Source organism: Bradyrhizobium tropiciagri, assembly GCF_018130545.1.
GTDB classification, from domain to species: domain Bacteria; phylum Pseudomonadota; class Alphaproteobacteria; order Rhizobiales; family Xanthobacteraceae; genus Bradyrhizobium; species Bradyrhizobium tropiciagri_A.
Window position 1 is genome coordinate 389986 of record NZ_JAFCKF010000001.1, and the last position, 112586, is coordinate 502571.

Genomic DNA, 112586 nt, shown 5'->3' on the forward strand with positions numbered 1-112586 from the left:
CGCAACCTGATCCTGAGCGGTCATGCCCGCAACGACGACACCGACGTCCGCGGCCTGGTGGCGTCGGGCTATCTGATCTCCTGCCTCGTCGCGCCGTTGGCCTATTTGCTGGCGCGTCTGGTCGGGCTTGATGCGACCGCTGCGCTGGCCGCCGTCGCGCTCGCGATTGCGATCGGCCTGTTCGAGCTGACGCAGGACCTGCTGCGAGCCAGGCTGAAGGCGCTCTCGGTGATGAAGGCAACGCTGGTCCGCGCGGCTGCCCTGCTCGGCCTTGGTGTCGTCGTCGCAACCGCCAGCCCGACCGGCGTCACGCTGCTGCTCGCGGCCGGCGCCGCCTATCTCATCGCCGTGCTGGTCCAGTCGCGCAGCGCATGGCGCGGCACCATGATCAATTTCGGCCGCAACGATCTGTGGTCGCTCGCCCGCGCCGGCCTGCCGCTGACCCTGTCGCTGACCTTGCTGGCGATCTCCAGCGTGACCGACCGCTTCATGATCGCGAACCTGATCGGTACGGCCGACGCCGGCAAATATGTCGCGGCGCTGGATCTGGTTCGCCAGACCCTGATGATGCCCGCGATGAGCATGGCCGCGGCCTTCTTTCCGATGGCCGTGCAGATCCAGGCCCGGCACGGCGATGCCTCGGCCGCCATCAGGACCCATCTTGCCGATTGTCTCGAGCTGCTGGCCGGCGTCACGCTGCCGGCCTGTCTCGGCTTTGCCCTGATCGCCCCGCATGTCGCCAACGTCATCCTCGGCGCCGACTTCCGCGCGCTCGCCGGCGAGATCATGCCGATCATCGCAGCGGCCGTGCTGTTCCAGGTGCTGACGCAGCAATATCTGCATGCGAGCTTCCTGCTGTCAGGACGCAACTCCTTCTATCTGATCAACACCGCCTCGATCATCGCGGCCAATGTGATCCTGTCCTACGGGCTGGTGAGCCTCTACGGCACGATCGGCGCGGCCTGGGCGCGCCTCGGCGCCGACGTCACGGGCTTTGCCTGCGCCCTGTTCCTGAGCCGCTTCGCCTTCCGGATTCCGATCCCGCTCGGCCGCCTCGCTTTGATCGTCATCGCCGCGCTCGCGATGGCGCTGACCGTCGCCGCGCTGGACCGTGCCTTGGATCTTGCCGATCTCCCCGCCTGCATCGTGCTGATCGGCACAGGGCTCTTCGTCTACGCCGCGCTCTGCTGGCTGTTCGACATCGCGCGACTGCGCGGCCGGCTGAAGCGGGGCATCGCCATGTTCCGCACCAAACTCGCAAACAGCAACATTGGATGAACCAATGACGAAATCCCTCGCGCTCGCTACGCGTCCTGCCCCGCTCGCCGAGTTCTCGATGCCCGTCCCCGCTGAAATCCACCCGGAATCGCTGCTCGCTCTGCCGCCCGGCGAGGCCAAGCAGAGCCTGCTCACGGTTCACAGCATCCTCGAGGCCCGGCTGCCGGCCGGACCGCTTGCGATCTACGAGGCCGGCGGCGGCTCGACCAGCTATCTGCCGCTCGGCGTGCTGCGGCGCGCGCATGTGACTGTGGTCGACATCGACGCAGACCAGATCCGCAACAACGACTATGCGCAGGAAGCCATCCTCGGCGACCTCCAGACCTATCGCTTCCCGCCGCAGCGCTTCGACCTGATCATCTGCTACAACGTCATCGAGCACATCCCCGATGTGGATGCCGTGCTCGGCGGGTTCTGCGAAGCACTGAAGCCGAACGGCCTGCTGCTGATCGGCGCGCCGAACCCGAAGTCGCTGTCGGGTATCGTCACCAAGTATTCGCCGCACTGGTTTCACGTCTGGTTCTACCGCCACGTCCGCGGCGAGAAGAATGCCGGGCTGCCCGGCGAGGCACCGTTCCCGACTCATTTCCATCCGCTGGTCACGCTGGACAAGCTCGAAGCGTTCGTGGCCGGCCGCGGACTGCAGGTCATCTACCGGAAGAAATACGAGAGCCCGCGCTATCCCGAGATGCGCCGGCGCAAGCCGCTGCTGGCCGCGGCAGTCGATGCGGCCGCGAAGATGATGAACACGGTGCTGCCGGGCAAGATCGACGTCCGGCACGGCGACTATCATGTGATCCTGCGAAAGCTCGCCTGATGAACGCATTGTGGTCGGAGGCCAGGGTCAAGGTCAGCCACCGGCTGGCGATGCATGTGCAGGTCGAGCGCTTCCGCCTGAACAATGCCACGCCGATGGTGACCTTCACGTTTGACGATCTTCCGAAGAGCGCGGCGACGTTCGGCGCCGACATTCTGGAATCCTACGGCGCCCGCGGCACATTCTACGTGTCGGGCGGCCTGGTCGGGCTCGACGCGCCGGACTGGACCACCGGCAGCTCCGATGACGTCGTCTCGCTGCATCGCCGCGGCCACGAGGTCGGCTGCCACACCTTTTCGCACCGCCGCGCCTGCGATCTCGACGAGACCTCGCTGGCAGCAGAGATCGCGCGCAACCGCACCTATTTCCACTCGCTCGATCCGACCATGCCGGTCGAGACCTTCGCCTACCCGTTCGGCTACGGCTCCTACGCACGGAAGCAGCAGCTGAAGTCCGAATTCCTGACCTGCCGCAGCATCGTGCCCGGCGTGAACAGCGGCGAGGTCGACCTGCAATTCCTCCGCGCCGTGCCGCTGATCGACCGGCAGATGTCACGCGAGCGGATCGACCTGGCCTTCGCCGAGGCGGTAAACATGAACGGCTGGTTAATTTTCTACAGCCACGACGTCGCCGACGCGCCGAGCCTTTACGGCTGCACGCCCGACCTCATGACTTACGCGCTGGAGGCAGCGGCGCGGCGCAATGTCCCTGTTCTGACCATGGCGGAGGCGTTCCGATGCGCCCGTGCTTAAACCCTTTGTTTGCCTTTCTGGTGAATAGTCGGCGAATGAGTATGGTTAATTTTTCGTGTTGCGTTTTTTCCGCGATTTCTTGTGCGCGTAGCGTGGCCCGAAAAAGTGCTCCTCAGCCGATGCGTGCGGCCATTCAGACGGAAGCTGGGGTCGATGCTTAGCTATGACCAGCCGATAGACCGGGCCAAACCGGAGCCGCGCCGGGCCGCAAGCCCGGCCGGCTTCAACGTGCTCGAGCTGATCCGGCTGTTGTGGGAACGCAAGGTCGCGATCGCCTCGGCTGCCCTGCTCTGCGCCTGCATCGCGGTTGCGATCGGCAAGAGCCTGACGCCGAAATACACCGCAGGCGCCCAGCTCTATGTCGATCCGCGCGAGCTGCAGCTCGTCGAGCGCGAGTTGACCCCGCGCGCCCAGGACGTCTCCGGCCTGTCGATGGTGGTCGAAAGCCAGTCGCGCCTGATCACGTCCAACAATGTGCTGCTGCAGGTGATCCGCGACACCAACCTCGTCAGGGATCCCGAGTTCGGCGGCGGCGCCGCCAGCAAGGGCCTGCTCGCCTCGCTGCTCGGTCTGTTCGGCATCGAGCCGCGAACGACGGCGGAACAGCAACAGCAGATCGAGATGAATACGCTCGACACGTTGAACCGCCACATCAACGTCAAGAAGACCGATCGTACCTTCATCGTCGACATCGACGTGTGGTCGCACGATCCGGTCAAGGCGGCGATGCTCTCCAATGCGATCGCCAAGGCCTATCTCACCGAGTCCAAGCGGTCGCAGGCCGATGCCGCGCGGCGCGCCACCCGCGACCTGTCCGGCCGGCTGAAAGAGCTGCAGCAGCGCCTGCGCAATTCCGAAGAGGCACTCGCGACCTACAAGGCGCAGAACAATTTCGTCGGCTCGCAGGACAACCTGCTCACCGACCAGCAGCTCTCGGGCGGCAACCAGCGGCTGGCCGCCGCGCGGGCCCAGACCCTCGATGCGCAAGCCAGCTACGACCAGATCGAGGCCACCCGCCGCGGCACGGCCGACCCCGGCGCGATCCCCGAAGCGGTGCAGTCGCCGACCATCGCCAATCTGCGCTCGCAATATGCCGATGCGAAAAAGCGGCTGGCGGAAATGCAGGGCGAGCTTGGGCCACGTCACCCGGATCTGCGCAAGGTCGAGCAGCAGGTCGAGGACCTGCGCCGCACCATCAAGGAAGAGGTCGACCGCGTTGCGCTGGCCGCCAAGAACAATCTGACCCGGGCTCGTGACTACGAGGCCTCGCTCAACAAGGCCTTGGACGTTCAGAAGCGTCAGAGCGTGCAGATGAGCCAGGCCTCGGTGCGGCTGCGCGAGCTCGAGCGCGAGGTCGACGCCAGCCGCGACGTCTACCAGTCCTTCCTCAAGCGCTCGCGCGAGACCGAGGAGCAGGAGAGCCTCAACACTTCTAGCGCGCGCGTGATCGGCGATGCCACGATCCCGCAGCAGCGCACCTTCCCGCCCGCGATGAGCCTGCTCGCAATGATCGGCTTCATGTTCGGCGGGCTCGCCGCCGCGGCGTGGATCGTGGCCGCCCGTCAGCTGGCGCCCGGTGCCGATCCGATCCGTCCCAAGCTGCAGCCGAAACAGGATCCGGCGCCGGAACGACAACCCCTGATCGCCAAGGTCAAGCCGCCCGTGTCGACCCCGCCCGTGCCGGTCCAGCCGGCCGCCGGCAGTATCGACACGCCGGTGATCGAGAAGCCGCTGATCGCCGAGCTGCAGGAATCCGACGTGATGCGCACGCTTGGCGGAATCCTGAGCGGCGACAGCCTCGTCGATGTCACGCGGTTCGGCTGGCCGACTCTGCGCACCAGCTCCGCGCTCGGGCCGTTCTCCAACACGATGCGGCAGATCCATGCGGCGCTGGCGACGCGGATGGCGCCGAGCAGCGTCCCCGTGCTGGCCGTGATCGGCACCGCCGACGATTCCGATCGCAGCGTGGTCGCGCTCAACATCGCGCTGGTCGCCGCGCGCGACGGCGCCCGCGTCCTGCTGATCGATGCGGACGCCGCCGTCCACGCCTTGACCGACAGGGTCGGCCATCCCGTGCAGGGCAAGCCGAGCCGGCTCGACTGGCTCACCATCGGCAGCAAGGCGTCGCGCGCCGTCAACACCGCGAACGGCATCGCGATCCTGCCGGCGATCGAGGGCAATTCCACCGCGGCAATCCGGAAGGCGATCGCGCAGACGCGCTCCGCCGGTGGCCATGACCTCGTGATCCTGGACGGACCGGCGATGCCGTGGGCTGCGGACGAACGGCAGCTGTTCGACATGGCCGACGGGCTGATCGCAGCACTGCCGGTGGATCGCGACATCAACGCGTCGATGGAAGACATCATCACGGCACTCGGCGGCGCCGAGCGAAAGCTTGCCGGTGTCGTTCTCAACGAGCTCCAGTCCACCGCTGCGAGTCAGCAAGGCGACAAGCAATATGCGTGAGCGGTGCGCCAGCCGCGCCGCCTTGCGCTCCGCTCCTGCGCCAGCGAACGCGAGTTGATCGTCCCATGCGCCGGCTAGCCATCCCCGCCATCATCGCCGCCGCATCCATTCTGCTGTCGGTTGCCGCGCGGGCCTGCCCCGCCCTGATCGAAGGCGTTCCGGCAGACCGGCTCAAGGCACTGTCGCAAGGCGTCAATGCCGACGGCTGGATTACCGATCCGCGATTGGCGCCGCCGCGCAGCCTGCTGGTCGAGCTGCGCAAGGCCGGCTTGACCCATATCCGGCTGCCGGTGCCTGCCGACTTCGTCATGCCGCGCTTCGCCACCAAAGCGGAGATCGACGGCCGGCTACACACCGTCGATGCCGCGCTGAAGACCCTGCTCGCGCTCGGCTACGTCGTGTCGATCGACCTGCATTCGGGCCAGCGCTTCAACCCGCTGCACAGGGACGATCCGCCCGCCGCGATGAGCGAAATGAAGAGCGCCTGGACCGAACTCGCGCACATCATGCAGCGCTATCCGTCCGATCGTGTGTTTGCGGAATTGCTGAACGAGCCGGAGGTCGATGCCGCACAGTGGCGGAGCGAAGTCCGGGAGCTGGCCGGCTTCATTCGCGGCCTGCTGCCGCAGACCACCCTGATCACGGGACCGGTCAACTGGCAGCGCGCGGACTCGCTGCCGGGCTTCACGCCGCTCGACGATCCTAACGTCGTCTATGCCATCCATTTCTACGATCCGATGGTGTTCACCCATCAGGCGCATTGGGATCCGAATCAGCCGCTGCACGACGTCACCGGATTGCCCTATCCGCTCCACGCCGATGATCCCAAGGTTCAGCAGCTGCGCGAGCAGCTCACCGCGCTGAACAAGCCCAAGGCGCTTGCAATGGTCGACCGCGCCACGCCCGACCGCGGCATCGACCAATGGCTCGCGCCCGCCGCCGCCTGGCAGCGGCAATATTCCCGCCCGATCATCATCAACGAGTTCGGGGTGCTCAAGGCCGGGGCCCCGCGCGACAGCAGATTGCGCTGGCTCGCCGGCGTCACGGCCTATGCCCGGCAACAATGCTGGGGCTGGGCCCATTGGGAACTGTCGCAGGGCTTTGGCCTGGCGGACGCGGCCACCGGCAAGGTCGACCGCGACGCGCTGAAGGCGCTGCTCGGAACCCGCTAGGCGATCTGGTTAACCGGTTCTTACACAATGCGCGGCTAGATCGACGATGCGGGCACGCGGTACCCCCGCACGTTCGGCATTTTAGGTCAGAGCCTGTGCGAGCAGAGATAGCCCCGCGGCCGCTGTTGGCCGGCGACCTGATTCCTGCCCTCGGCATCGCCGTGGCATCGATCGCGTTCGCGCCGATCATGCAGGCGGCCAATGCCGGACTCGCGATCGCCGTCGAAAGCCTGATCGGGTGCGCGATCGTGCTCGCGGCACCGGCCTATGCGCCGTCGATCGCCATCTTCATCATCTTCTTCCAGAACCTCTTCGTCTCGATCCTGTCGTCCTACATGACGACCGAGCAGGAGATGGATTTCGTCAAGGGCTACAACTTCCTCATCTGCGCTGTGATGTGGCTGGTCACGCTGGCGTTGTACTTGCTGCGCGAGCGCAAGCATTCGCCCGAGATCGACCGGATCATGAGATGGGGGCTGATGACCCTCGCGGTCGTAGGAGGGTATTTCCTGCTCGGTGCCACGCAGGACGCGCATGCATCGCTCGTCTATCTGCGCAACATTGCGTTTCCGCTGTTCCTGTTTCAGCTTTCGCTGCTGACCGCCGCAACCTTCGAGATTCGCGTCACGCCGTTCCTGGTGACCGTCGGCGTGCTGCTGATCGTCTGTGGCTATGTCGAACTGCTATTTCGCGATTTCTGGCTCACCATTACCAACGGCTACACGTTCTGGCACTTCGACGAGCTGAAGGCGACCCGCTCCGGATCCTGGGAAGCCCAGATGCGCCAAACCGGCTACGTTCCGGTGGATCTGATCGACCGCTTTCGCTTCAGCTTTCTCAACAGCCCGTTGTTCGAGGAACTCGGACTGTCGTCGATTCTGCGCATCTTCGGGCCGAATATGAGCCCGATCAGCTTCGGCTACGGGATCGCCTTCTCGATCCTGTTTCTGTTCGCGGTCGGCTATCGCTGGCTGGCACTGGCCGCGATCCCATTGCTGATCTTTTGCAGCGTCAAGGGTGCGCTCATCCTCGTCATCTTCGTGGCCCTCGCCTGGACGGCAACCTGGCTGTTCGGCGCCACCATCACCCTTGCCGTCGCGTTGGTCGGGCTCGTGGTGTACGCCATCGCAGCCATCCATATCGGGCTCCAGATCGGCGACTTTCACGTGATCGGCTTCATGGGCGGCTGGGACGGATTCCGGCAGAACCCGATCGGCCGCGGCCTCGGCGTCGGCGGCAATCTCTCCGAAGGTTACTTCTCGATCGATTGGAACGCCGCACAAGCGGCCGGCACGATGGACGGTGCCGTGGAGAGCGCAGTCGGCGTGTTGCTCTACCAGATGGGCATCGGCTCACTGGTGCCGCTTGGCTTCTTCTTTGCGATGGCGCTGAAGGCCTGGCGCCTCTACGCCTCGTCCGGAATTCTGATCCAGGGGCTGGCTGCGTTCGGCACCATGGTCGTGTTGGTCAACGGCATCTTCCAGGAAGAGGCGCTGTTTGCGCCGCCGGCGCTCGGGCTGTTGCTATGCCTGACCGGGCTCGTGATCGGCCATCATTTGCGCACCGAAGGCGGCGATCTGAAGGCTTCCGATCGATAGGCATCACGGGCAGGAGAAAGCCCGGCCGCGCTGCGACCGGGCTCCACTCGATCTGCGCCGTCAGAGCGGCTTGATCTGCACCTTGCGGAACTTGACCACGCCGGAACCATACTGGAGCGCGATATAGCCGTTGGCGTGCTTGGAATCCTGCGCATCGACGGTCTTCTGGCCGTTCAGCGTCACGACGAAATGCGGCCCCTGCGCCGTGATCTCGTAGACGTTCCACTTGCCGGCCGCCTTCGGCATCGGATCGACCTTGGCGACATCGACGATCGCGCCGGTGCCGTAGGTCGGATCAGGCCGCTTGTCGAAGATGTTGACCTCGTAGCAGACCTTGCCGTCGATCGCCTTGTTGCCCTCGCAGCGGATGAAGATGCCGCTGTTGGCCTCCTCGTCGGTCCAGAACTCCGCGCGGATCTGGAAGTCCCTGTATTGGGTCTTGCTGACGAGATAGGCGAGGTCCTTGCCGTCGAGCTTGTCGGCGACCAGCGCGCCGTCCTTCATCGCCCAATTGGCCTTGCCGACCTCATCCCAGTCGCCCTTCTTTGAGCTGTCGAGCAGCGTGACCCAGCCGTCGTCACCCGATGCGGTGGTGGAGAATTGCAGCGCGGCCGCACCGATCACAAGTCCCGCCGCCAATATCGACAGATGCTTCTTCAAGGTTATCCTCCCGTCTTTTGGTTGGCGCGCAACCTATCATCGTCTGCAACGGCGTAAATCGTTTTTCATGTTGCAACTGCGTTGTGTCACGAACCGTTGTCGCAATCTTGAGGTCAGACATGCGTGGAGGCGTCTTGCCCGATGCAAGCGAGGGCGAATAGCATCATGCGACATACGGGCGCAGCAGTTGCCTGAGAGAACTCTGGGAGCATCCGATGACGGCGTCGAACCGATCCTGGCGATACCTGATGATGCCGCTGGCCTTTGCCGGCATGCTGAGCGTCAGCTCCGCAGCCGAACTCAATCCGGCCGCCGTCACCTACAAGCTGCCGGACCAGATACCCTGGAGCCCGGTCGACGCGCGCGGCGCGCAGAATGCCGTCGTGGTCGGCGATCCCTCGAAGCCCGGCTTCTACATGGTCTACACCAAATGGACCAAGGGCAATCACTTCAGCCATCCGCATTTCCATCCCAACGACCGTTACATCGTCGTGCTCAAGGGCACCTGGTGGGTCGGTTCGGGCTCGAAGTTCGATCCCGATCACGGCACGGTGGCGATGCCGGCCGGAAGCTTCGTCACCCATTTCGGCAAGCAGGTGCACTGGGACGGCGCCAAGGACGAGGATGCCGTGCTGCTGATCATGGGCGAAGGCCCGGCCACCGCGACCGAAGTCGAGGAGAAGTAGCGGGAAGCCGATCGCAACGTAGCATCCACGCGGCGTAGCGTCCGCTCATCATGAGCGCACATTGGCAGCACGGCTGCCAATGGCCGCGTTGCGCCAGGTGGAGGCGATGCTATCATCTCGGCCCTGAGGAAAGGCCTTCGATGCATCCCGCCGCCAGACTGCAATTTGCCCGCATCGCCGACGAGTTCGCGCGATGGCGCGCCATTCCGGAACCGGAACGGCCGCCGGCGCCGGCGTGGTGGTGGGGACCAGCCTTCGAGCTGCGCGATGCCGCCGGTCCGCTGCCGCCCCATCGCTGTCGTCAGCTCCGGCTGCCCGACGGTGCGAGTTTTGCCGACGGCACCCGTGTGCTGCGCCAGACGCTGGCCGACCAGACCGTGCTGCCGTGGCCCTATGATTTCTCGCGCAAGATCGCATCGACCGATTCCGACGTGCGCGACCTGCCGGTGCAGCCGTCAGACGACAGCGCGTTTCCGCTCTAGATCCGGCCCGGCCTTGCCGATCGCCGCGTCGTCCAGCGTCGGCTGCAACGAAGGCGACGTCGGCACCGGCGCCTTCTTCAGAAGCTCGGCGAGGTCGCGCGGCGGCAGCGGCCGGCTGAACAGGAAGCCCTGCATCTCGTCGCAGGCATGCGCGCGCAGAAACTCCTGCTGCTCGGAGGTCTCGACACCCTCGGCGACGATGGTCATGCCGAGCGCCTTGCCCATGCTGATGATCGCCTGCGCGATCGCGACATCCTCGGAATCATCGGGCAGGTCACGCACAAAGGAGCGATCGATCTTGATGGTGTCGATCGGGAACTGCTTCATCAGCGACATCGACGAATAGCCGGTGCCGAAATCGTCGATCGCGAGGCGAATGCCGCGGTTCTGGATCGCGTCGAGCACACGGACCGCGCGCGTCACGTTGCGCATCACCATGCTCTCGGTGACCTCGAGCTGCAGCAGCGCCGGCGACATGCCGCTCGCCGCCAGCGCCTCGTCGATGTCGTCGAGCAGATTGGGATCGCCGAACTGCCGCGGCGACAGGTTGACCGCCATGGTCACCGCCTTGAGGCCGCGGTTCTGCCACGCCATGTTCTGCGCGCAGGCCTCCTTCAGCACCCAGCGGCCGATCGGCACGATCAGGCCGACTTCCTCGGCGAGCGGAATGAACTGGCCCGGCGACACCTTGCCGAGCTCGGGATGGGTCCAGCGCAACAGCGCCTCGACGCCGCTGATCTGCCCGCTCGCCATGTCGACCTTGGGCTGATACTCGAGCGAGAACTGGTTGCGCTCCAGCGCGCGCCGCAGCGCGCTCTCCATCGTCAGGCGCTCGATCGACTGCGCCCTCACCTCGTTGGAGAAGAAGCGGAAGCCGTTCTTGCCGTCCTCCTTGGCGAGATACATCGCCATGTCGGCATTCTTGGTCAGCGTCTGCACGTCGGAGCCGTCGGCGGGATACATCGCGATCCCGATCGATGCCGTGGTGTGGCACTCGTGTCCACTGATTTGCAGCGGCTGGCTGAGCGAGACCAGCAGATCGCCGGCAATCCGCTCGACGTCGTCACGTTCGGCCGCTTCCTCCAGGATGACCACGAATTCGTCGCCGCCGAGACGCGCCACCACGTCGCTCGCGCGCAACGATCCTCGCAGCCGCTCGGCGATCGCCACCAGCAGCATGTCGCCGGCATCGTGACCGAGCGAGTCGTTGATGATCTTGAAACGGTCGAGATCGATGAACAGCACCGCGAGCTGCCGGCGATGGCGATCCGCCGCCGAGATCGCGTGACGCAGCATCTCGTTGAACGTCTCGCGGTTCGGCAGATTGGTCAGGCTGTCATGCGAGGCAAGATATTCGATGCGCTCGTCGGCCTTGTGCTTCTCGTCGGCGCGATCGAAGCTCTCGAGCGCGAAGGCGAGATTGTCGGCCAGCCGCTGCAGCAGCTCGGCGAATTCCGGCGTGAAGGTGTCCTTCTCGGTCGCGACGAAGATCATGACCCCGACCACCCAGCCGCTGACGATCAGCGGGAACGAGGCGCCGGACTGCGTGCCGTCGAGGCGCGCCCGCTCATGGAAGGCGGCGGTCTCGGTATCGGCAAAATAGTCGTTGATGATGCAGGCCTTGCCGGACCGGAACGCCCTGCCGCAGGCACCGCGCCCTTCCGGATGCGCCTCGCTGATCGAGAGCGTCACCTGGCTCGCGCCTTCGGCCGACGGGCCCGCGATCGCGACGATCCGCAGATAGTCGCTTCCGGCCTGCGCAAGCGCGATGGTGGTCGAGGTGAACCTGCCACCGGTCGCGGCGGCCTCGCAGACCAGCTGATACAATTCGGTGCGGGACTTCGCCCGCATGATCGCCTCATTGGTCGCGCTCAGCGCAGCGAACATCCGCGACAGCCGCTCCTTCTGCTCGTCGGCCCGCGCCTTCTCGTCGGCGCGGTCGAAATTGGCGAGCGCAAACGAGACGTTCTCGGCGAGCCGCTGCAACAGCGCCATCATCTCGGGGCTGAAGGTGCCGAATTCGGCGGAGAGAAACACCAGCGCCCCAATCGCCTCACCGTTCTTGAGCAGCGGCAGCGCCGCGCCGGACTTGCTGCCGCTGTCGCGCACCACCGGATAGACATGCGATTCCGGTCCGAAGTCGCTCAGATAGTCGTTGCTGATGCAGGGCCTGCGGGTCCGGATCGCAACGCCGGTCAAAGTCTGTCCTTCCGGACGCGTCGCGTCGGCCGACAGCTGGACTTCGCGGGCGCGCACCCGGTCGGGGCCGGAGGCTGCCACATTGTCGAGGAAAACCTCGCCTGGGCGCACCAGCCTGATGGTGGCCGAGATGAACTGGCCGCCGACGGCTGCGGCATCGCAGACGAGATCGAACAGCTCGCTGCGGGATTTCGCCCGCATGATCGCCTCGTTGGTCGCGCTCAGCGCCGCGAACATCCGCCGCAGTCGTTCCTTCTGCTCTTCGGTCCGCGCCTTCTCGTCGGCGCGATCGAAGCTGCCGAGCGCATAGGAGACGTTGTCAGCGAGCCGCTGCAGCAGCTCGGCGAATTCAGCCGAGAAGGTGTTGCGCTTGGCCGCGATGAACAGCATCACGCCGACCGGCTCGTCGTCGACGATCAACGGAAACGCCGCGCCTGATCGCGCATCTTCGCGGTCAATCACATCACGGAACGGGCTGTTGGCGACATCGCTCAGGAAATCGTTGTTGATGCAGGCCCGCCGCGAGCGGAACGCCCGGCCGCAAACGCCGTGCCCCTCCGGGCGCGCCTCGCTGCGCGAGACGTTGAGGCGACGCGCATTCTCCGCGGTCGGACCGGCGACCGCCATCATCTCCAGGAAATCGTCTCCGGGCTTCGCGATCAGAATGCTGGTGGAGTTGAACCCGCCGCCATGCGCAGCCGCCGCGCAGACCAGTTCGAACATCTCGAGCCGCGACCGCGCGCGCATGATCGCCTCGTTGGTCGCACTCAGTGCCGCGAACATCCGTGACAGCCGTTCGCGCTCGGCATCGGCCCTGGCCTTCTCGGTGGCGCGGCCGAAATTGTCGAGCGCGACCGAGACGTTCTCGGCGATCCCCGCCAGCAGCGCGATGATCTCGCCGTCGCACGCCCAGGAGTTGCCGATGAAGAAGATCAGGACGCCGACGCTCCTGCCGAACCGGGTGAGCGGCAGCGCGACGCAGGCCATCAACCCGCCGCCGCCGGCCGGCTCCTGCGACGAGCCCGTCGAGAGCGGAATGTCGCGCTCGACGCACGGCCGCTGGGTCCGGAACGCTTCGCCGCAGATACCCTTGCCGTAGACATTGTCCGGGTCGGTCGAGAAGCGCGTCTGCGTGATCAGCTCGATCGCCTCGCCGGTGCCGGCGACCGGCTCGAGCCAGTGCGTGTCGGGCTCGGCCAGCAGCACCACAGTCGCGAAGGATTTTCCGCTGAACACCGCGGCATCGCAGACCCGCTGATAGAGATCGTGCTCGGTCTTGGCGCGAAGGATCGCCTCGTTGGTTGCGCTGATCGCACCGAACATCCGGTTGAGCCGGCGCATCGCCCGCTCGCCGCTCTTGCGCGACGTCTCATGGTCGAAATTGTCCAGCGCATAGGAGACGTTCGCCGCGATGCGCCCCAGCAGCGAGACGATCTCCTCGCTGAGCGAATTGACCTCGCCGCGCGTCACCATGAAGACGCCGACACTGCGCCCGCCGCAGACCAGCGGCATCGCCGCAGCCGCGCCGACGCCGCCCGCCGCGGCACCGCTGCGCCAGGCCGCCGAACGGGGATCGTTGACATAGTCATTGCTGACGCAGGCGTTCTGATCGCGAAACGCACGCCCGGCGACGCCCTCGCCTTCCGGCATATTGGCGATCGTGGAAATGGTTATCCTGCGCAGACGTGCGACATCCTCGCCGCAACCGGCTGCGAAGGTCAGCAGACCGGTATCCGGCTCCAGCAAGAATACGGTCGCGGCCAGGAAGCTCCCGCTCGAGAACGCGGCTTCGCAGACCTTTCCGTACAGCTCTTCTGGTGATTTTGCGTACAGGATCGCTTCGTTGGTGGCATTCAACGCCGCGAATGTACGCCCGATGCTCGACTGCACGATTCCTGAAGGCCCCGGGGCCACCCCCTTCACACTGGAGCGGAACATTGCCCGCGATAGGCCTAAGTGGTGGTTAGCGTATCCGGCAAGTTGCAGGACAAAGTAAACGGCTGACGAACGCGGATGACGATTTTCCGGGATATTACGGACGCTGGTGTGTCAGCCTGAGGCGGCGCGCTGAACGGCCCGGATGGCCGCCGTGGTCAGCCCGCCGGAGCCGCCAAATTCCGCATCGCGACCGCGGCCGTTCCACTCGGTGAAATCATCGCCGCCAGCACCCTGCTGGCGGTATGGCGGACCGGATTTTCCGCCCTTGCTCGCACCTCGGCGCTTTGAGAGCATGAGGCTGACAACAGCAAGCAAGACCCGCGCATCACGCGGGCCGACCGCGAGGAAATTCCCATGCCGATCGTCCAGGCCGACCGTCTCACGCGCATCGGCGCAGCGCTCTTGAAAGGCGCCGGCGCATCGGAGGAGGAGGCGAGCGCCGTCGCCTCCGGTTGCGTCAACGCCAACCTTGCCGGGCACGACTCCCACGGCGTGATCGCGATCCCGACCTATATCGACCGGATCAAGGCCGGCCATATCGTGCCCGGCGCGAAATGGACCGTCGTGCAGGAAACCCCGACCACCACCGTGATCGACGGTCATTGGGGGTTCGGCTTCCACGTCAATGCCAAGGCGATGGAGATGACCATCAACAAGGCCAAGACCGGCAATGTCGCGGCCTGCACCGTGTTCCGGCAAAGCCATGTCGGCCGTCTCGCGCATTACCCGATGATGGCGATGCGCGAGGGCATGATCGGGATTGCCGCCGCCGATTCCGGCCGCTCGCCGAAGCATGTCGCACCGTTCGGCGGCCGCGAAGCCCGGCTCGGCACCAACCCGCTTTCGATCGCGGTGCCGTCCGATCTCGAGGCGCCGTTCTATTTGGACATGGCGACCTCGGCGGTCGCCGCCGGCAAGATCCAGCTCGCGGTGGCGCGCGGCGAGAGCATCCCGAAGGGCTGGATCATCGACGCCGATGGGCGCGACACCACCGATCCCAGGGATTACCGCAAGGGCGGCGCGCTGCTGCCGCTCGGCGGCAGCGAGGGCTACAAGGGCTCGGGCCTTGCCGCGATGGTCGAGGTGCTGTGCGGCCTGCTGACCGGGCTCGGCTTCGGTGTCGAGCCGACCGGCCGGCATAACGACGGCTGCTTCATGGCCGTGTTCAACGTCGCCGCGTTTCGTCCATTGCACGACTTCAAGAAGGAGGTCGCCGACTTCGCCCGCTACCTGAAATCGACGCCGCCCTCGGAAGGAAGCCGCGGCGTGTTCTATCCGGGCGAGGTCGAACATCTGCGCGAAGTCGAGCGGCGCAAGAACGGCATCGAGATCGAGGACGCGACCTGGGACAAGCTCAAGGCGCTCGCCGCCGACTACAAGCTGACCGACGAGCTCGGCCTTCGCTGATACATCCGGACACAGGAGAACGACATGACACGGCAAATGGCGCTGGTTGGCTTCTTGCAGGCGCAGAACTGCACCAACCTGCCGAGCTCCTGGCGCCACCCGGAGTCGCGCGATGACTCGATGTCCGCGGATTACTACCAGGAGATCGCGCGCATCCTGGAGCGCGGCAAGTTCCACATGGCGTTCTTCGACGACCGCCTCGCAATGCCCGACCGCTACGGCAACGATCACGCTCACACCGTCGAATATGGCATCCGATGCGTGAAGATGGACCCGATCGTGGTGCTGACCACGATGGGCATGGTCACCACCAGGCTCGGCCTCGCCTCGACCGCGTCCACCACCTATTTCGAGCCGTTCGACGTCGCCCGCCGCTTCGCCACCCTCGACCTGATGACGGGCGGCCGCGCCGCCTGGAACGTGGTGACCTCGGTCAATGACGGCGAGGCGCTCAACATGGGCCGCGAGCAACATCTCGAGCACGATCACCGCTACGACCGCGCGGATGAATTCATGGAGGTGGTGCTCGGCCACTGGGACGCATGGGAAGACGGCTCGCTGGTGATCGACAAGACGTCAGGCCGCTTTGCCGATCCAAGCAAGGTGAAGCGACTCGACCACAAGGGCGCATTCTTCACCTCGCGCGGCCCGTTCACGGTGCCGCGCTCGGCGCAGGGCCATCCGGTCGTGATCCAGGCCGGCGCGTCCGGCCGCGGCCAGCGCTTTGCCGGACGCTGGGGCGAGGTGATCTTCACCGCGGCACGCAACCTCGCCAATGCCAAGCAAGGCTATGACGCGATACGGGGCGAAGCCGCCAAGGCCGGGCGCGATCCCGACCAGATGTTCCTCTGCAACCTGATCACGCCGGTGACCGGCGCGACCAAGGCCGAGGCCGAAGACCGGATGGCGGTGATCCAGAAGCTGCCGCTCGAGATCGACGCGCTGTCGCTACTCGCCGAAGGCCTCAACTTCGATTTCGGCGCCAAGGGGATCGACGAACCGCTGACGACGGAGGAATTGCAGGGCATGCAAGGCATGCTCGGCATCCGCGACGGCGTGCTGCGCACCTCCGGCAAGACCAATCCCTCGACCCGCGACTTCATCACCTTCTCCGGCCGCGGCCAGGTGCAGGACGCGATGGTCGGTGGCCCGAAGGAGATCGCCGACCGGCTGGAGGAAATGTTTGTCAATCGCGGCTGCGACGGTTTTGTGGTCGCGGCGAGCTATGTGCCGGGCTCCTATGCCGACTTCGTCAATCACGTGGTGCCCGAATTGCAGAAGCGCGGGCTGTTCCACAAGGACTATGCCGGCACGACTTTGCGGGAAAACCTCGGGCTGAAGCGCCCGGCGGCCGGCGCCTGGAAAACCCGCGCGCAGGCCGCGGAATAAAGGGACATCATCATGCGCTGGCTGAAATTCACCGCCGCAGGTAATACATCCTGGGGCCTCGTCGAGGGCGACACCGTCATCACCGTCACCGGCGATCCGTTCGGTGAATGGAGCAAGACGTCGAAGACCCACGCGTTGAAGGACGTCAAGATCGAGCTGCCGCTGATCCCGCGAACCTTCTACTGCGTCGGGCTGAACTACCTGAAGCACCTCAAGGAGGCCGCCGACAAGGCCGGCACGGTGCCGAACGTCCCCGATCGTCCCGAGATCGGCTACCGCGCGCAGAACGCGCTGATCGCCCATGACGAGAACGTGGTGATCCCGGCGAGCGCGACCGAGAAGATCCATTACGAGGGCGAGCTCGTCGTCGTGATCGGCAAGACCGCCAAGCACCTGACCGAAGCCAACGCGATGGACTGCGTGTTCGGCTACACAATCGGCAACGACGTCTCCGAGCGCAGCTGGCAGAAGGCGGACCGCAGCCTGTGGCGCTCCAAGAACGCCGACACCTTCAAGCCGATGGGCCCGTGGATCGAGACCGACGTCGACCTCGACAGCATGGAGACCGCGATCCGCGTCAATGGAAAGGAGACCGGCCGCTTCCACACCAATGAGATGATCTTCGGCATCGTCCCCTTCCTCGTCGAGCTGTCGAAATACTTCACGCTGTCGCCGGGCGACGTGATCTGGATGGGCACCGACGGCGCCTCGCCTGACTTGAAGGAAGGCGACGTGGTCGAGATCGACATCACCGGGATCGGCACGCTGCGGAACAGGTTCGTGAAGGAGAAGATGTGAGACGGGTGGTTTTACCTCCGCTATTGTTGGCGCGCGTGCCTCATTTTCAGTGCCGTCCTGGCGAAAGCCAGGACCCATAACCACCGCATTCGATCGTGAACGGGACAGTGGCCTCGGCGTCGCGCAGCAATTGAGATTTGGGGTAATGGGTCCTGGCTTTCGTCAGGACGACGATCAGATAGTTCTCGATTCAAAATGCCGCACCACCGGTGTCATCACCCGCGAAAGCGGGTGATCCAGTATTCCAGAGACAGCAGTGCTTGAGCCGAGAGGCCGCGGCGTACTGGATCGCCCGGTCGAGCCGAGCGATGACAGTTGAAGATGGGGTTACAGCTTCGCGGCGTTGACCGCAGTACTCTCACCGCACAGCCGCCGGCCGGCGCTTCACGTGATCGATGAACGCACGCAGCTTCGGCATGATCTGGCGGTGGCTAGGATAATAGAGGAACACGCCGGGGGTCGTCGGCGCGAACGCATCCAGCACGCGAACGAGCCTTTTCTCCTTCACCGCGCCCGTGATCAGCGGCGCCGGCACTTGCGCCAGCCCGACGCCTTCGAGCGCCGCACCGACCAGCGTCGGGAAGTCATGGCCGATGAAGGAGCCGGACACGGCGAGCTCGATCGAACGGCCGTTGTCGTTCAGCGACCATGGGGCGAGCCCGCCGTTGGAGCGTCGCAGCCTGAGGCAGGCATGCGTGCGCAGATCGTCCGGGCGTTTGGGCCGGCCGCGGCGCGCGAGATAATCCGGGCTGCCGACGATCGCGAACGGGAACGGTTTGGTCAGGCGCACCGCGACCATGTCCGGGTTGATGAACTGGCCCATCCGGATGCCGGCATCGAAACCGCCGGCAGCGAGATCGACCAGCTCCTCGCTGGCGGCGAGCTCGACCTCGATCTCGGGATAGGCCTTGCAGAACGAGGCGATCAGCGGCTCCAGCAGGATCGGCACCACCGAGCGCGGCACGGTGAGCCGCAACAGCCCGGCCGGCTTCTGCCCGAGCTCGCGCGCCGCGCCGCTCGCGGCCACCAGTTCCTCGAATGCGGGCCTGGCGCGCGCCAAAAATCGCTCGCCGGCTTCGGTGAGGCCGACGCTGCGGGTAGTGCGGATGAACAGCACCGCGCCGAGGCGCGCCTCGAGCGCGCGTACCGCCTGGCTGATCGCCGATGGCGTCACCCCAAGCTCGGTCGCCGCACGGCGAAAGCTGCGGTGCTGGGCGACGCTGAGGAACGCCTCGACACCGTCGAGCGCGCCCTGCCGGACTGTGAAGTTCTGCTTCATGGCCTGTGAACATTATCGCGAATAGTCGCGCACGGGAAGCTGCCCTACATCGAAGCAGCAAGCAGCGCGATCTGCGCTGATCCACGCGACATCACGACGATGTCGTGAGCGGAGACATCCGACCGATGAAGACCATCCGTCACACCATCCTCGCCCTCACCCTCACTTTGACAGGCACTACCACCATGACCACTCCCTCCCCTGCGCAAGCCCAATCCCAATCACAAGTCCCCTCCACCATCACCACCGGCGTGATGGTCATCCTTACCGTGAAAGCCGGCGTCACCCGCGACCAGGTGATGGCCGTGATGCCGGATGAAATCCGCCAGACGGTGCAGCTCTATCTCGGCGGCAAGGTGCGTGAATGGTATTCGCGATCCGACGGGCGCGGCGTCGTGCTGCTGCTCGATGCCAAGGACACCGCCGAGGCGCACGCGATCATGGAAGGCCTGCCGCTGACCAAGCTCGACATCATGGACCACGATTACATCGCGGTCGGCCCGCTGCTGCCGCTCCGCCTGCTGGTCGGCAAGCCCTGAGCTCATTGCCAAGGTCGGACCCGATCGACGGGTTCGACCTTCCAGACCGAACGGATCATCACAAGGGAGCCGGCCGTGCCAGTCAGTCTCAACATCCCATTCCTGCTCAGCGTCGCCGGAGCATTCCTGACGAGTGCCGTGGTGGCAGTGACCTATGTCTGGCCGGCACTCCGCACCTGGCCGCGCCATGAGGCGCTGCGGCTGCTTGCGGCGTTCCATGCCTTCCGGTTTCTCGGGATGAACTTCCTGGTCACAGGCTTCGTGTCGCCGGAAGTGAACCCGGTGTTTGCCGGCGCGGTCGGCTGGGGCGATCTGACCGCCGCAATTCTCGCGCTGTTCGCGATGGCGGCACTGTCGTGGCGGTGGCCGATCGCGATTCCGATTGTCTGGGTCTTCAACATCTGGGGCACGCTCGATCTTCTCAACGCCTACTTCATGGGCGCGACGAAGAACGCGGATCCCGGCCTGTTCGGCGCCGGCATCTATATTCCGGCGCTCTACGTGCCGCTGCTGCTGGTCAGCCATGTCATGGTGTTCATGATCCTGATGCGGGCGAAGGCCGCGGAGGCGTAGGATCGGTGGAAGCGCAACACTGCATCAGCATCGTCGTCCCGGCCTAGTGCGCAATTGCGCAAGGGGGCCGGGACGACGGCGAGCATGTGGCAGGGCCATCACGTCGTCTCAAAACGGCAGCGCCACGCCGGTCTTGATTTCCTTCAGGATCACATTGGTGCGGACGTGGCGGATGCCCGGGATGCGGAACATGAACTCGTCGAGGAATCTGTTGTAGGCGTCCATGTCACGCACGACGACGCGCAGATGATAATCGGCGTCGCCTGTGGTCGCGAAGCATTCCAGCACCTCGCGGCGCTGCGTCACCCGCGCGACGAACTCGTCGACGAATTTGACGTCGTGCCGCTCCAACGAGACGTGCAGGATCGCCGAGGTGGCAAAGCCGGCGCGCTCGCGCGCCACCAGCGCCGAATAGCCCGAGATGACGCCGGCCTCCTCCAGCGCGCGGACCCGGCGCCAGCACGCGGAAGTCGACATGCCCACGGTTTCCGCAAGCTGCTGGTTGGTGGCGCGACCATCCTTTTGCAGTTCGGCAAGGATTTTCTCGTCTTGCTCTTCGACCATCGCGAGGCTCCGATTTGGTATACTTTACCAAATTACAGCCAACCTAGCAATTTTTTGCCGATTTTCGCTCGCACAACGAATAGATAGGTAAGACCTACCAGCCCCGCAGGCATAGCCTTGTTCGGTCAGACATCGCGATTCCCCGAGGGACCGATCATGGGCCAGATGCCGCTGCTTGACGCCTACCAGTTGTCCGAGCGCTACAGCCGGGAACGCGGTCGCGTCTTCCTCACCGGTACGCAGGCGATCGTCCGCATCGCGCTCGACCAGATCAGGCGCGATCGCGCGAGCGGACTCAACACCGCGGGCTTCATCTCCGGCTATCGCGGCTCGCCGCTCGGCGGCGTCGATCTCGAATTGTGGAAGATCAAGCAGCTGCTGAAGGACAGCCGCATCGAATTCCTGCCCGCGGTGAACGAAGACCTTGCGGCAACCGCCGTGCTCGGCTCGCAGCAGGTCGAGACGCAGAAAGACCGCGAGGTCGATGGCGTGTTCGGGCTGTGGTACGGCAAGGGCCCCGGCGTCGATCGCTCGGGCGATGCGCTGAAGCACGGCAATGCCTATGGCTCCTCGCCGCATGGCGGCGTGCTGGTCGTCGCCGGCGACGATCATGGCTGCGTGTCGTCGTCGATGCCGCACCAATCGGATGTGGCCTTCATGAGCTGGTTCATGCCGACGCTGCATCCGGCCGATGTCGGCGAATATCTCGCGTTCGGCGAATATGGCTACGCGCTGAGCCGCTTTTCCGGCATGTGGGTCGGCTTCAAGGCGATCTCGGAGATCGTGGAGTCCGGCGCCTCGGTCGAGCTGCCCGCCCCGCGCCGTTTCATCCAGCCGGATTTCGTGCCCCCGCCCGGCGGCCTGCATTATCGCTGGCCGGACCTGCCGGGCCCGCAAATTGAGGAGCGGCTGGAAGCCAAGAAGCACGCGGTCTACGCGTTTGCAAAAGCCAATCCGATCGACCGCCGCATCTACGACATCAAGGGCGCAAGCTACGGCATCGTCACCACGGGCAAGGCGCATCTCGATCTGATGGAGGCGCTGCGGCTGGTTGGACTCGACGAGGCCGCCTGCCGCCGCTTCGGCATCGACATCTACAAGGTCGGCATGGTGTGGCCGCTCGCGCTTCACGATGCGATGGAGTTCGTGACGGGCAAGCGCGAGATCCTGGTGGTCGAGGAGAAGCGCGGCATCATCGAGAGCCAATTCAAGGAATATTTCTACGACTATCCCGGCGCCAAGCCGGAGCGGATGGTCGGCAAGCACGACGAAACCGGCGCGCGGCTGATCTCCTGGACCGGCGAGTTGTCACCGCGCATGCTCGCCGACGTGCTGGCGCGGCGGCTCGACCCAATGTTTCCGGAGCTGCGGTTGGCACAACGCGTCGCCGCGCTCAGGCCCGAGCGGGACCGCAGCATCGCGGTGCCGGGCGCTGTGCGCACGCCGTATTTCTGCTCGGGCTGCCCGCACAATACGTCGACCAAGGTGCCCGAGGGCTCCAAGGCGCTGGCCGGCATCGGCTGCCATTTCATGGCGAGCTGGATGGACCGCGAAACCTCGTCGCTGATCCAGATGGGCGGCGAAGGCGTCAACTGGGCCGCGTCGTCGAAATTCACCGGCAACAGCCATGTATTTCAGAACCTCGGCGAAGGCACCTATTATCATTCCGGCTCGATGGCGATCCGGCAGGCAATCGCCGCGAATGCCAACATCACCTACAAGATCCTGTTCAATGACGCAGTCGCGATGACCGGCGGCCAGCCGGTCGACGGCCCGGTCAGCGTGCAGGCGATCGCCCACTCTGTGCGCGCCGAGGGCGTGTCGCGCATCGCGTTGGTTTCGGATGATCCGGCGCACTTTTCGCCGGCCGACCTGCCGGTAGGCGTCACCATCCATCCTCGCGAGGAGATGGACGCCGTGCAGCGCGAACTGCGCGAGATATCGGGCGTCACCGTGCTGATCTATCAGCAGACCTGCGCCACCGAGAAGCGCCGCCGCCGCAAGCGTGGCACGATCAAGGACCCCGCACGCTTCGCCTACATCAACGACCTCGTCTGCGAGGGGTGCGGCGATTGCTCGGTGGAATCCAATTGCCTCAGCGTCGAGCCGAAGGAGACGCCGTTCGGCCGCAAGCGCAAGATCAACCTCTCGACCTGCAACAAGGATTTTTCCTGCCTCAACGGCTTCTGCCCGAGTTTTGTCACCATCGAGGGCGGCAGGCGCCGGGCGAAGACCGCGAGCGCGATCGATCCGCTGGCGCGCGCTGCCGCGCTGCCGGCGCCGGAGTTCGCGGCGCTCGACGAGCCCTATGATCTGCTGGTCACCGGCGTGGGCGGCACCGGCGTCATCACGGTCGGCGCGCTGATCGCAATGGCCGCGCATCTCGAGGGCTGCGGCGTCTCGGTGCTCGACTTCACCGGCTTCGCGCAGAAGTTCGGCCCCGTGCTGAGCTTCCTGCGGCTGGCGGCGGCACCCGACGCGCTGCATCAAGTGCGGATCGACCAGGGCGCAGCGGATGCGCTGATCGGCTGCGATCTCGTGGTGAGCTCGTCCGCGAAAGCCTCCGGCACCTACCGCAAGGGCATGCGCGCCGTGGTCAACACCGCGGAGATGCCGACCGGCGACGTGGTGCGCTTCCGCGATGCCGATCTCGCCTCGCCGGTTCGCCTGCGCGCCATCGAGCGGGTGATCGGGTCGGGCAACCTCTCCGCCATCGACGCCAATGCACTGGCCGAGCGGCTGCTTGGTGACAGCGTCTACGCCAATATCATGATGCTCGGCTTTGCCTGGCAGCAGGGCTTGGTGCCGGTGTCGCTGGACGCGCTGACCCGCGCGATCGAGCTGAACGGCGTCGCCGTCGAGCGCAACAAGCAGGCGCTGGCCTGGGGCAGGCTCGCCTTTGCCGATCCGGATTTCCTGCCGAAGGCAGACGGTGCTGCGGCCAATGCGCCGGAGACGCTGGAACAGATGATCGCGCGCCGCGTGGACTTTCTCATCGGCTATCAGGACGCGGCCTACGCCGCGCGCTACCGCGCCACGGTCGATCGCGTCCGCCACGCCGAGGCCGCGCTTGGCAGCGAGACACTGACCGACGCCGTGGCACGGTCGCTGTTCAAGCTGATGGCCTACAAGGACGAATACGAGGTGGCGCGGCTGCATATGCAGACCGGGTTCCTCGACGATCTCAAGCGCGAGTTCGATGGCGACTTCACAGTGCAGTACCATCTCGCACCGCCCTTCCTCCCGGCGCGGCAGGATGCACGCGGCCGCCCGCGCAAGCGCGCGTTCGGGCAATGGATCCAGACGCCGCTGCGGCTGCTCGCGGGCCTGAAGGGGCTGCGCGGCACTGCGTTCGACGTATTCGGCTACACCGCAGAACGCCGCGCCGAGCGCGAGCAGATCACGTGGTACGAGGCGCTGATCGATATGATCGTCGGCAAGCTCGACGCCGCGCGGTTGCCCGATCTCACAGCGATCGCAAAGGCGCCGATGGAAATCCGCGGCTATGGACCGGTCAAGGATGCCGCAATCGAAAAGACCAGGGCGGAGGTGGCGCGGTTGACCGCGCTTCTCACCTCCGCCCCGTCAGACGCAGCCGACGGCTCAGGCCGCCGCGCCGCGCTTGGCGGGTGAGATCACGCCGACCACGACGGTCGCAATCACCGCCACCACGATGTTGAGCAACAGCGCGCCGAGACCGACATAGAAGGTGTAGGTGGCATCGCCGAGCGAGATGCTAGCGAGTGGCTTCAGCCCGTTGCTCCACGCCGTGTAGGTGCCCCAGCCGATGCCGGCGGCCCAGCCGAGCAGCAGGCCCTCAGCACGGAACCAGACCGTGAACAGGCCGAACACCAGTGCCGGCAGCGTCTGCACGATCCAGAGGCCGCCAAGCAGTTGCAGATCGAGCGCATATTGTGTCGGCAGGAACAGGATGAAGGCCAGCGCGCCGACCTTCACCACCAGCGAGGTGATCTTCGCCACCGACGCTTCACCGGCATGCGAGATGTCCGGATTGACGTAGGACTTCCAGACATTGCGGGTGAACAGATTGGCGGCGCCGATGCTCATCACCGCGGCCGGCACCAGTGCGCCGATCGCGATCGCCGAGAACGCAAAGCCCGCGAACCATTCCGGGAATAGCGTCTTGAACAGCGTCGGCACCACGTCGTTCGGCGACGTCACCTTGATGTTGGCGGCATACGCCATGTAGCCGAGCAGCGCGATCAGGCCGAGCAGCAGCGTATAGGCCGGCAGCAGGATCGCGTTCTTGCGGATCGTATCCGCCGACTTCGAGGCGAAGATGCCGGTCAGCGTGTGCGGATACATGAAGGCGGCGAGCGCCGAACCGAGCGCCAATGTCGCATACGGCAGATACTGCGATGGTTTCAGAATCAGGCCGGTGGCGCCGCCCTTGGCCGTGAAGGCATCGTTGGCCGCGGAGAACACCGCGCCGTAGCCGCCGAGCTTCGCGGGCACCACGACCACGGCGGTCAGCACCACGATGTAGATCATGATGTCCTTGACGAAGGCGATCAGCGCCGGCGCGCGCAGGCCGGAGCTATAAGTATAGAGCGCGAGGATCACGAAGGCGGCGACGATCGGAAGTTCGCCGGTCAGGCCCATCGCCTTGATCACGACCTCCATGCCGATCAGCTGCAACGCGATATAGGGCATGGTCGCGACCAGGCCGGTCAGCGCCACCGCGAGCTCGAGCGCACGCGAGCCGTAGGCGCCGTGGACGACGTCGGCAGCTGTCACGTAGCCATTGGCATGCGCCTTCTTCCACAGCACTGGCATCACGGCGAATACGAAGGGATAGACGATGATGGTGTAGGGCAGCGCGAAGAAGCCATAGGCGCCGACCGCATAGACCAGCGCCGGCACCGCGATCACGGTGTAGGCGGTGTAGAAATCGCCGCCGACGAGGAACCAGGTGATCCAGGTGCCGAACTGACGGCCGCCGAGGCCCCATTCGTCGAGATGCTCGCTGACCGGGCCGGATTTCCAGCGCGCGGCGAAGAAGCCCATCACGGTGACGAGCGCGAAGAAGAAGATGAAGACGGAGAGCGCCACCCAGGCGATATGATCGGTCATGGCTCTCCTCTCACCGCTGCTCGTCGGCGTCGGGCTGGCGGCTGCGATAGACCAGCCAGATCAGGAGCGAGGAGATCGGTACCCAGGCGAGCTGGTACCAGTAGAAGAACGGAAAGCCGAACAGCGACGGTTCGACGAAATTATAGAACGGCACCCACAGCAAGCCGATGAACGGCAGCAGCAACAGAATCCACATGGCTCTCTCCCAGCCCGGGGTGTGATCCAACCCGGCAGGGTTGCCGGTGTCCCGTCATCAACGACCTCGGGAACCATTCGTTGCGTCTAGAATCACAGTTGCGGCATGGCGATGCAAAAAGATGTGATCGCTGCGCCAGGCAGGCAGCCTACTCGGCTTTGATGCCGGCGTCCTCGATCACCTTGCGCCAGCGCGCCTCTTCACCGGCAAAGTAGCGGTCGAGCGCGGCCGGGGGCTGCGCCACCATCACGAGGCCCTCATTGACGCTGAGCTTCTTGAAGGCCTCCGCCTGCACCGCTTTGGCAGCAGATTTGTTGAGGCGATCGATGACCTCGGGCGGCGTGTTCGCTGGTGCGTAAAGGCCGTACCAGGATTCCGCGGCGTAGCCGGGCACACCGGCTTCCGACACCGTCGGCAGTTGCGGGAATGACGGCGAGCGCTCGGCCGAGGTCACGGCGATCGCACGCAGCTGCCCGGCCTCGACCAGCGAGGCACAGCTTGCGACCGTCGTGAACATCACCTGGATCTGGCCGCCCAGCAGGTCGGTGATCCCTGGCGCCGCACCCTTGTAGGGCACGGTGGTGAGATTGACGGAGGCCATGTGCTTGAACAGCTCACCGGCGAGATGCGCCGAGGTGCCGGTGCCGTAAGTCCCGTAGGACAATTTTTCCGGATCGGCCTTCGCGGCAGCGATCAAATCGGCGATCGACTTGATCGGCGAGGACGGATTGACCACCACGACATTGAAGGAGCGCGCCACCAGCGCCACGGGGGCAAAATCCTTGTGCGCGTCGTAGGGCAGCTTGCGATAGAGGCTCGGATTGACCGCGTTGGCGAAGGTCGCCATCAGCAGCGTGTAGCCGTCCGGCGGGCTCGCCGCGACGCTCTGCGTGCCGATGATGGTGCCCGCCCCCGGCTTGTTTTCGATGATGACGGTGACGCCGAGATCCTTCTGCAGCTCCTGCGCCAGCGTGCGCGCCACCACATCGGTGCCGCCGCCCGGCGCGAACGGCACCACGATCTTGACGATGTGGTCGGGATAGGCGGCGAGTGCCGGCGCCTGCAACAGCAGGTTTGCTGCAATCGCGAACAGGATGGCGGTCAGGACACGAAGCGGCATGGCAGGCCCCGGCAGATGAGGCGACCTTGATACACGGGAGCGCCATGCAAGGGATGCCGGGGCGCCATGACACCGCAAAGAACGCGGGCTGCCAGTCCCGTCATCCCCGCGCAAAGCCTTTGCCTTTGTCGCTGGAGGTGGCCGCTTCTTCAGCGGCCCTCGAAGGATGGACGGCCAGCAGCCGGGCCGATTCATCCTTCGAGGCTCGCAAGAGCTCGCACCTAAGGATGACGGGGTAGCGTCGCGCTAGCAAAACGCAAACGTGCGCGCCCCGCACCCCTCACGAATACGGATTGATCAGCTTCTGCTGCTCGGTGGCGTGATGCACCAGGAGATCGATGAAGGTGCGCACCTTCGCCGAGAGATGATGGCGGTGCGGATAGACGGCGTTCATGGTCAACTCGACCGGCCGGTACTCGGGCAGCAGGCGGACCAGTTGGCCGGATTCGAGCTCGTCGCGCACCAGGAAGCCTGCCGCGAGGAACACGCCGACGCCGGCCAAGGCCGCGAGCCGCAGCGTGTCGCCGCTGTTGGCGACCAGATTGCCGCTGACCTTCACCGAGGCCGGCGTGCCCTTGCGGTCGACGAAATGCCAGTCGTCGCCATAGGGATAATTGACGTGACGGATGCAGTTGCGTTCCGCGAGGTCGGCGAGCTGCGCGGGCTTGCCGTGCTGTTCGACATAGCCGTGCGAGCAGCACAGCACATGCCGCCAGGTAGCGATGCTGCGCACGATCAGGCTGGAATCCGGCGGCGGCAGCATCCGCACCGCGAGGTCGTAATTCTCGTCGATCAGGTCGACATTGCGCTCGCCGATCGCGAGGTCGACCTTGACCTCCGGATAGGTCGCCAGGAACTCGACCACCGCGGGCGACAGGAACTGCGCCAAATGGGTGTTAGTGTAGATGCGCAGCGTGCCGCGCGGCACCGACTGCAATGCGCCGGCGACGTCGTCGGCCTGCTCGATATCGGCGAGGATCTGGACGCAACGGTCGTAATAGGCTTGGCCGACCTCGGTGAGGCTGACCTTGCGCGTGGTGCGGTTGAGCAGCCGGGCGCCAAGCCGGTCCTCCAGCGACTGCACATGGTTGCTCACCATGGTGGTGGACATGTTGAGTTTGCGGCCGGCCGCGGAGAAGCCGCCGGCATCCACGACCCGGACGAAGGCGGTCAGGCTGGTCAGGCGATCCATGCAGGCTACGTCCGGATTATCAGCGCTGGCTTGATAATGCTTCCAGTTTAATCGGGATTATCACAGCAGGCAGGACATTGCATCTAAGAGGCCGAAATGGGCGCCCTTCTGGAAGGACGCAAATGTTCGACCCGGAGGATGCCATGTCGACCACCACCTATATCCCTGAAGAATCAGGCAAAATCGGCCTACGCCCGTCGCGCGCGACGCTCAAGCGGGCAGCCGTCGGGCTCGCCGCGCTGGTCGGCGTCGCCGTCGCCGCCGACTTTGGCTACGACTACTTCACCACCGGCCGCTACCTCGAATCGACCGACGACGCCTATGTGAAGGCGGATTCCACGATCATCGCGCCAAAGGTGTCGGGCTACATCGCCAAGGTGCTGGTCACTGACAACCAGCCGGTAAAGGCCGGCCAGCCGCTGGCCGAGATCGACGACCGCGATTACCGCACCGCGCTCGGCCAGGCCAAGGCCGATGTGAACGCGGCCGATGCCTCGGTGCGCAACCTCGATGCCCAGCTCGAATTGCAGCAGCCGATCATCGACCAGAGCACCGCCGATGTCGAAGCCGCCGAAGCCAATCTGAAATTCGCCCAGGAGGAGCAGAGCCGCTACGACGGGCTGATGAAGTCCGGCTCCGGCACCATCCAGCGCGCGCAGCAGACCGATGCGGCGCTGCGCGCCAACAGCGCGCAATTGCAGCACGCCAAGTCGGCGCTGTCGGCGGCACAGCGCAAGGTCGACGTGCTGACCACGCAGCGCGCCCAGGCCGCAGCGCAGGTCGATCGCGCCCGCGCAGTCGAGCAGCAGGCCGAGCTGAATCTGTCCTATGCCAAGATCACCGCGCCGGTCGACGGCACGGTCGGCGCCCGCACGCTGCGCGTCGGCCAATACGTGCAGGCCGGCACCCAGCTGATGGCTGTGGTGCCGCTCGATGCGGTCTATGTGGTCGCCAATTTCAAGGAGACCCAACTGACCCATGTGCGCAACGGCCAGCCGGTCGAACTCACCGTCGACAGTTTCCACGGCACGACCTTGAAAGGCCATGTCGACAGTCTGTCGCCGGCCAGCGGTCTCGAATTCGCACTGCTGCCGCCCGACAACGCCACCGGCAATTTCACCAAGATCGTGCAGCGTGTGCCGGTGAAGATCGTGCTCGACGACCATAGCCTCACCGGCCTGCTGCGGCCGGGCATGTCGGCGATCCCGACCGTCGACACCAAGGCCGCGGTGCTGGCCGATCGCGACGAGAAGCGGCGGCTTGCTTCGGCGACGCGGCCGCACGGCGGGTAAGCCAAGCATTTCCCGACTGGCTTGACGCGATCGATCACCGCATCGGTGGTCGATCGCGTTTTGCTGTGTGCGAACTTTCTTGCCTCTCCCGCTTGCGGGGGAGGCCGCATTGCATCGCAGATGCGATGCGGGCGGGGGCTCTCTCCACACCATGACTCGCGGAGAGAGCCCCCACCCCTCGCTCCCCGCAAGCGGGAGAGGGAGCCTGACAGCTGTGCTCAGCTCGCGATTATCAACTTCAGCCGGACAATCCTTCCACTCTTTCCCGGATTATCGAAAGGCGCCGCCTAATACATGTTGTTGGGGCCAGCAAGGACGACCCCGATGACCGCGCTCCAGCCCACAGCCGATGCAGCCAACACGGCCGATCTCGCCAAACCCGCCACGCCGGCGACACCCACAGTCTCGACCCGGACCTGGATCGCGGTGATCGGCGCCACGCTCGGCGCGTTCATGGCGGTGCTCAACATCCAGATCGTCAACGCCTCACTCGCCGACATTCAGGGCGGCATCGGCGCCGGCATCGATGATGGCGGCTGGATTTCGACCTCCTATCTGATCGCCGAGATCGTGGTGATCCCGCTGTCCGGCTGGCTTGCCCGGGTGTTCTCGGTGCGCCTCTATCTGCTGACCAACGCATTCCTGTTCCTGGTGTTCTCGGCGGCCTGCGCGCTGGCGCAGGACCTTCCGCAGATGATCGCGCTGCGCGCCGTGCAGGGCTTTACGGGCGGCGTGCTGATCCCGATGGCGTTCACGCTGATCATCACGCTGCTGCCGAAGGCCAAGCAGCCGATCGGGCTAGCACTGTTCGCGCTGTCGGCGACGTTCGCGCCGGCGATCGGCCCGACCATCGGCGGCTATCTCACCGAGAACTGGGGCTGGCAGTACATCTTCTATGTCAATCTGGTGCCCGGCGCCGTGATGATCGCCATGCTGTATGTCTCGCTCGATCCGAGCCCGATGAAGCTGTCGCTGATCCGCCAGGGCGATTGGCTCGGCATCATCACCATGGCGATCGGCCTTGCCGCGCTGCAAACCGTGCTGGAAGAGGGCAACAAGGACGACTGGTTCGGCTCCCCCTTCATCGTCCGCCTGTCGGTCATCGCAGCGGTCTCGCTGACAGCCTTCCTGATCGTCGAATTCACCGTCGAGAAGCCGCTGCTCAATCTGCGCCTGCTCGCCCGCCGCAATTTCGGCTTCGGCATGCTGGCCAACTTCCTGATGGGCATCGCGTTGTACGGCTCGGTGTTCATCCTGCCGCAGTATCTGGCGCGCATCCAGGGCTACAACGCCGAGCAGATCGGCATGGTGCTGGCATGGACCGGCCTGCCGCAGCTCGTGCTGATCCCGCTGGTGCCGAAGCTGATGCAGCGCTTCGACCCCCGCATCGTGATCGGTGTCGGATTTGCGCTGTTCGCCGGTTCCAACTTCATGAACATCTACATGACCAACGATTATGCCGCCGATCAGCTGCTCTGGCCGAACGTGGTCCGTGCGGTCGGTCAGGCGCTTGCATTCGCCCCGCTGTCGGCAGTTGCGACGGCCGGGATTGAAGCAGAGAATGCCGGATCGGCGTCGGCGCTGTTCAACATGATGCGCAATCTCGGCGGTGCGATCGGCATTGCCGCGCTGCAGACATTGCTGACCAAGCGCGAGCAGTATCATTCCAACGTGCTGATGCAATCGGTCTCGCTGCTGGAAGAGGCAACCCGCACCCGGATCGCGCAGATGACGCAGTATTTCATGAACCACGGCGTCGCCGACCAGGCCGCCGCCGCACATCGCGCGATCGCCGCAGTCGGCAATGTCGTGCAGAAGCAGGCCTACATCCTGGCCTTCAGCGACACCTTCTATCTGCTCGGCGTGGCGCTGATCATCGCGCTGGTCGCGACTCTGTTCCTGAAGAAGCCGGGCCAGCTCGCTGGCGGCGGTGGTGCGCACTAGCAATTCCCAACTCAACCAAGGAGAACGACCATGAAACCCCGGATGAACTTCTACCAGGCGGCCCCCGAGACGATTAAAGCGCTGGTTGCCGTCGAAGGCCAGATCACCGCGAGCGGCCTCGAGCAATCGCTGATCGAATTGGTCAAGACCCGCGCCTCGCAGATCAACGGTTGCGCCTACTGCATCAACATGCACACCGAGGACGCCCGCAAGCATGGCGAAACCGAACAGCGGCTCTATCTGCTCAACGCCTGGCGCGAGTCGCCGCTCTACTCCGAGCGCGAGCGCGCGGCGCTGGCCTGGACCGAAGCGCTGACGCTGATTGCAGACACGCATGCGCCCGACGCCGACTATGAGGCGGTCCACGCCCAGTTCTCGGACAGCGAGCTGGTCAACCTGACCACGCTGATCGGCGCCATCAACGCCTGGAACCGGATCGCCATCGGCTTCCGCGCGGTGCATCCGGTGAAGGTGAAGGTCGCGGCGTGACACGACCGACCGTGGGGTGGGTTAGCCGAAGGCGTAACCCACCGTCCGCCTTCCGGACGATTCTGCTATGAGGCGGCAACGGCGGGTTACGCTTCGCTAACCCGCCCAACAAGGCTGCCATGCCCCGCTTCATGCGGGGCGTCCAGTACGCCGCGACTTCTCGGTTCAAGCACCGCGGCCTCTGGAATACTGGATCGCCCGGTCGAGGCCGGGCGATGACAGCGCAAAGTGCGGCGCGGCCTTAAACCCCCGTCGCGCGGGCGAACTCGACATAGATCTCGCGCAGGCGGTCGGTGATTGGGCCGACTTTGCCGTTGCCGACCTTGTTGCCGTCGATCGCGACCACGCCCTGCACGAACACCGAGGCGCTGGTGATGAAGGCTTCCTTGGCGGCGAGCGCTTCCGCGACCGTGAAGGCGCGCTCCTCGATCCGCAGCTGACGCTCCTCGGCGAGCTTGACCACCGCCTTGCGGGTGCAGCCGGGCAGGATCTCATTGCCGTTCTGCCGGGTCACGATGACGTCGTCCTGGGTGATGATGAAGGACGAGGACGAGCCGCCCTCGGTGATCTTGCCGTCCTCGATCATCCAGGCCTCGCCGGCGCCGGCCGCGGCCGCCGCCTGCTTGGCCAGCACCTGCGCGAGCAGCGCCACGCTCTTGATGTCGCGCCGCTCCCAGCGGATGTCGGGCACCGTGATGACGTTGATGCCGGTCTTGGCCGAGGGCGCGTTGATGATGTCCTTTTCCGAGGTGAACATGACAAGCGTCGGCTTGACGTCGGCCTTCGGGAACGGGAAATCGCGTCCCTTATCGGCGCCGCGGGTCACCTCCAGGTAGACCATGCCGTTGACGAGGTTGTTGCGCGCCACCAGCTCCTTCTGGATCTCCTCGATCCGCTCCAACGTCTCGGGCAGCGCCAGCTGGATCTCGCCGACCGAACGCTTCAACCGCGCCAGATGCGAGGCGTTGTCGATCAGCTTGCCCTCGAGCACCGCCGCCACCTCATAGATGCCGTCGGCGAACAGGAAGCCGCGGTCGAACACCGAGACCTTGGCCTCGGAGTGCGGCACGAACGAGCCGTTGACGTAAGCGATCTTTTCCACGCGAGTTCTCCTGCGGACGAAGGGGGAGTTCTGGGCTTTCGTATACGCAAATTGTTAACGGGGGAAAACCCCATAGACGCCGTCATTCCGGGGCGCGCCACTTGGCGCGAGCCCCGAATCCATTGCACCTTGGACGATGCGGCCCGATGGATTCCGGGCTCGCGCTACGCGCGCCCCGGAATGACGATGGGAAGGGCTTGCGCCTCAGCTCAGGCCTAATGCTGCAAGATCTTAGACAAGAACTTCTGCGCGCGGTCGCTGCGCGGCGTGCCGAAGAAGTCGGCCTTCTTGGCGTCCTCGACGATCTCGCCGCGGTCCATGAAGATGACGCGATCGGCGACCTTGTTGGCGAAGCCCATTTCGTGGGTCACCACCATCATGGTCATGCCCTCACGGGCGAGGTCGACCATGACGTCGAGCACCTCGCTGATCATCTCGGGATCGAGCGCCGAGGTCGGCTCGTCGAACAGCATCGCGATCGGGTCCATCGCCAGCGCGCGTGCGATCGCGACGCGCTGCTGCTGGCCGCCGGACAACTCGGCCGGGTACTTCTTGGCATGATCCTGCAGCCCGACGCGCTCCAAAAGCTTGATGGCCTTGGCGGTGGCGTCGCCGTGCTTGCGGCCCAGCACCTTCTCCTGCGCGAGGCGGAGGTTGTCGATGATGCGCAGATGCGGGAACAGCTCGAAGTGCTGGAACACCATGCCGACGCGGGAGCGCAGTTTCGGCAGGTCGGTCTTGGGATCATTGACCTTGACGCCGTCGAGCGTGATATCTCCGCCCTGGATCGGCTCCAGCGCGTTGACGCATTTGATCAGCGTCGACTTGCCCGAGCCGGACGGGCCGCAGACCACCACCACCTCGCCCTTGGCGACGCTGGTGGTGCAGTCCTTCAGCACCTGGAAGGTCGGGCCGTACCATTTATTGACGTGATTGATCTCGATCATGATGGCTCAGCTTGTTGTTCAGCGAACAATGGCGATCCGCGCCTGCAGGCGGCGGACGCCAAAGGACGCGACACAGGAGATGACGAAGTAGACAACGGCGGCGAACAGATACATTTCGACCAGACGGCCGTCGCGCTGCGCGACCTTGCTGGCGGCGCCGAGAAAATCCGTGATCGACAACACGTAGACCAGCGAGGTGTCCTGGAACAGCACGATGGTCTGCGTCAGCAGCACCGGCAGCATGTTGCGGAACGCCTGCGGCAGCACGACATAGCGCATCGACTGCGCGTAGGTCAGGCCGAGTGCGCTGGCCGCGGCCGGCTGGCCCTTGGAGATCGACTGGATGCCGGCGCGCATGATCTCGGAGAAATAGGCCGCCTCGAATGCGATGAAGGTGATCAGCGAGGAGGCGAAGGCGCCGACCGTGATCGGCCGCGACGCGCCGGTCAGCCACTGCCCGATATACGGCACCAGGAAGTAGAACCAGAAGATCACCAGCACCAGCGGCAGCGAGCGGATGAAGTCGACATAGAGGCCGGCGATGCGCCCGAGCCATTTGTAACTCGACAGCCGCATCAGGGCGATCATCGTGCCGAACACGAGGCCGCCGAAAGCTGCAAGCGCCGTCAAGGTCAGCGTGAAGCGCATGCCCTCGAGGAACAGATAGGGCAGCGCACGGCGGATGACGTCGAAATCGAAATTACCGATCATCGTCACTTGCCCGTGATGTAGCCGGGGATCGCGACATAGCGCTCGAGGAAGCGCATCGCGGTCACCACGACGAAATTGAGAAGAAGATAAAGCACGGTTGCGGCGGTGAAGGCCTCGAACACCTGGAACGAGAATTCCTGCATCGAGCGAGCTTCGCCGGTCAGTTCGACCAGGCCGATGGTGATGGCGACCGCGCTGTTCTTGATGGTGTTGAGGAATTCCGAGGTCAGCGGCGGCAGGATGATGCGGAATGCCATCGGCAGCAGCACGTAGCGATAGGTCTGCACCGTGGTGAGGCCGAGCGCGGTTGAAGCCTGCTTCTGCCCGCGCGGCAGCGAGGTGATGCCGGCCTGCAACTGCACGGCGACGCGCGCCGACATGAAGAAGCCGACGCCGATCGCGGCGGTCCAGAACGGCGCGTTCGGCAACTGCTTCAGCCACAGCCCAGCGGACCTCGGCAGCAACTCGGGCAGCACGAAGAACCACAGGAAAAGCTGCACCAGCAGCGGCATGTTGCGGAAGAACTCGACCCAGCAGAAGCCGATCCATGACGCGGTCCGCGACGGCAATGTGCGCAACACGCCGACCACCGAGCCGGACACCAGCGCGATGATCCAGGCGAGCACCGATACCTTGACGGTGACCACCAGTCCCGACAGCAACAGGTCGAGATAGGTGCCGGTCCCCATCGGGTTCGGCTCGAGAAAGATGTGCCAGTTCCAATTATAGTTCACGGGTCCCCCACGCGATCGCGCCGCTCACGCCAGACGGCAACGTCTGCGCATCCAAACGCGATGCGCAGACGATATGCAAATGCCCGGCCATTCTCCTCCAAAAATGGCCGGACACCTTGATTTTCGGACCCTCTGGTGAGGCGGCGCGCCGCGCCGTCTCGAACCATCGGGCCCCGGCGGCTTACTTGTACGAATCCGGATCCGGCGAGTCCGACGGCTTGGCGAATTCGTGCTTCAGCTCCGGCCCGAGCTCGACGTTGAGGGTCAGGCCCTTCGGCGGGATCTTCTGCATGAACCACTTGTCGTAGATCTTCTCGCCTTCACCGCTGGTGTAGAGCGCCGCAGTGGCGGCGTCGACGACCTTCTTGAACGGCACATCATCCTTGCGCAGCATGATGCCGTAGGGCTCCGGCTTGGAGAACGCGTCCTTGGAGATGACGTAGTCGCCCGGCGACTTCGAGCCGGCGACGAGGCTGGCGAGCAGGATGTCGTCCATCACGAAGGCGACCGCCCGGTCGGTCTCGACCATCAGGAAGGCTTCGGCGTGATCCTTGGCCGGGATGATGGTGGCGCCGAGATTGCGCGCGACATTGGCTTCGGTGAGCTGCTTGATGTTGGTGGTGCCGGCAGTCGAGACCACCGTCTTGCCCTTCAGGTCGTCGATCGACTTCAGCCCGCTCGACTTCTTGAAGACGTAGCGGCTGGCGGTCAGGAAGTGGGTATTGGTGAACCAGACCTGCTTCTGACGCTCGGCATTGTTGGTGGTCGAACCGCATTCGAGGTCGACGGTGCCGTTGGCCATCAGCGGGATACGGGTCGCCGAGGTCACCGGATTGAGCTTGACCTCGAGCTTGTCGAGCTTGAGCTCCTTCTTCACGGCGTCGACGATCTTGTAGCAGATGTCCATGGCGTAGCCGACGGGCTTCTGGTTGTCGTCGAGGTAGGAGAACGGAATCGAGGAATCGCGGTAGCCGAGCGTGATCGCTCCGGTGTCCTTGATGTTCTTCAGCGTTCCGGTCAGCTCCTCGGCCTGCGCCTGGCTCGCGCCGAGCGCGGCGGCGAGCGCGAAGCCGATGAGATATTTGCGTGTCATACGTCTACTCCTTCGTGGAAACGTCGATTTATTGCATGAGAATGTCGGCGAGGACGGGTGCGATGTAGCGGCGAAACTGCTCCGGATTCTCGCTCATCGGAAAATGACCGAGTTGCTCCATGATCGTGACGCTGGCGCCCCCTATTGCCGCTGCGGTCCGCCTCGTGTCCTCGGGCGTGCAGGAGAAATCATACTCGCCCGTGAGGAGATAGAGGTTGCATACTTTAGTCTCGATTGACGCGACCCGGCCGCGCAGGTCGCCGTCGACGCGGTAGAAATACAGGTCGCCCTTGAACACGCCGGGACCGCCCTGCTTGTAGGCCCACAGCGTTTCCATCCGCGCGGCTGGTGGACTCTGCGGGGCAATGAGCCCCGACACCAGCGCGGCGCAGACTTCGCCGCCGTGAACGTCCGGACGGTTCAGCCAGTCGGTGTCGTACCACGGCGTCTGGAAATCGGCAGCCTCGAGCCCGATCAGCGCGCGGAACTCGCTGGCATGCTCGATCGCAAGGTTGAGCACGATGCGGCCGCCGATCGAGCAACCCATCACGACCGGCTTCTCCAGCCGCAGTGCACGGCAGAAGGCGCGGATGGTCTCGGTGTAGCGCGCAGTGGTGAGTTGGTATTCATCGCCGGTCCAGCTCTTCGGCGGATTCGACTTGCCATGCCAGGGCATATCGAAGGCAATGATGCGGAAATTTTCGGCAAATTGCGCGTCAGCGAGCAGATGCCGCCACTGTCGCGCGTCCGATCCGGCCGTGTGCAGGCAGACCAGCGGAATGCCCTTACCGTTCTCTTCGAAATAGATCCGGTGCAGTTCGCCGCCGATCTCGACATGAACGTAGCGGCCGACCATCGGCTCGATGTGGCCGTTCATGATGGTGCCGCTCATGATGCGGCCGCCGCGAAATGCTGCCGCGGTAGCGCCAGCAGGTCCTTGAAGTATTGCAGATGCGTCATGAAGGGATAGAGGTCGCCTTCCAGCACCGCCTCGCCGCGCTTGGTCAGCGCCAGCAGATCATGCCAGCCGGGCTTCGGCTCGGCCTGCCAATAGGCGGCCCAGGCCTGCGGCGTCGCGCGATAGGCGAAGCGCCACGAGCGCATCAGGACCGGTGCAGGCTTGAGCTCGACGATGCGCCCGGTGCGGATCGCGGCATGATACGGCCGTGCCATCGGTCCGAGCAGACAGTCGCAATCGAGCAGCCGCCCGCGCGCAACCAGCGAGGGAGTCTGGTCGAGCAATGCGGGAAGGCCGGCAAACGCCGTCGTCACAGCGTTGTCGGTGGCGTCGGGCGAAAGCGTCATCAGTCGGGGAAGTTTCCTGCGGCGGATAAGCCCATGATGACCGGAAGGGCGTCATCCCGCAAGGCGCCGATGCCCTCGGATGCCCTTGGGTTCCCTGGATAATTTGCTTGACCAAACGCGGCTTGCCGGTCAGGGCGCCGCCCCCGCGCCCTCTCCGCATGCTGCCAGAAACTGCCAATCCGTCAGACCAAAGACCGATTGAATTCCGCGGCTCGGCAGGGCGTGGCAAAGCGCGGCAGGCCAATTGTCGCAGCTGGCGCCTTCGCTCTTCCGTTGCCCGCCGCGTTCTGTCCAATGCGCCGTGTGTCCCCGCGATGACAGGGACGATCATTGCCAACACCGAACAAGACGCGGCCGCGATCGAACGCGGCCACAGGGAGAAAACGAGATGTCGCAGCGCAATCGCTTGATGGTCCTGCTCGCCGCCACCGGCATGCTGGTGTCGGTTGCAGCGCAAGCACAGGATTATCCGACCAAGCCGATTACGCTGATCGTGCCGTGGCCGGCGGGCGGCTCGACCGATATCTCGATGCGCGCGATCGCCGAGAGCGCCTCCAAGGTGCTGGGCCAGCCGATCGCGGTGGACAACAAGGCGGGCGGCGGCGGCACCGTGGGCCCGGCGACGATGGCCGCGGGCGCCAAGCCCGACGGCTACACCATCGCGCAGATCCCGATCACCGTATTCCGCTTGCCGCTGATGCAGGAAGTGTCGTGGGATCCGGCGAAGGATTTCTCCTACATCGTGCACCTCACCGGCTACACGTTCGGCGTCACGACCAATGCGGAATCGCAGTTCAAGACCTGGCAGGACGTGGTCGATTTCGCCAAGAAGAATCCCGGCAAGGTGACCTACGCATCGCCGGGCACCGGCACTTCGCTTCATGTCGGCATGGAGCAGATCGCGTTGATGGCCGGCGTCAAGCTGACCCAGGTGCCGTTCAAGGGCGGCGCCGAGACCAACGCCGCGGTGCTCGGCCAGCACACCATGCTGCAGGCCGATTCCACCGGCTGGCGACCGCTGGTCGACGCCGGCAAGCTCCGCCTGTTGATGGTGTGGACCGGCGCGCGCTCGCCGAACTATCCCGACGTGCCGACGCTGAAGGAGCTCGGCTATCCCATGATCTACGACTCGCCGTTCGGCATCGCCGGCCCCAAGGGCATGGATCCCAAGATCGTCGCCAAGCTGCACGACGCCTTCAAGAAGGCGATCGAGGACCCCGCAGTGATCGCAACCCTCGCCAAATACGACATGGTGCCGAACTACAAGAACACCGAGGACTACAAGAAGTTCGTGGTCGAGGTCACCGAGTCAGAGCGCAAGGTGATCGACACGCTCGGGCTGGCGAAGAAGTAAAGAAACCGAACTGCGCTTACCACGAGTACTGGCGTCATCCTGAGGTGCGCGCGTTTGCGCGCCTCGAAGGATGGACACGGGCACCGTCGCCCCTTCGAGGGCTACGCTGCGCTTCGCCACCTCAGGGTGACGGTGAACCAAGAGCGAGCGCTCCCCATGACAGACCAAACCAACGTCAAACTCCGCCTCAACAACTCCGAGCTCTGGGGCGGGTTGATCGGGCTCGGGCTCGGCCTCTTCGTGATCTGGTCCGGCCTGAAGCTCAAGCTCGGCACCATCAACGATCCCGGCTCCGGCTACGTGCTGTTCTACACCGGCATCCTGATGTGCGCGTTCGCGGTCTCGATCACGATCGCGGCGGTCACCGAGGGTGGGCCGACTTTCGCCTCGCGCTGGCAGAATATGCGCTGGGGCAAGCCGGTGCTCGTCATCGTCTGCCTCGCCGCATTCGCCTTTGCGCTGGAGCCGCTCGGCTTCCTGCTGTCGGCGATCCCGCTGATGCTTTTGCTGCTGCGCGTGATCGATCCGGTGCGCTGGTCGCTGGCCGTCCCGCTGTCCATCCTTGCCCCGCTCGGGATGTGGTGGGTGCTGAAGCACCTGCTCGCGATCCAGTTGCCGAGCGGCATGTTCGAGATCGGTTGAATTGCCCATGGATACACTCGTCAACGTCGCCCACGGCCTCGGCGTCGCGCTGCTGCCGATCAATTTGCTCTACTGCTTCATCGGCGTCTTCATCGGCACGTTGGTCGGCGTGCTGCCCGGCATCGGCCCGATCTCGGCGATGTCGCTGCTGCTACCGGTGACGCTGTCCGGCACGCCGGAATCCGGCATCATCATGATGGCCGGCATCTATTACGGCTCGATGTATGGCGGCTCGACCACCTCGATCCTGGTCAACATTCCCGGCGAAGCCGCCTCCGTGGTCACCTGCATCGACGGCCACCAGATGGCCAAGCAGGGCCGCGCCGGACCGGCGCTCGGCATCTCCGCGTTCGGCTCGTTCATCGCCGGCACCTTCTCGCTGGTCGCCTTGATGCTGGTGGCGCCCTCGCTCGCCAGCGTCGCGATCGCGTTCGGACCGGCCGAATATTTCAGCCTGATGGTGCTCGGCCTTGTCGTGCTGACCTTCCTCACCCAGGGCTCGATGGCGAAGGCGCTGTTGATGGCCTGCATCGGCGTCGTGCTCGGCCTGGTCGGGCTCGACAGCATCACCGCGCAGCCGCGGCTGACCTTCGGCCGCATCGAGCTGATCGATGGCATCGGCCTGGTGCCCGTCGTGATGGGCCTGTTCGGCGTCGCCGAGGTGCTGCTCAACACCGAGCAGGCGATCAAGCGCGACATCATCAAGACAAAGATCACCCAGCTGTTGCCGAGCAAGGAGGACTGGAAGGCGAGCAGCGGACCGGTGGCGCGCGGCACGGTACTCGGCTTCTTCCTCGGCATCCTGCCCGGCGGCGGCGCCGTGGTGGCGTCATTTGCATCCTATGCGCTGGAGAAGCGGCTCTCGAAGCATCCGGAGCGGTTCGGCCATGGCGCGATCGAGGGCGTCGCGGGGCCGGAATCGGCCAACAATTCCGCGGCCGGCGGCGCCTTCATTCCGCTGATGACGCTCGGCATCCCGCCGAACGTCGTGATGGCGCTGCTGCTCGGCGCCTTCGTGATCCACGGCCTGCAACCGGGACCGCTGATGATCTCGCAGAACCCGACGCTGTTCTGGGGCATCGTCGCCAGCATGTATATCGGCAATCTGATGCTACTCGTGCTCAATCTGCCGATGATCGGCATGTGGGTGCAGCTGCTGCGGCTGCCCTACAACGTGCTGTTCCCGCTGATCATCCTGTTCACGATCATCGGCGTCTACTGCTCCAGCAACAACGTCTTCGACGTCCACGTCATGATCGCGTTCGGCGTGATCGGCTATTTCATGCGCAAGCTCGGCTACGAGCCGGCGCCGCTGGTGCTCGCCTTCGTGCTCGGGCCGATGCTGGAGAACAATCTGCGCAAGTCGCTGATCCTCTCGCAGGGCGATCTCATGACCTTCGTGGAACGGCCGATCTCGGCGATCTGCCTCGCCTTCGCGCTGGTGCTGCTGGTCGGCCCGTTATTGCCGTCGCTGCGCAAGAAGCGCGAGATGGTGGCGCTGGATGAAGGGGCCTAGGTCATCTTGACGATGCGCCCAGGCTTCGGCGCCTGGGCCATCGCGCGGGCCAGCACCTGGGCTTCCTTCTTCAGCATGTCGGCGAGTTCGGCTTCGCGGCGGCGGATGCGGTCGGTCGCGGCGCCGATCGAAAGCGCGGCGACCACTTCACCGGCATCATCGCGGACCGGAACACCAACGCCGCCCATGCCGGGAAATGCGGCGTCGAGCAGCACGGTGTGGCCGGCCTTGCGCGCCACCGCGATGCGCTCGCGCAGGAATTTTGGCGTGATGCGCGGCGATTTAGCCAGCCGCGGCACGATCACCTCGATCACGGCCTCGATCTCGGCATCCGGCAGCCAGACCAGAAGCGCCAGCGCGCCGGCGCCGACGCCGAGCGGACGGCGGCTGCCGATCTGCAGATAATTCGGTTGCAGCGGATGATTGCCGACCGAGCGCGCCAGATAGAGCGCCTCGACGCCGGATCGTACCGACAACAGCGCGGTATCGGCGGAGCGCTCCGACAGCCGCAGCAGGCTCGGCTGCGCCAGCTCGGCGATGTCGACCGAGCGGCGCGCGCCGACCGCCATCACCCGCGCCTCCTGGCCGAGCTCGTAGGTCTTGGCGCCGGCGACCCGGGAGACGAAACCCTCCTCGATCAGCGAATTGAGGATGCGCAGCGCGGTCGCCTTGTTCAGCGAGGTGGTGTCGGCGATGTCGGTCAGCCGCAGCGGCGAGCGCTGCGCCAGCACGCGCAGGATCGCGCAGACTTTCTGGATCGCATTGAACTTATCGGGTTGGCCCGGCTCCGGTGATAGCCTCTTGCGGCTGGTGCGCGCGGTCGCAGTCGTGGAGGCGTTCATGCCTTGGCCTTCCTTGCCGTCAATTCCAAACCTTGAACCGGGAAGAGACCCGCCCGGCGAACATCATCCTAGGACGGATGATGCGCACCGGACATCGTATACTTTCGTCAGATGAAACTTTGATTTCAACAATCTGCGCTGCTCTGCAGCAATCGCGACATACGAATTTCGCTTCACGAAATCAGGCACCATGTCAGCATGATCATCTCGAAAAACCGCTCCGCACTTTTCGGATCATGCAAGCCGCAGCCGGCGGATCGTGAACAGCGAATAGAGGCTGAGGATGCAGACGGCGGTGAGATAATAGCCCGGCGCGAGCTCGCCGATCGGCGCGAAGCCGCCCATCCAGGTCATGATCATCGGCCCCATGCCGCCGAACAATGTGACGCCGATGTTATAGCTGAGACCGAGCCCGGTCGCGCGCGTCGCCGGCGGAAACAGCTCCGACATCAGCGCGGCCAGCGGCCCGTAATACAGCGACTTGAGCACACCGAGCCAGAGCACGCCGAGCAGGATGATGACAGGCGTCGGCTTGCCGGTGAGCAGCAGGAAGGCCGGGAAGATCGAGACCAGTAGCAGCAGCGCAAACAGGATCATGTGCGTGGTGCGTCCGATCTTGTCGGAGACGAAGCCCGCGATCGGCGCCAGCAGCGCGACCGCGGTCTGCGCGACCAGCGCCGCCATGAACCCGACCGTCGGCGACAGGTTCAGCGTCTTCACCACATAGGTCGGCATGTAGATGATCAGATAATTCACCGCGGTCGACACCGCGAGCGCGCCGATTGCGAGGATCGTGGCGAGTTTCTGCCGCGCGAGCACGTCCCTGACCGGCGAATCCTGCTTCCCGGCCGCGGGCGGCGGCGTCGCGTCGTCGACATGGTTGCGGATGTAGATGCCGACCGGGCCGATCAGCACCCCGAACAGGAACGGCAGCCGCCAGCCCCAGGATTGCAGATCCTCCGGGCTCATCACTGACGTCAGCAGCGCGCCAAAGCCCGCGCCGAGCAGGCCGCTGACGCCCTGGCTTGCGAACTGCCAGCTCGCGACGAAACCGCGCCGCTCCGGCATGTGCTCGACCAGGAACGCGGTCGATGACCCGAACTCGCCACCGGCCGAAAAGCCTTGCACCAGCCGCGCCAGCATCACCGCGATCGGCGCCAGGATGCCGATGCTTGCAAAGGTCGGCATCAGCGCCAGCACCAGCGTGCCAAACGTCATCAGCACGATCGACAGCATCAGCGACGCCTTGCGGCCGTGCCGGTCGGCGTAGGCGCCGAGCACGATGCCGCCGATCGGACGGATCAGGAACGACAAGCCGAAACTGCCGAAGGTCAGCAGCAGCGAGGTGGTCGGATCGTTGGCCGGGAAGAACGCCTTGGAGAGATAGACCGCGAAATAGGCGTAGACCGAGATGTCGTACCATTCGAGCGCATTGCCGACCGAGATCGCGACAATCAGGCGGGTGATGCTTTTCTTGGTCGTTGCGTCGGCCTGGGCGTTAAGCGGGGTCGATAGGGTCATCTAGATTCCTTGGCGGTCTCAGGCGGTGTTCTCACAACGCGTCATGGCCGGGAAGGAAGCGCGCCTTCTGCACCAGGTGTCCCGGCCGGCCACTCATTCCCCGTCATCCTGAGGTGCGAGCTCTTGCGAGCCTCGAAGGATGCGCGGCCCCGCTGGTGGCCGTCGATCCTTCGAGACGCGGCTGACGCCGCTCCTCAGGATGACGGGGCAACACGTGGATGCCCGGCACGAACGGCGAAGACGCGCTTCGCGCCTTGCCGGGCAAATGATATCGGGCGTGTCTCAACCCTTCCGCGGCGTCTCGCCGAGATCCCAGAACAGGCCGGCCATGATGGTCAGCGCCTCCTCGGTCACCGGCAGCAGGATGTGCTCGTCGGGAGCATGCTGCGAGCAGCCCGGATAGGAGTGCGGCACCCAGATCGTCGGCAGGCCGAGGCCTTCCGAGAACACGTCGTTGGGCAGCGAGCCGCCGAAGTTCGGCAGCACCGCTGGCGCCTTGCCGGTGGTGGTGCGGATCGAGTTCGCCGCCCAGTCGATCCACGGGCTGTCCATGTCGGTGCGCGAGGCGCCGAAGCGTTGCGCGCCCGAGACCTCGACCATCGGAAAGCCATTCTTGTGCAGATAGTCGCGCACGCCGCCGATCACTTCGAGATACTTGGTGCCGACCACGAAGCGGAGCTGCAGCACCGCGTTCGCCTTGCCGGGGATCGCGTTCGCCGGCTTGTCGATATTGCCCGACGACATCGCCAGCACTTCGAGTGTGTTCCAGGCATAGAGCCGCTCGGCCGCGGTCAGGCCCTCCTCGCCCCAATCTTCCGCCAGCTGAGGTTCGTCTGCCGTCGGCTTGATCTCGACATCGGCAAGCGCGGCACGGACGCGGTTCGAGATCGGCGGCGGTTTGAGGATCTCGAGCTTCATGCGGCCCTTGCCGTCGACCAGGCTCGCGATCGCGTTCACCAGGATCGTGGCGGGATTGGCGAGCACCCCGCCCCAATTGCCGGAATGGTTGCCGCCCTCGCGCAGATTGACGTCGAGATGGATGCGGTTGCCGCCGCGGCAGCCGAGGAAGATGGTCGGCCGCTCCACCGAGAGTCGCGGCCCGTCGGAGGCGATGAACAGATCGGCCTTCAGCTCCTCGCGATGCGCCTCGCAGACCTCGCGCAGATCGGGCGAGCCGATCTCCTCGCCGGTCTCGATGATGAACTTGGCGTTGAAGCCGAGCTTGCCGCCACGGGCCTGCTTCACCGCCCGCAGCGCGGCCATGTTGATCGAGTGCTGGCCCTTGTTGTCGGCGGTGCCGCGGCCGTAGACGCGGTCGCCCTTGACCGTGGTCTGCCAGGGATTGAGCCCGTCGCGCCATTCGCCGACCATGCCGTCGACGACGTCGCCGTGCCCGTAGCTCAGCACGGTCGGCCGCGCCGCGTCTTCCTGGTAGTCGGCGATCAGATAGGGCCCGCGGCCGGTCGGCGACTCGATCAGCCTTGTCTTGAAATCGAGCTCGGCGAAGGCCGGTTGCAGATTCTCCACCAGATAGGCGCGCAGCGCATCGGCCTTGTCGGCATTCAGGCTCTCGGTCTGGTAGCCGACCCTGCGGTCGAGCTCCCTGAGGAACTGTCCCGATTGAAAATGCTCTCGCGCGTTTGCGATTGCGTCGGCCCGTGTCGCCATGATTGTCCCTTCGTCCGGTCGTGTCTTGGCATGAACTCACCGGAACGCCGCGTCGCGCATCCGGATCATGCTTCTGGAGAGGCGCAACCTATCGGGATCGGCGCGCCACCGGAAGGGCGTGAATCGCGAATGGGCCTTGCCAAAACGTGGGAAGTCGCAACAAGTTGATGCAGGGATGCCCGGCATCCGGGCAGCGTTCGACGCGGCGCTCAAGCTTTTCGACCAAGGTTACGGCAATGACAAAACAAATCCGGCTCAACGCCTTTGCCATGAACTGCGTGGCGCATCAGTCGCCGGGACTGTGGACCCATCCGCGCGATCGCACCAAGGACTACAACAGGCTGTCCTACTGGATCGATCTGGCGAAGACGCTGGAGCGCGGCCGGTTCGACGGGCTGTTCCTCGCCGATGTGCTCGGCGTCTACGACGTCTATGCCGGCAATCCGGATGCGGCGCTGCGCAACGCGGCGCAGACCCCGGCCAACGAGCCCTTGATGCTGATCCCGGCGATGGCCGCGGTGACCGAAAACCTCGGCTTCGGCGTCACCAGCAATCTGTCCTTCGAGCCGCCCTACCCGTTCGCGCGGCGGATGTCGACGCTCGATCACCTGACCAACGGCCGGGTCGGCTGGAACGTGGTGACCGGCTATCTCGACAGTGCCGCGCGCGGCGCCGGCAAGGACAAGCAGACCGCGCATGACGACCGCTACGAGCTCGCCGACGAATATATGGAGCTGGTCTACAAGCTCTGGGAAGGCAGCTGGGAGGATGACGCCGCGATTCGTGACGTCGCACGCGGCATCTTCACGGATCCAAAGAAGGTGCATCGCGTGCAGCACGAGGGAGCCAACTACCGGCTCAACGCGATCCATCTGTCGGAGCCGTCGCCGCAGCGCACGCCGGTGCTCTACCAGGCCGGCACCTCGCCGCGCGGCCGGCAATTCGCCGCCGAGCACGCCGAATGCGTATTCATGTCGGGACCGTCGGCCAAGGTGATCGGCCCGCGGGTGTCGGCGATCCGCGAGCTCGCCGCAGCAAAGGGCCGCAACGCAGCCGAGATCCTGATGTTCTCCATGATGTGCATCGTGGTGGCGCCGACCGAGGCCGAAGCGAAGGCGAAATACGCCGAGTATCGCAGCCATATCAGCCATGAGGGCGCGCTGGCGCTGATGTCGGGCTGGACCGGCGTCGACTTCTCGACCTATTCGCTCGACCAGGAGGTGCGGCACGTGCAAAACGACGCCGGACGCTCCGCGATGGACAACGTCACCCGCGCCGACCCCGACCGGGTCTGGACCGTGCGTGAGGTCGCCGAGCATGTCGGCATCGGCGGCGCCGGCCCCGTGGTGGTCGGCACGCCGGAGCAGGTCGCCGACAAGATCGAGCAATGGTTCGAGGACACCGACGTCGACGGCCTCAACGTCGCGTTCGCGATTTCGCCCGGCGATTTCGAGGATATCGCCGACATGCTGGTGCCCGAACTCGTCAAGCGCGGCCGCTACAAGAAAGAGTATGCCAAGGGCACGCTGCGCGAGAAGCTGTTCGGCGAGGGACGTAGAAAGCTGAACGACACGCATCCGGCGAGCCGGTATCGCGTGAAGGGTAGCGCTGCGGCGGAGTGAGCTGCGCTGTCATTGCCGATAGTCCCGTCATCCTGAGGAGCGCGAAGCGCGTCTCGAAGGATCGACGGCCACCGGCCGGGCCGCACATCCTTCGAGGCTCGCTCTGCTCGCACCTCAGGATGACGGTGAAAAAGTGAGTGCACAGCCGCTCAATTCACCGCATTGCTGACCATCACCTCGATCAACTTCGCGCCGGGGCGGCTGAACGCGGACTTCAGCACGCCCTTCAGCTCCTGCGGATCGGTGACCTTGATCGCCTCGAGCCCGAGCGAGCGGGCGACGCCGGTGAAATCGACCGGCGGATCGATGAAATCCATGCCGACATAATTGTCGTCGCCGTGGAAGGCGAGCAGGCGCTGCTTGATGATGCGGTAACCGCCATTGTTGACGATGACGAAGTTGAGCGGCAGTTTGTGGTTGGCCGCGGTCCACAGCGACTGGATCGAATACATCGACGAGCCGTCGCCGGAATAGCACACCACCGGACGCTCTGGATTGGCGAGGCTGACGCCGACCGCCGCCGGCAGGCCCCAGCCGATGCCGCCGGACGCCAGCGCGTGATAGCCGTAGCGGTCGCGATGCGCACGCAGCGCGATGATCTGCCGCGACGAGGTCAGGCCCTCGTCGACCAGGATCGCGTGATCAGGCATCGCCTCGACGACCTGCAGCGCAAGCCAGTCCGGATCGATCGGCGAAGTGTGACTGGCCTTCGAGATCTGCTCGACCAGCGCCTTGCGCTTCGCGGCCCAGTTCTTCGGTGCAAGCGCCGCGAGGCCTTGCCTCGCGCGCGTCTCCAGCGCGCCACCACCCTGCTCCTTGAGCGCCGGCACCAGCGCGCACAGCGTTTCCTTGACGTCGGCCTTCACCGCGATCTCAGCGCCGTAGTTCCTGGCGAGATCATGGTCGACCAGGCCGACCTGCACGATCGAGAGCCCATCCGGCAGCGGATCGACCTCGCTATAGACCGACATCCGCAGCGGATCGCCGCCGAGCGCGATCAACAGATCATGCGGCGCCAGCACGTCGCGGGCGACCTTTTGCAACCGCGCGATCGCGCCCATGAAGCTCGGGCTTTCGGAGAGGAAGTGCGAACCATAGGGCGTCGACGATTGCCAGGCCGGACAGCCCAGCGTCTCGGCCAGATCGGCGGCCTCGCGCAGCGCGTCGCTTTTAACGATCTCGTCGCCGACGATGATCACCGGACGCTCGGCCTTCAGGATGCGCGCGGCCAGCGCTTTCAGCGACTCCTCCGACGGCCGGACTCGCGTGTCGACCCGCGTGGCGCGGCCGAGCTCGATGCCGGCCTCTGCGTTGAGGATGTCGCCGGGCAGCGAGATGAACACCGGCCCGGTCGGCGGCGTGGTGGCGATCTTGGCCGCCCGGCGCACGATGCGCGGCAAGTCCTCCAGCCGCGTCACCTCGACCGCCCATTTCACCAAGGGAGTGGCCATCTGCACCAGCGGGCCGTAGAGCACCGGCTCGGTCAGGCCGTGGCCCTGCTCCTGCTGGCCAGCGGTCAGGATCAGCGGCGTGCCGGTGAAGCTCGCATTGTAGAGCGAGCCCATCGCATTGCCGAGACCGGGCGCGACATGGACATTGCAGGCGACCAGCTTGCCCGAGGCGCGGCTGAAGCCGTCGGCCATCGCGACCACCAGGCTCTCCTGCATCGCCATCACATAGGTGAGATCGGGATGATCCTTGAGCGCATGCATGATCGGCAGTTCGGTGGTGCCGGGATTGCCAAACAGATGGGTGACGCCCTCATCCTTCAGCAACGCCAGAAAGGCCGAGCGGCCGGTAATGCGGTTCTTCATGTTCCCTCCAGGTCCGGCAGCGCGTTGGCCGACGGAACCACAGGAGATGACCAAAATTGCGCTGTCGGAGCAATCGAGCAGCCGGTCATGGCTGCATTCCGCAGGCGCGCAGGTGCGAAGTCCCGCACCAAAGATCGATTCAACCAAGCTTGATCGGTATTAAACCTGCGTAATGCGCCGAACCCGCTGCGGATTCATCGCCTCCAACGGATGTTGAAGGAGGTGATATTCATGAAACTCGTTTCTGCATTTGCTGCCGTCGCCGCACTTGGCGGTGTTGCTGTCTCCAACACCCCCGCGTCTGCGACGCCAATTGATGTTCCAGCGGCCGGAGCCGTCGTCCCTGCCGGTTACATCTGCAACGAATGGGGCCGTTGCTGGCACCGCCACTACTACGGCGGCGGCTATTACCATCCGCAGTATTGGGGTGGTTATGGCGGCTGGCACCGGCACTACTGGCGTCACGGCTACCACTGGCGCCACTGGCATCGCTGGCCCCATCGGTACTACTCTTGGCACCGCTGGTGAGCGCTGAGGAAGGGGCTTCGGCCCCTTCCTTTTCGAATGATGCGGCCGCATCGCCCGCGAACGCGCTAGAACATCCCCTCGCGCGCGCTGCGCTTCTTCTTTTTCGAGCGCTGCCAGACCACGCCGGGATAGCCTTTCAGCGGCACGAGCGGCTCGCCGGTGTAGGCCCATTCCTGCAATTCCTCGATCGCGATGTGATAGAGCGGCTGCCGGCCGGTGCGCCCCGAGAACAGTGCGCGCGGGATGTTGACCATATGAGGTGACCGCGCGCGTTCGTAGCAAATCGGCGTGCCGCAATTGGCGCAGAAGCTGCGCGCGGTCTTGGTCGCAGCATCCTCGTAGCGCGACAGCTCGCTTTCGCCCTGGGTGATGCGGAAGCGCTTTTTCCAGCTGCCGACATAGGTGGCATAGACAGCGCCATGGGCACGACGGCTGGCCTGGGTGTGATCGTGCCAGGCCCAGCGCGCCGGCACGTCGATCTCGAACCGCACCTTGCCGCACAGGCATTGGCCGGCGGCCGGCTTCGCCAGCGCCACCGGTTTTGGCTTTTTGGTCGGCTCGAACTCGTCGTCCGGAAACATCGGGGTCGCTCCATTTGCACGCCGTCATTGCGAGGAGCGAAGCGACGAAGCAATCCATCTCTCCGCACCCGGGAGATATGGATTGCTTCGCTCCGCTCGCAATGACGGGCGGAGTGATTGTAGCCCGGATGCGGCGAAGCTACGCCTGCGCCATCTCGTCGTGCTCGGGATAATCCGTGTAGCCCTTCTCCTCGCCGGCATAGAAGGTGGCGCGGTTGTACTTGGTCAAGGGATAGCCGCGTTGCAGCCGACGCGGCAGATCGGGGTTGGAGATGAAGTAGCGACCGAACGCGATCGCATCGGCATGGCCTTCCGCAATCGCGCTCGCGGCGCTGTCCCCGACGAAATTTCCTGCCGTGATCAGCACGCCGCTCCACATCGGACGGTACAGCACCATCGCCGACGGCACGTTCTGCCAATCGACCTCGGCGCGGCCGGTGCCCGAGGCGCGCGGTTCGATGAAATGCAGATAGGCGAGCCCGAATTTGTCCAGCGCCTTGATGGCGTGGCTGTAGAGCGGCATCGGGTCGGCCTCTCCGCTGCCGTTCGCGATGCCATAGGGCGAGAGCCGCACGCCGACGCGGTCGGCGCCCCACACCTCGGTCACCGCCTGCGCCACCTCCAGCAGGAAGCGGACACGGTTCTCGACCGAGCCGCCATACTGGTCGGTGCGCTGATTGCTGCGCGATTGCAGGAACTGCTCGATCAGATAGCCATTGGCGCCATGGATCTCGACGCCGTCGAAGCCGGCGGCAAGCGCATTCTTCGCGCCCTGCCGGTAGGCCTCGACCATCAGCGCGACCTCATTGGTCTCGAGCGCGCGCGGCGTCTCGTAGTCGACCACCTTGCCGTCCGCCGTCATGCACTTGAATTCGGAGGGGATCGCGACCGCCGACGGCGCCACCGGCAGCGCACCGCCGGGCTGGAACGAGGAGTGCGAGACGCGGCCGACGTGCCAGAGCTGCAGGAAGATCAACCCGCCCTTGGCGTGCACGGCATCCACCACCTCGCGCCAGCCCGCGATCTGGGCCTCGCTGTAGATGCCGGGGACGCCGGGATTGCCGAAGCCGGTGGCAACCACCGGCGAGGCTTCCGCGATCAGCAGGCCGCCCGGCGTGGCGCGCTGCGCGTAATATTCCGCGTTCATCGGCCGCGGCGCGAGGCTCGGCCGCGCCGCCCGCATCCGCGTCAGCGGCGCCATCACGACGCGATGCTTCAGCTCATAGGGACCGACCTTGAGCGGCGAAAACAGCGACCGAGAATTCATACCTACCCCGATTATTCTTTGTGATGTCCCGTTATCTCACGGGTTCATCTTGTTCGCAAAAGCAGGTAGTGGCAATCTACCGAACAGACTAGCAGGCTTGCCATGTCGAAACAGAGCGCCACATTGCTCCCCTCATTGAGCGTCCGCATCGATCTCGATGCCGAAGACCGGATCGGACCGGGCAAGATCCTGCTGCTCGAGCAGATCAAGGAATGCGGCTCGATCTCGGCCGCCGGCCGCGCCATGGACATGAGCTACAAGCGCGCCTGGGACCTGGTCGACGAGATCAACCGCATCTGCCGCCAGGCCGCGGTGGAGCGGCAGACCGGCGGCAAGAACGGCGGCGGCGCGGCGCTCACCCCGTTCGGGCTCTCCCTGGTGGCGCGCTACCGCAAGATCGAGCGCGATGCGGCGTCCGCCGTGCGCAAGGATCTCGAGGCGCTGCGCAGCGACATCGGCAAGCCGAAGAAGGCCGCCGGGCGGTAAGGGCAAGGCCGTCGCAGGGACGCGTTGCGAAAATAATCGAAAACAACCCCATGCAAAGTAGCCGGCGGCGGCCGGCACCGCAGCTTGACACGTCGGGCAACTCAGGGATATTCTTCTAATATTCCGAAATCATGCGGGTATTGGCGTGAGGGGCTTCCCTCCGCGGGCGCGCCGATCGTTGAGACCTGTGCCCCCTCACCCGCCGCGCAAGGGCGCGGCGACCTCTCCCCGCAAACGGGGAGAGGTGAAGCAGCGAGCGGGCCCTAGCCCGTCTTGATCCAGACCGCCTTGACGTTGAGATACTCCTCGACGTGCTGCTTGCCGGACTCGCGGCCGTAGCCGCTCATCTTGTAGCCGCCGAACGGCACTGCCGGGTCCATCGCCTGATAGCAATTGACCCAGACCGAGCCGGCGCGAAGCGCCTTCGCGACCTGGTGCGCCTTGCTGACATTGGTGGTCCAGACACCCGAGCCGAGGCCGAAGGTGGTGGCATTGGCGCGCTTGATCAGCTCGTCCGGATCCTTGAACGAGATCGCCGAGATCACCGGTCCGAATATCTCCTCCTGCGCGATGCGCATGTTGTCCTGCACATTGGCGAACACCGTCGGCTGCACGAAATAGCCCTTCGACAGCGCGCCCTCGGTGAGGCGGCCGCCGCCGGCAAGCGCCTTGGCGCCTTCCTTCTGGCCGATGTCGAGATAGCCGGAGACGCGGTCGAGCTGATCCTTCGACACCAGCGGCCCGATCTGGGTGTTGGGATCGAGGCCGTTGCCGACTTGCAGCTTCTTGCCGAACTCGGCGACGCGGCCGACGAATTCGTCATAGACCTTCTGCTCGACGAACAGCCGGGTGCCGGCGCTGCAAATCTGACCGGAATTGGCGAACACCGCCATCGCGGCGCCCGGTACCGCCGCATCGAGATCGGCGTCGGCGAACACGATATCCGGCGACTTGCCGCCGAGCTCGAGCGAGACCCGCTTGAGGTTGCCGGCCGAGGCGCGGATGATCGATTGTCCGGTGATGTGCGAGCCGGTGAAGGCGACCTTGTCGACATCGGGATGATTGGCAAGCGCAGCACCCGCGGTCTCGCCATAGCCCGGGACGACGTTGACGACGCCGGGCGGAATGCCGGCCTCCATGCAGAGCTCGCCGATGCGCAGCGAGGTCAGCGGCGATTCCTCGGCCGGCTTCAGCACCACGGTGCAGCCGGTCGCGATGGCCGGGCCGATCTTCCAGATCGATGCAGTCAGCGGCCCGTTCCAGGGGATGATGGCGCCGACCACGCCGATCGGCTCCTTCAGCGTGTAGGAGAAGATCTCGCCGGGCAGCGAGTTCTCGATGGTCTCGCCATGGATCGCGGTGGCTTGTCCCGCGTAGTAGCGCAGCATCCCGAGTGCGCGCAGTTTGTTGCCGCGGGTGCGGCTGATCGGGGCGCCCATGTCGAGTGTGTCGAGCTGGGACAATTCCTCGAAATTGGCTTCGACCAGCTCGGCGAGCTTGAGCAGCATGTTCTGCCGCTCGAACGGCTTCACCTTGCTCCACGGCCCTTCGAACGCGCGGCGCGCCGCTGCGACCGCGCGGTTGATATCCTCGGCATCGCCTTCGGCGACGGTCGCGAGCAGCTCGCCGGTTGCGGGGTTATGCGTCTCGAACTTCTTGCCGGATGCGGCGTCGATCCATTTGCCGTCGATCAGCATCTTCTTGTAGGAGCCGTCGGCGTAAGGATGGCGCGTGATCGGAATAGCCTGCGAAACAGCCATGTTTGCACTCCCTGTCAAATTTTCGGCTGAGGTGTTTTGGAAGCGTTATATCCACAATTCTACAGCGCAGGCGCGAAACCGTAAAGCCGAGCAAGCGTTGTCGAGGGCGGCAAGCATGAAAACCTCCCATGCGCCTGCGTGCATGGTACGATAGATTCTCAACCTCAGCCACATATGTGTCCGGAGACAACAGATGCCTCACCCCGTGATATCAGCCAATCATGTTGCCGTGATCACCGGCGGCGCATCCGGCATCGGGCTTGCTGCCGCATTGCGGTTTGCCGAGGCCGGCATGAAGGTATGCATCGCCGATCTCGGCGATGACCGGCTGAAGGCGGCTGCGACAAAACTGTCATCGGCGGCGCCGGGTGGCGCTGGTGACATCATGACGGCGGCCGTCGACGTCAGTCGCGCGGAGGCTATCGCGGAGCTCGAGGCCGGTGTCGCAAAGCGGTTCGGCGGCACCGATCTCCTGATGAACAATGCCGGCATCCAGCCCGGCAGCGCGATGTTCGGTCCATCCGACAATTGGCAGCGCATCCTTGGCGTCAATCTGTGGGGCGTGATCAACGGCACCCAGGCGTTTGCACCCAACATGATCAAGCGCGGCCGGCCCGGGCTGATCATCAACACCGGCTCCAAGCAGGGCATCACCACGCCGCCGGGCGACCCCGCCTACAACGTCTCCAAGGCCGGCGTGAAGGCGTTCACCGAAGCGCTGCAGCACGAGCTGCGCAACACTGACGGCTGCAAGCTCACGGCGCATCTGTTGATCCCGGGCTTTGTCTTCACCGGGCTGACCGCGCGCGGCCGGACCGAGAAGCCGGCCGGCGCCTGGACATCGGAGCAGACCGTCGACTTCATGATCGAGCGCCTCGGAGCCGGTGATTTCTACATCCTCTGCCCCGACAACGACGTGCCGCGCGCACTCGACGAACGCCGCATCCTGTGGGCCGCCGGCGACATCGTCGAGAACCGCCCGCCGCTGTCACGCTGGCACAAGGATTTCGGCGATGCCTTCGCCGCGTTCGTGAAGGGGAAATGAGCGACACCCCTGCCGAGCTATGCGGCTGTTGGCAATGTTCTTGACGTTTATGACGGGAGGAACGGCATGTCATGCCGCGGAGTGTTCTTTGCAATCACGCCAGCGCAGGCGAATGCGCTGCTTGCTGCGAAGGACGACGACAGTGTCATGGCGCTTGTCGAGGCTATCGAGGGAACGTGGGACGAGGACAATTTGGCCGAATGCGACAAGGCTTGGGATGCGATGCATCGTTGCCTCACAGATGGCCGGCTCGAATATGGGAACGGCCCCGATCCGCTCAATCACTGCGTACTCGGACCGCGACAGCTCCATCGAGGCGACTCCTACATCGTTTCGCTGGTATCAGACGAAAATGTTCGGGAGGCCGCCAGCGCGCTCAAGGACATCACTGAGGCGTGGTTTCGGCAGCAGTATCATACGATCGTTCCAAAGGACTATGCGCCCGAGTATGGCGAACAAGACCTGGACTATACCTGGGATTGGTTCAAGGGCGTGCAGGAGCTCTACGCAAAGGCCGCGGAGCGGGGGCGTGCCGTTATTTTCACGGTGGATCAGTGACAGGGAGATCCATGCTGCTCGCCGGCCATGGCTATGACGGCGCTTGGATCAGAGAACAGTAGGATGGGTAGAGCGAAGCGAAACCCATCCTACGCATCACGCGCTTCCTAATTCGCCCGCACGTGCACCCGTGTCGCCGGCTGCGCCACCAGCGCCTCGCCGAGCTCGCTCTGCTGGGCGCGCGGGATCGAGAAGCAGACGCTGAAGCCGTCCGACGTCTTCAGCGTCATCATGCCCTGGGCCGGATCGGTCGACTGCTCGATGGTCCAAGAATCCAGCGGATAGGCGTAGCGCAGCGACTGGTCGCCGAAGCGGGTCTGCAACGCCTTGCTGATCAGGCCAGGCAACGTCATCACCAGCGCGCCGACCTGGTTGATCGACAGGCGGATGGTTGCCGGCTCGCCCTTGCCGTCCACGAACCCCAGCGAAATGGCGCAACCGTCGGACGCGACTTCGCAGGTGGTGAGTTCCTGGGTTTCGATCTGCATGCCGGCACTCCGGATTATCGTTATATTCATTCCAATATATCGTGAAGACGACGAGCGTCCAGCCCCAGTATAGGGGGTGCGCGTCCGCCCCGGTCGCAGGCGGCGTTAGAATACATTGAAGCGCAGGCCGCTCCGGTTGACGCCGGACCGGCGGCGGCGAATATACGATCACGAAGCCAAGGCTGAATTCTCGACTGAATTTTTCGGCTGATTTTTCTTTGACATTTCCTCAGGATTTCAGGCGGTTCGGCGCGATGCCGGGCGCCCGCTGATGGCCGTGGCTTCCGTTCCGCATGCGTGATATATGACGGGATATAGCGAGGCCCGAACGGCCCGTTTCACCAGGGAGAGCGAAGCCTATGAGTGATTACAGTCTTCTCATCGACGGCAAGATGGTACCCGGCGACAGCACGATGCCGGTGCTCAATCCGGCGACCGAAGAGGTGGTGGCGCAATGCCCGCGCGCCTCCAAGGAACAGCTCGACAAGGCGGTCGCCGCCGCGAAGGCCGCCTACCCGGCCTGGGCCGCCACGCCGATGGCTGAGCGCCGCAAGCTCATCATCAAGATGGCCGAGGTGATCGAAGCCAACACCAACGAGCTCGCGCGGATCCTGACCAGCGAACAAGGCAAGCCGCTCGCCGATGCCACCGGCGAAGTCATGGGCATGGCCGGCTTCTTCCGTTATCTCGGCTCGCTGGAACTGCCGATGCGCGTGATCGAGAATTCCGGCGACCGCAAGGTCGAGGCCTATCGCCGCCCGCTCGGCGTGGTCGGCGCGATCATTCCCTGGAATTATCCGCTGCTGATCCTGGCGTTCAAGCTGCCGTCGGCGCTGCTCGCCGGCAACACTTTGGTGGTGAAGCCCGCCCCGACCACGCCGCTGGCCTCGCTGCGCTTCGCCGAGCTGGTCAAGGACATCCTGCCGAAGGGCGTGTTGAACTTCATCGCCGACGCCAACGATCTCGGCGATCACATGACCAAGCATCCGGACATTCGCAAGATCTCCTTCACCGGCTCGACCGCGACCGGCCAGAAGGTGATGGCGAGCGCATCCCAGACCCTGAAGCGGATCACGCTCGAGCTCGGCGGCAACGATGCCGGCATCGTGCTCGACGACGTCGATCCGAAGAAGGTCGCACCCGGCATCTTCGAAGGCGCGTTCCAGAACTCCGGCCAGGTCTGCCTCGCCATCAAGCGGCTCTATGTGCACGAGTCGGTCTATGACGAGATCTGCAACGAGCTGGTCGCGATCGCCAAGAACACCGTGGTCGATGACGGCTCCAAGCAGGGCACCAAGCTCGGGCCGCTGCAGAACAAGATGCAGTACGAGAAGGTGAAGGCGTTCCTCGACGACGCCCGCAAGAACGGCAACGTGATCGCCGGCGGCGCCGCAATGGACCGCCCCGGCTACTTCATCGAGCCAACCATCGTCCGCGACATCAAGGAGGGCTCCAAGCTGGTCGACGAGGAGCAGTTCGGCCCGGTGCTGCCGGTGATCAAATATTCCGACAAGGATGACGTGATCCGCCGCGCCAACGCCACCACCTACGGTCTCGGCGCGTCGGTGTGGTCGTCGGACATCAAGCGGGCGCATGAGATCGCGACCCAGATCGAGGCCGGCACGGTGTGGATCAACAAGCACCTCGACATGGCCCCGAACATTCCGTTCGGCGGCGCCAAGCAGTCGGGCATCGGCACCGAATTCGCCGAGGAAGGCCTCGCCGAATTCACCCAGCTGCAGATCATCAACGGCCCGCCCGCCGCCTGATCCAACAACATGCGGCCGCGTTGCTCTTGCGCCGCGGCCGCCCTCTCCTCCACAACGAACAGAGCCCATCATGTTCGATGCTCAATGCGACCTCGCCGCCCTGGTCTATGACGACAATGACGATCCCGACGCCGTGCTGCGCGATTTCGCCGCCGACCTGAAGGCGCAGGGCACACGCGTGGTCGGCATGGTACAGACCGGCCAATGCGCCGATTCCAGCCTGTCGGCGGTGCTGGTGCATAGCGGCGAGACGCTGCTGCTGGCGCAGCCGCCGGCACCGGGTGCGACGGGCTGCAAGCTCGATCTGTCGCGGCTGCAGGCCGCAGGCGCCCGCGTCGCCGATGCGCTCGCTGATGGCGCCGATCTCGTCATCGTCAACCGCTTCGGCAAGCGGGAACGCGACGGCAAGGGCCTCGGCTTCGTGATCGAACGCGCCCTCGACACCGATATTCCGGTCGTGATCGCGGTGTCGCGCGCGAGCTTTGGCGACTGGATCAAGTTCGCCGGCGGCATGAGCGTGAAGCTCGCCTGCGACCGCCACGCGCTGGACGCTTGGTGGCGCAACGTCTCGCTTCGGACCGCCGCCCGGATCGCGCCGGATCACACCACGGTCTGCGAGGCGTTCAAGTAGCCGGCTTCGTAGCTTCGTAGGGTGGGTTAGCCGAAGGCGTAACCCACCGACTTTGCTCATCGCGGGAAAAATGGTGGGTTACGCTTCGCTAACCCACCCTACGGCACCATCACCGTCATCCCCGCGCAAAGGCTTTGCCTTTGTCGCTGGAGGAGCGCGCTCTTGCACGCGTCTCGAAGGATCGACGGCCACCGGCCGGGCCGTGCATGCTTCGAGGCTCGCTCCGCTCGCACCTCAGGATGACGGTACAAGCAGAATCGCAGGATGGGTTAGCAACCCACCCACCGCAACAGCAACGCCTACAGCGTTTCCTGCTTGTGGTCGCAGTTCTTGCAGGTGAACTTGACGCGGGACTGGCCCTTTTCCGCCTGCACCCGGTTCGGCGCGCCGCACTTGCCGCAGACCGCCTCGATCCGGGTCATGCCCTGCTTGATGACCAGGTTCCGCTTTTCCATGGTCTCGCGGATCAGGCGATCGGCCTCCTCGCGCAACGATTGCTTCGACATCATCCCACCGGTCATTGGTTAGCTGGCGGCGTCATAGCACGACCCCGTGAAGTTTTGACAGCCGGTATCGCGCTCTTTTTGTGAGCGCATCCTAATGCGGATTCGAGCGAAGCGGATAGCGGTTCGCGTGACGAAACCCGTCAAGACAAAATTCTAGACGATCAGTTGCTCGACCGGCAGCCGGAAATGCCGGGGTTTCACCGGTTTTGCCGATCGCCCGACGCGGAACACGTTGACGAGGCGCAGCTCGCCGCCGATCCGGGCAAGTTTCCGCAGCCGATCGTTGAAGTCGGGATGATCTGATAGCGCCGAGATCGGACAGGCCGCGAAACCGGCGCGATCGATCTCCAGCCAGCTGCGATAGAAATGCCGCCCGGTCGTGAGTGGATCCTCACCGACCGGACGGCAGAACAGCACGATCGCCGCTGCCGAGGCAGTCTTGGCGCTGTCGGCGAGCAGGGCTGCGGCGAGGCCGAGACGGTCCAGCGGCTTGAACAGGCTGCCGAGCACATAGCGGGCGGCGGTGGCCTCCACCGCATTCATGGCGAGCGCATCGCGGTTGAGGCCGTCGTGCAAATAATGCGGATGGCCGGGCGACAACCGCATCCATTCCAGCAGTTCGGCCCTGTAGTCGTCACCGCGGACAAAGGAGTACTCAGCCTGGTCGGCCCAGCCCGCGATATCGGCAATTGCGGGGCGATCCCCAATGCAGACCAGATCGTCACGCGCGACGGCAAGCTGTACCAGTGATGCGCCGTCTTCCGGCGACGCCACAAACTTGCCGCGCCACGACATGCGACGCGTCACGAGGCCGGCCAGCGGATCGGGCGCGACACCTTGCCTGATCGCAAAGCTGCACAGCGCGGCAGATTGCGGCGACAGCGGCTGCTCGATCGTCGTCATCGCCGTGATGGCAAGACCGCGGCGGTTGAGCGCGAGGCTCATACCCTCCAGCGCCGCGCCGTGCGAGACCAGAACATCATGGCCCGAGGGATCAGCGACCGGCGCGCGCACAGAGGTATCGTCGACCAGCGCCAGGCGCTCGCCGTCGAGCAAGCGCCAGCGGGTCGGCTGGATGTTGTGGACGCTCGGCGCCAGCCGCGCCTCCGCGACCAGCTCGCGCAGTAAATCGGGCGTCAGCGCGCTCATGCCGCGGCCAGTCGCTTGGTGAACAGGTGCAGCCGGTGTAGCGGCTGGGCGCCGACCTTCTCGACCTGGCGCAGCGAGGGGCCGTTGATATCTGCGATCCAGGTGCCGCCGAGCGTACGGTAGCCGGCCTGCTGCAACGCCAGCGCGGTGCGGTACAGCATCGCGCCGTTGAGGCCGCGATTATGCAGGTCGCGGCAAACCGACTGATAGATCAGCACGGCGCGGGTGTTCAGCATGCGGTGCTGCACGAATCTGAACGGCGCCGACAATCCGACCCGGCCGCCGATCGCCTTGATCAGCGGATTGAGGTCCGGGATCGCGATGATCGCGCCGGCGGGCCGGCCGCGGTGATAGACCACCGTCGAAATCCGCTTGTCGATGATCCACATCATGTCGCCGGCCTGGAACAGATATTCGGCCGCGGTCGGCGGCACGAACATCGGGTTGTCGGCAAAGCCGTCATTGAGGATCAGCCGCGCATCCTCCAGCCGCACCTTGAACGCGGAGCGCTTGATCGGCTGCCACACGAAATCCTTGTCGGCCAGCACCGCGCGCTGCTTGTCGCCGAGCAGCTGCTCCGGCTTGCCGCCGTCGAGCGCGATCTCGAACGTCGTCATCGGGAAGGTCGCGGCGTAACCGGTACGTTCGAGATGCTGCGCGATGTGCGGCGGCGACCACATCATGTCGGTGAACGGCGCATGGTCGAATCCGTCGGTCATCACGCCGATCTGCTGCATCGCCGTCAGATTGAAATTGCCGGCGACCCGGCTCATGCCGCGCGCGGACAGCCATTGCTCGGCGGCGCGCAGCAGCGCATCGGCCACCTCGACGTCTTCGATACAGTCGAAGAAGCCGAACGCGCCGTGGCGGGTGCCGTGCTTGCGGTTCGATGCGTCATGGATCGAGGCGGCGATGCGGCCGACCGGCCGGCCGTCGCGATGCGCCGAGAACAGCGCATAACGGCCGTGGCCTTCGATGATGAACGGGTTCTTCGCCGGGTCGAACATCCGGTCGAAATCGCTCCACAGCGGCGGCACATAGAGGCTGTCGGGCCCATAGGCATTGAGCGCGGCGTCGAACGCCGCCCTGCGATCGCCCTCGCGGAGCTCAAGCGTCATTTGGCCTCCGGGGTCAATGCCAAGAGCCGCCGCACCAGCGCCAGCGCGGTTTCGGTGGCGGGATCGGCGGCGGTGACCGGCACCGCCAGCACGATCAGATCGAGCGGATCGTGCGCGAGCACGATGACATGGGTGGCATTGTTGGACGTCATCAGCGAGACCATGCGCTCGGCGGCCGGATCGGTCGGCGACAGGCCCCAAGGCGCGTCGGGCCGGCGCAGCACGCGCCGCGTCGACAGGAAGTCGCGCAGTAGCGGCGGATCGTAAGGCACCAGTTCGCCCTCGCGGAAGCGCCGGGCGCTTTCGAAGATCGGGTGCCGCGCAAGCTCGGCGATCAATTGCTCGCGGGTCTGCGCCGGCGAGGCCGCGACCGAATTGAGCATGCCCGGCTCCTGGGATTCGAACAGCGCCCGCAGCGCGTCCGTCATCAGGCCGATGGTCAGCACGCCGGCGATCGCGACCGCGACGAACCGCACCATCTGCGCGGCATCGACGTCAGGCGCCATGAAGCTGGCCGCGAGTCCCAGCAGGCCGGACGAGATCAGCCGCAGCGCCATCATCGCCAGGCCATGCCGGCGGGTCTCGGCGCCGCCGCCGGCGATCAGCATCACGGTGACCGTGAGCAGCGCACCGAGCGCGCCGAGCCGCACCGGAATGTCGGGAAACAGCGTGCGGAAATCGGTCAGGATGAACGGGATCACGACCAGCGCGCCAACGGCCATGCGGCCGATGCTACGGTTCTCCGAGGCCATCAGCGCGGCGCGGTCGCGCGTCGCCAGCAGCAGCGCGCAGGTGGCGAAGGCCGCGAGCTGGAACAGCGCCAGCATGATCGCATAGGGCATAGCGAAACGCTGTAGCCCGAACGTGCCGCCGAGGCCGAGCAGGATGCCGCCGGCGAGCGCCGCGATCTTGACCGCGCGCGGCGCGTGGCGGCGCAGGATGCCTTCGGTGACGATCAGCGCGCCGAGCGGGATCAGCGCGGCCGGGATCACCGAGAGCCGGTCGAGCAGTCGGCTTCCGCTCCACCAGGCAAGGCCACGGTCGAGGAACAGGAGCGCGATCACGCCGAGCGCGAGCAGCAGGCGGCGGGTCAGCGGGCTCCTTGGATCGCGCCGATAGAATGTCATCATCGCCACCGTGACGCCGATGGCGCCGCAGAGATTGACGATGGAATCGGCGATTGCCCCGGAGGTCATTTGCCGCTCGTCAACTCGTCGATGGCCCGCCGGACCAGCGGGCGCATCAGGGCGGCAACCAGCGCGTTGCGCGGCTTCTCGATCGCGGGCCGATGCGGGTTGAGGAACCAGCCGCGGCAATCTGTGCCGGAGGTGCGGCCGAGGATCAGCGCGACCGCCTCATAGGCCATCAGCATGCCGGTCGAGATCACCATCGGCGCGAACGACATCCGGCTGCGGCGGCCGGCCGCGACTTCACCGGCGATCGCAAGGTCGACATAGTTGCGCGACGAGGAGTGCAGCATCACGTGCTCGATCTCGGCACGCATCGCGGCGCGGCGGTCGTCGTCGGTGATATCGGTCCAGTCCTTGCCTGTTGTCGGAAAGCCGAGGCGCTGCTCCGGCCTCGGATCGTGCGGGCGCACCACGATCACCGACGGCAGCGGCGACATATAGGCGTCGATCACGGTTGCATCGGCACGCTTGGCGGTCCGGTACAGATGCACGCCGGCGGCGATATCATCCATGCCGTTGACGATGACCGGGCAGCGTTCGGCGATCCCTGAGAGCTCGCTGGTCCAGTTCTCGCCGAGCACCTCGACCTCAATGGTCGGGTTGATGCGTTTGGCGGCTTCGGCGGCGACTTCAGCCTTCTCGCGGCCGACCTCGTCGGCGAAGGCGAACACCTGACGGTTGAGGTTGGAGACCTCGAAGCGATCGATGTCGGCGATCACGAACTTGCCGACACCGGCGCGCGCCAGCGCCATGAAGGCCGCGCCACCCATGCCGCCGACGCCGCAGACGAATACCCGCGCCTGGCGCAACAGCTGTTGCTCATGCTCGTCGATGAAGCCGATGTTGCGGCCGGTGAAGGAGTAATAGTCGAAGTTCATCGCGCGGCCCCGTTCTCCTGCCGGCGCGGCCGCAGCGTGCCGAAGGCGCGGCTGTCGTCCAGCCAGTACACCACCGGCAGCACCAGCCGCTGTAGCGCCAACATCGCGGATGCCGCGAGCAACGCCGGCAGCGAGCCCGAGGGCACCTCGCTCATGACGTAACGGCGCGCGCCGGCCAGATCGACGCGGCCGAGCTGAAGGACGTCATCGCCGCGGCCGTAATCCAGCTCGCGCTCGCAGAACTCGTTATAGATCGCGTTGCGATGTTTCGGCGCGATCTCGAACGTCTTCTTCAGCGCGTCCGAGCCGCCGGTATAGGCATTGGTGATGACCGAGCGCGCCTCGTCGAAGCCGGCATCCTCGCCGACGCCGAACACCGCGCGATGCCGGGCCATGATGCCGCGCGCCAGCTGCAGATGTGCAAAGCTCTGCCGCGCGCCCGGTTGCGGCGACGGGAACACGTCGGAGAACGTGTCGCTGACCATGCCGACCACCGCCGGCACCTGGGTGACGTTGGAGATCCATTTCGGCCGCAAGCCGTCGCGGGCGAACAGCACCAGCGCGGTCAGGCCGTAGAGCACCCAGGACAGCCCCTGCCCGCGCACATCGGGATCGACCATGACGAGGCCGAGATGGGTCACTTCGGCCGGCTCGCCGTCGAGCGGCACGTCCATCACCGACAGCGCGTTGAATGCGATCGGCCGCCCGGTGTCTTCCTCTGAAATCAAAGTGACGACGGCGCGCGACAGCCGCTCGGGCTCGCCGGAGAAGATGCCGTAGGTCAGGCTCTCCTCGGGCAGCGTCTTGGCGGCGACGATGCGCAATTGCGCGACCAGCGCGTCGAGTTCGTCCTTCGGCAGCGACAGGCCCGGTGATTCGATGATGCGGGTGCGCTGCCCGGCCTGGGTACGCAAGGTGAGATCGATGGTCGGCTGCGACAGCGCCTTCAGCCAGAAGCCGGCATGGCTGCGCAGGCCGTCAAAGGCCGCGCGCGCCTTCGCCAGGCCCTTGCTGCCGCGCGAAGCGGGGGTCGGATTGTCCGTGGACGCCATTTCTCTGTCCCTCGGGCGCGATCTCTGCACTCTGGCCTGTTAAGGAGCCATAAGCGCAACCTGCCGCCCTTGGCCGCAGGGTAAACAAGGCCTTCCGGAAACGGAACAAGTTGCCCCGAACAACGAAGCGGCGGGTGCAAGACACCCGCCGCTTCGCTCTGGCTCCCGGCTTACGCCGCCTTGGAGACTTCCATCAGCAGGCGCTCGGCCTTGGCGTCCTCGATGCGGTTGACGAACTTGCCGCTCTCGTAATTGTCGCGCACCGTCTTGGTCAGCGTGACGCAGGTCTGGACCAGCATCACGATGCCCATCGTGAGATAGCCCTTCATCCAGAGGTCGATCGGCAGGAAGAACACGCCAACGCCGACGAGGAAGGCGGAGGCCGCGAAGGACGCGTAAGTGAAGGTCACCCAGCTGCTGCTGTGGGGTTGAATGGTCTGGTTCATGGTCGTCTCCTTGATGATGTCAGATTTGAAGTTGGCTTGGTTTCAGGCTTGAGGTCAGGCAGCGTTCGGGCGTTTGGCTTTCAGCCGCGCCAGCACGTCGTCGGCGGTCGATTTCATGCGCGGGCCAAAGCCCTGCTCGGCAAGCTTCTCGGCAGTGGCCAGCGGACCCGAGGCGGTATCGATCTCGAACAGCGCGTCGTCGGCCGCCTGCATCTCGATCTGCCGCTCGCGCAGCCGCTTCAGCGTCGCCTCCGCTTCAGGGAGCGTCGACTCATAGGGCCGTGCCGCCTCGATGCCGCTCCGGCGCAGCGAGCGCACCGCCTCCGAGGCGCGGGCCAGCCTGCGGCCGCGATCGAGCTCGGCGATGCGCGCCTCGGCATTGGCGACGTGGCGCTTCAGCCGGGTGATCTCGGTGGCGAACAGGGTGCGCGCGGTCATTGCGGCATCGCGTTCAGCCTCGAGATTGGCGATCGCCTGCGCGGCTTCGCGGGCGAGATCTTCCCGGCCGCCCTCGAGCGCCGCCGACGCGCGCACCTCGAGATCGGCGATCCGGGCGTTGGTGGCCTCGAGCCGGCGGCCTTCCTGCTGGTCGCCGGCAATGGCCAGCGCCAGCGACCGCTTCGAGCGCTCGACCGCGGCGGCGGCATCGCGCATCTGCTGGTCGAGGATGACCAGCGCGGTCCGGTCTTGCAGTTCCTCTTCGGCCACCGCAACGGTGCCGCGGAAAAGTGTGAAAACAGTTTTGAACATTTGATCGCTCCCTGCTATGAGCATCGCTCATGAATCTCTTGTACCACATAATGAGCATTGCTCAAGAATTATTTGAGCAACGCTCATGCCTGTGGTTAACGACGGATAAAACATGTCCAAGGCATTGGAACGACGTGCAAAATTGCGCGAAGCGCTGATCGAGGCGGCAGAACGGGCAATTGCGACAAAGGGTCTCGGCGGGCTGAAAACCCGCGAATTGGCCCAGGAAATCGGTGTCGCCAATGGCGGCGTCTACAATCTGGTCGAGGATGTCGACGAGCTGATCCTGCGGGTCGGCTCACGCACGCTGGCCCGGCTCGATGCCTCGCTGTCGCTGGCCGAGATCGGCGCCGCGGCGGCGCCGCGCGAGATGCTGGTGCGGATCGCGGTCGCCTATTGCGACTTCGCCGCCGACAATCTCGAACTGTGGCGCGCGCTGTTCGAGCATCGCATGCAGCCCGGCAAGCCAGTGCCGGAATGGGCGATCACCGAGCAGATGGAATTGTTCCGCCACATCTACAAGCCGCTCGTCGCCTTGTTTCCGCAGCGTTCGCCGGCGCAGCTCGGCGTCACCGCGCGCAGCCTGTTCTCCGCCGTGCACGGCATGGTCGCGCTTGGGCTGGAGCACAAGCTGATCGCGGTGCCCATCGGCCAACTGCGCAGCGAAATCGCGACATTGACGCGCGCGATGGTCGACGGGCTGACGGCGAAGAAGGACTAGCGCAGGTGCTCCCATCCAGCGGAAAACCTGCGTGCGGCATCAGCTGCGGCAATCGGCGCCATGCTGCTTTGACAACCGATGTACTAGCAGAGCCACTGGTTTCGCGACCCCGCGACTTGTCTACCGGCTGTGGGGTTCTACTTATTACAGCGCGCAAAAGCCGCCTTGCCCCGCGGCCCGCGCATCGAAGCAACTGAGGTCACGAGCTTGTCCACCAATATCGATCCGGATCTCCAACACGACGACATCATGTACCCGCAGGTCCTCCCGTTTCTGCTGGTCCACGCAGGATGTCTGGCGGCGATCTGGACCGGCGTCTCATGGCAAGCGATCGCGATTTGCGTCGCCCTGTACTGGCTGCGCATGTTTGCGATCACCGCCGGCTATCATCGGTACTTCTCGCATCGGGCTTACGCAACGAGCCGGACGTTTCAGTTCGTCCTGGCATTCCTGGCCCAAAGCAGCGCCCAGAAAAGCGTGCTTTGGTGGGCCGCGAAACACAGGCATCACCATCTTCATTCGGACACCGAGCAGGACGTGCATTCGCCGGGGCATAAAGGCTTCGTGTACAGTCATCTCGGCTGGATCTTTTATCGGCAGCACGATGCAACCGATCTGACGAAAGTCGCGGACTTTGCCTCTTATCCGGAGTTGATGTGGCTGCACAAATTGGAGGTGTTGCCGGCGATCGTGGTCGCAGCGCTGTGCTTCCTCATTGGCGGATGGCCGGGGCTCGTGGTCGGTTTCTTCTGGAGCACCGTGCTGGTGTATCACGCAACGTTCTGCATCAACTCGCTTGCGCATGTTCACGGACGCAAGCGCTATGTGACGGGCGACGATTCCCGCAACAATTGGCTGCTGGCTCTATTTACGATGGGCGAAGGTTGGCACAACAATCATCACGCCTACCAGAGCAGTGCGCGGCAAGGCTTCCGGTGGTGGGAGATTGATGCGACCTATTATGTCCTGGTGACGTTGTCCTGGCTCGGCCTCGTCTGGGAGCTGAAGGCGCCGCCGGCGCAGGTTCTCCGCAACGAGCAGCGCCTGGGATCGCGTGTGATCAAGCGAACGGCTGAGCAGCTCGCCGGCCGCTTCAACCCCGAATACATCGCGCAGGCCATCAGATCGTCGGTGCACGAAACCGGGTTGTCGGTGCGGGAGGCGCTGGCTCAGTTGCAGCACCGTGCCGACCTGCATCTGCCCAGCATTCCGACGCGTGAGCGGTTGCTGGCCGAAGCCCAGGCCATGTTCGCGAAGACGAGCTCGCTGGACGACATCGTCGACCGTGCACATGATCTGCTTGTGGAATCGGTTTGTCTGCTCCTGGCCGTTCCACCTGCGCTGGCTGGCGCAAATTCGAAACCTCAAGCCAGCCACCGTTAGCGTTTCGCAGCCTTACGGCTCCATCGTGTAGGCGCGCCCGGGTTCGAGCGCGTAGATGGTCAGGAAGCGCAGCGGCCGTTCCGGATCACCATTGCGAAACAGCGTGTGCGGAACATCGGGGCGATCCTGCAAGGTCTCGCCGGCCCGATATTGCCGTGGCGCCTCGTCGCCATAGGCCGACTCGGCAACGCCCTCGACGATGAAGATCACACCGCCAACGGGATGGCGGTGCAGCGGCGCCACACCGCCGGGCGGATAGGTCACCTCGGCAACGACAAGCTCGCGGTGATCGCCGGGCAATGCAAGACGCTCGAGCGTCTTGCGCGTGACGCCGGCAAATCCGGCCTGCTGACCCTTTGCCTGACCGTCGCTGCTTTCAGCCATTGGAACTCCTTCTTGTCACACAAGTCTTTGTCCTGATTGGATCAGGCTGCAATGACTATGGGGACGCGCTCGCGACGCAACAAGCATCAAAGGATTTCAACACATGTCACACGGGTGCGGCGAAGCCCTTGCCACCCCTGCTCCCACGTTGCAGGATTCCCGTGCCGAAAACCTTGAGCAATGGGCCTTGCATGAAAACGCGTATCGTGGTCGCCGCAATGGCGCTCATCCCTGCAGTATCAGACGTCACGCCGGCGCTGTCGGCGCAACCCACGCCGGAATGCTCGATGTCGGTGACATTGGCGGATTGGGGTGAGAACTCGAGCGGCGATATCGACGTCGCGTCCGGCGAAAGCTGCCAGATCCCGATCGGGATCCGCGGCACGGTGACGGACTCCGCTATCTCGCAGAAGCCGGCCTATGGCAAACTGAAGAAGATCAACGCGTCGACCTTCGAGTACCGGGCGAAGGCCAAGTACAAGGGCAACGATACGTTCGCCATCAAGGCGACCGGTCAGGGACCGAAGGCTTCCGGCACCTCGATCATCACGGTGCGCGCGACGATCAAGTAATCGCCGCGCACTGGCGTTAAGCTCCCTCTGCCCGTGCTTACGGGGAGAGGGTTGGGGTGAGGGGCTGCATCCGCACGTACGGTGATAGCTGCGTCCGCGGAGACTCCCCCTCACCCGAAATTCAAGCTGCGCTTGAATTCCGACCTCTCCCCGCAGGCGGGGCGAGGTGAAGTGGAGTCCGCCGTTCGAGTTACGCCGGCCGCGCGCCGGTGCGAATGATCGAGCCGACATGCTGGCCCCGCAGCGCCGCGGCGAGCCGGCCGGGAACCAGGCCGTTCACGACCTGCACCCGCTCGATGTGCCGCGCATTGGCCATCACCTCGAGCAGCGTAGGATCGAACGGCAGCGTGCCTTTCAACTTGGCGAGGTCGCCGAAGCTCGTCTCGCGCAGCAGCTGCGCCTTCTTACCATCAGGACCGTTGGGATCGTCGGTGTAGACGCCGTCGACATCTTCCACGATCGTCAGCCCGGCGGCGCCGAGCGCATCGGCGAGCAGGAACGCGCCGGTGTCGGCCCGATGCAACGGGATGCGCGAGTTCGGAAACTCGTGATGGTGATAGGGCGGAAACGCGCTGCCGACCACCGCGCGCGATGCGGAGAGATGGATCGCGAGCTGGCTCGCGATGGTCGGATGCTCGATATAGGACACGCCCTCCGGCGCGAGCAGGCAGCCGAGGATATGGCCGTTCTGTCCGGCCTCGCTCGCCGCAAGCGGCTGAAGCGAACCGACCGGCAGTCCGAGGTCGAGACCGACGCTGTAGAGATGGCGGGCGCGGATGCCGGCGCCGGTCAGGATCAGCATGCGATGCTCAGGCAGCAGCGCGCGCAACTCGGCGACGATCGGCAGGATCGCCTCATGGCCGCGATCCATGATGGAGCGGCCGCCGATCTTGATCACCTGCACCCAGGGTAGCAGCGGAATCGGACGGCCGCCGGCGACGGGACGGGTGAGATCGCTGTCGAGCAGGGTCTGGCGCGCGAGCGGCGAAGCAACGTGCTTGATGGTATCATCCATGGTCGTGTCTCGCTCAGTTCGCGGTGATGATGGTGCCGACATGCTCGCCCGCAAGCGCGCGGGTGAGATTGCCGGGGACGAGGCCATTGATGACCTGCACCTGGCGGACATGACGCGCGGAGGCGAGCAGATCGAGCACTGGGAATTCCAGGATCGAATCCTGCAATCCCTTGGCCTTCATCTCCACGACCGAGATCTTCGGAATGAAGGTCGCGCCCTTCGAGGTCTTCGGGTTCGCGGTGTAGAGACCGTTCTCGTCCTTCACATAGATCATCGCCTTGCAGCCGAACTGCTCGGCTACCAGGAAGCAGCCGGCGTCGGTGCGGTAGGGCGGGATCATCCCCTCGGGTGCAGGCCGCATCCACAGCCCGTAGGGCGGCATGCCGCTGAAGATCACGGCGTTGACCTCGGCGAGGTAGAGCGGCACGGCCGACAGGCCGGCGCCGCTGACCGCGGAGATGCCGTGCTTGGCCAGCAGCTGGCCCAGCATCACCGCGTTCTGATCGGCGACCGAGGCGCCGAGCTGCGAGAGCACGCCGGCCGGCAGCCGAAGCCCGGCCGCGATCGAATAGAGGTGCCGGGCGCGGGTGCCCGCACCGGTCCCGATCAGCAACTTGTGCGCCTTGCGGGCCGCGACGATCTCGTCGACCAGCGGATACACCGCGGCACGGCCGCGATCGATCACGCTCTGCCCGCCGATCTTGATCACCGTGGCATCCGGCAGGATCCGGAAGTCCGATGCCGCCTCCGCCGTCGCCAAAAGCTGCGGATCGGTCAGCGACCGCTGCATCAGGAGCCCTTCAAGCTCCGCCGTTGTGTTTGCCATGAGAAACGTCCTTTCTCCAATGCGCCTGGCATTGCTTCCGGATTGCACTGGTAGCGGTAAGCGAGGCACGTCTCAAGACCTCGATAATTTTGCTTATTTGCCGAGGTCTGGCTTAGTAGGGGACCATGAATGATTTTACCCAGGCGCTGGAACTGGCTGCCAGCCTTATCGGCCATTTTGATCCGGAGTTACGCCAGATCGTCGGCCTGTCGCTCGGCGTCAGCCTGACGGCCAGCCTCCTTGCCTTCGCAATCGGGGCGCCGATGGGGACGGCGCTGGCCATCTATCGGATCCGGGGCCGAGTTACGTTGATCGTTGTCGTCAATGCGCTCCTGGGGTTGCCGCCGGTCGTGGTGGGACTTGCTGTTTACCTCCTGCTATCCCGATCGGGGCCGTTGGGGACGCTGGGGATTTTGTTCACGCCAACCGCCATGGTGATCGCGCAGGCCATTCTCGGCATTCCGATCGTCATTGCGCTGGTACACCGGATGATGGTGGATGTATGGGCTCGTTACGGCGATGCCCTTCTCGTCGACGGCGCCTCGCGCTTGCGCGCCACCCGGTCGCTCATGGCGATCGGACGCGACGGACTATTGACCGCATTTCTCGCTGCTTTCGGCCGGGCGATCGCCGAGGTCGGCGCAATCATCATCGTCGGCGGCAATGTGCGCGGCTATACGCGCACCATGACCACTGCCATCGCATTGGAGACGAGCAAGGGAGAGCTAAGCCTTGCGCTTGCGCTTGGCATCATCCTCGTCATCCTATCGATGACCGTGAGCGCGTTGAGTTTCCTGATCGGACGCATCTTGACCGGTCGCTGAAGTGCCAAACAATATTGTTGTTCAAAGGGAGATCGCTCGCATGAAGCATTGGTTCGGCTCACGTCGCATCCTCGCAATCATCGCGCTTGCCGCGCTTGGTGGGCAGACCTTCACTCGTCCGGGTTGGGCGGAAGATCAGACAATTGTCGTGGCGTCGACGACGTCCACTCAGGATTCCGGGCTGTTCGGTTACCTGCTCCCGATCGTCAAGCAGAAGACAGGTCTCGAGGTGAAGGTGCTGGCACAAGGCACCGGTCAGGCGCTTGACACCGCGCGCCGCGGCGATGCCGACGTGGTGTTCGTTCATGCCAGATCAGCCGAGGAGAAGTTCCTTGCGGAGGGATTCGGTGTGAAGCGTTATCCGGTGATGTATAACGACTTTGTCGTCATCGGTCCGAAGGACGATCCGGCAGGCATCAAGGGCAAGGATGTCCTCACCGCGCTGCAAACCATCAAGACCCGAGCCGCGCCGTTCGTCTCCCGTGGCGATCATTCCGGCACCCATATTGCCGAGCTGAAGCTTTGGAAAGAGGCCGGCATCGACATCGTGAACGACCGTGGCTCCTGGTACAAGGAAATCGGCCAGGGCATGGGCGCGGCGCTGAACATGGCCGCGGCGTCGAACGCCTATGTGCTGTCCGACCGCGGCACATGGCTCGCGTTCCAAAATCGCGGCGACCTGGCAGTCCTCGTTGAAAGCGACAAGCGGCTGTTCAATCAGTACGGGGTGATGCTGGCAAATCCGGTCAAGCATCCGACGGTGAAGAAGGAAGCCGGCCAGCGCTTCATCGACTTTCTGATTTCGCCGGAGGGACAGAGCGCGATCGCCGGCTACAAGATCAACGGCCAGCAGCTGTTCTATCCCAACGCGAACGATCCCAATGCTTGAAGGAAGCGGCCCGGTCGCGTTCCGTAAGCACGCGCCGGGCCTGACCCACCGCGGGGCAGAGCCTCAGAGCGGCTGGCTGACTACGAGTATGCTTCAAGCGATGATCAGCCTGAAGCTATTCATTGGAGAACCGACGTCATCAATAGGGCGAATGCAAGGGCCCGCATCCGAACTGCACTAGTAGCGATAGTCCGGGCCGGTCTCAATATGCAATGGCAACAATGCCGCGCACCCGCCGCGCATTTGCCCATCGCCGCCCGGCCTCACCGATCGGCTGCCGGCAGCTTGACGGTCACGCGCAAGCCGGAGCGTCCGGCACCGGTCACATTTTCGAACAGGACCGAACCGGCGGCATGATCGACGATTCGCTTCACGATCGAGAGCCCGAGCCCAGCCCCCTCTCCACTCGGCTGAGCGCCGCGAAAGAACGGCTCGGTTATCCGTCCCAAATCCTGCGGCGGAATCCCCGGCCCGGTGTCCTCGACCTGGATGACGGTCATTCCGTCCTCGCGATAGACGCCAAGATCGACAGCCCCTCCGTTCGGCGTGAACTTGATTGCGTTCTCGACCAGGTTTCGGATCGCCGACATCAGGGACAGCGGATCACCGTTCACCGCGACCGCCTCGACCACGGCAAAACCGAGATCGATGTTGCGCGCTGCGGCCTCCGGCAGCAGATCCGCGACAACGCCTTTCGCGATCTCGTCCATCTCCACGCGTGTGCTCACGCTGGACGGCGCGGCGTCCTGACGCGCGAGCGCGAGTAGTTGCTCGAGCAGATGCTTCGTCCTGCGCATGCCGCTCTTCAACGCGTCCAGCCGATCACGCGTCTCCGCCGGCATGTCGAGGGAGGCAAGATTTTCCGCCTGCAGGCTGAGCGCGGTGACCGGCGTTCGAAGCTCGTGGGCAGCGTCGGCGACGAAACGCCGTTGCTGCTCCATCATGACGCGCATCCGTCGAAGCAGCCCGTTGATCGAGCCAAGGAACGGCTGAAGCTCGCTTGGCGCGCCCGTCGCCGTCAACTCGCCGATGTCATCCACCTTGCTCGCGTCGAGATCGCCGGCGAGGCGCAACATCGGCCGGAACGACCGCGCGATCACGAATGCGGTCGTCAGCAGCAGGCAAGGCACCAGCGCTGCGATCGGCAACAATGTCCGCACCGCCATGTCGCCCGCAATTTCCGTACGGATCTCGGTGCGTTGCGTCACCGCGAAGCGGCTGGCGTCCGGTCGCGTGCGAAGCAGCACGCGTACCGGCTGCCCACGATAGACATCATTGTGCAGCCCGTCCTTCAGTCCCCAGAGCCGGCGATCGTCGGCGGAGCCGCGCGGCGTCTCACCCAGCTCGACGACGGCAACCTCGGCGTCCTCGTCGACGCCGGTGACAGGCCGGCTTTGCCTGATCGAGGCGCTCAGCGCGAAGCTGCCGATCTGGATCAGGACGGAGTCCTGCGTCTCGATCGCCTCGCTGTAGGCCCATCTGTACGCCAGCATTCCGCCGACGGCGCCGGTCAACAGGATGATCGCGGTGAGTCCGACGAACAGGCGTCCACGCAGCGATCTCATCATCGCGAACGATCCACCATCCATCCGACGCCGCGTACGTTCCTGATCGCCGTGGCGCCGAGCTTTCGGCGGACGGCGTGGATCAGGAACTCGACCGCGTTGCTCTCGACCTCCTCGCTCCAGCCGTAAATCTGGCGTTCGAGTTCGGCACGGGACAGGATCGTCCCCGGCCGGTTCAGCAGCGCCTGAAGCAGCGCGAACTCACGTGCGCTGAGGATGGCTTTTTCTTTGCAGAAAGTGGCTTCCCGCGTCGCCGGGTCGAGCTGAAGCTCGCCGTTGGTCAGAACCGGCGGCGCGCCGCTGCCCTCGCGTCGCAGCACGGCGCGCATCCGTGCCAACAACTCTCCTATCTCGAACGGCTTGACCAGGTAGTCGTCGGCGCCGAGATCAAGCCCCCGGATGCGATCGTCGAGCGCATCGCGTGCGGTGAGAATAATCACGGGAAGGCGCAAGGCACCGTCCCGGATCGCCTTGAGGACGTCGAGACCATCAGTCAATGGCAGTCCGAGATCGAGTAGCGCAATGTCGTAGGTCTCGCTGCGGCTGGCTTCGATGGCGAGGTCGCCGTCGCGCACCCAGTCGACCGCATAGGCGGCATCCCTCAGCGCCTCGACGACGGCGGCGCCGATCATCCTGTCGTCCTCCACCAACAGCACCCGCATCGCCCGGCAATCCATCCAAATGCGCGCCGGGGTACGCCCGGCGAAACTGCGTCGCACCGAATAACCCGCGACGCCGCGCGATCATATCAGCTTCGACTTAGCCGCGACTTAGGGCTTTCGGCGTCCAAACGGCGGCCGGCCCAACCACCTAAGGCGGGGCTAAGTCTCCCAGCGCACGCTCCGTTTCGAACCCGGCGAAACCGCCGACCACAAGCGGAGCCTCACACCGTGGATGATACCCGACTCATCGGCCGCAGCATGCTGAACAAGGTGCCCGAAGTCACCCTCGTCTTCTGGCTGATCAAGATCATGTCGACCACGGTCGGCGAGACCGGCGCCGATTATCTCGCCGTCCATGTCGGCCTCGGAACAAGTGTGACCGGGCTGCTGATGGCGGGGCTGCTGGCGGCAGTGCTCGTCATCCAGCTGCGGATGGACCGGTACGTGCCTTGGATCTACTGGCTGACGGTCGTGCTCGTCAGCATCGTCGGGACGCAGATCACCGATGCGCTGACCGACAAGCTCGAGATCAGCCTCTACGTCAGCACGGTCGCCTTCGCACTCGCCCTGGCCGCAACCTTCGCGATCTGGTTCGCGGTCGAGCGGACGCTGTCGATCCACAGCATCGTGACCAGGCGGCGCGAATTGTTCTATTGGGCGGCGATCCTCTTCACATTCGCCCTCGGCACGGCCGCCGGCGACCTTGCGACCGAAGCGCTCGGCCTTGGCTTCAATGTCGGGGTGATCGCGTTCGCGGCACTGATCGCGGCGATCGCGGCGGCCTACGCGCTCGGCGCCAATGCGGTGTTGACCTTCTGGCTTGCCTATATCCTGACGCGCCCGCTCGGCGCATCGCTCGGCGACCTGTTGTCCCAGGCTCGCGAATATGGCGGCGTCGGCCTCGGCACGATCTACACCAGCCTCGCCTTCCTGACCGTGATCGTTGCACTGGTCGCCTGGCTGTCGTTCGAGGACGACAGCGGCGCAACGCACGAAGCATAGCCCGGCGCATGAATTCGACGGCGTCTGCACGGGCGACGATCGAACTACCCCAACAAAGAGGAGAACCACGATGAACAAGACGACACTCGGACTTGCGACGGCGATTGTTGCGCTCGTTGCGATCCAGCCGCTCCCCGATGCCAGCGGACGCCTGCTGTTACTGCCGCGCGCGCACGCAGCCACGTCAAAACTCGGCGACCTGACGCCGTTCCGCAGCATCGCCGCCGATGTCGCTGCACTGGTCGACAAGGGCGACCTGGCCGGCGCCAAGACACGGATCAAGGATCTCGAGACCAGATGGGACGAAGCAGAAGCGGGATTGAAGCCGCGCGCGGCTGCCGACTGGCACACGGTCGACAAGGCGATCGATCGTGCGCTCGCGGCGGTGCGTGAGACCAATCCGGATGCGGCCAAGTGCAAGACGGCGCTCACCGAGCTGCTGTCGATCATGGACTCAATGAAGGCCTGATCTCCCCGTCCATCATTCGACCACACGCCGGCGGCATCGTCCGCCGGCAACGTCCCTTGGAGCGACGATCCCATGGAAATGCTGCACGACAATGCCGCCGACGACGGCGCGGGCAAGGTCCCCGCCGTCACGCTCGGCTTCTGGGTTATCAAGATTCTGGCCACGACGCTGGGCGAGACCGGCGGCGACGCCGTCACGATGTCGATGAATCTCGGCTATCTCGTCGGCACCGCGATCTTCGCGGTCATCTTCATCGTCGCCGTCGCAGCGCAGATGGCGGCGCGGCGCTTCCATCCATTGCTCTACTGGACGGTGATCATCGCGACGACGACTGTCGGCACGACCTTTGCCGACTTCGTCGACCGCTCGCTCGGGATCGGATATCTCGGCGGCTCATCGCTGCTTGCCGGGCTGCTGGTTGTGTCCCTCGCCGCGTGGCATCGCACCATGGGAACGGTCTCGATCGCATCGATCGACAACAAGGCGGCTGAAACCTTCTACTGGATCACGATCCTGTTCTCGCAAACGCTCGGAACCGCGCTCGGCGACTGGATGGCCGACTCCACCGGCCTCGGCTATGGCGCCGGCGCCATCGTGTTCGCTGCCGGCATCGCCATCGTGGCCGCCGCCTATCTCTGGACCCGCGTGTCGCGCACGGTCTTGTTCTGGATTGCCTTCGTCCTGACCAGGCCGCTCGGCGCCACCGTCGGCGACTTCCTCGACAAGCCGCTGGATCACGGAGGCCTCGCCCTCAGCCGCTACACGGCATCCGTCGCCCTCGCCGTTGCGATCGCCGCCCTGGTCTTCATCCTGCCGCAGCGGGCCGGCGAGCACGCGTGAACGACAGCCTTCCCGCTTCGGACTCCGTTCTTGGAGTCAGACTGCAAGACCGCCGGCAATGGCGACCAGATACCTCACTGACCGGGATGGCTGATCAAAGCGCGAGTTGCAGCCGCCCCTCACCGTCCGTCTCCGGCTGCGCCGGCACGGCGCAGCAGATCAGCACCTCGTCATCATCAACCTCGGCGGTCGGCTCCCTCAGATAGGTCACGGCACCGGCCTGCAATTGGGTTCGGCAGCTTCCGCAATTGCCTTCCCGGCAACTGAACGCGGGGCTGAGACCGCGCGCCTCCGCGAGCTCGAGCAGCGTTCCCGACTCCGGCGTCCAGCGCGCCTCCTTCATCGATGCGGTGAAGGCAACCGGCACCGACGTGGTCGCGGCAGGCCGGCGCGGCGGCGCCGCGGTGACGGCGTCCCGCTTCCTCACCAGCGACGACGGGCCGAACGCTTCGGCGTGGATCCTGTTGTCGGCGACGTTGTAGCCGCGCAGCGCGTCATAGAGCGATTGGGTGAATTGCGGCGGCCCGCACAGATAGAAGTCGTAATCATTGAACGGCAACACGCGCGACAGCAGCGCCATGTCGATCCGCCCCGCGGCGTCGTAGTCGGTGCCCTGCTCGGCACCATCGATATCACTGAGCACGCGGATGATCCGCACGGCACCACCAGCGGCATCGGCGAGTTGCCGCAATTCGTCGCTGAACGCGCGGTCCGCCTTGGCATGCGCGGCCTGGAACAGGAAGGTCGGCCGGATGCCGCGGGTGCGCAGCCCCTCATAGACCACGTGGCGCAGCATCGCGAGCAGCGGCGTGATGCCGACACCGCCGGCGAGCAACACGGCCGGCCGCTTCTCCCGGGCATCGATCGTGAAGCCACCACCCGGCGCGCGGGCTTCAATGATATCGCCGACACGGACGTGGTCATGGAGATGCTGTGATACCAGCCCGTCGCGCTTGACGCTGATGCGGTACATACCATCCGACGGCGCGACCGACAGCGTGTAGGTGCGGATGACAGGCTTGTCGGCGCCGGGCAACGCGATGCGGATCGGCAGATGCTGTCCCGCCTGGTGCGGCAGCCGCCCTGCGCCGTCGTCCGGCTGGAGGTGAAACGAACGGATCGCGCGGCTCTCGTCGACGATCCCGGTGACCTTGAACGGACGCCACCGCGTCGCAAGTTCGGCCGCGCGGATGCGATCAGCGGCCTGCGCCCAATCGCCGGTCATCAGCGCGTTCGGCGACCAGCCGTCGGCGCGGAACGCCCAGCGAAGCGGCAACGCGCCGCGCCTGCGCACCACGCGGCGCGCACGAAAACTCCACAGACGTTCGGCGCCCTGGAATGCCGCAATCTCAGGCGAATCCAGGATCACCTCGGCATCGCCGGTCAGCTGCAGCAGGTCGCCGGTCTCGAAATCGGCAAACACCAGCCCGGCCTTGCCGTTGACGAAGATGTTGCCGAGCGTGTTGAAGAACAGATTGCCGGCGAAATCGGGGATCGTCAGCGTGCCGTCATTGGCGACGCGGACGAAGCCAGCTCTGCCGCCGCGATGCGAGACGTCGACCTGACGGCGGTCCTCACGCTCGGCATAGGACGCCACGAAGAACGTATCCGCCGCCTTTATCATGTCGCGCGCGGCCTGATCGAGCGCCGTGCTCGTCTCGATCTCTCCGTTGAAAGGTTCTTCCGGCGCGCGCACGAAGCCGAAATCGCGCAGCTGGATGTATTGCGGGCAATTGCCGAAGCTCTGATCGAGCTCGAAACTGAGCGCTTTGCCGGACGATCCGCGCAGCAGCCCGTTGGCGCGGTTGCGCCGTCGCGTGTGCAATTCGATTCCCAATAGTCCGATCGCATCGCCTTCGCGCATGCCTTCGCTGACGGGATCGGAGGGGTCGGGCTGCGCATCGATCTCGAGACTGCGCGGGGTCGGCGAGGCGATGAAGCCGGGCCGGCCGGCCAGCAGCGAAGCCCATGCATCGCCGCTGCGGTCCACGCTGCCGACCACGACGAAGGGAATCTGCGCGAAGAACTCGCGATGCTGGTCGGGCATGAAGTCGCGCACCGCGCGCTGGCCGACCGCTGCCATCTTCTCGACGACGCCCGCCGTCTGCTGGATTGCGATCTCGCCGGCATGCCAGGCCGGGAGCTTGCTCTTGGTTCGCCTGTCGCTCATCACCTCGCCCTCCCTCTCGGGGCTTGGACGGGCGCACCGCAAAGGCACGCCCGATCAACCTGTCACGCCGCTGCCGCCAGCCCGACGGGGGTCTTGGCAAAGGGCACGAAGCCGGGCAGCGCCTCGATCCGGCGCAAGAACGCGACAACGCGCGGATAGGCGGAGAGATCGACGTTGCCTTCGGGCGCGCTCGACAGATAGCTGTAGAGCGCGATGTCGGCGATGGTCGGCTGCGCGCCGACCAGCCAGTCCCGGTTGGCCAGATGGGCTTCGAGCCGCTTCAGCAGCACATGGGCGCGCGCGATCACGTCTTCCGGATTGAACTTGGCGCCGAACACGGTGACGAGCCGTGCCGCAGCGGGCCCGAAGGCGAGATCGCCGGCGGCGACCGACAGCCAGCGCTGCACGGCGGCAGCGCCCTTCGCGTCCTGCGGCAGCCAGTCGGTGCGGCCGAGCTTGGTCGCGAGATAGACCAGGATCGCATTGGAGTCAGGAATGATGGTGCCGTCGTCGTCGAGCACCGGCACCTGGCCGAACGGATTGAGCGTGAGGAATTCCGGCGTCTTCTGCGCGGCGGACTTCAGGTCCACCTCGACCAGTTCGTGCGGAATGCCCAGCAGGGACAAGAACAGCCGCGCGCGATGCGCGTGGCCGGACAGAGCAAAGTGATAAAGCTTCATGGCGCCGTTCCTGATGTCGTGGGCGGGGTCATCCCGACCGCGAGCTCAAGATGGCGCATTGCATCTATTATTATAATTATCGTTGTTGTAACTTCATTATTGCATATACCGCAATAATACCGAAGTACCTGTTACATCTCGACGATCACGTAATTGTCCTCAATGTGCACCGGAAACGTCTCGGCGACATATGGCCCCTTCTGCAACTCCGCGCCGCTCTCGACCGCGACCGGATAGGAGCGGATCCTGAACCGCGTCGGATCGAACCAGGACTGGCCGTTGCGGATGTCGAATTCCCAGCCGTGCCACGGACAGCGCAGCATCTCGCCGACGCGATCGCGCTGATAGACGCCGGGCTCCGGCGATGTCAGCCGCGCCACGCAGGCCGCCTTCTCCAGCGGCGCACCCTCATGCGGACAGCGATTGAGCAGCGCGAAGAACTCGCCATTGACGTGGAACACGACGATGTCGCGCCCCTCGAGGCCGAACACCTTGTTGCCGCCGGCAGGAATCTCGCTGGTGCGCGCGACGATGTGACGGGTCATCTCAATCCTGGAATTTATAGACCGCGCGGGCGTTGCTGTTGAATATCTTGCGGCGCTCGGCTTCCGTCAGCGGCGTCTTGAAGGCGTAGCGCGCGTCGTCATAATCCCAGTGCGGATAGTCCGACGAGAACAAGAGCCGGTCGATGCCGACCCATTCGATCAGCTGACGCAAATGCTTCGCTTCATCGGGCTCGTCGATCGGCTGGGTGGTGAACCAGAAATTCTGCTTCACGTATTCGCTGGGCCTGCGCTTGAGATGCGGCACCTCGCTGCGGAAGCGCTCGAAGTGCTGATCCATCCGCCACATCGTCGCGGGAATCCAGCCGAAGCCGCCCTCGATGAACACGATCTTCAGGTTCGGGAAGCGCTCCGGAACGCCTTCCAGCACCAGGCTCGTGAGGTTCGAGGCCACCGTGTGTGCGTTCGACTGATGCTCCTCGCAATAATATGACGGCCAGCCGCTACCGGTCGGCGCGTGCCCGCCATAGCCGCCGACATGGATGCCGAGCGGCAGATCGAGCGCTTGCGCCCGCTCATAGATCGGCCAGTAGCGGCGGCGGCCGAGCGGCTCGTTGGCGCGCGGCGAGACGTTGATCTGGATGTATTCGCCAGTCTTGGCGCAGCGCTCGATCTCGGCAAGGCCGAGGTCGGAGCCGTCCTGCCCGACTAGGATCGAGGCCTTCAGCCTGGGATCGCGATGCGCCCAGAACGCAAGCTGCCAATCGTTGATGGCGCGCTGGATCGCGGCGCCGAATTCCAGATTCTGCTGCGAGAAAATGAAGAGGTCGAGCACCTGCAGAATGCCGAACTCGACATCGAAGGGATCGAGATGCTGCTTGCGCATGAAATCGAGATCGGAACCCGGCACGCCGCCAGTCGGCGGCCAGGCATCGCGGCGCGCGATCAAGGGCGAAGAGCGCGGATACGGCGTGGTGCCGATATAGGGTGTGCGCAGATGGCTGCCGTATTCCTTCAGATGCTGCTGCCAGCGCTTCGGCAGGAATTCGTTGAGATCACTGTGCGCGTGAATGCTCGGATGGATGTCGCAATCGATGATCTTCAGCCGCGTCGCCGCGGTTGTCTCCTGATCGAGCATCGGGCGGTCGATGACATCACTCATGCGATCCTCCTCTTAGTTCAGCTTGAGACGCGGAAAGGTTTCAAGCGGGTTCTCAGCGCACATCCGCTCGACGAGACTTTTCGGCAGATGCGGCGGGACCGGATCGTCGCCGTCGAACTGCCAATGCGGATAGTCGGACGCGAACAGGAACATCTTGTCGGAGCCGATCTGGTCGATGATATCGGCAACACTCGTTGCATCCATCGGCGCGTCGAATGGCTGCATGGTGACGCGGAAATGGTCGCGGATGATCGCGGCCGGCTCGCGCTCCACCCAGGGCACCTCGACGCGCACGCCGCGCCAGGTCTTGTTGGCGCGCCACATGAAGGCCGGCAGCCAGCTGACGCCCGATTCCATCAGCACGACCGTGAGCCCGGGATACTTCCCGAACACGCCTTCATAGATCAGGCTCAGCGCCTGCGCCTGGAACGCCTGCGCCTCGGCGAGATAATATTCGTAACGATAGGACGGCCAGCCGATCGAGCTCGGCGCGCCGCGGTAGGCACTGCCGGCATGGATCGCGATCGGCAGTTTGTATTTTTCGGCGGCCTGATAGATCGGCCAGTAATGCCGCCGCCCGAGCAGCGTCTCGTTTTGCGACGGCACCAGCACCGAGACGAACCGGTTATCGCCGGCGCGACGCTCGATCTCCTCGACGGCGAGATCCGGCGCCTGGATCGGCACCACGATCGAGGCGCGCAGCCGCGTGTCCTTCGCCAGCCATTCGGCCGCGATCCAATCGTTGATTGCCTTGCAGAAGTCCGCCGCCATGTAGGAATCGAACACCGCCTGGGCGCCATAGACGACGTTGCAGATCGCGTGGCTGGCGCCGAGCTGGTCGAACGCGCCGCGCTGCACCATCGCGAGATCGCTGCCCGGTTTGCGGCCGTCGGCCGGGCGCCAGTCGGCGCGACCGGACAGCGGCATCGACGGCGGATAGGAATTGAGGTCGAGCCCGTCGATGGCGCGGCTGACGACCTGTTCCTTCCAGTGATCGCTGAGATAAGGCAGCAGCGTGGTGCGCGTTCCCCCCACCGCGGGATGGATGTCGCAGTCGATGCGCGTAGCCGCCATGGTGTTCCCCGGGATTGTCTTTGTCTTCATTGTTGGCAGCATCGCAGCCGCGAGACGGACTGTGCCGCCGATGGCGCGATCGTGCAAGCGGGTCCACGCGGGGCTGCCCTGTGCGCGCAGCCGCCCTCACGCGAAGTTGCGGGATCGCGTGTGAATGGCATCACCCATTCCGTCTGCGGGACGTGCTAGCGATTCCGCGCCGCGAAATGCGCCGCAACAGGAGACGGGAATGAGGCTTGGAATCAGACTTGGCCGATTGACGATCCTCGCATGTTCATTGTCGCTGGCCTCGTCCGCGACCTGGGCCGCGCCTGCGACCACCTCCGGCTCGGTCGCGCTGGCGCTCGCCGGCGTGGTGGCGCCCTATTCGTCGCTGCCGGCCAAGGAGAAAAAGGCGGTCGCCGCGTTCTTCAACGGCGACAGCAATGTCCACATCACCAGGAAGATCATCGTCACCGCAGACAAGGTCGTTTGCCGCGCCAGCAATGTCGCCATCACCTCGCGCTCCTGCGAGCTGAGCTTCGGCAGCAAGACCCATACCGTGAAAGGAAGCGAAGCCAACGCGATCTTCGCCACCGTGGCGTTGGCCGGCGTGCCTGCCGACGGCGCCGCCGGCACCAATTACGAGGCGCTGTCGAAACTGTCCTGCACGCTCGATCCGGCTGTCATCAAGGACAAGGCCGGCGGCGGCGCCGACTGCACTTTCGAGCCGGGGAACTAGCCGCCGCGCTCAATCGCCAACGACGACACCCAGCCTGGCCGCCACGCGGCGCGCGGTCTCTTCCCGCTGTGCCGTGATCGCGCGTGTCGCTTGCCGTGTCTGTTGCAGGATCTCGGGTGGCGCGGTCTCCGGCGTACCGCTGTTGAAGGGCGGCTCCGGCGCATACGCCATATAGAGCTGGATTGCTCGCGCCGCGTCGTCGCCACGCAGTTCGGCCGCCAGCCGCAACGCGCCATCGATGCCCGCGGTGACGCCGGCGGCAAAGATGAAGCTTCCGTCGATCACCACGCGCTCGTTCACCGGCGTGGCGCCAAACAACGGTAGCAGATGAAACGACGCCCAATGGGTCGTCGCCCTGCGCCCCTTCAAGAGCCCGGCCGCGCCGCACAGCAGCGCGCCGGTGCAGACCGAGAACAGGCGGCAGGCGCCTGCTGCCTGTTCGCGGATCCAGCCCAGGACCTCCTCGTCCTCCATCAGCGCCTCCTGACCGAAGCCGCCGGGCACGTGCAGCACATCGAGTGGCGGCGCCTCGGCCAGCGTGGCATCCGGCGTCAGCCGCAATCCCTTGAGGTCGCGCACCGGCGCCTTGGTCTTGGCGTAGATGCGGTAGGTCGAATTCGGAATCCGCGACAGCACCTCGAACGGACCGGTCAGGTCGATCTGATCGATGTCTTCGAACAGCAGCGACCCGATCCGCAAGTGGACATCATGAGCAATCATCGAACTTCCCTCACACTATGGACAAAGCACATCTAGCCCGGCACGCTTCGACGATGACGCCAAAGCCCCCACATTCTCCGCCAAACGCACGCCGCGCGATCGAAGTGCTGGCCTATCCGGCCGTGCAGTTGCTCGACGTTACCGGGCCGTTGCAGGTGTTCGCGTCCGCCAACGCGCTGTCGGCCAAGGCAGGCAACGCCGAGCCCTACGACGTCCGCGTCGTTGCGAAGGATGGCCCGACGGTCCAGGCATCAGCGGGCGTCGGGCTCGCGGTGCATCCGTTGCCAGGCATCGGCAGCGCGGTCGACACGCTGCTGATTCCGGGCGGCGACGGCGTCAACGCCGCGGCGGCGGATGCCGTGCTGGTCGACTGGGTGCGCGAACGCGCAGGCGACGCACGCCGCACCGCGTCGGTCTGCACCGGCGCGTTCCTGCTCGCCGCATCGGGCGCCCTCGATGGCCGTCGCGCCGTGACCCATTGGGGATTCTGGCAGGAGCTCGCCGAGCGCTTTCCCGAGGTCCGCGTCGAGTCCGATCCGATCTTCGTGCGCGACGGATCGTTCTGGACTTCGGCCGGCGTCACCTCCGGCATCGATCTGGCATTGGCGCTGGTGGAAGATGACCTCGGCCGCGCAACGGCTCTCGCCGTCGCCCGCTATCTCGTGGTGTTTCTCAAGCGGCCCGGCGGACAGGCGCAGTTCAGCGAAGTGCTGTCGCTGCAAACGACCGACGACAGGTTCGGCGCGCTGCATGACTGGATCAGCGGTCATCTCGCCGACGACCTCTCGCTTGCGACGCTGGCGAAACAGGCCGGCATGAGCGAACGCAGCTTCAGCCGGCACTACGCCGATGCAACCGGGCTGACGCCGGCGCGCGCGATCGAGCGGCTGCGGGTTGAGGGCGCGCGCCATCTGCTCTCGGAGACCCGCCTGCCGATCAAGCGGATCTCGCAGCGCTGCGGTTTCGGCTCCGAGGAGACGATGCGCCGCAGCTTCATGCGATTGTTGGCGACCACGCCGCAGGACTACCGCGCCAGATTTGCGGGCTGATCAGGACCGCATCACAAACGCACGCCGGCCTCATGGCCGGCGTGCAGTGACAGGGTTTCAGGTGAAAGCGCCTCAGCCATTCCAGGCATGCGCCTGCAACGCCGGCTCCAGCGGCGGATTGGTCACGCTGCCGGTGTAGTTCGTGATGGTGGACGCCGCCACGATGGTGATCACCTCGAGCAGCAATTCCTTGCTGAACCCTGCGGCCAGGAACTTCTCCGTGTCCTGATCGTCGAGCCGACCGCGCTTCTCGATCAACGTCCTCGCCAATGTCGAGAGCGCGCCGAGTTGCTTGTTCGCGGGCGAGCGGCCGGCACGCATCGCATCGACATCAGCCGGATCGAGCCCAGCCTGCAAGCCCAGTGCGGAATGCAGCGCGACCGCCCAGGCACTGGCGTTGGTCACCGCGTCGGTGAGCAGCACGGTCTGGATCTGCTGCTCGGTGAAGCTGCCGCCATGTACCTTGTCGAAGATGTGGAGAAAGCTTTGGATCAGCACGGGCGACGTCGCCATCGCGGCCGCAAGGTTGGGGATCATGCCAAACCGCGCCTCGACCTCGCGCAAGGTCGGCTTCGAAGCTTCGGGGGCGCTATCGAACGTGTGAACAGGAAAGCGTGTCATGGGAACTGCCTCTTTGCTGTGTTGATTGAACCCTGGCGGTGTCGGACGCTGAGCTGCTGCGGTCGGCACGCGAGCAACCGGGTTCGATGCAGGCAATCTAGACGCGCGCCGACACGAGCGTTCGCCAAACTCCCCACATTCCGCGCCACCTGCCCGGCCGCACGGATGCGCACAAATGCGGACAAGTCGGCACCGCGCCATCGGCCGAGTGCCTAAGCTTACAGGGATTGACCGTTGCGACATGTCGGCCTGTCGCCGACGTTCTGCTCACTCAATTCCTTCAATTCCAAATGGCGACATGAACCCGACAATAGAACCCGCCCCTTCGCATCTGAAGCCCGTGACCTGGTCTACCTGGTTCGCCTGGGTGTTGGTCTCGGGGCTGACCTCCGTCTTCACCGTGCTATCGGCAACGGCGATCGGCAAGCCGGTCTCACGAAGCGCAGAGCACCGCGAACTCATCATGAGCGGCCTGCTGGCCGCCGTCGTGATCGCCGCGCTTGCTCCGCCGTTGATACAGGGGATCGTGCTCAAGCGCGTCGTGCCCAGGCTGAGCATCACGGTCTGGTCTCTTGGCACGCTGCTGTCATGTGCGCTGTGGCTGGGAACTGCCCTGCACGCCTCTATTCGAGGGCCGCTCGCGATCGGCTTCGAGGCCGAGTTTCGACTGCAGAGGGCCGCGCTGGTCGAGCGCGTGCACCATACGCTGATCGCGTCACGCATTCTCGACCTGCCATGGGGATCATTCCTGGCCTCGACGATCGTGATCAGCGTGCTGACTTCACTGATTCCCGCCTGCGTGCTTGGCATCGCATCCGGACGGCGAAGGACGATGTTGACATGTCTTGGCGCTTCAGTTGTAGCCACTGTCGTCTCTGCGATTGCCGCGCAGCTCTATCACATGACCATCGCCGCGCCGTTCTCGGACCAGTGGGCCCTCAACGGCCAGCCGTGGCCCCGTCGCCTTCAGGTGCTAGCCGACCGTTTCGGCGCCGGCGCGATCTGGGGTGCGACCACCGCGATCTTCGCGGTGCTAATGACCCGCGACTTGGCGCATACGGCCGCACGGCGAGATCATGTTTTCGCGCTCCATCGTGCGGGTGGCATCGCTGCAGCATTGATCGCCCCCTTGCCTCTTGCGATGCTGGCGCCGCTAGCGGCGTACTGCCTGAGGCCGTGAGAACTCACTGCCGGCGCATGCGAACTGCACCGAACGCTACGCGCCGGCGCGGTCCTTCACACGGCGCGTCACGATGGTGAGCAGGCGGCCGAGCGTGCCGGCGGCGGGGCCCTTCTTGCGCGCCAACGCGAGCGGCGCGACCAGACCCGCGGCGCGGTCGAGGCGGAGATAGGACACGCCGGCGGTCTCCAGCCGCGCCATCGATTCCGGCACGATCGAAATGCCGAGCCCGGCTGCGACGAGGCTCAGCGTCGACACCATCCGGCTCGCCTCCTGCGCCACTTTCGGGCTGAAACCCGCGGCGCGGCAGGCGGCGATGATGCTGTCATAGAGGCCCGGCCCGGTCGGACGGCGGTAGAGGATCAGCGGCTCGTCGGCGAGCGAGGCCAGCGCAATCCGCCGCCGCGGGTCCTTGCGGGCGCGCGGATGATGGTCGGGCAACGCCACCAGCATCTCCTCGTCGAGCAGATGGGTGATCGTGAAATTCTCCAGCCGTTCGCTCGGCGAACGCACGAAGGCGGCATCGAGCCGGTCGGCCTCGACGGCTTCGATCAGTTCGCCGGTCGAGGCCTCCTCGAGCGACAGCGTGATCGCCGGCGCCCGTTCGCGCATCTCGCGCATCACCCCGGTGACGAAGGGATGGAAGGCGGCAGAACTCGTGAAGCCGATCGCAAGCTGGCCCTCCTGGCCCCGGCTGGCACGGCGCGCGGCTTCCACCGCGAGCTCGGTGTCACGCAGGATCGTACGCGCCTTGCCGACGAAGGCGCGGCCGGCGGCGGTCAGCTCGACGCCGCGCGGTTGCCGGCGGAACAGCGGCACACCGATCGCGGCTTCCAGCGCCCGGATCTGCTGGCTCAGCGGCGGCTGCTGGATGCCGAGCCGTGCAGCGGCGCGAGTGATATGGCCCTCCTCGGCGACCGCGACGGCATAGCGGAGATGGCGCAGCTCGATCATCAGGCGATCCATATGCAATAGATATGCAAATTCCAGTATCCATATATTGGATATTTGGCGCGCGGCCAACTAGAGTCAGTTCAAGAACGAACGAACCGGAGCCGCCCCGCCGATGGACGCCATCCCCGCCGCGCCAACCACCAAGCATGTCGCACCCGATGTCGGCGAGTTGTTCACGGGCTTCTTCATCCTCGGACTGACCGGCTTCGGCGGCGTGCTGCCGCTGGCGCGCCACATGATGGTGGAGAAGCGCGGCTGGCTCACCAGCGCCGAGTTCACCGATCTGCTTGGGCTCTGCCAGTTCCTGCCCGGTGGCAACATCATCAACATGTCGGTGGCGGTCGGGCTGAAGTTTCGCGGCATTCCCGGCGCTTTCGCCGCAATCCTCGGCCTGATCGCGGTGCCGACCGCGGTCGTGATTGGCCTCGGCGTGATCTATGGCCGCTTCGCCGATGATCCGGTGGTGCGCCATCTGTTCGGCGGGCTTGCTGCCGCCGCCGCCGGGCTTCTGATCTCCACCGCGATCAAGATCGCCTTGCCGTTGCGGCGTGATGTGCTCGGCCTGTTCATCGGCGCGCTCTGCGTGCTGGCGATCGCGGTGTTTCGGCTGCCGCTGCTGCCGACGCTGTTGACGCTTGCACCGCTCAGCATTGTCCTGCGATCGAGGCAGGCGTCATGACCGCAACCCTCGTCACGCTCGCGCTGATCTTCGCCGAGCTCTCGCTGCTCGCCTTTGGCGGCGGCAACACCATCCTGCCGGAGATGCAGCGCCAGGTGGTCGACATCCATCACTGGATGACGGCGCAGGAGTTCAGCGCGCTGTTCGCGCTGGCGCAGGCCGCCCCGGGGCCGAACATGATGGTGGTCCCGCTGGTCGGCTGGCATGTCGCCGGCTTCTCCGGCGTGCTGGTGACCTCGCTCGCCAAGTTCGGACCATCGTCGCTGGTCACCGGCGTCGCGCTTGGACTCTGGGAACGCTTCAAGGATCGGCCGTGGCGGCGCACGGTGCAGGCCGGGCTGGTGCCGGTCACCGCAGGCCTCGTCGCCGCCAGCGCCATCATCATCACCCATAGCTCGACCTCGAGCTGGGGCACGATCCTGATCGCGGCCGGCGTAGCGATCGCCACCACGACGACGCGCATCCATCCACTGATCGCGCTCGCCGCCGGCGCTGTGCTCGGCCTCACCGGCATCGGCCAGCCCTGACGCCGGTTCGGCGATGGCGCGTGCGCGCTTTCGCCGCAATGGATGCGAGGCCGCCAGCGGCTATGTTGATGTGACCATGATCGACATGCTGAGCATCGACACCCGCATCGCGCGCCTTGGATTGCGCGCAGGACGTCTGCACGCAGGCAATTAGCCGGCCGGCGATCGCGCGCCGTCCGGATTCCCTTAAGCGTCATCCAATCATTTCAGCCCCTTCGTCGCGCGTGACATCCGCGCCGGCGTTGGTGCGTCTCCGATCAAGGTCAAACCGACATGACCCGAACCATTCAGACCAATTTTGCCGCCGCTGCATTGCCGCCGATCGTCATCACCGCGAGCGAGGCGCATCGCCTCAGCGCGCTGGCCGATTCCAGCATGGCGGTGTTTCCCCGCGTCGCCCAGTTCCTTGCGCGCGAGACCGACCGCGCCCAGCTCGTCGATGACGACGCCGACCTCCACGACGTGGTCCGCATGGGCTCCCGCGTACGCTACCGCGACGACGAGACCGGCGATGTCAGGGAAGTCGTGCTGGTCTATCCGCACGAAGCCGACATCGCGCAGCGCCGCATCTCGGTGCTGACGCCGGTCGGCGCCGCGCTGATCGGATTGTCGATCGGCCAGACCATCGATTTCCAGACCCCGAGCCACCAGACCCGTGCGGTGACGATTCTGGCGGTGGGGCATCACGGCTAGCCGGCGCCCCGCGATCGTTGACACGAGCAGCGTGAGGGAGCCACCGGCGGCAGGGCTCCCTCCCCCCTTGCGGGAGAGGGAGCCTGACTGGCGTGCTCGCCTCAAGCAATCTCACCTCACGTGAACAAGGTGCGATACGCGAGCGCTGTCTCGGCGCAACTCAAGCCGCCAGATGGCACTGGCCCATCTCGAGACCGTGCCGGCGTCCGCGCGCGATGCCTTCGGCGATTGCCTTGACGACGATCTCGGCGTCGTCCGGGGAGAGATGATCGAGCGGCTGCCATGCGCGCATGATGTCGCGGGCGCGATCGAGGTCGCCATAGATTGCAAGGAGAGGCAGCGATTTGTTCGGCATGTCGGTGGCTCCCAACCGCAGCTGTGCCAGCCTAGCGCAGCTGGATCGGCCGAGCCATGCGTTCGGCAGCCGCGATCGCGCGCTTTGTCGATCGCCGATGCATGGCGAGGGCACGAATGCCCCCGCCATCACACGTTCCGCTACTGGGCGCCGGAGCCGCCCTGCACGATCTTCTCGTTCAGCTTCTGATCGACGGTCTCGACGGTGCGATCGATCTCTGCGCTCGGCGTACCGAGCTGGTGCGAGATCAGCTTCACCAGGAGATCGACGCGCTCGATGAACGGCGCGCCGGCGGCGACTGCGCGAGCCGCCGAGGACGGCTTGAGCAGGCTTTCCGCCGCCTTGGCGTATTTCGCGAACGGCACCTGGTCCGCAGGATCGGCGCCGAGCTTGCGCGCGATGCCGTCGACATGGTCGTAGATCGCCTGCGAGCGGTTGAGGTCGCCGTGCACGGCGTCGCGGATCGATTGCGGCTCTGTCGGCGTGATGCAGCGATAATTACCGGTCAGCAGCATCGACCACTTCGCCAGCGGCACGAACAGCGAGTCGAACACCTTCAGCTTCACCGGCACGTCCTGGCCGTCCAGCGTCACCGCGTCGATGTCGGCTTCGAGCTCGCGCAGCACCTTGTTGTGCTTGTCGTCGGCAAAGGCGGAGGCCTTGAAGTTGGTCGGCAGGCCGACATGCAGCACGTTGGCCTTCTCCTCCGGCGGACGGAACGCCTGCGGATCCGGCGAGCACAGCGTGACGAGGCCCGGCTCGAAGCGCTCCCAGACCTGCGCGTTGGTGTAGGCCTCCTCGAGATCCATGCCGGCGAGCGCGGGGATCCGCTTCAGATAGGGCAGCGGCGGCATGTTCATGATCGACAGGCACGGCAGCTTCGCCGCCGCGATCTTGATCATCAGCACGCGAACCGTGTGGTTGGTGTATTGCGGCTCCTGCATCGCAAGGCCAACCATGTCGTAGCGCGACACATCGACATCGGCGGGCGTCACGGCGTCGAGCTTGCCCGGCAGGTCGCGCGAAAAGATCGAGCGATGCTCCTTTTCGTCGCGCAGCTTGATGCGGACCTCGGTGCCTTCGCGGTTGATCAGGTCGGCGGTGTTCTTGCGGCACACCAGGGACACGTTGTGCCCCGCCATCAGCAGCTTGGTCCCCAGCAAGGAGCCGTAGGAAGCTCCAAGGATCAGAATATTGCGCGCCATGCTCTCTTAAGCCCTTCTCTCCAAAATCCTGCCCTGAGGGTGATGCCGGCTGGTGCCCGGTCGATATTGGCCGACCAGCGTGTCCCCGGTCCGGCGTCCGCCAAATCACCTCTCGGACAATGCGGTCCGGCTGGTGTATGGTATGCCACCGTCTATCGCAGATCGACAAGCGGCTGCCAAGGGGATTATCTCGCCTGCGGACTTTCGTTCCGCCGACAAGGAAGGGCATTCGAGCTTGCAAGTCGCCGCCGATCTAACGGACCGGGCTGAAGAAATCCTCGTTTCAGCGTCCCGGCTGTTTGCCCGCCACTCCTATGCCAACGTGACGATGGAGCAGGTCGCAGCGTCGGTCCGGGCCGTGCCGGGCGCGCTGTACCACTATTTCCGCGACAAGGAAGATCTGATCTTCCACTGCTATCTGCGGGGCCTCGCGATCTACCGGCACGAGATCGAAGCGGCCGCCGAACCCGGGATCGACGGGCTCGAGATCGTCAGGCGCTTCGTGCGCGGCAGGCTGCGGCCTGAAGGCCAGCGCATGATCCTGTTCAGCGATATCGATGCGCTGGCCGCGCCCTACAACAGCGAGGTCCATGCCAGGCGCTGGCAGAATGCCGCGTGGCTGGCGGACATTCTGAAGCGGGGCGTCGCTGACGGTTCGATCGCCTGCGAGGAGCCGCTGCTCACCGCGGTGGCGCTGATCTCGATTCTGGACTGGGTTCCGTTCTGGCTGTCGGAACGCGACTACTACACCCGGCAACAGGCGATCGATGCGATCGACGACATCATCACGCACGGCGTCTACCGGCGCGAAATCGCCATTCCCGCCATGCCCGAGCCGCTCAGCCTTGCGCCATTCCTGGAGTCTCGCGCAGCGTTGAACAAGCGGGCCGCGAAGTTCGACAGGATGCTGTCGATCGCCTCCGACAGTTTCAACCGGCGGGGCGCGTCGGGCACCTCGCTCGAGAGCATCGCGGTCGATGCCGGCATGACCCGCGCCGGCATCTACTATCATTTCAGCGAAAAAGAGAGCCTGCTGCTGGCCTGCCTGCGGCGCGGGCTCGCCGGCGAGGTCGGCATTCGCGAGCATCTGCAAGAACACAGCCTTGATGCATTCGACCACATCGTGCAGCGAATCCGCCTGCTGCTGATGCTGCACGACACGCCCTGCGGCCCGAAGGCGACCTACCACAACATCAACTATCTCAACGACGATGACCGGAAGGCCTATGTCGGCGACGTGCTGGCGACGATCCGGCAGGACCAGAACAGCTATCAGCGCTGGATCGACGAGGGCCGCTTCCGCCGCATCGATACGTACTTCGCCGAGCGCATTCTCACCGGCATGGGCCATTGGTATCCGATCTGGTTCAAGACCAAACGCGACTGGTCTCCAGCCGAGATCGCCGACCATTTCGCGCGGCTGTTTCTCGCGGGTCTCAAGCCGCGCCGGCATCAGGCCTGAACTGCCTATTCGTGTCCTGTCGCTCAGGCTTGGCTGGAACATCGGCTCGCTTCATGCGAGCCTCGGGGCCGTAACCGTTCTAAGGAAGGTGAATTAGCGCATCTGCGCAGACCTCATCCAAAAGTTTACCCGTAATTCAAAATAGCGCCCGATCTCGAAGACATATAGCCTATAACATTATAATACCTTCCGCTAAAACTTGACGCAGTATTCAAAGCGAAAGTTGCGAAGGCTCGGTAATTGGGGTTATGAGACGGCCTCGATCGCTCAAGATCAAGAAACACAAGCAAGGGAGAACGCAGGATGCATAGGCTGATCGTTGCCGCCGCGGCAGCGCTGACGGTGTTGGGAGGCGCGGCGTCCGCGCAGGAAAACCTCAAGATCGGCTATATCGATCCGCTCTCAGGCGGCGGCGCCAGCGTTGGCGAAGGCGGCCTGAAGACGTTTCAGTATCTCGCCGACGAGTTGAACGCCAAGGGCGGCATCCTCGGCCACAAGGTCGAGATCGTTCCGCTCGACAACAAGACCAATCCGCAGGAAAGCCTGGTGCAGGCGCAGAAGGCGGTCGACGCCGGCGTCCGCTACATCACCCAGGGCAACGGCTCGTCGGTCGGCGCCGCGCTGGAGGATTTCGTCACCAAGAACAATTCGCGCAACCCCGGCAAGGAAGTGCTCTACTTCAACTACGCCGCGGTCGATCCGAGCATGACCAACGAGAAATGCAGCTACTGGCATTTCCGCTGGGATGCGAACTCGGACATCAAGATGGAAGCGCTGACCAACTATATGAAGAGCCAGCCGTCCATCAAGAAAGTCTACCTGATCAACATGGACTATTCGTTCGGCCAGTCGGTGCGCACTGCTGCGCGCAAGATGCTGGGCGAAAAGCGTCCGGATATCCAGGTCGTCGGCGACGAGCTGCATCCGATGCTCAAGGTCACCGACTTCTCGCCCTACATCGCCAAGATCAAGGCTTCCGGCGCCGACACCGTCGTGACCGGCAACTGGGGCCAGGACTTCGCGTTGCTGCTGAAGGCCGCGGCTGATGCCGGCCTCAAGGTCAACTGGTACACCTATTATGCCGGCGGCGCCGGCGGACCGACCGCGATCAAGCAGACCGGCCTCGAGAACCAGGTGTTCCAGATCAGCGAAGGCGTCCCGAACTCCGGCAACAAGGCGGCGATGGATTTCGAGAAGGACTTCCGCGCCAAGACCGGCATTTCCGTGTGGTATCCGCGCGCGGTCAATGAGATGCGGATGTTCAAGGCGGCCGCCGAGAAGGCCAACTCGATCGATCCGGTGAAGGTCGCGGCTGCACTCGAAGGCATGAAGTTTGAGGTGTTCGACGGCGGCGAGGGCTTCATGCGCAAGGACGACCACCAGTTCTTCCAGCCGATCTACATCTCCTCGTTCGGCTCGCTGGCCGACAAGGCCAAGGAGCCGTACGACGAGGAAAACACCGGCTGGGGCTGGCACATCGTCTCCAAGATCGACACCGCCCAGACGATGCTTCCGACCACCTGCAACATGAAGCGGCCCTGATCGGCCGGTTCGTCCTCCGTCATTCCGGGGCGATGCGAAGCGTCGACCCCGGAATCTCGAGATTCCGGGTCTGGTGCTTGCGCACCAGCCCGGAATGACGTGAAGCTCCTTTCCTTCGACAGGTCTTTGATCACGTGAACCGTTCCCATTCCCAAACGGGTGCCCCGTGGCTGAATTGATCGTCATCTCGACGCTCAACGGCGTCTTGTTCGGCATGCTGCTGTTCCTGCTGTCCAGCGGGCTCACCGTCATCTTCAGCATGATGGGCGTGCTCAACTTCGCGCATGCGAGCTTCTACATGCTCGGCGCGTTCTTCGGTTATCAGCTCACCCGCTGGATCGGATTCTGGCCGGCGCTGGTGATCGCGCCGCTCTTGGTCGGCGCGGTCGGCATGGCGGTCGAGCGCTACGGCCTGCGCAACACCCACAAGCACGGCCACGTCGCCGAACTGTTGCTGACGTTCGGTTTGGCGTTCGCGATCGAAGAGATCGTCTCGATGATCTGGGGCAAGAGCCCGGTCGACTACCGCGTCCCGGCCGTACTCGACTTCCCCGCCTTCACGGTGTTCTCCACCAATTACCCGGCCTACAAGATCTTCATGCTCGTCGTGTCGGTCGTGATCTTCATCGCGCTGCTGGTGACGCTGAAGCGGACCCGCGTCGGCCTCATCGTGCAGGCGGCGCTGACCCATCCGAGCATGGTCGGCCATCTCGGCCACAATGTCGGCCGCGTCTTCATGCTGGTGTTCGGCGTCGGCAGCGCGCTCGCCGGGCTTGCCGGCGTCATCGCCGGCCCGTCGCTGGTGACGCAGTCCGACATGGCAGCGCTGCTCGGCCCGATCCTGTTCGTCGTCATCGTGTTCGGCGGCCTCGGCTCGCTGCCCGGCGCCTTCATCGCTTCGCTCCTGATCGGCCTGATCCAGACCTTTGCGGTCGCGCTGAACGGGTCGCTCGCCAGCGTGTTCGGTCCGCTCGACCCGAGCCTCGGCGCCTCGCCGCTCACCGACATCTGGAACGTGACGATCGCGCAGATCGCGCCGATCCTGCCCTATTTGCTGCTGGTGCTCGTCCTGATCTTCCGCCCGATGGGCCTGCTGGGAACGCGCGAGTCATGACCAACGCTCCCACGCCCTCCATCGCTGCGGCCAAGCAGGAATCCGGCGGCGCCCTCGGCTTCTATGGCGTCTGGCTGCTCGCAGCTGTCGCACTGGTCGTACTACCGCTGATCTTTTCGTCGGGCGGCTCGCTGACCTCGTTCAGCCTGATCGGCATCGCGATCATCTTCGCGCTGTCCTATAACATCCTGCTCGGCCAGACCGGCCTGTTGTCGTTCGGCCACGCCGTGCAATACGGCCTCGGCGGCTTCCTTGCCGTGCATGCCATGAACGCGGTTGCGAGCCACAACTGGCCGATCCCGCTGCCGGTGATCCCGCTGGTCGGCGGCATCGGCGGCCTGGCCTTCGCCCTGCTGGTCGGCTGGGTCATGACCAAGCGTGCCGGCACCGTGTTTGCGATGATCTCGCTCGGCATCGGCGAACTGGTCGCCTCGTCGTCGCTGATCCTGCGCAGCGTATTCGGCGGCGAGTCCGGCATCACCACCGACCGCACCTCGCTGATGCCGATGTTCGGCTGGACCTTCGGGCCGCAGATCCAGGTCTACTATCTGATCGCGTTCTGGGTGCTGGTCTCGGCGATCGCGATGTACGCGCTGACCCGCACGCCGCTCGGGCGCATCTGCAACGCGGTGCGCGACAATCCGGAGCGGGTCGAGTTCATCGGCTACGATCCGCATGTGGTGCGCTATCTCGCCTACATGTTCGCGGGCTTCTTCGCCGGCATCGCCGGTGGCCTCACCGCGATCAACTTCGAGATCGCCAACTCCGCCTATCTCGGCGCGACGCAATCGGGCTTCGTGCTGTTCTCGGCCTTCATCGGCGGCACCGCTTACTTCTTCGGGCCGATCATCGGCGCCATCCTGGTGACCTATCTGCAGCTCGGGCTGACCAGCGTCACCTCGGTCTGGCAGCTCTATTTCGGCATCATCTTCATCGGCATCGTGATGTTCGCGCCCGGCGGCATCGCCGGCATTCTGATGAAGCACCGTCCGCTGATCCGCGCCGGCACGCTCGGCACCGTGATCCCGTCCTATCTGGTCGCAGCGATCCCGACGCTGGCGTTTGCGCTCGGCATCATCCTGACCATCGAAACCGTCGCCCGCTTTTCCGGCGGCGACCCGATCAACCTACTCGGCATTCCCTTCGTCGCCTCGGCGCCGACCACTTGGGCGGCCGCGGCGGTTCTGCTGGTCGGCGGCTTCCTGGTCGCACGCATCACCTGGCGGGGCGTTGCGGAGGCCTGGGATCGCGCCGCGACGGTGGCCCGTGATCGGGGGTATCTCGCATGACCGCTGCCATTCAAGTCAACGCCGTCGAGAAGAGCTTCGGCAATGTCCGCATCATCCGCGACCTCAATCTGAGCGTCGCCAAGGGCGAGCGTCACGCCATCATCGGCCCGAACGGCGCCGGCAAGTCGACGACGTTCAACCTGATCTCCGGCCACATCAAGCCGACCTCGGGCGAGATCCGCCTCAACGGCGAGGTGACGTCGGGCCTGCGGCCGTTCGAGATCAACCGGCGGGGCCTGTCGCGCTCGTTCCAGGTCACCAACGTGTTCGCCCGCATGACGGTGTGGGAGAACGTCCGCTGCGCCGTGCTGTGGGCGACCGGCCACCGCTACGCGTTCTGGAAGAACGTCGACGATCTGCCCGAGGTGAAGCAGCGCACCGCTGAGATTCTCGACGACATCCATCTCAGCCATCGCCGCGACGTGCCGGCGGGGCTGTTGACCTATGCCGAGCAGCGCGAGCTCGAGATCGGCATCACCATCGCCGGCGGCGCCAGCGTCATCATGCTGGACGAGCCGACCGCGGGCATGAGCCACGCCGAGACCGAGCGCGCCGTCGCGCTGATCCGCCGCCTCACCGAGGGGCGCACGCTCGTCATCGTCGAGCACGACATGAGCGTGGTGTTCGGCCTCGCCGACCGCATCTCGGTGCTGGTCTACGGCCACATCATCGCCTCCGGCACCCCTGAGGAAATCCGCGGCAACCCGAAGGTCAAGGAAGCCTATCTAGGCGAGGAGGTCGACTGATGCTCGAGGTCAGGAATCTTCACGCCTATTACGGCAAGAGCCACATCCTGCAGGGCGTCGATCTCGACATCGCCGCCGGCGAGGTGGTGAGCCTGCTCGGGCGCAACGGCGTCGGCCGCTCCACCACCGTCAAGGCGATCATGGGCGAGGTGCCTCCGCAAGGCACCATCCGCTTCAAGGGCCAGGACATCGTCGGCCTACCGAGCCACAAGATCGCGCGCCTCGGGCTCGGCTACGTGCCGGAGCATCGCGACATCTTCCCGGGGCTGACGGTGCGGCAGAACCTGATCCTCGGCATCAAGGACCCGCGTCGCCCCGGCAAATGGCGGCTGCAGGAGATGCTCGACATGTTTCCCAATCTCGCAGCGCGCGCCGACACGCCGGCCGGCGTGCTGTCGGGCGGCGAGAAGCAGATGCTGACCACCTGCCGCACATTGCTCGGCGACCCCGAGCTGATGATGATCGACGAGCCGACCGAAGGCCTGGCGCCGCTGATCGTGCAGCAGGTCGGCGAGCTGATCGCGCGGATCGCCAAGGCCGGCGTCGCCATCCTGCTGGTCGAGCAGAAGTTGTCGATCGCGATGAAGATCTCGAACCGGGTCTACATCATGGGCCACGGCCGCGTCGTGTTCGAAGGCACGCCGGAGCAGCTGAAGAACAACGCCGCCATTCGCGAGGAATGGCTCGAGGTGTGAGGCGGACAGACCAAGCTGTCAAAAATTGCCGTAGTACAGGGCCCAGATCAGCGCGATCAGGAGACCGTGGAACGAGATGATGGACGCCAGGAATAGCCAGTCGTCTCTGGTCATGGGGCCGAAAAATCCGGCCCAGGCGTAGCGACAGCGACACGCGAGTTGAGACAAGAAGTTTGAAGGCATGGCGTTTGCTAGCGGAATACGATCCGCCAGGTCTTGCTCATCTGTGCCAGCTATTTGAGGACTTGTGTCAGCCCATCACCGAACGCCGTTCGAACTGCGATAGGCCCTTGGCGTAAGACCGGTCCAACGAACGAACGCATGGCTGAAGGAAGAGATTTCGCTGTAACCCAATAGCCACGCGATTTCAGAAATCGGCCGCTCCGCCTCTTCGAGATAATGGCGCGCAAGTGCAATTCGAAGCGCCTCGAGAACGTTCGAAAAGCCCACCCCCTCAGACGATAGCGCCCGGGCAAGAGTTCTCCGGCTCATGCCAAGGCGGCGCGCGACCTCCTCGGCGTTGGCTTTGCCGTGCGGAAGCAACTGTGCGATCTGATCTTCGACGCGAGACCGCACGCTGGTTCGTCTTGATGCCCGGTCATTGAGCGCTTGGTCGGCGTATTGGAGCAACATCTTGTTGAGATGCAGATCAGCTCCCACGACAGGTAACGTGCCGATCTGGGAAGGAAACAGGAGCTCATCCCTGTCCGCCGCGAATTCGATCTCGCACCCGAGATGAGATCGCACGTCCAGTGGTGTTTCTTGTCTGTAATGCTTCAACTTGATTTGCTTTGCGACCAACCTGCCGTCGGTCAGTGCGCGGCAAATGCGAACCAGCGCAATCAGCCAGAACTCCGCGTGGTGACGATCCAACGACCTGTCGATGTTGACATACTCGAACCTGATGGCGACTCCGTGCTCCAGAGAGGTCCGCAACCGCACGCCCTCGTTGTTGATCGCGCAGTAACGACCCACAATCTGCAAGGCATCAACGAGGTGCTCGGATGAGGCCATGACGTAGTACAGTAACCCGATCTCCCCGAGCTCGAAGCCTTGAGCCAGATGGAATCCGAAGCAATCGTCCTGCAATTCCCTGGCGGCAAGCTCGAGCAGCCTTATCTGCGCTCGTGCGTCGATGCGACGCTTGCGGTCCTCGATGTCGTCGATCGTCAGGCCCGCGGCCGACAGGATCGGCGCCAATTCGATTTGCGCGTCCCGCAGCCGGCCGGATGCGAGCCTCGCGATCCCTCCGGTTGCGCTCGGTATCGATGGCAGGGCGCTTGCAAGGCGTGTGGCGGCTTTCATACGGCACCGAACTGTGTTCTCGCCCAACGTCGAGTGCTCCCCGGGATCACATTTTGACCTATGTCAATGAGCCTGTGTTCGAGGCATCCGGTCTGACAACATCTCGCAACTAAATGACCCGGAATCACAAGACCCATCGGAGACAATCATCTAGCTGGTTGCCTCCCGGCCATGTCTGCGAAACGACGGCAATTGGCTCCAACCGGGCGTGTGCAAGGGCGAATTCATGACGGACTTGGTTATCCATGCAAATGGGGTGGAACGAGCGATTGGCACCAAGGCAAATGGCCAGACGAGCTAGATCGTGGCCGGGCAAGGACGCGCTCAACAGAGCGGCACTCATCGCTCAATTCGTTTTCTGATTACCGAAGCCGACACTCCCGGCTTCTGGCAATACTCGTTTTCCATCGGCGATCGCAATTTCACGGGTAGAATCCAGGCGGTGCTGGGATTGCTGGCGGCACGCCGCGTCAAGATGAAGATCGATCGGCTGCTGAAGCACAATGCGCCGGTCGAAGGCGTCGAGACGCCTCCGCCGCTGGTCCCGCCGGCAGGTCCCAAGGAATAGCACAGCAGCTCGACATGTTTCCCAATCTCGCCGCGCGCGTCGATACGCCGGCGGGCGCGCTGTCGGGCGGCGAGCTGATCGCGCGGATCGCCAAGGCCGGCGTCGCCATCCTTCTGGTCGAGCAGAACCTGTCGATCGCGATGAATATCTCGAACCGCGGCTACATCATGGGCCACGGCCGCGTCGTGTTCGAAGGCACGCCGGAGCAGCTGAAGAACAACGCCGCTATTCGCGAGGAATGGTTGGAGGTGTGAGGTGGGCACCGACCGGATGACTTCAGCCGGATATGGATCGCATCGCCTAGAACGCTATGCGGTTCTGGACACGTTGACCAGCCTCATCTCCCTCAGAAAAGGTAGTACTCGCGAGATCAGCCGCCTCCAAATTCGCTAATCAAAGAAATACTTACAATCGCTACACCTGACCCTTATTCCGCCGGGTGGTTGATCATAGCGTCCCGTTCTGGGATCCAAATTGAACTTCAGACAGATACCCGGCTCATCGGTGGTCTCGCATTTATAGGGGGGGCCCAGCGTTGGCCCCCCTCTGGTCGTAGACTTTTTTGCCGGAGCCTTTTTGGTCTTGGCCTTCTTAGTCTTGGCCTTTTTGGTAGCTGCTCTCCTGACAGCGGTCTTCCTGGTGCCTGTCTTCCTGGTTTTACTTCCTGCGGCGTTACCAGGCCTACGCTTCTTGGCCTTAGCTTTCTTCGCCATGGTGTGGCTCCCCTGCGTTAAAATCCGGCGGATTCGTGATTTACGGTTGCAGTGCGGTTTTGACCGCATTTGAAACAGCAAGTCCTATCGCAGATGCGAGTGCCGCATCGGCTGCCGGAGACGACGGGCTACGGCCTGTAACCATGACAACATTGCCGTTCGCGTCCTTGACCGGTTTTCCGTTGCTGTCTGTTTTTGGCTTGGGCGTCGGAAGTGTTGGCCCTAGCGTAATCGTCAGGTCATTCGTGCGGTCGCGCGTTGCCGAGAACAGATTGCCGCTTTGATTGACCGAGACCCTCGTCAGTTTCCAGCCGGGCGTTATGTTGCCGGTATCAGTGATATCGAACTTTATTTCATGCGACAGAACATTGGTCTTCGAAGGACCGTCAGAATAGTCCAATGCATATAGAATGACTCCAGTATCCGCTGCAGTCATGTTCGCCCTGAGCCATTCCTCGAGTCCCAAATCGCTCTGCATCAGCAAAACGCCACCTGGTCTCGTCTTCGGATCGCAGGGTCCCAATGCTCTAAGTTGTGCCACGGTGAAATAGGAGTTCAGCTTATCTTGTCTTGTCGCATCGGCTGATAGCGTTCCGCTGGCTCCCAAATTGAACACGGCTGACGCTGGACTCGGCGGCAGCCAATTCACAACGGGGTTAGCGCTGCTCTTTTCCTCTACCTGGAGGCTAAGAGCTATGTTGGCTCCCCAAGTATCCAGGAACGTGTGCTTACGCGGGTGATCAGGATTGTTGTAGAGCTTGTCGATCGCATCCTGGACTTCGCAGGTGACATTGTAAGCGATCGACTGGACAAGTTGCTGGCCCGCCACCTTGTCGGCGGGATTTTCCTGAAGTTCTGGAACGACGATTCCACATCCTGAGACAAAAACGCTCGCGCTTAATGGCACGATCCATCGAATGGCGGACATAATGCGCCCCGCTGTCACAATGATAAACTTATTATCTCAAAAATGAGGCCGCAACGGCCCGAATTAAATTCGACATCATTGTCCGATTGTCCGCAAATGAAAATGTCGAACCGAGAGCGATTATTGCGGTTGTGTGATAAGGTTGCAACACGCGTTGAAAACAACCACGCGCGACTGACAATCGCATTGCACCACGGACCTACCTGTTGGCGCACCGCGCATGCGCTTTGGGGCTGTCGTTCAACTGAGTCACACCCGGCCGGATTACTCCGGCCGGATCAGCGCCACGACGTCCCCCGCACGCAACGTTTGTCCCGGCTTCACCGGCACCGACGCGATGCGGCCGGCTGCCGGCGAGAGCACCGAGATCTCCATCTTCATGGACTCGATGATGGCGAGCACGTCGCCGGCCGCGACCGTGGCGCCCTCCTCGACCAGGATCTTCCAGATGTTGCCCGGCACTTCGGAGAACGCGCCGATCTGGCCGTCGGGAATGCCGGTCGTAACGGCACCGGCATCGATCGGCTCCGCTGGTGTCTCGTCGAGCTTCATCTCGCGCCAACGCTGGCGCTCGGCGTCGAATGCCGCCTGTTGCGTCGCCTTGAACGCAGCGATCGAGGGCTGCGCCTCGGCCAACTGCTTCGCGTAGTCGGCGTAGGAGAACTCGCCCGGCTCGATCCTGATGTCGTATTGACCGTGCGGGAACGCCGCGCGTGCATCCAGCAACTCATCCGCGTCGACCGGAAAGAAGCGGATCTTGTCGAAGAACCGCAGCAGCCAGGGATGGCCCGGCTCGAACACCCGCGTCGTGCGCCAGGTGTTCCAGACCTGGATGGTGCGGCCGAACAGCTGATAGCCGCCCGGCCCTTCCATGCCGTAGATGCACATATAGGCGCCGCCGATTCCGACCGCGTTCTCTGGTGTCCAGGTCCGTGCCGGATTGTATTTGGTGGTCACCAGCCGGTGCCGCGGATCGAGCGGGGTCGCCACCGGCGCGCCCAGATAGACGTCGCCGAGACCGAGCACGAAATAGTCGGCATCGAACACGATGCGACGGACATCGTCCTCACTGCCGAGACCGTTGATGCGGCGGATGAACTCGACATTCGACGGACACCATGGCGCATCCGCGCGTACCAGCTCCTGATACTTGCGCATCGCGAGTTCGGCTTGCGGGTCGCGCCATGACAGCGGCAGATGCACGGTGCGGCTCGGCACCCGCATCGCATCGACATCAGGCAAGTCGCGCTCGATCTTGCGCAGCACGTCGAGCAGCTTGCCGCGCGGCAGCGCGGTGCCGTCATAATGGATCTGCAGCGAGCGGATGCCGGGCGTCAGATCGATCAGGCCGCCGAGCTTGGCTTCCTCCAATGCTTGCGCCAGCACATGCACGCGCAGCCGCAGCGCGATATCGAGCTCCATCGGGCCATATTCGACCAGCAGATTGTCATCGCCGGCGCGGCGGTAGACCACCGGAATCGGGCCCTCATCGTTGCGGCCGACGATCGCGGAACCGAGTTCAGGCGCCTTCAGAACCGTCGGTCCGGCCACCGGATCGTCGCGTTTCACCGCAACGAAGCGGACGCTGTCGCCGGGCCGGAGCTGGCCGACCTTCCAGAGTTCGTCGCGGGCGACCACCGCCGGACAGACGAAGCCGCCGAGGCTCGGTCCGTCAGGGCCGAGGATGATCGGCATGTCGCCGGTGAAATCGATCGAGCCGACCGCATAGGCATTGTCATGGATGTTCGACGGATGCAGCCCGGCCTCGCCGCCATCGGCCCGGGCCCAGCGCGGCTTCGGCCCGATCAGTCGCACACCGGTGCGGGCGCTGTTGAAATGCACCTCGTAGCTCGATGCGAACAGCGTCTCGATGTCGTCGTCGAGGAAGAAGTCCGGCGCGCCATGCGGCCCGTAGACCACGCCGATCCGCCAGGCCGACGTCAGCTCCGGCTGCTCGTCCGCCGTGGCGCACCGCGGCGCGGCGAGGTCAGGCGTCTCCGTACCGACGTGCAGCACGTCGCCCGCCTTCAACGAACCCGTCGCGTGGCCGCCGAAAGCGCCGAGCGCGAACACGGCGCGTGAGCCGAGGATCTCGGGCACGTCGATGCCGCCACGGACGGCCAGATAGCTGCGCTGACCCGGACCCTTGATGCTGCTGATGGCAAGCGTCTGGCCCGCGCGCACCGCAACCGGTTCGTCATAGGCAATTTCGGCCCCATCCAGCGATGTCTTCATTCGTGCACCCGACAGCGCGACGACCGCATCGGTGTTGAAGCGCAGGGTCGGCCCGTTGACCGTCAGCTCGAGCGCGGTCGTGGTTTCCGGATTGCCGACCACGCGATTGGCGAGGCGGAACGACCGTTCGTCCATCGGGCCGCTCGGCGGCACGCCGACATGCCAGAGCTGCAGGCGGCCGGGCAATTCCTGCACCCCGCTCTGTGCACCGGGCGCAACGACATCGATGGTGCGGGGACGATAGGCGAAGCCGCCAAGCACGCTGGTCGCCACCTGCCCACTGCGGAACACGTCGGATGCGGCGATCGCACGCAGATAGTCGAGATTGGTCTCGATGCCGGCGATGACCGTGTCGTTCAGCGCTTGCGTCAACTTCGCAATCGCGGCATCGCGCGTCTCGGCCGACACGATGATCTTCGCCAGCATCGGATCGTAGAACGGCGACACCTCGGTGCCGGTCTCGATCCAGCCGTCGATCCGCGCGTCGCCCGAGAAGGCGACCTTCGTTAAGCGGCCCGCGCTCGGGCGGAAGCCGGCGCCCGGATTCTCGGCGTAGAGCCGCACCTCGATCGCGGCGCCCTTTGGCGTGAGCGCGCCGGCCTGGCCGACCACGTCCTCGCCGGCCGCCTGGCGGATCATCCATTCGACCAGGTCGACACCAGTGACCTGCTCGGTGACGGGATGCTCGACCTGGAGACGGGTGTTGACCTCAAGAAAGTAAAAGTCCTCGCGCTCGACGTCGTAGATGAACTCGACCGTGCCGGCGGACTCATAAGACACTGCCTTGCCGAGCGAGACCGCGGCCGCATGCAGCCGCCGCCTGATCTCGGCGGACAGTCCCGGTGCCGGCGTCTCCTCAAAGACCTTCTGGTTGCGCCGCTGCAGCGAGCAGTCGCGCTCGCCGAGCGCGACCACATCACCCTTGCCGTTGCCGAAGATCTGCACCTCGATGTGGCGCGCCTGGGCGACGAACCGTTCGAGATAGACCCGGGCGTCGCCGAAGCTCGCTCGTGCCGTGCGCTGTACGGATTCGAAGCGCTCGCGCAGCGTCGCCATGTCGTGGCAGAGCTGCATGCCGATGCCGCCGCCGCCCGCCGTGCTCTTCAGCATCACCGGAAAGCCGATGATCTCCGCCTGCTGTACCGCCTCGTCGATGGTCTCGAGCAGACCGGAGCCCGGCAGCAGCGGCACGCCGCTTTGCTGGGCAATCTCGCGTGCCTTGTGCTTGAGCCCGAACGCGTCAAGATGCTCAGGCCTGGGCCCGATGAAGGTGATGCCGTGCTCGGCAAGCCGCTCGGCAAAGCGGCGGTTCTCCGACAGGAAGCCGTAGCCGGGATGCACCGCCTGCGCGCCGGTCGCCAGGCACGCCGCCATGATGGCATCGACGTTGAGATAGCTTTCGGAGGCCGGCGCGGGGCCGATCCGCACCGCCTCGTCGGCGTCGAGCACCGGCCGGGTGAAGCGGTCGGCATCGGAATAGACCGCGACCGAGCCGATGCCCATGTGTCGCAACGTTCTGCCGATCCGCCCGGCGATCTCGCCGCGGTTGGCAATCAGGACCTTGCTGAACATGCCTCACGCCTCCGGCTCGAAGATCGTGACTTGCACTGGCGTCGGGAAGAAGCCGTTGCAGGGATTGTTGATCTGCGGGCAGTTCGAGATCAGGCACAGCACGTCCATCTCGGCGACCAGCTCGATGGCGTCACCGGGCTTGGAGACACCGTCGACCACGGTGAAATTGCCGGCGGGATCGATCGGCACGTTCATGAAGAAGTTCAAATTCGGCACGACGTCCCGCTTCGACATGCCGTATTTCGCGGCTTCGATCACAAAGTTCTCGCGGCAGGCGTGCTGGTAGCGGGTCTGATGCCCGAACCGCACGGTGTTGCTCTCGCAGGAGCAGGCACCCGCGGACGTGTCGTGCAGGCCGCAACTATCCGCGGTCACGCGCAGCATCACCCGGCCCTCATTCGACATGATCCTGGTGCCGAGCCCGACATAGGCAGAGCCCTGTGCCCGCAGCGTATCCTGGCCGCTGTAGCGCTCCTGATAGTCGTCGGCGCGATAGAACAACGTATCGACCGCCTGCTGGCCGTGGGTATCGGTGATGCGCAGGGTCTGGCCCTTGCGGATGATCGCCGACCACGGCTGACGCGCGGGAATTTCGACATCGAGGACGATGCGGCCGGTCGGAACGGATTGCGTGGTCATCGCACGGCTCCTTCGCTGGTCTCGCCGAAATACATCGCATTGTTCTCGTAGGCGCGGATCGCCTCGGCCGTCGCGGTTCGGCACAAATCGTCGGCAGCGAGCGCACCCGCGCGATAGCGCACGATCTCCACACTCGCATGCGGATAGGTCGTGGCGGGATCGAGCGGATGCGGGCAGTTTGACAGCGCGATCAACAGATCCATTTCCGCGCGCAGCTCGACGAAGTCGCCCTTCTCGCGCCGTCCCTCGGACCAGACAAATTTTCCGTTTGCATCGATCGCGACCGGGGCGAAGAAGCTGACGCAGGGATGCACGTCGCGGCGGTCGAGCCCGAGCTTGGTCGCGGCGAGGATGAAGTTCTCGCGCGTGTTGCGGAGATTGCCATCGCCGTAGTTCGCCTGGTTGGTCGCCGCGGTCGAGCCGCCGACAACGGCATCATGCGCGGCGCTGGTGTCCTCGGTGATGGCGAGCAACGCCCGTCCCATGTCCGACAGCAGCACCCGTCCCTTCTGTAGCCGCGCCGCCCACTGCACCTTGATGGTGTCGGCGTGGTTCAGCCGCTCGGTGGTGTCGGCGGCATTCCAGGCGAGCAGGCTGACGGTCGATATCCCCGCCGTGTCGACGATACGCAGCGTATCGCCGCGATTCAGCCGCGTGGTCCAGTACCAGCCCGCCGGAATCACCTCGCGATGGATGATCGCGTCAGTCGCGATCGGCGCGGCGTCGCGCGCGGTCGGCGGCGGCAGTGCCCGCGGGGCGTGATCCTGCCCCGCCGCCTTCAGCTCGTTGTAGCGTCGCGTATGCGCCGCGACCTCGGCCTTCTGTTCCTCTGTGAGGATCATGGTTGCTCCTTCAAGACGAGAGCGCCGGGCCGTCCCGGCTGATGCTCCTTGTCTGACCGGGTCGTCCCGGCCGGAGCTGGTTGAACCGAGGACCGCAGCTCGGCGCTGCGGCGCGGGAAGATCTCGAGGTCGCGCGACACCGTGGCGCCGTAGCGATCGCGCTCCTCGGGCCGGTTGCGCGACCGCTCCAGCGCGATCACCCGCGTCGCGAGCCCGAACGCCTCGCTGAGATCATGCGTCACCATCACGACGGTCAGATGGGTCTCGTTCCACAGCCGCTTCATCAGCACATGGATGTCGGCGCGGATGCCCGGATCGAGCGCGCCGAACGGCTCGTCGAGCAGCAGGATCTTCGGCTCGCGCATGATCGCCTGCGCCAGCGCGAGGCGCTGCTGCATGCCGCCGGACAGCGCGGAGGGATATTTGCTCTCCTGCCCGGCGAGCCCGACTTCGGCGAGCAGCTTCATCGCGTCGTCCATGGCGACGCGCCGCGCGGCGCCGAACAGCCGGGCCGTGAACTTGGCGTCCCGCAGCTCGCGTCCGAGCATGACGTTCTGCAGCACGGTCAGATGCGGAAACACCGAGTAGCGCTGGAACACCACGCCGCGGTCGGCGTCGGGCTCGGCGGGCAACGGCTTGCCGTCAACCAGGATCTGGCCGCGACTCGGCTGCTCCTCGCCGAGCAGCATGCGGAGCAGCGTGGTCTTGCCGCAGCCGGACGGACCGACCAGTGCGATGAACGCGCGCGGCTCCACCTCCATCGTGATGCGCTCGAGCACGATGTGGTCGCCATATTCCTTCCAGACGTCGTCGAACCGGATCGCGCTCATTCCGCCCTCACCGAGGCAAACCAGGGGAACGCCTTGCGCTGCAGGACGCGCAGGCCGATATCGATCAGGAACGCCAGCAATGTGATCCAGACGACGTAGGGAATGATCACGTCCATCGCGAGATAGCGGCGCACCAGGAAGATCCGGTAGCCGAGCCCGGAATCGGAGGCGATCGCCTCGGCCGCGATCAGGAACAGCCAGGCCGGGCCGAGTTGCAGGCGCAGCACATCGATCAGCCGCGGCAGGGTTTGCGGCATCGCGACCCGCAGCGCGATCTGCCACGTCGAGGCGCCGAGCGTCTGCGCCTTGACGATCTGCTCGCGCGGCAGCTCCTGCACCTTCATGGCAAGGTCGCGGATCATGCAGGGCAGCGTGCCGATCACGATCAGCGCGATCTTCGAATTCTCCCCGAGCCCCATCACGATGAACAGGATCGGCAACAGCGCTAGCGGCGGCACCATCGAGGTGACCGACACGAACGGCCCAAGCAAGGCGTTGGCGCCCGGCAACAGCCCGATCACGATGCCGAGCACCAGCGCCGCCACCGTCGAGATCGCCAGCGCCGCCCCCAGCCGCCCGAGGCTCGCGACGGTGTCGGAGGCCATCAGATAGCTGCCGGTGCGCGGATCGACCTCGAACGCCATCTGCTTGACCGCCTGCACCATGCTGGGCAGCGCCGGCAGCAGCTTGTCGTTCGGGTTCTGCGCGAGCCGCGCGCTGGAGCCGGCGAAGTAGGCGATTGCGACCAAGAGAAACGGCAACGCGAGCAGATAGAATCGCGTCTGCTGTCCCGGCCGTATGTTCACAAGTCGCATCGTCGGCTCCTGCCAGAGGTCGGCGTTGTGCGCATCAGAGCTTATCCTAGAGCTTTCCCTTGGCAGCTTCGTCCATGTAAGTCGGGTCGAAGCGCAGCTTGACGTTCGACTTGTCGCCCAGCACCGACTTGTCGGCGAGCTCGATGCCGACGGCGTCAGCCGACTTCGCACCCTTGCCGAGCAGGTCCTTCTCGAACAGGAACTTGCGGACGCGATCCATGGTCGTGCCGATGGTCTTGCTGCGCGTAAACGCTTCGGCGTCGGTTGCCTTGTCGAACAGTTTTGTGGTCGAAAGCTGGCTGTCGAAGCCGGCGAGATCGGTGCCGGAGGCCTTGGCCATCGCTTCCTTGGCGGCCTTGGCGGCGGGATCGTTCGCCGTCATCTTGGACAGCGTCTCGTACCAGATGCCGACCAGCGCCTTGGCAAAATCCGGATTGTCCTTGGCGACCGCGGTGTTCACCACCATCAGGTCCATGATCTCGCCGGGAATCTGGGAGGAATCGAACACCTTCTTGGCGTCGGGCGAGCCGAGGATTTCGGTTACGATCGGATTCCAGGTCACGACCGCATTGACGTCAGCCGTCTTGTAGGCCGCCGCGATATCCGCATCCGAGGTGTTGACGACCTTGACGTCCTTCTCGCTCAGCTTGCTGGTCTCGAGCGCGCGCGCCAGCAGATAGTGCGACACCGAGAATTCGACCAGATTGACAGTCTGGCCCTTGATCGCCGCGAGATCGGACTTGTTCTTCAGGATCACGGCATCATTGCCGTTGGAGAAGTCGCCCATCACGACCGCGGTGGTGTCGACGCCGCCGGCAGCGGGAATCGAAAGCGCATCCATGTTGGTGATGGTGACGGCGTCATAGCCGCCGGCGGTGTACTGGTTGATCGACTCAACGTAGTCGTTGAACTGCTTGACCTCGATCGTGATGCCGTATTTGTCGGCCCACTTCTTGACGATGCCGGTGTCGGCCGCATAGCCCCACGGCATCCATCCGACATAGATCGACCAGGCGACCTTGAAGCTTTTCTTCGGCGCGGCGTCGGCCGCAGGCGCCGCCGCGAGCACGATCGCGCAGCCGACGACAACAGAGCGAAGGAAGAAAGAGAACTTGTTCATTGCCGATCCCTCTTGCGAAATTTCACAAAAAGGGACTGGCGAAAAGACCATCGCTCCGCCAATCCCTTGGCTAACGAGGTCTCCCGGGCTTTTATCCCGCCGTGCACCTGCGGGGATGTCTCCCCCGCAAGCGGCTGCTCTCGGACCAGCATCTTGCCTGGCAAGATCGGAACCCTAGCGGCCAACTCAACGCCCTTGATGCACGAGCCGTGCCACAGGGCCGACGTTTGAATCTCATGAGATTTTTCGGCGCACGCGACCGGCCCGCATGCTTGCTCTGCTTAAAAACTGCGCAGACCTGCCCAGAATTGGCTCTGTCATTTCGTCCTCGACGCCAACAGGATTGCGTCATGGCCGAGGTCGAGGGGGACATTCAATGCGCAGGCTTCTGAGCACTTTGTTCGCAAGCTTCTGGCGCGGATTGCACGGCCGGTTCGGCCTGGTGCCGGCATGGAATGTCGGCGGTGCAAAAGATGCCGTAGGACCGGTCAGCTCTTCACGGTATTGACCGCGACGCTCTCCCTGTAAGCCGGCCGGGCGGTGACGCGGTCGAGATAGGGCGCCGCAACGTCGCAGACCCCAACGCCGTAATCAATGGCCCACACCAGGCAGGTCGTCAGCAGGATATCCGCGCTGGTGAACTGATCGCCCATCAGATATTTGCGGCCATCCGACAGCGCGACTTCCACGTGCCTGAGTTGCTGGCGGAAATATTCCGCGGCCTTGCCGACCACGTCGGGCGCGTGGCCGTAGATGTGCGCGAGCCCCTGGAGGCCGTGGCGGCGCATCACGTAAAGGCTGGTCGAGTCCAGCTCGGCCACGATGAAAAAGCACCATTCCAGCCACCGCGCGAAATCGCGCGCCGCGACCGGCACCAGCGAAACACCGCGATTGGAATAGGTGCGTGACAGATAGGCGACGATCGCGGCACTCTCCCCGATCGTGAAATCGCCGTCTTGCAGCAGCGGTATCTTCTGGCGCGGGTTGAGCAGTGTGTATTCGGCAGTCTTGGTCTCGCCCGAGCGTGGCAGGATGGGCCTGCAACGATAGTCCAGACCCAGTTCGTGCAACGCCCAATGGGCACGGATGGTCCGTGATGTCCCCACCCCCCACAGCGTCAGCATCTCCGGCATGGCATCACCATTTTTCGACGGATGGCCGCAGATCGAGCTCATGGCTCCAGCCGTCGCGGCTCTGCTGGTGCACGAACCAGTAGGCCTCCGCGATCGAAGATGTCCTCGTCAGCGAATCCGGCGCGATCTCCGATGCGCCGATTCCCCTGTCGGCCATCCGCTGGTGAATGGCCGGGCTATCGACGCCGGCGTCGATCAGGAGATGGGCGACATGGATGTTCTTCGGCCCAAGCTCGCGCGCCATCGCCTGGGCGACGGCCCGTAGGCCGAACTTCGCAGACGCAAAGGCGGCAAAGCCGCTGCTACCGCGCACGCTTGCGGTTGCGCCGGTGAACAGCATGGTGCCGCGGCCATGCCGCAGCATATGCCGTGTCGCCTCGCGTCCGACCAGGAAGCCGGCAAAGCAGGCGAGCTCCCAGGCCTTGAAGAACAATTTTTCGCTGGTCTCGTGCAGATCCTTCTTGACGTTCGAGCCGGCATTGAACAGGCAGACCTCAATCGTCCCGATCTCGCGTTCGACTCGCTCGCAAAGTGCCTGCACCTCGGTCTCGCGTCGCGCGTCGACGGCGAACGCGTGCACCTTGCCCCCGGCGCCGGTCAGTTCGTCCACCAGCGCGCTCGATTTCGCTGGATCGCGCCGCGCGATGCAGACGGCGTAACCGCCTGCGGCGAACCGCCGCGCGACCGCGGCGCCGATCGCATCGCCCGCGCCTACCAGCAAGGCAGTCTTGTTCGTTTCGGCCATAGGCCATCTCCCACCGACGGCAGTTTTCAGTTCAACAATGCGAACGTTACTCGGCGCGCTCGCTCAGACTGCGCGCACGGCTTTCTGCGCGATCATCACTTCAATGTCTGCAGCGCTGTAGCCGAGATCACGCAGCACCTCCCTGCTGTGCTGGCCGATGCGCGGGGCCGGACCGCCGATCGCGGCGGCATCGACCTCGAAGCGCGCCGCGGGCTTCGGCTGCCGCACCATGCCGACTCCGGGCTGCTCCAACTCGGCAATCAGGCCGCGGGCCACCACCTGCTCGTTGGCAATGATTTCACCGCGCCTAAGGATCGGCGCGCACGGCACATCGGCCGCATCGAGTCGCGCCAGCCATTCGGCGGTGGTATGCTTGCCGATGTAATCCTGCATCTTGTTGATGCGCGCCGTTGCGTTGACCGAGCGCGAAGCCGGCGTGGCGAACCTCGCATCATTGGCAAGCTCCGGATCGCCGGTGGCCTTGCAGAAGCCCTGCCATTCGGAATCCGAGATCGTGCCGCAGGTGAGGTAGCCGTCCGACGTCTGGAACACGAGGTCAGGACGATCGTTCGGATCCGACGCGGACTGCTCGCGGCCGACCACTGTGTATTGCATCATGCTTTCGGGCCAGAGATAAGCGATCATCGCATCGAGCATCGCCACCTGAATATGCTGGCCTTGGCCGGATCTTTCTCGGGCATACAACGCCGCCGTGATCGCCTGCGCGGCATAGACCGCCGTCGTCTTGTCAGCAACGATGGTCCGGATCATCTGCGGACGGTTGGTGACCGGCTGCGCCTGGACGTCGCAGAAGCCCGACAGCGCCTGCACGATCGGGTCATAGACGCGCTTCTTGGCATAGGGCCCATCTTCGCCGACGCCGCTGATCGAGACATAGATCAGCCGCGGATTGTTCTTGCGCACCTCGTCCGGACCGAGGCCGAGACGTTCCATTGTGCCGGGCCGGAAGTTCTGCACCAGCACGTCGGCCTCTCGAGCCAGCTTGCCGAGCACGTCGCGGCCGGCATCGGTCTTCATGTCGATCGAGAGAGAACGCTTGCCGCGATTCGATGAGATGAACAGCGCCGAGAACTCCCCGGTCTTGTCGACATTGGCCCGGCTGCGGCGCGTGATGTCGCCGCCGATCGGCTCGACTTTGAGAACATCAGCGCCCTGATCGGCCAGAAACATTGTCGCAAAAGGGCCGGAAACGACGCCGGTTAGATCGAGCACGCGAACTCCCGCCAATGGCCCTGCCATGCCTGCTTCCTTCTCCGATTGCCGTTCTAGGTGACGGACCGCCATGGTGGCTTACAGTGGAGCAAAGGCGGGCGCTTGCGGGAAACCGCCGCGACTTGCGGAAAAGCGTCAAAACTCAGGCCCGGCGCTGCTGCCGGAACACCGATGGACTTACGCCGGAGGCTTGGCGGAACGTCGACGAAAAATGCTGGGCGTTGCTGAAGCCCGTGGCCAGCGCGATGCTCGTCACGCTCTCGTCGGTCTCGCCGAGGCTGCGCTTGGCCTGCTCGATGCGCAGGCCAAGTACATAACGATGCGGACTGGTGCCGGTGCTCTCCTGGAAGGCGCGTAGGAAGTGCCGCTTGCTCAGGCCGGCGATATCCGACAGCGCCGACAGCGAGATCGGCTCGCCGAGATTTGCCCAGACGAACTCCTCGATTCGCCGCAGCTTCAGCGCCGGCAATCCGCCGCGGCTTATCGGCTTTGCCGGTTCCAAGTCGCGCGACAGCCGCGCCATATGAGCTAGCGCCTGACTGGCCCAACCCTCGGCGAATAGATTGAACAGATTGTCGGGCGCGCTCGCCTCGTGGCTTAGCTCGGCGAGGCCACGGC

108 protein-coding genes, 1 pseudogene and 1 riboswitch (2 of these 110 only partly in view) are annotated in these 112586 nt (G+C 64.7%); of the genes and pseudogenes, 50 read left to right on the plus strand and 59 right to left on the minus strand.

The window, feature by feature from the left end:
* From JQ616_RS01915 to JQ616_RS01940, 6 genes are all read left to right on the plus strand, one after another.
* Positions 1-1278 carry the 3' portion of a lipopolysaccharide biosynthesis protein gene (locus JQ616_RS01915; protein ID WP_212011809.1) on the plus strand. The gene continues 171 nt to the left of window position 1, outside the view, so the window shows 1278 of its 1449 coding nt (coding positions 172-1449); the start codon falls outside the window, past its left edge; its stop codon occupies positions 1276-1278.
* 4 nt (positions 1279-1282) lie between these two features.
* The gene (locus JQ616_RS01920) at positions 1283-2095 is read left to right on the plus strand and encodes a class I SAM-dependent methyltransferase (RefSeq protein WP_212011812.1); all 813 of its coding nucleotides are present in this window, start codon (positions 1283-1285) and stop codon (positions 2093-2095) included.
* Positions 2095-2847 (plus strand): polysaccharide deacetylase family protein, encoded by a 753-nt coding sequence (locus JQ616_RS01925; RefSeq protein ID WP_249136325.1) that lies wholly within the window; start codon positions 2095-2097, stop codon positions 2845-2847. Before JQ616_RS01920 ends, JQ616_RS01925 begins: the two co-directional genes overlap by 1 nt.
* A gap of 153 nt (positions 2848-3000) precedes the next feature.
* On the plus strand, positions 3001-5313 hold the full coding sequence (locus JQ616_RS01930; protein ID WP_212011813.1) for an exopolysaccharide transport family protein: 2313 nt from the start codon (positions 3001-3003) through the stop codon (positions 5311-5313).
* Between the two features lie 65 nt (positions 5314-5378).
* Positions 5379-6485, plus strand: coding sequence for a glycoside hydrolase family 5 protein (locus JQ616_RS01935; protein ID WP_212011814.1), 1107 nt, complete (start codon positions 5379-5381; stop codon positions 6483-6485).
* Positions 6486-6580: 95 nt separating this feature from the next.
* Positions 6581-8083 (plus strand): hypothetical protein, encoded by a 1503-nt coding sequence (locus tag JQ616_RS01940; RefSeq protein ID WP_349629940.1) that lies wholly within the window; start codon positions 6581-6583, stop codon positions 8081-8083.
* A gap of 60 nt (positions 8084-8143) precedes the next feature.
* On the opposite strand, the gene JQ616_RS01945 is transcribed toward JQ616_RS01940, so the two are convergent.
* Positions 8144-8743, minus strand: coding sequence for a 3-keto-disaccharide hydrolase (locus tag JQ616_RS01945; RefSeq protein WP_212011815.1), 600 nt, complete (start codon positions 8741-8743; stop codon positions 8144-8146).
* A 215-nt stretch (positions 8744-8958) separates the two neighbouring features.
* Between JQ616_RS01945 and JQ616_RS01950 the strand changes: the two genes are divergently transcribed.
* On the plus strand, positions 8959-9429 hold the full coding sequence (locus JQ616_RS01950) for a cupin domain-containing protein (RefSeq protein ID WP_249136326.1): 471 nt from the start codon (positions 8959-8961) through the stop codon (positions 9427-9429).
* A 140-nt stretch (positions 9430-9569) separates the two neighbouring features.
* The gene (locus JQ616_RS01955; RefSeq protein WP_212011816.1) at positions 9570-9911 is read left to right on the plus strand and encodes a hypothetical protein; all 342 of its coding nucleotides are present in this window, start codon (positions 9570-9572) and stop codon (positions 9909-9911) included.
* On the opposite strand, the gene JQ616_RS01960 is transcribed toward JQ616_RS01955, so the two are convergent.
* On the minus strand, positions 9885-14000 hold the full coding sequence (locus JQ616_RS01960; RefSeq protein ID WP_212011817.1) for a bifunctional diguanylate cyclase/phosphodiesterase: 4116 nt from the start codon (positions 13998-14000) through the stop codon (positions 9885-9887). The two genes, JQ616_RS01955 and JQ616_RS01960, sit on opposite strands and share 27 nt — an antisense overlap.
* Positions 14001-14402: 402 nt before the next feature.
* On the opposite strand from JQ616_RS01960, the gene JQ616_RS01965 reads away from it, so the two are divergent.
* Genes JQ616_RS01965 through JQ616_RS01975 form a run of 3 tightly spaced genes read left to right on the plus strand, consistent with a single transcriptional unit; the run spans position 14403 to position 17642 of the window.
* Positions 14403-15455 carry an Ldh family oxidoreductase gene (locus JQ616_RS01965; RefSeq protein WP_212011818.1) on the plus strand — a complete coding sequence of 351 codons (1053 nt, stop codon included), beginning with the start codon at positions 14403-14405 and terminating at the stop codon, positions 15453-15455.
* A gap of 24 nt (positions 15456-15479) precedes the next feature.
* On the plus strand, positions 15480-16844 hold the full coding sequence (locus JQ616_RS01970; protein ID WP_212011819.1) for an LLM class flavin-dependent oxidoreductase: 1365 nt from the start codon (positions 15480-15482) through the stop codon (positions 16842-16844).
* Positions 16845-16856: 12 nt separating this feature from the next.
* Positions 16857-17642 (plus strand): fumarylacetoacetate hydrolase family protein, encoded by a 786-nt coding sequence (locus tag JQ616_RS01975; RefSeq protein ID WP_212011821.1) that lies wholly within the window; start codon positions 16857-16859, stop codon positions 17640-17642.
* A 358-nt stretch (positions 17643-18000) separates the two neighbouring features.
* Here the strand turns inward: JQ616_RS01975 and JQ616_RS01980 are convergent, their stop codons facing one another.
* On the minus strand, positions 18001-18921 hold the full coding sequence (locus JQ616_RS01980) for a LysR family transcriptional regulator (protein WP_212011823.1): 921 nt from the start codon (positions 18919-18921) through the stop codon (positions 18001-18003).
* 125 nt (positions 18922-19046) lie between these two features.
* On the opposite strand from JQ616_RS01980, the gene JQ616_RS01985 reads away from it, so the two are divergent.
* Together JQ616_RS01985 and JQ616_RS01990 are read left to right on the plus strand one after the other, a co-directional pair.
* On the plus strand, positions 19047-19460 hold the full coding sequence (locus JQ616_RS01985) for a hypothetical protein (protein WP_249136329.1): 414 nt from the start codon (positions 19047-19049) through the stop codon (positions 19458-19460).
* 75 nt (positions 19461-19535) lie between these two features.
* Complete coding sequence (locus tag JQ616_RS01990) at positions 19536-20033, plus strand: hypothetical protein (protein WP_212011824.1); 498 nt, start codon at positions 19536-19538, stop codon at positions 20031-20033.
* Between the two features lie 108 nt (positions 20034-20141).
* Here JQ616_RS01990 and JQ616_RS01995 read toward each other — a convergent pair whose 3' ends face one another.
* A complete protein-coding gene (locus tag JQ616_RS01995) occupies positions 20142-20597 on the minus strand; it encodes an Lrp/AsnC family transcriptional regulator (RefSeq protein WP_050403758.1) in 456 nt (151 codons plus the stop codon).
* A 156-nt stretch (positions 20598-20753) separates the two neighbouring features.
* On the opposite strand from JQ616_RS01995, the gene JQ616_RS02000 reads away from it, so the two are divergent.
* Complete coding sequence (locus JQ616_RS02000; protein WP_212011825.1) at positions 20754-24230, plus strand: indolepyruvate ferredoxin oxidoreductase family protein; 3477 nt, start codon at positions 20754-20756, stop codon at positions 24228-24230.
* Here the strand turns inward: JQ616_RS02000 and mctP are convergent.
* From mctP to JQ616_RS02020, 4 genes are all read right to left on the minus strand, one after another.
* Positions 24201-25691 (minus strand): monocarboxylate uptake permease MctP, encoded by a 1491-nt coding sequence (gene mctP / locus JQ616_RS02005; protein WP_212011826.1) that lies wholly within the window; start codon positions 25689-25691, stop codon positions 24201-24203. The two genes, JQ616_RS02000 and mctP, sit on opposite strands and share 30 nt — an antisense overlap.
* A gap of 10 nt (positions 25692-25701) precedes the next feature.
* Complete coding sequence (locus tag JQ616_RS02010; RefSeq protein ID WP_163160910.1) at positions 25702-25887, minus strand: DUF3311 domain-containing protein; 186 nt, start codon at positions 25885-25887, stop codon at positions 25702-25704.
* A gap of 148 nt (positions 25888-26035) precedes the next feature.
* Positions 26036-27007, minus strand: coding sequence for a tripartite tricarboxylate transporter substrate binding protein (locus JQ616_RS02015; RefSeq protein ID WP_212011827.1), 972 nt, complete (start codon positions 27005-27007; stop codon positions 26036-26038).
* Between the two features lie 280 nt (positions 27008-27287).
* On the minus strand, positions 27288-28199 hold the full coding sequence (locus tag JQ616_RS02020; RefSeq protein ID WP_212011828.1) for a LysR family transcriptional regulator: 912 nt from the start codon (positions 28197-28199) through the stop codon (positions 27288-27290).
* A 143-nt stretch (positions 28200-28342) separates the two neighbouring features.
* Here JQ616_RS02020 and JQ616_RS02025 point away from each other — a divergent pair, with 143 nt between their 5' ends.
* The 3 genes from JQ616_RS02025 to JQ616_RS02035 all read left to right on the plus strand — a co-directional run bounded on the left by JQ616_RS02025 (position 28343) and on the right by JQ616_RS02035 (position 31924).
* Positions 28343-29491, plus strand: coding sequence for an HlyD family secretion protein (locus JQ616_RS02025; protein WP_212011829.1), 1149 nt, complete (start codon positions 28343-28345; stop codon positions 29489-29491).
* 324 nt (positions 29492-29815) lie between these two features.
* A complete protein-coding gene (locus JQ616_RS02030) occupies positions 29816-31435 on the plus strand; it encodes an MDR family MFS transporter (protein ID WP_212011831.1) in 1620 nt (539 codons plus the stop codon).
* Positions 31436-31465: 30 nt separating this feature from the next.
* The gene (locus JQ616_RS02035) at positions 31466-31924 is read left to right on the plus strand and encodes a carboxymuconolactone decarboxylase family protein (protein WP_212011833.1); all 459 of its coding nucleotides are present in this window, start codon (positions 31466-31468) and stop codon (positions 31922-31924) included.
* A 241-nt stretch (positions 31925-32165) separates the two neighbouring features.
* Here the strand turns inward: JQ616_RS02035 and JQ616_RS02040 are convergent, their stop codons facing one another.
* From JQ616_RS02040 to JQ616_RS02070, 7 genes are all read right to left on the minus strand, one after another.
* On the minus strand, positions 32166-33026 hold the full coding sequence (locus JQ616_RS02040) for a D-amino-acid transaminase (protein ID WP_212011835.1): 861 nt from the start codon (positions 33024-33026) through the stop codon (positions 32166-32168).
* Between the two features lie 215 nt (positions 33027-33241).
* The gene (locus tag JQ616_RS02045; RefSeq protein ID WP_212011836.1) at positions 33242-33973 is read right to left on the minus strand and encodes an amino acid ABC transporter ATP-binding protein; all 732 of its coding nucleotides are present in this window, start codon (positions 33971-33973) and stop codon (positions 33242-33244) included.
* Between the two features lie 18 nt (positions 33974-33991).
* Positions 33992-34684: an amino acid ABC transporter permease gene (locus JQ616_RS02050; RefSeq protein ID WP_212011838.1), complete on the minus strand. Its 693-nt coding sequence runs from the start codon at positions 34682-34684 to the stop codon at positions 33992-33994.
* Between the two features lie 2 nt (positions 34685-34686).
* Positions 34687-35418, minus strand: a complete 732-nt coding sequence (locus JQ616_RS02055; RefSeq protein WP_212011840.1) for an amino acid ABC transporter permease — start codon at positions 35416-35418, stop codon at positions 34687-34689.
* A 181-nt stretch (positions 35419-35599) separates the two neighbouring features.
* A complete protein-coding gene (locus JQ616_RS02060) occupies positions 35600-36511 on the minus strand; it encodes an amino acid ABC transporter substrate-binding protein (protein WP_212011842.1) in 912 nt (303 codons plus the stop codon).
* Positions 36512-36539: 28 nt separating this feature from the next.
* Positions 36540-37403: an alpha/beta fold hydrolase gene (locus tag JQ616_RS02065; protein ID WP_212011844.1), complete on the minus strand. Its 864-nt coding sequence runs from the start codon at positions 37401-37403 to the stop codon at positions 36540-36542.
* A complete protein-coding gene (locus tag JQ616_RS02070) occupies positions 37400-37816 on the minus strand; it encodes a hypothetical protein (protein ID WP_212011846.1) in 417 nt (138 codons plus the stop codon). The genes JQ616_RS02065 and JQ616_RS02070 overlap by 4 nt, the downstream gene beginning before the upstream one ends.
* 388 nt (positions 37817-38204) lie before the next feature.
* Between JQ616_RS02070 and JQ616_RS02075 the strand changes: the two genes are divergently transcribed.
* The 3 genes from JQ616_RS02075 to JQ616_RS02085 all read left to right on the plus strand — a co-directional run bounded on the left by JQ616_RS02075 (position 38205) and on the right by JQ616_RS02085 (position 41328).
* Positions 38205-39170 carry a tripartite tricarboxylate transporter substrate binding protein gene (locus JQ616_RS02075; protein WP_212011848.1) on the plus strand — a complete coding sequence of 322 codons (966 nt, stop codon included), beginning with the start codon at positions 38205-38207 and terminating at the stop codon, positions 39168-39170.
* Between the two features lie 156 nt (positions 39171-39326).
* A complete protein-coding gene (locus JQ616_RS02080; protein ID WP_212011850.1) occupies positions 39327-39812 on the plus strand; it encodes a tripartite tricarboxylate transporter TctB family protein in 486 nt (161 codons plus the stop codon).
* A gap of 7 nt (positions 39813-39819) precedes the next feature.
* Positions 39820-41328 (plus strand): tripartite tricarboxylate transporter permease, encoded by a 1509-nt coding sequence (locus JQ616_RS02085; protein WP_212011852.1) that lies wholly within the window; start codon positions 39820-39822, stop codon positions 41326-41328.
* Here JQ616_RS02085 and JQ616_RS02090 read toward each other — a convergent pair.
* From JQ616_RS02090 to JQ616_RS02100, 3 genes are all read right to left on the minus strand, one after another.
* A complete protein-coding gene (locus JQ616_RS02090; RefSeq protein ID WP_212011854.1) occupies positions 41325-42170 on the minus strand; it encodes an IclR family transcriptional regulator in 846 nt (281 codons plus the stop codon). The genes JQ616_RS02085 and JQ616_RS02090 overlap by 4 nt on opposite strands.
* A 234-nt stretch (positions 42171-42404) precedes the next feature.
* The gene (locus tag JQ616_RS02095; RefSeq protein ID WP_212011856.1) at positions 42405-43691 is read right to left on the minus strand and encodes an MFS transporter; all 1287 of its coding nucleotides are present in this window, start codon (positions 43689-43691) and stop codon (positions 42405-42407) included.
* Between the two features lie 282 nt (positions 43692-43973).
* Positions 43974-45359 carry a M20 family metallopeptidase gene (locus tag JQ616_RS02100; RefSeq protein ID WP_212011858.1) on the minus strand — a complete coding sequence of 462 codons (1386 nt, stop codon included), beginning with the start codon at positions 45357-45359 and terminating at the stop codon, positions 43974-43976.
* A gap of 236 nt (positions 45360-45595) precedes the next feature.
* On the opposite strand from JQ616_RS02100, the gene JQ616_RS02105 reads away from it, so the two are divergent.
* The gene (locus JQ616_RS02105; RefSeq protein ID WP_212011860.1) at positions 45596-46981 is read left to right on the plus strand and encodes an LLM class flavin-dependent oxidoreductase; all 1386 of its coding nucleotides are present in this window, start codon (positions 45596-45598) and stop codon (positions 46979-46981) included.
* 149 nt (positions 46982-47130) lie between these two features.
* Here the strand turns inward: JQ616_RS02105 and JQ616_RS02110 are convergent, their stop codons facing one another.
* Complete coding sequence (locus tag JQ616_RS02110) at positions 47131-48795, minus strand: thiamine pyrophosphate-binding protein (RefSeq protein ID WP_212011862.1); 1665 nt, start codon at positions 48793-48795, stop codon at positions 47131-47133.
* Positions 48796-49026: 231 nt separating this feature from the next.
* Here JQ616_RS02110 and JQ616_RS02115 point away from each other — a divergent pair, with 231 nt between their 5' ends.
* Positions 49027-49323: a hypothetical protein gene (locus JQ616_RS02115; RefSeq protein ID WP_212011864.1), complete on the plus strand. Its 297-nt coding sequence runs from the start codon at positions 49027-49029 to the stop codon at positions 49321-49323.
* A gap of 65 nt (positions 49324-49388) precedes the next feature.
* On the opposite strand, the gene JQ616_RS02120 is transcribed toward JQ616_RS02115, so the two are convergent.
* Positions 49389-49904: a GFA family protein gene (locus JQ616_RS02120; RefSeq protein WP_249136331.1), complete on the minus strand. Its 516-nt coding sequence runs from the start codon at positions 49902-49904 to the stop codon at positions 49389-49391.
* Between the two features lie 139 nt (positions 49905-50043).
* Complete coding sequence (locus JQ616_RS02125) at positions 50044-51171, minus strand: alkene reductase (protein ID WP_212011865.1); 1128 nt, start codon at positions 51169-51171, stop codon at positions 50044-50046.
* Positions 51172-51273: 102 nt separating this feature from the next.
* On the opposite strand from JQ616_RS02125, the gene JQ616_RS02130 reads away from it, so the two are divergent.
* The gene (locus JQ616_RS02130) at positions 51274-51657 is read left to right on the plus strand and encodes a winged helix-turn-helix domain-containing protein (protein ID WP_212011868.1); all 384 of its coding nucleotides are present in this window, start codon (positions 51274-51276) and stop codon (positions 51655-51657) included.
* A 263-nt stretch (positions 51658-51920) separates the two neighbouring features.
* Here JQ616_RS02130 and JQ616_RS02135 read toward each other — a convergent pair whose 3' ends face one another.
* Entirely contained in the window at positions 51921-53417 is a 1497-nt protein-coding gene (locus tag JQ616_RS02135) for an aldehyde dehydrogenase family protein (RefSeq protein ID WP_212011870.1), read from the minus strand.
* 193 nt (positions 53418-53610) lie between these two features.
* Here JQ616_RS02135 and JQ616_RS02140 point away from each other — a divergent pair, with 193 nt between their 5' ends.
* Positions 53611-54462 (plus strand): SDR family NAD(P)-dependent oxidoreductase, encoded by an 852-nt coding sequence (locus JQ616_RS02140; protein WP_212011872.1) that lies wholly within the window; start codon positions 53611-53613, stop codon positions 54460-54462.
* Between the two features lie 66 nt (positions 54463-54528).
* Entirely contained in the window at positions 54529-55020 is a 492-nt protein-coding gene (locus JQ616_RS02145) for a YfbM family protein (RefSeq protein WP_212011874.1), read from the plus strand.
* A 107-nt stretch (positions 55021-55127) separates the two neighbouring features.
* Here the strand turns inward: JQ616_RS02145 and JQ616_RS02150 are convergent, their stop codons facing one another.
* Entirely contained in the window at positions 55128-55508 is a 381-nt protein-coding gene (locus tag JQ616_RS02150; protein WP_212011876.1) for a hypothetical protein, read from the minus strand.
* A gap of 359 nt (positions 55509-55867) precedes the next feature.
* Between JQ616_RS02150 and JQ616_RS02155 the strand changes: the two genes are divergently transcribed.
* Positions 55868-57277, plus strand: coding sequence for an aldehyde dehydrogenase family protein (locus JQ616_RS02155; RefSeq protein WP_212011878.1), 1410 nt, complete (start codon positions 55868-55870; stop codon positions 57275-57277).
* A 70-nt stretch (positions 57278-57347) separates the two neighbouring features.
* Positions 57348-57908, plus strand: a complete 561-nt coding sequence (locus tag JQ616_RS02160) for a DUF2478 domain-containing protein (protein WP_212011880.1) — start codon at positions 57348-57350, stop codon at positions 57906-57908.
* Positions 57909-58207: 299 nt separating this feature from the next.
* Here JQ616_RS02160 and JQ616_RS02165 read toward each other — a convergent pair whose 3' ends face one another.
* The 8 genes from JQ616_RS02165 to JQ616_RS02200 all read right to left on the minus strand — a co-directional run bounded on the left by JQ616_RS02165 (position 58208) and on the right by JQ616_RS02200 (position 64997).
* A complete protein-coding gene (locus tag JQ616_RS02165) occupies positions 58208-58414 on the minus strand; it encodes a hypothetical protein (RefSeq protein ID WP_212013099.1) in 207 nt (68 codons plus the stop codon).
* A gap of 153 nt (positions 58415-58567) precedes the next feature.
* Positions 58568-59563 (minus strand): hypothetical protein, encoded by a 996-nt coding sequence (locus tag JQ616_RS02170; RefSeq protein WP_212011881.1) that lies wholly within the window; start codon positions 59561-59563, stop codon positions 58568-58570.
* The gene (locus tag JQ616_RS02175; RefSeq protein WP_212011882.1) at positions 59560-60681 is read right to left on the minus strand and encodes a GNAT family N-acetyltransferase; all 1122 of its coding nucleotides are present in this window, start codon (positions 60679-60681) and stop codon (positions 59560-59562) included. Before JQ616_RS02175 ends, JQ616_RS02170 begins: the two co-directional genes overlap by 4 nt.
* Positions 60678-61877 carry a hypothetical protein gene (locus JQ616_RS02180; protein ID WP_212011883.1) on the minus strand — a complete coding sequence of 400 codons (1200 nt, stop codon included), beginning with the start codon at positions 61875-61877 and terminating at the stop codon, positions 60678-60680. The genes JQ616_RS02175 and JQ616_RS02180 overlap by 4 nt, the downstream gene beginning before the upstream one ends.
* Entirely contained in the window at positions 61874-62749 is an 876-nt protein-coding gene (locus JQ616_RS02185) for a HesA/MoeB/ThiF family protein (RefSeq protein ID WP_212011884.1), read from the minus strand. Before JQ616_RS02185 ends, JQ616_RS02180 begins: the two co-directional genes overlap by 4 nt.
* Positions 62746-63801 carry a hypothetical protein gene (locus JQ616_RS02190; RefSeq protein ID WP_212011885.1) on the minus strand — a complete coding sequence of 352 codons (1056 nt, stop codon included), beginning with the start codon at positions 63799-63801 and terminating at the stop codon, positions 62746-62748. Before JQ616_RS02190 ends, JQ616_RS02185 begins: the two co-directional genes overlap by 4 nt.
* A gap of 170 nt (positions 63802-63971) precedes the next feature.
* Complete coding sequence (locus tag JQ616_RS02195; RefSeq protein WP_212011886.1) at positions 63972-64247, minus strand: YiaA/YiaB family inner membrane protein; 276 nt, start codon at positions 64245-64247, stop codon at positions 63972-63974.
* Positions 64248-64301: 54 nt separating this feature from the next.
* Entirely contained in the window at positions 64302-64997 is a 696-nt protein-coding gene (locus JQ616_RS02200) for a PspA/IM30 family protein (RefSeq protein ID WP_212011887.1), read from the minus strand.
* A gap of 112 nt (positions 64998-65109) precedes the next feature.
* Here JQ616_RS02200 and JQ616_RS02205 point away from each other — a divergent pair, with 112 nt between their 5' ends.
* Positions 65110-65718 (plus strand): TetR/AcrR family transcriptional regulator, encoded by a 609-nt coding sequence (locus tag JQ616_RS02205; protein ID WP_212011889.1) that lies wholly within the window; start codon positions 65110-65112, stop codon positions 65716-65718.
* A 249-nt stretch (positions 65719-65967) separates the two neighbouring features.
* Positions 65968-67101, plus strand: coding sequence for an acyl-CoA desaturase (locus JQ616_RS02210; protein WP_212013100.1), 1134 nt, complete (start codon positions 65968-65970; stop codon positions 67099-67101).
* Positions 67102-67113: 12 nt separating this feature from the next.
* Here JQ616_RS02210 and JQ616_RS02215 read toward each other — a convergent pair whose 3' ends face one another.
* Positions 67114-67485: a cupin domain-containing protein gene (locus JQ616_RS02215; RefSeq protein ID WP_212011891.1), complete on the minus strand. Its 372-nt coding sequence runs from the start codon at positions 67483-67485 to the stop codon at positions 67114-67116.
* Positions 67486-67676: 191 nt separating this feature from the next.
* Between JQ616_RS02215 and JQ616_RS02220 the strand changes: the two genes are divergently transcribed.
* Entirely contained in the window at positions 67677-68057 is a 381-nt protein-coding gene (locus JQ616_RS02220) for a hypothetical protein (protein WP_249136333.1), read from the plus strand.
* Between the two features lie 190 nt (positions 68058-68247).
* On the opposite strand, the gene JQ616_RS02225 is transcribed toward JQ616_RS02220, so the two are convergent.
* Both JQ616_RS02225 and JQ616_RS02230 read right to left on the minus strand, forming a co-directional pair.
* Positions 68248-69072 (minus strand): molybdenum storage protein subunit alpha, encoded by an 825-nt coding sequence (locus tag JQ616_RS02225; RefSeq protein ID WP_212011893.1) that lies wholly within the window; start codon positions 69070-69072, stop codon positions 68248-68250.
* Positions 69073-69085: 13 nt separating this feature from the next.
* Positions 69086-69898: a uridine kinase gene (locus tag JQ616_RS02230; protein ID WP_212011896.1), complete on the minus strand. Its 813-nt coding sequence runs from the start codon at positions 69896-69898 to the stop codon at positions 69086-69088.
* A gap of 125 nt (positions 69899-70023) precedes the next feature.
* On the opposite strand from JQ616_RS02230, the gene JQ616_RS02235 reads away from it, so the two are divergent.
* Both JQ616_RS02235 and JQ616_RS02240 read left to right on the plus strand, forming a co-directional pair.
* Complete coding sequence (locus tag JQ616_RS02235; RefSeq protein ID WP_212011898.1) at positions 70024-70722, plus strand: ABC transporter permease; 699 nt, start codon at positions 70024-70026, stop codon at positions 70720-70722.
* Positions 70723-70762: 40 nt separating this feature from the next.
* Positions 70763-71611, plus strand: coding sequence for a substrate-binding domain-containing protein (locus JQ616_RS02240; protein WP_212011899.1), 849 nt, complete (start codon positions 70763-70765; stop codon positions 71609-71611).
* Between the two features lie 263 nt (positions 71612-71874).
* On the opposite strand, the gene JQ616_RS02245 is transcribed toward JQ616_RS02240, so the two are convergent.
* Both JQ616_RS02245 and JQ616_RS02250 read right to left on the minus strand, forming a co-directional pair.
* On the minus strand, positions 71875-73179 hold the full coding sequence (locus tag JQ616_RS02245; RefSeq protein ID WP_212011901.1) for a sensor histidine kinase: 1305 nt from the start codon (positions 73177-73179) through the stop codon (positions 71875-71877).
* Positions 73176-73838, minus strand: a complete 663-nt coding sequence (locus JQ616_RS02250) for a response regulator transcription factor (RefSeq protein WP_212011902.1) — start codon at positions 73836-73838, stop codon at positions 73176-73178. Before JQ616_RS02250 ends, JQ616_RS02245 begins: the two co-directional genes overlap by 4 nt.
* A gap of 258 nt (positions 73839-74096) precedes the next feature.
* On the opposite strand from JQ616_RS02250, the gene JQ616_RS02255 reads away from it, so the two are divergent.
* From JQ616_RS02255 to JQ616_RS02265, 3 genes are all read left to right on the plus strand, one after another.
* Positions 74097-74840, plus strand: a complete 744-nt coding sequence (locus JQ616_RS02255) for a COG4705 family protein (RefSeq protein WP_212013104.1) — start codon at positions 74097-74099, stop codon at positions 74838-74840.
* Positions 74841-74910: 70 nt separating this feature from the next.
* Positions 74911-75309, plus strand: a complete 399-nt coding sequence (locus tag JQ616_RS02260; protein ID WP_212011904.1) for a hypothetical protein — start codon at positions 74911-74913, stop codon at positions 75307-75309.
* 78 nt (positions 75310-75387) lie between these two features.
* Entirely contained in the window at positions 75388-76149 is a 762-nt protein-coding gene (locus JQ616_RS02265; RefSeq protein ID WP_212013106.1) for a COG4705 family protein, read from the plus strand.
* A 94-nt stretch (positions 76150-76243) separates the two neighbouring features.
* Here JQ616_RS02265 and JQ616_RS02270 read toward each other — a convergent pair whose 3' ends face one another.
* The 5 genes from JQ616_RS02270 to JQ616_RS02290 form a co-directional block, all read right to left on the minus strand.
* Positions 76244-78319, minus strand: coding sequence for a pyridoxamine 5'-phosphate oxidase family protein (locus tag JQ616_RS02270; RefSeq protein WP_212011906.1), 2076 nt, complete (start codon positions 78317-78319; stop codon positions 76244-76246).
* Positions 78320-78381: 62 nt separating this feature from the next.
* Complete coding sequence (locus JQ616_RS02275) at positions 78382-78999, minus strand: glutathione S-transferase family protein (RefSeq protein ID WP_212011908.1); 618 nt, start codon at positions 78997-78999, stop codon at positions 78382-78384.
* 131 nt (positions 79000-79130) lie between these two features.
* Complete coding sequence (locus JQ616_RS02280) at positions 79131-79544, minus strand: Rieske (2Fe-2S) protein (protein ID WP_212011910.1); 414 nt, start codon at positions 79542-79544, stop codon at positions 79131-79133.
* A gap of 1 nt (position 79545) precedes the next feature.
* Complete coding sequence (locus JQ616_RS02285; protein WP_212011912.1) at positions 79546-80664, minus strand: amidohydrolase family protein; 1119 nt, start codon at positions 80662-80664, stop codon at positions 79546-79548.
* Positions 80665-80676: 12 nt separating this feature from the next.
* Positions 80677-81738, minus strand: coding sequence for an amidohydrolase family protein (locus JQ616_RS02290; RefSeq protein WP_212011914.1), 1062 nt, complete (start codon positions 81736-81738; stop codon positions 80677-80679).
* A 229-nt stretch (positions 81739-81967) separates the two neighbouring features.
* Here JQ616_RS02290 and JQ616_RS02295 point away from each other — a divergent pair, with 229 nt between their 5' ends.
* Entirely contained in the window at positions 81968-82459 is a 492-nt protein-coding gene (locus tag JQ616_RS02295; protein WP_249136335.1) for a hypothetical protein, read from the plus strand.
* Between the two features lie 9 nt (positions 82460-82468).
* On the opposite strand, the gene JQ616_RS02300 is transcribed toward JQ616_RS02295, so the two are convergent.
* A complete protein-coding gene (locus JQ616_RS02300; RefSeq protein WP_212011916.1) occupies positions 82469-83179 on the minus strand; it encodes a DJ-1/PfpI family protein in 711 nt (236 codons plus the stop codon).
* A 53-nt stretch (positions 83180-83232) separates the two neighbouring features.
* On the opposite strand from JQ616_RS02300, the gene JQ616_RS02305 reads away from it, so the two are divergent.
* Entirely contained in the window at positions 83233-84228 is a 996-nt protein-coding gene (locus tag JQ616_RS02305; protein WP_249136336.1) for a GlxA family transcriptional regulator, read from the plus strand.
* A gap of 72 nt (positions 84229-84300) precedes the next feature.
* Here the strand turns inward: JQ616_RS02305 and JQ616_RS02310 are convergent, their stop codons facing one another.
* Positions 84301-84849 (minus strand): carboxymuconolactone decarboxylase family protein, encoded by a 549-nt coding sequence (locus JQ616_RS02310; RefSeq protein WP_212011920.1) that lies wholly within the window; start codon positions 84847-84849, stop codon positions 84301-84303.
* A gap of 298 nt (positions 84850-85147) precedes the next feature.
* Here JQ616_RS02310 and JQ616_RS02315 point away from each other — a divergent pair, with 298 nt between their 5' ends.
* Positions 85148-86029 (plus strand): hypothetical protein, encoded by an 882-nt coding sequence (locus JQ616_RS02315; protein WP_212011922.1) that lies wholly within the window; start codon positions 85148-85150, stop codon positions 86027-86029.
* 36 nt (positions 86030-86065) lie between these two features.
* Here the strand turns inward: JQ616_RS02315 and JQ616_RS02320 are convergent, their stop codons facing one another.
* The gene (locus JQ616_RS02320) at positions 86066-86980 is read right to left on the minus strand and encodes a LysR family transcriptional regulator (protein ID WP_433995951.1); all 915 of its coding nucleotides are present in this window, start codon (positions 86978-86980) and stop codon (positions 86066-86068) included.
* Between the two features lie 115 nt (positions 86981-87095).
* Between JQ616_RS02320 and JQ616_RS02325 the strand changes: the two genes are divergently transcribed.
* The 4 genes from JQ616_RS02325 to rnk all read left to right on the plus strand — a co-directional run bounded on the left by JQ616_RS02325 (position 87096) and on the right by rnk (position 88882).
* Positions 87096-87662 carry a chromate transporter gene (locus tag JQ616_RS02325; protein ID WP_212011926.1) on the plus strand — a complete coding sequence of 189 codons (567 nt, stop codon included), beginning with the start codon at positions 87096-87098 and terminating at the stop codon, positions 87660-87662.
* On the plus strand, positions 87659-88189 hold the full coding sequence (locus tag JQ616_RS02330) for a chromate transporter (RefSeq protein ID WP_212011927.1): 531 nt from the start codon (positions 87659-87661) through the stop codon (positions 88187-88189). The genes JQ616_RS02325 and JQ616_RS02330 overlap by 4 nt, the downstream gene beginning before the upstream one ends.
* A gap of 13 nt (positions 88190-88202) precedes the next feature.
* Positions 88203-88343, plus strand: coding sequence for a hypothetical protein (locus JQ616_RS02335; RefSeq protein WP_212011929.1), 141 nt, complete (start codon positions 88203-88205; stop codon positions 88341-88343).
* 119 nt (positions 88344-88462) lie between these two features.
* A complete protein-coding gene (rnk, locus tag JQ616_RS02340; RefSeq protein WP_249136338.1) occupies positions 88463-88882 on the plus strand; it encodes a nucleoside diphosphate kinase regulator in 420 nt (139 codons plus the stop codon).
* A gap of 160 nt (positions 88883-89042) precedes the next feature.
* On the opposite strand, the gene JQ616_RS02345 is transcribed toward rnk, so the two are convergent.
* Positions 89043-89237: a hypothetical protein gene (locus tag JQ616_RS02345; RefSeq protein ID WP_212011931.1), complete on the minus strand. Its 195-nt coding sequence runs from the start codon at positions 89235-89237 to the stop codon at positions 89043-89045.
* A gap of 140 nt (positions 89238-89377) precedes the next feature.
* Positions 89378-90442, minus strand: coding sequence for a ketopantoate reductase family protein (locus JQ616_RS02350; protein ID WP_212011933.1), 1065 nt, complete (start codon positions 90440-90442; stop codon positions 89378-89380).
* A 235-nt stretch (positions 90443-90677) separates the two neighbouring features.
* Here JQ616_RS02350 and JQ616_RS02355 point away from each other — a divergent pair, with 235 nt between their 5' ends.
* From JQ616_RS02355 to JQ616_RS02380, 6 genes are all read left to right on the plus strand, one after another.
* The gene (locus JQ616_RS02355; RefSeq protein WP_249136340.1) at positions 90678-91904 is read left to right on the plus strand and encodes a TetR/AcrR family transcriptional regulator; all 1227 of its coding nucleotides are present in this window, start codon (positions 90678-90680) and stop codon (positions 91902-91904) included.
* A gap of 303 nt (positions 91905-92207) precedes the next feature.
* Entirely contained in the window at positions 92208-93446 is a 1239-nt protein-coding gene (locus JQ616_RS02360) for a branched-chain amino acid ABC transporter substrate-binding protein (protein ID WP_212011936.1), read from the plus strand.
* Positions 93447-93612: 166 nt separating this feature from the next.
* The gene (locus tag JQ616_RS02365; protein WP_212011937.1) at positions 93613-94560 is read left to right on the plus strand and encodes a branched-chain amino acid ABC transporter permease; all 948 of its coding nucleotides are present in this window, start codon (positions 93613-93615) and stop codon (positions 94558-94560) included.
* Positions 94557-95849, plus strand: a complete 1293-nt coding sequence (locus JQ616_RS02370) for a branched-chain amino acid ABC transporter permease (RefSeq protein WP_212011939.1) — start codon at positions 94557-94559, stop codon at positions 95847-95849. Before JQ616_RS02365 ends, JQ616_RS02370 begins: the two co-directional genes overlap by 4 nt.
* On the plus strand, positions 95846-96595 hold the full coding sequence (locus JQ616_RS02375) for an ABC transporter ATP-binding protein (protein WP_212011941.1): 750 nt from the start codon (positions 95846-95848) through the stop codon (positions 96593-96595). The genes JQ616_RS02370 and JQ616_RS02375 overlap by 4 nt, the downstream gene beginning before the upstream one ends.
* Positions 96595-97290, plus strand: a complete 696-nt coding sequence (locus JQ616_RS02380) for an ABC transporter ATP-binding protein (RefSeq protein WP_212011943.1) — start codon at positions 96595-96597, stop codon at positions 97288-97290. The genes JQ616_RS02375 and JQ616_RS02380 overlap by 1 nt, the downstream gene beginning before the upstream one ends.
* Before the next feature lie 258 nt (positions 97291-97548).
* Here JQ616_RS02380 and JQ616_RS02385 read toward each other — a convergent pair whose 3' ends face one another.
* The gene (locus JQ616_RS02385) at positions 97549-98595 is read right to left on the minus strand and encodes an AraC family transcriptional regulator (RefSeq protein ID WP_249136341.1); all 1047 of its coding nucleotides are present in this window, start codon (positions 98593-98595) and stop codon (positions 97549-97551) included.
* 304 nt (positions 98596-98899) lie between these two features.
* Here JQ616_RS02385 and JQ616_RS02390 point away from each other — a divergent pair, with 304 nt between their 5' ends.
* Positions 98900-99163, plus strand: a complete 264-nt coding sequence (locus tag JQ616_RS02390) for a hypothetical protein (protein ID WP_212011945.1) — start codon at positions 98900-98902, stop codon at positions 99161-99163.
* 8 nt (positions 99164-99171) lie between these two features.
* A pseudogene (locus JQ616_RS02395) lies at positions 99172-99417 on the plus strand (ABC transporter ATP-binding protein); the annotation flags it as partial.
* A gap of 135 nt (positions 99418-99552) precedes the next feature.
* On the opposite strand, the gene JQ616_RS02400 reads toward JQ616_RS02395, so the two are convergent.
* From JQ616_RS02400 to JQ616_RS02455, 12 genes are all read right to left on the minus strand, one after another.
* Positions 99553-99876: a hypothetical protein gene (locus tag JQ616_RS02400; RefSeq protein WP_212011947.1), complete on the minus strand. Its 324-nt coding sequence runs from the start codon at positions 99874-99876 to the stop codon at positions 99553-99555.
* Between the two features lie 40 nt (positions 99877-99916).
* On the minus strand, positions 99917-100804 hold the full coding sequence (locus JQ616_RS02405; RefSeq protein WP_212011949.1) for a hypothetical protein: 888 nt from the start codon (positions 100802-100804) through the stop codon (positions 99917-99919).
* A gap of 264 nt (positions 100805-101068) precedes the next feature.
* Positions 101069-104611, minus strand: coding sequence for an urea carboxylase (gene uca / locus JQ616_RS02410; protein WP_212011951.1), 3543 nt, complete (start codon positions 104609-104611; stop codon positions 101069-101071).
* Between the two features lie 3 nt (positions 104612-104614).
* The gene (locus JQ616_RS02415) at positions 104615-105250 is read right to left on the minus strand and encodes an urea amidolyase associated protein UAAP2 (RefSeq protein ID WP_212011953.1); all 636 of its coding nucleotides are present in this window, start codon (positions 105248-105250) and stop codon (positions 104615-104617) included.
* Complete coding sequence (locus JQ616_RS02420) at positions 105247-106092, minus strand: urea amidolyase associated protein UAAP1 (protein WP_212011955.1); 846 nt, start codon at positions 106090-106092, stop codon at positions 105247-105249. Before JQ616_RS02420 ends, JQ616_RS02415 begins: the two co-directional genes overlap by 4 nt.
* The gene (locus tag JQ616_RS02425; RefSeq protein WP_212011957.1) at positions 106089-106922 is read right to left on the minus strand and encodes an ABC transporter ATP-binding protein; all 834 of its coding nucleotides are present in this window, start codon (positions 106920-106922) and stop codon (positions 106089-106091) included. Before JQ616_RS02425 ends, JQ616_RS02420 begins: the two co-directional genes overlap by 4 nt.
* On the minus strand, positions 106919-107737 hold the full coding sequence (locus JQ616_RS02430) for an ABC transporter permease (RefSeq protein ID WP_212011959.1): 819 nt from the start codon (positions 107735-107737) through the stop codon (positions 106919-106921). Before JQ616_RS02430 ends, JQ616_RS02425 begins: the two co-directional genes overlap by 4 nt.
* 46 nt (positions 107738-107783) lie before the next feature.
* A complete protein-coding gene (locus JQ616_RS02435; RefSeq protein ID WP_212011960.1) occupies positions 107784-108857 on the minus strand; it encodes a putative urea ABC transporter substrate-binding protein in 1074 nt (357 codons plus the stop codon).
* A 78-nt stretch (positions 108858-108935) separates the two neighbouring features.
* Positions 108936-109046: riboswitch (guanidine-I (ykkC/yxkD leader) on the minus strand.
* 299 nt (positions 109047-109345) lie between these two features.
* Positions 109346-109990: a glutathione S-transferase family protein gene (locus tag JQ616_RS02440; protein ID WP_212013115.1), complete on the minus strand. Its 645-nt coding sequence runs from the start codon at positions 109988-109990 to the stop codon at positions 109346-109348.
* A 4-nt stretch (positions 109991-109994) separates the two neighbouring features.
* Positions 109995-110735, minus strand: a complete 741-nt coding sequence (locus JQ616_RS02445; protein ID WP_212011962.1) for an SDR family NAD(P)-dependent oxidoreductase — start codon at positions 110733-110735, stop codon at positions 109995-109997.
* Positions 110736-110798: 63 nt separating this feature from the next.
* Positions 110799-111995 (minus strand): CaiB/BaiF CoA transferase family protein, encoded by a 1197-nt coding sequence (locus tag JQ616_RS02450; RefSeq protein ID WP_212011963.1) that lies wholly within the window; start codon positions 111993-111995, stop codon positions 110799-110801.
* A gap of 115 nt (positions 111996-112110) precedes the next feature.
* Positions 112111-112586: the 3' portion of an AraC family transcriptional regulator gene (locus JQ616_RS02455; RefSeq protein ID WP_212011964.1), read on the minus strand. It continues 397 nt past the right edge of the window; the window shows 476 of its 873 coding nt (coding positions 398-873); its start codon lies beyond the right edge, outside the window; its stop codon occupies positions 112111-112113.

Excerpts from the sequence above, each read along its gene's own strand:
- JQ616_RS01920 (WP_212011812.1), top strand. The coding sequence starts at position 1,283 with ATGACGAAATCCCTCGCGCTCGCTACGCGTCCTGCCCCGCTCGCCGAG.
- JQ616_RS01925 (WP_249136325.1), top strand. The coding sequence starts at position 2,095 with ATGAACGCATTGTGGTCGGAGGCCAGGGTCAAGGTCAGCCACCGGCTG.
- JQ616_RS01930 (WP_212011813.1), top strand. The coding sequence starts at position 3,001 with ATGCTTAGCTATGACCAGCCGATAGACCGGGCCAAACCGGAGCCGCGC.
- JQ616_RS01935 (WP_212011814.1), top strand. The coding sequence starts at position 5,379 with ATGCGCCGGCTAGCCATCCCCGCCATCATCGCCGCCGCATCCATTCTG.
- JQ616_RS01950 (WP_249136326.1), top strand. The coding sequence starts at position 8,959 with ATGACGGCGTCGAACCGATCCTGGCGATACCTGATGATGCCGCTGGCC.
- JQ616_RS01955 (WP_212011816.1), top strand. The coding sequence starts at position 9,570 with ATGCATCCCGCCGCCAGACTGCAATTTGCCCGCATCGCCGACGAGTTC.
- JQ616_RS01965 (WP_212011818.1), top strand. The coding sequence starts at position 14,403 with ATGCCGATCGTCCAGGCCGACCGTCTCACGCGCATCGGCGCAGCGCTC.
- JQ616_RS01970 (WP_212011819.1), top strand. The coding sequence starts at position 15,480 with ATGACACGGCAAATGGCGCTGGTTGGCTTCTTGCAGGCGCAGAACTGC.
- JQ616_RS01975 (WP_212011821.1), top strand. The coding sequence starts at position 16,857 with ATGCGCTGGCTGAAATTCACCGCCGCAGGTAATACATCCTGGGGCCTC.
- JQ616_RS01980 (WP_212011823.1), bottom strand. The coding sequence starts at position 18,921 with ATGAAGCAGAACTTCACAGTCCGGCAGGGCGCGCTCGACGGTGTCGAG.
- JQ616_RS01985 (WP_249136329.1), top strand. The coding sequence starts at position 19,047 with ATGAAGACCATCCGTCACACCATCCTCGCCCTCACCCTCACTTTGACA.
- JQ616_RS01995 (WP_050403758.1), bottom strand. The coding sequence starts at position 20,597 with ATGGTCGAAGAGCAAGACGAGAAAATCCTTGCCGAACTGCAAAAGGAT.
- JQ616_RS02000 (WP_212011825.1), top strand. The coding sequence starts at position 20,754 with ATGGGCCAGATGCCGCTGCTTGACGCCTACCAGTTGTCCGAGCGCTAC.
- mctP (WP_212011826.1), bottom strand. The coding sequence starts at position 25,691 with ATGACCGATCATATCGCCTGGGTGGCGCTCTCCGTCTTCATCTTCTTC.
- JQ616_RS02010 (WP_163160910.1), bottom strand. The coding sequence starts at position 25,887 with ATGTGGATTCTGTTGCTGCTGCCGTTCATCGGCTTGCTGTGGGTGCCG.
- JQ616_RS02015 (WP_212011827.1), bottom strand. The coding sequence starts at position 27,007 with ATGCCGCTTCGTGTCCTGACCGCCATCCTGTTCGCGATTGCAGCAAAC.
- JQ616_RS02020 (WP_212011828.1), bottom strand. The coding sequence starts at position 28,199 with ATGGATCGCCTGACCAGCCTGACCGCCTTCGTCCGGGTCGTGGATGCC.
- JQ616_RS02025 (WP_212011829.1), top strand. The coding sequence starts at position 28,343 with ATGTCGACCACCACCTATATCCCTGAAGAATCAGGCAAAATCGGCCTA.
- JQ616_RS02030 (WP_212011831.1), top strand. The coding sequence starts at position 29,816 with ATGACCGCGCTCCAGCCCACAGCCGATGCAGCCAACACGGCCGATCTC.
- JQ616_RS02035 (WP_212011833.1), top strand. The coding sequence starts at position 31,466 with ATGAAACCCCGGATGAACTTCTACCAGGCGGCCCCCGAGACGATTAAA.
- JQ616_RS02045 (WP_212011836.1), bottom strand. The coding sequence starts at position 33,973 with ATGATCGAGATCAATCACGTCAATAAATGGTACGGCCCGACCTTCCAG.
- JQ616_RS02050 (WP_212011838.1), bottom strand. The coding sequence starts at position 34,684 with ATGATCGGTAATTTCGATTTCGACGTCATCCGCCGTGCGCTGCCCTAT.
- JQ616_RS02060 (WP_212011842.1), bottom strand. The coding sequence starts at position 36,511 with ATGACACGCAAATATCTCATCGGCTTCGCGCTCGCCGCCGCGCTCGGC.
- JQ616_RS02065 (WP_212011844.1), bottom strand. The coding sequence starts at position 37,403 with ATGAGCGGCACCATCATGAACGGCCACATCGAGCCGATGGTCGGCCGC.
- JQ616_RS02070 (WP_212011846.1), bottom strand. The coding sequence starts at position 37,816 with ATGACGCTTTCGCCCGACGCCACCGACAACGCTGTGACGACGGCGTTT.
- JQ616_RS02075 (WP_212011848.1), top strand. The coding sequence starts at position 38,205 with ATGTCGCAGCGCAATCGCTTGATGGTCCTGCTCGCCGCCACCGGCATG.
- JQ616_RS02080 (WP_212011850.1), top strand. The coding sequence starts at position 39,327 with ATGACAGACCAAACCAACGTCAAACTCCGCCTCAACAACTCCGAGCTC.
- JQ616_RS02085 (WP_212011852.1), top strand. The coding sequence starts at position 39,820 with ATGGATACACTCGTCAACGTCGCCCACGGCCTCGGCGTCGCGCTGCTG.
- JQ616_RS02090 (WP_212011854.1), bottom strand. The coding sequence starts at position 42,170 with ATGAACGCCTCCACGACTGCGACCGCGCGCACCAGCCGCAAGAGGCTA.
- JQ616_RS02095 (WP_212011856.1), bottom strand. The coding sequence starts at position 43,691 with ATGACCCTATCGACCCCGCTTAACGCCCAGGCCGACGCAACGACCAAG.
- JQ616_RS02100 (WP_212011858.1), bottom strand. The coding sequence starts at position 45,359 with ATGGCGACACGGGCCGACGCAATCGCAAACGCGCGAGAGCATTTTCAA.
- JQ616_RS02105 (WP_212011860.1), top strand. The coding sequence starts at position 45,596 with ATGACAAAACAAATCCGGCTCAACGCCTTTGCCATGAACTGCGTGGCG.
- JQ616_RS02110 (WP_212011862.1), bottom strand. The coding sequence starts at position 48,795 with ATGAAGAACCGCATTACCGGCCGCTCGGCCTTTCTGGCGTTGCTGAAG.
- JQ616_RS02115 (WP_212011864.1), top strand. The coding sequence starts at position 49,027 with ATGAAACTCGTTTCTGCATTTGCTGCCGTCGCCGCACTTGGCGGTGTT.
- JQ616_RS02120 (WP_249136331.1), bottom strand. The coding sequence starts at position 49,904 with ATGTTTCCGGACGACGAGTTCGAGCCGACCAAAAAGCCAAAACCGGTG.
- JQ616_RS02125 (WP_212011865.1), bottom strand. The coding sequence starts at position 51,171 with ATGAATTCTCGGTCGCTGTTTTCGCCGCTCAAGGTCGGTCCCTATGAG.
- JQ616_RS02130 (WP_212011868.1), top strand. The coding sequence starts at position 51,274 with ATGTCGAAACAGAGCGCCACATTGCTCCCCTCATTGAGCGTCCGCATC.
- JQ616_RS02135 (WP_212011870.1), bottom strand. The coding sequence starts at position 53,417 with ATGGCTGTTTCGCAGGCTATTCCGATCACGCGCCATCCTTACGCCGAC.
- JQ616_RS02140 (WP_212011872.1), top strand. The coding sequence starts at position 53,611 with ATGCCTCACCCCGTGATATCAGCCAATCATGTTGCCGTGATCACCGGC.
- JQ616_RS02145 (WP_212011874.1), top strand. The coding sequence starts at position 54,529 with ATGTCATGCCGCGGAGTGTTCTTTGCAATCACGCCAGCGCAGGCGAAT.
- JQ616_RS02150 (WP_212011876.1), bottom strand. The coding sequence starts at position 55,508 with ATGCAGATCGAAACCCAGGAACTCACCACCTGCGAAGTCGCGTCCGAC.
- JQ616_RS02155 (WP_212011878.1), top strand. The coding sequence starts at position 55,868 with ATGAGTGATTACAGTCTTCTCATCGACGGCAAGATGGTACCCGGCGAC.
- JQ616_RS02160 (WP_212011880.1), top strand. The coding sequence starts at position 57,348 with ATGTTCGATGCTCAATGCGACCTCGCCGCCCTGGTCTATGACGACAAT.
- JQ616_RS02165 (WP_212013099.1), bottom strand. The coding sequence starts at position 58,414 with ATGTCGAAGCAATCGTTGCGCGAGGAGGCCGATCGCCTGATCCGCGAG.
- JQ616_RS02170 (WP_212011881.1), bottom strand. The coding sequence starts at position 59,563 with ATGAGCGCGCTGACGCCCGATTTACTGCGCGAGCTGGTCGCGGAGGCG.
- JQ616_RS02175 (WP_212011882.1), bottom strand. The coding sequence starts at position 60,681 with ATGACGCTTGAGCTCCGCGAGGGCGATCGCAGGGCGGCGTTCGACGCC.
- JQ616_RS02180 (WP_212011883.1), bottom strand. The coding sequence starts at position 61,877 with ATGACCTCCGGGGCAATCGCCGATTCCATCGTCAATCTCTGCGGCGCC.
- JQ616_RS02185 (WP_212011884.1), bottom strand. The coding sequence starts at position 62,749 with ATGAACTTCGACTATTACTCCTTCACCGGCCGCAACATCGGCTTCATC.
- JQ616_RS02190 (WP_212011885.1), bottom strand. The coding sequence starts at position 63,801 with ATGGCGTCCACGGACAATCCGACCCCCGCTTCGCGCGGCAGCAAGGGC.
- JQ616_RS02195 (WP_212011886.1), bottom strand. The coding sequence starts at position 64,247 with ATGAACCAGACCATTCAACCCCACAGCAGCAGCTGGGTGACCTTCACT.
- JQ616_RS02200 (WP_212011887.1), bottom strand. The coding sequence starts at position 64,997 with ATGTTCAAAACTGTTTTCACACTTTTCCGCGGCACCGTTGCGGTGGCC.
- JQ616_RS02205 (WP_212011889.1), top strand. The coding sequence starts at position 65,110 with ATGTCCAAGGCATTGGAACGACGTGCAAAATTGCGCGAAGCGCTGATC.
- JQ616_RS02210 (WP_212013100.1), top strand. The coding sequence starts at position 65,968 with ATGTACCCGCAGGTCCTCCCGTTTCTGCTGGTCCACGCAGGATGTCTG.
- JQ616_RS02215 (WP_212011891.1), bottom strand. The coding sequence starts at position 67,485 with ATGGCTGAAAGCAGCGACGGTCAGGCAAAGGGTCAGCAGGCCGGATTT.
- JQ616_RS02220 (WP_249136333.1), top strand. The coding sequence starts at position 67,677 with ATGAAAACGCGTATCGTGGTCGCCGCAATGGCGCTCATCCCTGCAGTA.
- JQ616_RS02225 (WP_212011893.1), bottom strand. The coding sequence starts at position 69,072 with ATGGATGATACCATCAAGCACGTTGCTTCGCCGCTCGCGCGCCAGACC.
- JQ616_RS02230 (WP_212011896.1), bottom strand. The coding sequence starts at position 69,898 with ATGGCAAACACAACGGCGGAGCTTGAAGGGCTCCTGATGCAGCGGTCG.
- JQ616_RS02235 (WP_212011898.1), top strand. The coding sequence starts at position 70,024 with ATGAATGATTTTACCCAGGCGCTGGAACTGGCTGCCAGCCTTATCGGC.
- JQ616_RS02240 (WP_212011899.1), top strand. The coding sequence starts at position 70,763 with ATGAAGCATTGGTTCGGCTCACGTCGCATCCTCGCAATCATCGCGCTT.
- JQ616_RS02245 (WP_212011901.1), bottom strand. The coding sequence starts at position 73,179 with ATGATGAGATCGCTGCGTGGACGCCTGTTCGTCGGACTCACCGCGATC.
- JQ616_RS02250 (WP_212011902.1), bottom strand. The coding sequence starts at position 73,838 with ATGCGGGTGCTGTTGGTGGAGGACGACAGGATGATCGGCGCCGCCGTC.
- JQ616_RS02255 (WP_212013104.1), top strand. The coding sequence starts at position 74,097 with ATGCTGAACAAGGTGCCCGAAGTCACCCTCGTCTTCTGGCTGATCAAG.
- JQ616_RS02260 (WP_212011904.1), top strand. The coding sequence starts at position 74,911 with ATGAACAAGACGACACTCGGACTTGCGACGGCGATTGTTGCGCTCGTT.
- JQ616_RS02265 (WP_212013106.1), top strand. The coding sequence starts at position 75,388 with ATGCTGCACGACAATGCCGCCGACGACGGCGCGGGCAAGGTCCCCGCC.
- JQ616_RS02270 (WP_212011906.1), bottom strand. The coding sequence starts at position 78,319 with ATGAGCGACAGGCGAACCAAGAGCAAGCTCCCGGCCTGGCATGCCGGC.
- JQ616_RS02275 (WP_212011908.1), bottom strand. The coding sequence starts at position 78,999 with ATGAAGCTTTATCACTTTGCTCTGTCCGGCCACGCGCATCGCGCGCGG.
- JQ616_RS02280 (WP_212011910.1), bottom strand. The coding sequence starts at position 79,544 with ATGACCCGTCACATCGTCGCGCGCACCAGCGAGATTCCTGCCGGCGGC.
- JQ616_RS02285 (WP_212011912.1), bottom strand. The coding sequence starts at position 80,664 with ATGAGTGATGTCATCGACCGCCCGATGCTCGATCAGGAGACAACCGCG.
- JQ616_RS02290 (WP_212011914.1), bottom strand. The coding sequence starts at position 81,738 with ATGGCGGCTACGCGCATCGACTGCGACATCCATCCCGCGGTGGGGGGA.
- JQ616_RS02295 (WP_249136335.1), top strand. The coding sequence starts at position 81,968 with ATGAGGCTTGGAATCAGACTTGGCCGATTGACGATCCTCGCATGTTCA.
- JQ616_RS02300 (WP_212011916.1), bottom strand. The coding sequence starts at position 83,179 with ATGATTGCTCATGATGTCCACTTGCGGATCGGGTCGCTGCTGTTCGAA.
- JQ616_RS02305 (WP_249136336.1), top strand. The coding sequence starts at position 83,233 with ATGACGCCAAAGCCCCCACATTCTCCGCCAAACGCACGCCGCGCGATC.
- JQ616_RS02310 (WP_212011920.1), bottom strand. The coding sequence starts at position 84,849 with ATGACACGCTTTCCTGTTCACACGTTCGATAGCGCCCCCGAAGCTTCG.
- JQ616_RS02315 (WP_212011922.1), top strand. The coding sequence starts at position 85,148 with ATGAACCCGACAATAGAACCCGCCCCTTCGCATCTGAAGCCCGTGACC.
- JQ616_RS02325 (WP_212011926.1), top strand. The coding sequence starts at position 87,096 with ATGGACGCCATCCCCGCCGCGCCAACCACCAAGCATGTCGCACCCGAT.
- JQ616_RS02330 (WP_212011927.1), top strand. The coding sequence starts at position 87,659 with ATGACCGCAACCCTCGTCACGCTCGCGCTGATCTTCGCCGAGCTCTCG.
- JQ616_RS02335 (WP_212011929.1), top strand. The coding sequence starts at position 88,203 with ATGGCGCGTGCGCGCTTTCGCCGCAATGGATGCGAGGCCGCCAGCGGC.
- rnk (WP_249136338.1), top strand. The coding sequence starts at position 88,463 with ATGACCCGAACCATTCAGACCAATTTTGCCGCCGCTGCATTGCCGCCG.
- JQ616_RS02345 (WP_212011931.1), bottom strand. The coding sequence starts at position 89,237 with ATGCCGAACAAATCGCTGCCTCTCCTTGCAATCTATGGCGACCTCGAT.
- JQ616_RS02350 (WP_212011933.1), bottom strand. The coding sequence starts at position 90,442 with ATGGCGCGCAATATTCTGATCCTTGGAGCTTCCTACGGCTCCTTGCTG.
- JQ616_RS02360 (WP_212011936.1), top strand. The coding sequence starts at position 92,208 with ATGCATAGGCTGATCGTTGCCGCCGCGGCAGCGCTGACGGTGTTGGGA.
- JQ616_RS02370 (WP_212011939.1), top strand. The coding sequence starts at position 94,557 with ATGACCAACGCTCCCACGCCCTCCATCGCTGCGGCCAAGCAGGAATCC.
- JQ616_RS02375 (WP_212011941.1), top strand. The coding sequence starts at position 95,846 with ATGACCGCTGCCATTCAAGTCAACGCCGTCGAGAAGAGCTTCGGCAAT.
- JQ616_RS02380 (WP_212011943.1), top strand. The coding sequence starts at position 96,595 with ATGCTCGAGGTCAGGAATCTTCACGCCTATTACGGCAAGAGCCACATC.
- JQ616_RS02385 (WP_249136341.1), bottom strand. The coding sequence starts at position 98,595 with ATGAAAGCCGCCACACGCCTTGCAAGCGCCCTGCCATCGATACCGAGC.
- JQ616_RS02400 (WP_212011947.1), bottom strand. The coding sequence starts at position 99,876 with ATGGCGAAGAAAGCTAAGGCCAAGAAGCGTAGGCCTGGTAACGCCGCA.
- JQ616_RS02405 (WP_212011949.1), bottom strand. The coding sequence starts at position 100,804 with ATGTCCGCCATTCGATGGATCGTGCCATTAAGCGCGAGCGTTTTTGTC.
- uca (WP_212011951.1), bottom strand. The coding sequence starts at position 104,611 with ATGTTCAGCAAGGTCCTGATTGCCAACCGCGGCGAGATCGCCGGGCGG.
- JQ616_RS02415 (WP_212011953.1), bottom strand. The coding sequence starts at position 105,250 with ATGACCACGCAATCCGTTCCGACCGGCCGCATCGTCCTCGATGTCGAA.
- JQ616_RS02420 (WP_212011955.1), bottom strand. The coding sequence starts at position 106,092 with ATGATCCTCACAGAGGAACAGAAGGCCGAGGTCGCGGCGCATACGCGA.
- JQ616_RS02425 (WP_212011957.1), bottom strand. The coding sequence starts at position 106,922 with ATGAGCGCGATCCGGTTCGACGACGTCTGGAAGGAATATGGCGACCAC.
- JQ616_RS02430 (WP_212011959.1), bottom strand. The coding sequence starts at position 107,737 with ATGCGACTTGTGAACATACGGCCGGGACAGCAGACGCGATTCTATCTG.
- JQ616_RS02435 (WP_212011960.1), bottom strand. The coding sequence starts at position 108,857 with ATGAACAAGTTCTCTTTCTTCCTTCGCTCTGTTGTCGTCGGCTGCGCG.
- JQ616_RS02440 (WP_212013115.1), bottom strand. The coding sequence starts at position 109,990 with ATGCCGGAGATGCTGACGCTGTGGGGGGTGGGGACATCACGGACCATC.
- JQ616_RS02445 (WP_212011962.1), bottom strand. The coding sequence starts at position 110,735 with ATGGCCGAAACGAACAAGACTGCCTTGCTGGTAGGCGCGGGCGATGCG.
- JQ616_RS02450 (WP_212011963.1), bottom strand. The coding sequence starts at position 111,995 with ATGGCAGGGCCATTGGCGGGAGTTCGCGTGCTCGATCTAACCGGCGTC.